General features: G+C 65.3%; 109 protein-coding genes, 1 tRNA gene and 2 pseudogenes (1 of these 112 only partly in view). 49 read left to right on the top strand and 63 right to left on the bottom strand.

The window, feature by feature from the left end:
* From actP to CP958_RS06910, 3 genes and pseudogenes are all read right to left on the bottom strand, one after another.
* Positions 1-377, bottom strand: a pseudogene (gene actP, locus CP958_RS06920) (cation acetate symporter); the annotation flags it as partial.
* Entirely contained in the window at positions 377-712 is a 336-nt protein-coding gene (locus tag CP958_RS06915) for a DUF485 domain-containing protein (protein ID WP_096701234.1), read from the bottom strand. The gene CP958_RS06915 and the pseudogene actP, both read right to left, overlap by 1 nt.
* Before the next feature lie 170 nt (positions 713-882).
* A complete protein-coding gene (locus CP958_RS06910; RefSeq protein WP_096701233.1) occupies positions 883-1,647 on the bottom strand; it encodes an IS5 family transposase in 765 nt (254 codons plus the stop codon).
* Between the two features lie 144 nt (positions 1,648-1,791).
* Here CP958_RS06910 and CP958_RS06905 point away from each other — a divergent pair.
* Positions 1,792-2,543: pseudogene (locus CP958_RS06905) on the top strand (IS5 family transposase).
* 114 nt (positions 2,544-2,657) lie between these two features.
* On the opposite strand, the gene CP958_RS06900 reads toward CP958_RS06905, so the two are convergent.
* The 4 genes from CP958_RS06900 to crcB all read right to left on the bottom strand — a co-directional run bounded on the left by CP958_RS06900 (position 2,658) and on the right by crcB (position 6,456).
* Positions 2,658-3,497 carry an OmpA family protein gene (locus CP958_RS06900; protein WP_096701232.1) on the bottom strand — a complete coding sequence of 280 codons (840 nt, stop codon included), beginning with the start codon at positions 3,495-3,497 and terminating at the stop codon, positions 2,658-2,660.
* 46 nt (positions 3,498-3,543) lie between these two features.
* Positions 3,544-5,553: an AsmA family protein gene (locus CP958_RS06895; protein ID WP_096701260.1), complete on the bottom strand. Its 2,010-nt coding sequence runs from the start codon at positions 5,551-5,553 to the stop codon at positions 3,544-3,546.
* 161 nt (positions 5,554-5,714) lie between these two features.
* Entirely contained in the window at positions 5,715-6,059 is a 345-nt protein-coding gene (locus CP958_RS06890; protein WP_096701231.1) for a DUF190 domain-containing protein, read from the bottom strand.
* 10 nt (positions 6,060-6,069) lie between these two features.
* Complete coding sequence (gene crcB, locus CP958_RS06885) at positions 6,070-6,456, bottom strand: fluoride efflux transporter CrcB (RefSeq protein ID WP_096701230.1); 387 nt, start codon at positions 6,454-6,456, stop codon at positions 6,070-6,072.
* Positions 6,457-6,682: 226 nt separating this feature from the next.
* On the opposite strand from crcB, the gene CP958_RS06880 reads away from it, so the two are divergent.
* The 5 genes from CP958_RS06880 to CP958_RS06860 all read left to right on the top strand — a co-directional run bounded on the left by CP958_RS06880 (position 6,683) and on the right by CP958_RS06860 (position 10,948).
* On the top strand, positions 6,683-7,954 hold the full coding sequence (locus tag CP958_RS06880) for a diguanylate cyclase (protein WP_096701229.1): 1,272 nt from the start codon (positions 6,683-6,685) through the stop codon (positions 7,952-7,954).
* A gap of 96 nt (positions 7,955-8,050) precedes the next feature.
* Positions 8,051-8,743: a molybdate ABC transporter permease subunit gene (modB, locus tag CP958_RS06875; protein ID WP_096701228.1), complete on the top strand. Its 693-nt coding sequence runs from the start codon at positions 8,051-8,053 to the stop codon at positions 8,741-8,743.
* A 7-nt stretch (positions 8,744-8,750) separates the two neighbouring features.
* Positions 8,751-9,842: a molybdenum ABC transporter ATP-binding protein gene (gene modC, locus CP958_RS06870; protein ID WP_096701227.1), complete on the top strand. Its 1,092-nt coding sequence runs from the start codon at positions 8,751-8,753 to the stop codon at positions 9,840-9,842.
* Positions 9,843-9,904: 62 nt separating this feature from the next.
* The gene (locus tag CP958_RS06865; protein WP_096701259.1) at positions 9,905-10,405 is read left to right on the top strand and encodes a Prostatic spermine-binding protein precursor; all 501 of its coding nucleotides are present in this window, start codon (positions 9,905-9,907) and stop codon (positions 10,403-10,405) included.
* Positions 10,406-10,441: 36 nt separating this feature from the next.
* Positions 10,442-10,948, top strand: a complete 507-nt coding sequence (locus CP958_RS06860) for a response regulator transcription factor (RefSeq protein ID WP_096701226.1) — start codon at positions 10,442-10,444, stop codon at positions 10,946-10,948.
* On the opposite strand, the gene CP958_RS06855 is transcribed toward CP958_RS06860, so the two are convergent.
* The 7 genes from CP958_RS06855 to CP958_RS06825 all read right to left on the bottom strand — a co-directional run bounded on the left by CP958_RS06855 (position 10,936) and on the right by CP958_RS06825 (position 17,060).
* Positions 10,936-11,244 carry a hypothetical protein gene (locus CP958_RS06855; RefSeq protein ID WP_096701225.1) on the bottom strand — a complete coding sequence of 103 codons (309 nt, stop codon included), beginning with the start codon at positions 11,242-11,244 and terminating at the stop codon, positions 10,936-10,938. The genes CP958_RS06860 and CP958_RS06855 overlap by 13 nt on opposite strands.
* A gap of 43 nt (positions 11,245-11,287) precedes the next feature.
* Complete coding sequence (locus CP958_RS06850) at positions 11,288-11,797, bottom strand: hypothetical protein (protein WP_096701224.1); 510 nt, start codon at positions 11,795-11,797, stop codon at positions 11,288-11,290.
* Positions 11,798-11,905: 108 nt separating this feature from the next.
* Positions 11,906-12,373 carry a hydrogenase maturation protease gene (locus tag CP958_RS06845; RefSeq protein ID WP_096701223.1) on the bottom strand — a complete coding sequence of 156 codons (468 nt, stop codon included), beginning with the start codon at positions 12,371-12,373 and terminating at the stop codon, positions 11,906-11,908.
* Positions 12,370-13,869: a Ni/Fe hydrogenase subunit alpha gene (locus tag CP958_RS06840; protein WP_096701222.1), complete on the bottom strand. Its 1,500-nt coding sequence runs from the start codon at positions 13,867-13,869 to the stop codon at positions 12,370-12,372. Before CP958_RS06840 ends, CP958_RS06845 begins: the two co-directional genes overlap by 4 nt.
* Before the next feature lie 13 nt (positions 13,870-13,882).
* Positions 13,883-14,434 (bottom strand): NAD-reducing hydrogenase moiety large subunit, encoded by a 552-nt coding sequence (locus CP958_RS06835; protein WP_008616908.1) that lies wholly within the window; start codon positions 14,432-14,434, stop codon positions 13,883-13,885.
* Complete coding sequence (locus CP958_RS06830) at positions 14,434-15,204, bottom strand: 2Fe-2S iron-sulfur cluster-binding protein (protein ID WP_096701221.1); 771 nt, start codon at positions 15,202-15,204, stop codon at positions 14,434-14,436. The genes CP958_RS06835 and CP958_RS06830 overlap by 1 nt, the downstream gene beginning before the upstream one ends.
* Entirely contained in the window at positions 15,201-17,060 is a 1,860-nt protein-coding gene (locus tag CP958_RS06825) for an NAD(P)H-dependent oxidoreductase subunit E (protein WP_096701220.1), read from the bottom strand. The genes CP958_RS06830 and CP958_RS06825 overlap by 4 nt, the downstream gene beginning before the upstream one ends.
* A gap of 226 nt (positions 17,061-17,286) precedes the next feature.
* Between CP958_RS06825 and CP958_RS06820 the strand changes: the two genes are divergently transcribed.
* Together CP958_RS06820 and CP958_RS06815 are read left to right on the top strand one after the other, a co-directional pair.
* Positions 17,287-17,790 (top strand): GNAT family N-acetyltransferase, encoded by a 504-nt coding sequence (locus CP958_RS06820; RefSeq protein ID WP_096701219.1) that lies wholly within the window; start codon positions 17,287-17,289, stop codon positions 17,788-17,790.
* Entirely contained in the window at positions 17,790-18,200 is a 411-nt protein-coding gene (locus CP958_RS06815) for an Rrf2 family transcriptional regulator (protein WP_096701218.1), read from the top strand. Before CP958_RS06820 ends, CP958_RS06815 begins: the two co-directional genes overlap by 1 nt.
* A gap of 147 nt (positions 18,201-18,347) precedes the next feature.
* On the opposite strand, the gene CP958_RS06810 is transcribed toward CP958_RS06815, so the two are convergent.
* Genes CP958_RS06810 through thrC form a run of 3 tightly spaced genes read right to left on the bottom strand, consistent with a single transcriptional unit; the run spans position 18,348 to position 22,374 of the window.
* Positions 18,348-19,712: an ABC transporter substrate-binding protein gene (locus CP958_RS06810; RefSeq protein ID WP_096701217.1), complete on the bottom strand. Its 1,365-nt coding sequence runs from the start codon at positions 19,710-19,712 to the stop codon at positions 18,348-18,350.
* Complete coding sequence (locus tag CP958_RS06805) at positions 19,712-20,974, bottom strand: pitrilysin family protein (protein WP_096701216.1); 1,263 nt, start codon at positions 20,972-20,974, stop codon at positions 19,712-19,714. The genes CP958_RS06810 and CP958_RS06805 overlap by 1 nt, the downstream gene beginning before the upstream one ends.
* Positions 20,971-22,374: a threonine synthase gene (gene thrC / locus CP958_RS06800; RefSeq protein WP_096701215.1), complete on the bottom strand. Its 1,404-nt coding sequence runs from the start codon at positions 22,372-22,374 to the stop codon at positions 20,971-20,973. The genes CP958_RS06805 and thrC overlap by 4 nt, the downstream gene beginning before the upstream one ends.
* A gap of 189 nt (positions 22,375-22,563) precedes the next feature.
* On the opposite strand from thrC, the gene CP958_RS06795 reads away from it, so the two are divergent.
* On the top strand, positions 22,564-24,006 hold the full coding sequence (locus tag CP958_RS06795) for an ATP-binding protein (RefSeq protein ID WP_242442783.1): 1,443 nt from the start codon (positions 22,564-22,566) through the stop codon (positions 24,004-24,006).
* Between the two features lie 27 nt (positions 24,007-24,033).
* On the opposite strand, the gene CP958_RS06790 is transcribed toward CP958_RS06795, so the two are convergent.
* Both CP958_RS06790 and CP958_RS06785 read right to left on the bottom strand, forming a co-directional pair.
* On the bottom strand, positions 24,034-24,333 hold the full coding sequence (locus CP958_RS06790) for a phasin family protein (RefSeq protein ID WP_096701214.1): 300 nt from the start codon (positions 24,331-24,333) through the stop codon (positions 24,034-24,036).
* A gap of 82 nt (positions 24,334-24,415) precedes the next feature.
* Complete coding sequence (locus CP958_RS06785) at positions 24,416-26,257, bottom strand: ABC transporter ATP-binding protein/permease (protein ID WP_096701213.1); 1,842 nt, start codon at positions 26,255-26,257, stop codon at positions 24,416-24,418.
* Positions 26,258-26,381: 124 nt separating this feature from the next.
* Between CP958_RS06785 and CP958_RS06780 the strand changes: the two genes are divergently transcribed.
* The 3 genes from CP958_RS06780 (at position 26,382) to CP958_RS06770 (ending at position 30,739) form a co-directional block, all read left to right on the top strand.
* Positions 26,382-26,861: a hypothetical protein gene (locus CP958_RS06780; RefSeq protein ID WP_096701212.1), complete on the top strand. Its 480-nt coding sequence runs from the start codon at positions 26,382-26,384 to the stop codon at positions 26,859-26,861.
* A gap of 111 nt (positions 26,862-26,972) precedes the next feature.
* Positions 26,973-28,514: a pentapeptide repeat-containing protein gene (locus CP958_RS06775; RefSeq protein WP_242442782.1), complete on the top strand. Its 1,542-nt coding sequence runs from the start codon at positions 26,973-26,975 to the stop codon at positions 28,512-28,514.
* Positions 28,515-28,684: 170 nt separating this feature from the next.
* The gene (locus CP958_RS06770) at positions 28,685-30,739 is read left to right on the top strand and encodes a nitrate- and nitrite sensing domain-containing protein (RefSeq protein WP_096701210.1); all 2,055 of its coding nucleotides are present in this window, start codon (positions 28,685-28,687) and stop codon (positions 30,737-30,739) included.
* Between the two features lie 9 nt (positions 30,740-30,748).
* Here the strand turns inward: CP958_RS06770 and CP958_RS06765 are convergent, their stop codons facing one another.
* The 14 genes from CP958_RS06765 to dsrA all read right to left on the bottom strand — a co-directional run bounded on the left by CP958_RS06765 (position 30,749) and on the right by dsrA (position 45,424).
* Positions 30,749-32,962, bottom strand: coding sequence for a protein-disulfide reductase DsbD domain-containing protein (locus CP958_RS06765; protein WP_096701209.1), 2,214 nt, complete (start codon positions 32,960-32,962; stop codon positions 30,749-30,751).
* 383 nt (positions 32,963-33,345) lie between these two features.
* A complete protein-coding gene (locus CP958_RS06760) occupies positions 33,346-34,623 on the bottom strand; it encodes a hypothetical protein (protein ID WP_096701208.1) in 1,278 nt (425 codons plus the stop codon).
* 124 nt (positions 34,624-34,747) lie between these two features.
* Positions 34,748-35,962 (bottom strand): NrfD/PsrC family molybdoenzyme membrane anchor subunit, encoded by a 1,215-nt coding sequence (nrfD, locus tag CP958_RS06755; protein WP_096701207.1) that lies wholly within the window; start codon positions 35,960-35,962, stop codon positions 34,748-34,750.
* Between the two features lie 3 nt (positions 35,963-35,965).
* On the bottom strand, positions 35,966-36,682 hold the full coding sequence (dsrO, locus tag CP958_RS06750) for a sulfate reduction electron transfer complex DsrMKJOP subunit DsrO (protein ID WP_096701206.1): 717 nt from the start codon (positions 36,680-36,682) through the stop codon (positions 35,966-35,968).
* Positions 36,679-37,143, bottom strand: a complete 465-nt coding sequence (locus CP958_RS27470; protein WP_347337834.1) for a cytochrome c3 family protein — start codon at positions 37,141-37,143, stop codon at positions 36,679-36,681. The genes dsrO and CP958_RS27470 overlap by 4 nt, the downstream gene beginning before the upstream one ends.
* Positions 37,140-39,095 (bottom strand): NAD(P)-binding protein, encoded by a 1,956-nt coding sequence (locus CP958_RS06740; RefSeq protein WP_096701205.1) that lies wholly within the window; start codon positions 39,093-39,095, stop codon positions 37,140-37,142. Before CP958_RS06740 ends, CP958_RS27470 begins: the two co-directional genes overlap by 4 nt.
* Positions 39,096-39,223: 128 nt before the next feature.
* Complete coding sequence (dsrK, locus tag CP958_RS06735) at positions 39,224-40,726, bottom strand: sulfate reduction electron transfer complex DsrMKJOP subunit DsrK (RefSeq protein WP_096701204.1); 1,503 nt, start codon at positions 40,724-40,726, stop codon at positions 39,224-39,226.
* On the bottom strand, positions 40,726-41,448 hold the full coding sequence (locus CP958_RS06730) for a respiratory nitrate reductase subunit gamma (RefSeq protein ID WP_096701203.1): 723 nt from the start codon (positions 41,446-41,448) through the stop codon (positions 40,726-40,728). The genes dsrK and CP958_RS06730 overlap by 1 nt, the downstream gene beginning before the upstream one ends.
* A 96-nt stretch (positions 41,449-41,544) precedes the next feature.
* Positions 41,545-41,877: a TusE/DsrC/DsvC family sulfur relay protein gene (locus CP958_RS06725; protein WP_096701202.1), complete on the bottom strand. Its 333-nt coding sequence runs from the start codon at positions 41,875-41,877 to the stop codon at positions 41,545-41,547.
* Positions 41,878-41,909: 32 nt separating this feature from the next.
* A complete protein-coding gene (tusB, locus tag CP958_RS06720) occupies positions 41,910-42,218 on the bottom strand; it encodes a sulfurtransferase complex subunit TusB (RefSeq protein ID WP_096701201.1) in 309 nt (102 codons plus the stop codon).
* Between the two features lie 117 nt (positions 42,219-42,335).
* A complete protein-coding gene (gene tusC / locus CP958_RS06715; protein ID WP_096701200.1) occupies positions 42,336-42,716 on the bottom strand; it encodes a sulfurtransferase complex subunit TusC in 381 nt (126 codons plus the stop codon).
* Between the two features lie 4 nt (positions 42,717-42,720).
* Positions 42,721-43,080 carry a sulfurtransferase complex subunit TusD gene (tusD, locus tag CP958_RS06710; RefSeq protein WP_096701199.1) on the bottom strand — a complete coding sequence of 120 codons (360 nt, stop codon included), beginning with the start codon at positions 43,078-43,080 and terminating at the stop codon, positions 42,721-42,723.
* A gap of 11 nt (positions 43,081-43,091) precedes the next feature.
* Positions 43,092-44,162 (bottom strand): dissimilatory-type sulfite reductase subunit beta, encoded by a 1,071-nt coding sequence (gene dsrB / locus CP958_RS06705; protein WP_096701198.1) that lies wholly within the window; start codon positions 44,160-44,162, stop codon positions 43,092-43,094.
* Positions 44,163-44,173: 11 nt separating this feature from the next.
* Entirely contained in the window at positions 44,174-45,424 is a 1,251-nt protein-coding gene (dsrA, locus tag CP958_RS06700) for a dissimilatory-type sulfite reductase subunit alpha (RefSeq protein WP_096701197.1), read from the bottom strand.
* Positions 45,425-45,661: 237 nt separating this feature from the next.
* Here dsrA and CP958_RS06695 point away from each other — a divergent pair, with 237 nt between their 5' ends.
* The gene (locus CP958_RS06695) at positions 45,662-46,534 is read left to right on the top strand and encodes a TauD/TfdA family dioxygenase (RefSeq protein WP_096701196.1); all 873 of its coding nucleotides are present in this window, start codon (positions 45,662-45,664) and stop codon (positions 46,532-46,534) included.
* Positions 46,535-46,545: 11 nt separating this feature from the next.
* Positions 46,546-46,779, top strand: coding sequence for a hypothetical protein (locus CP958_RS06690; RefSeq protein WP_096701195.1), 234 nt, complete (start codon positions 46,546-46,548; stop codon positions 46,777-46,779).
* Here CP958_RS06690 and CP958_RS06685 read toward each other — a convergent pair.
* On the bottom strand, positions 46,763-47,524 hold the full coding sequence (locus CP958_RS06685) for a CbiX/SirB N-terminal domain-containing protein (protein ID WP_096701194.1): 762 nt from the start codon (positions 47,522-47,524) through the stop codon (positions 46,763-46,765). The genes CP958_RS06690 and CP958_RS06685 overlap by 17 nt on opposite strands.
* On the bottom strand, positions 47,521-48,306 hold the full coding sequence (gene cobA, locus CP958_RS06680; protein WP_096701193.1) for a uroporphyrinogen-III C-methyltransferase: 786 nt from the start codon (positions 48,304-48,306) through the stop codon (positions 47,521-47,523). Before cobA ends, CP958_RS06685 begins: the two co-directional genes overlap by 4 nt.
* 221 nt (positions 48,307-48,527) lie before the next feature.
* On the opposite strand from cobA, the gene CP958_RS06675 reads away from it, so the two are divergent.
* Complete coding sequence (locus tag CP958_RS06675) at positions 48,528-49,496, top strand: ion transporter (protein ID WP_096701192.1); 969 nt, start codon at positions 48,528-48,530, stop codon at positions 49,494-49,496.
* 16 nt (positions 49,497-49,512) lie between these two features.
* On the opposite strand, the gene CP958_RS06670 is transcribed toward CP958_RS06675, so the two are convergent.
* Positions 49,513-51,213 (bottom strand): hypothetical protein, encoded by a 1,701-nt coding sequence (locus CP958_RS06670; protein ID WP_096701191.1) that lies wholly within the window; start codon positions 51,211-51,213, stop codon positions 49,513-49,515.
* Positions 51,214-51,517: 304 nt separating this feature from the next.
* Between CP958_RS06670 and CP958_RS06665 the strand changes: the two genes are divergently transcribed.
* The 5 genes from CP958_RS06665 (at position 51,518) to CP958_RS06645 (ending at position 53,873) form a co-directional block, all read left to right on the top strand.
* Complete coding sequence (locus CP958_RS06665) at positions 51,518-51,763, top strand: hypothetical protein (RefSeq protein ID WP_096701190.1); 246 nt, start codon at positions 51,518-51,520, stop codon at positions 51,761-51,763.
* A 141-nt stretch (positions 51,764-51,904) separates the two neighbouring features.
* A complete protein-coding gene (locus tag CP958_RS06660) occupies positions 51,905-52,264 on the top strand; it encodes a carboxymuconolactone decarboxylase family protein (protein WP_096701189.1) in 360 nt (119 codons plus the stop codon).
* Positions 52,261-52,680: a hypothetical protein gene (locus CP958_RS06655; protein ID WP_096701188.1), complete on the top strand. Its 420-nt coding sequence runs from the start codon at positions 52,261-52,263 to the stop codon at positions 52,678-52,680. Before CP958_RS06660 ends, CP958_RS06655 begins: the two co-directional genes overlap by 4 nt.
* The gene (locus tag CP958_RS06650) at positions 52,677-53,093 is read left to right on the top strand and encodes a DUF6691 family protein (RefSeq protein ID WP_096701187.1); all 417 of its coding nucleotides are present in this window, start codon (positions 52,677-52,679) and stop codon (positions 53,091-53,093) included. The genes CP958_RS06655 and CP958_RS06650 overlap by 4 nt, the downstream gene beginning before the upstream one ends.
* 84 nt (positions 53,094-53,177) lie before the next feature.
* Positions 53,178-53,873: a Crp/Fnr family transcriptional regulator gene (locus CP958_RS06645; RefSeq protein WP_096701186.1), complete on the top strand. Its 696-nt coding sequence runs from the start codon at positions 53,178-53,180 to the stop codon at positions 53,871-53,873.
* A gap of 6 nt (positions 53,874-53,879) precedes the next feature.
* Here CP958_RS06645 and ccoG read toward each other — a convergent pair whose 3' ends face one another.
* Positions 53,880-55,325: a cytochrome c oxidase accessory protein CcoG gene (gene ccoG, locus CP958_RS06640; protein WP_096701185.1), complete on the bottom strand. Its 1,446-nt coding sequence runs from the start codon at positions 55,323-55,325 to the stop codon at positions 53,880-53,882.
* Between the two features lie 420 nt (positions 55,326-55,745).
* On the opposite strand from ccoG, the gene CP958_RS06635 reads away from it, so the two are divergent.
* Entirely contained in the window at positions 55,746-57,719 is a 1,974-nt protein-coding gene (locus tag CP958_RS06635) for a methyl-accepting chemotaxis protein (protein ID WP_242442781.1), read from the top strand.
* Between the two features lie 25 nt (positions 57,720-57,744).
* Positions 57,745-58,050 (top strand): STAS domain-containing protein, encoded by a 306-nt coding sequence (locus tag CP958_RS06630; RefSeq protein WP_096701184.1) that lies wholly within the window; start codon positions 57,745-57,747, stop codon positions 58,048-58,050.
* 46 nt (positions 58,051-58,096) lie between these two features.
* Here the strand turns inward: CP958_RS06630 and CP958_RS06625 are convergent, their stop codons facing one another.
* The 10 genes from CP958_RS06625 to parE all read right to left on the bottom strand — a co-directional run bounded on the left by CP958_RS06625 (position 58,097) and on the right by parE (position 65,598).
* Positions 58,097-58,285 carry a DUF2892 domain-containing protein gene (locus tag CP958_RS06625; RefSeq protein ID WP_096701183.1) on the bottom strand — a complete coding sequence of 63 codons (189 nt, stop codon included), beginning with the start codon at positions 58,283-58,285 and terminating at the stop codon, positions 58,097-58,099.
* A 93-nt stretch (positions 58,286-58,378) separates the two neighbouring features.
* A complete protein-coding gene (locus tag CP958_RS06620) occupies positions 58,379-59,038 on the bottom strand; it encodes a Crp/Fnr family transcriptional regulator (RefSeq protein WP_170958867.1) in 660 nt (219 codons plus the stop codon).
* Positions 59,039-59,043: 5 nt separating this feature from the next.
* Positions 59,044-59,217 carry a hypothetical protein gene (locus CP958_RS26285; RefSeq protein WP_168185820.1) on the bottom strand — a complete coding sequence of 58 codons (174 nt, stop codon included), beginning with the start codon at positions 59,215-59,217 and terminating at the stop codon, positions 59,044-59,046.
* A 226-nt stretch (positions 59,218-59,443) separates the two neighbouring features.
* On the bottom strand, positions 59,444-59,968 hold the full coding sequence (locus CP958_RS06615) for a type II toxin-antitoxin system YhaV family toxin (RefSeq protein ID WP_096701182.1): 525 nt from the start codon (positions 59,966-59,968) through the stop codon (positions 59,444-59,446).
* Positions 59,955-60,287: a type II toxin-antitoxin system PrlF family antitoxin gene (locus CP958_RS06610; RefSeq protein WP_096701181.1), complete on the bottom strand. Its 333-nt coding sequence runs from the start codon at positions 60,285-60,287 to the stop codon at positions 59,955-59,957. The genes CP958_RS06615 and CP958_RS06610 overlap by 14 nt, the downstream gene beginning before the upstream one ends.
* Before the next feature lie 405 nt (positions 60,288-60,692).
* Entirely contained in the window at positions 60,693-61,055 is a 363-nt protein-coding gene (locus CP958_RS26280; protein ID WP_170958866.1) for a HEPN domain-containing protein, read from the bottom strand.
* A 25-nt stretch (positions 61,056-61,080) separates the two neighbouring features.
* Positions 61,081-61,416: a nucleotidyltransferase domain-containing protein gene (locus CP958_RS06600; protein WP_096701179.1), complete on the bottom strand. Its 336-nt coding sequence runs from the start codon at positions 61,414-61,416 to the stop codon at positions 61,081-61,083.
* Positions 61,417-61,492: 76 nt separating this feature from the next.
* The gene (locus CP958_RS06595; protein ID WP_096701178.1) at positions 61,493-62,935 is read right to left on the bottom strand and encodes a DUF6880 family protein; all 1,443 of its coding nucleotides are present in this window, start codon (positions 62,933-62,935) and stop codon (positions 61,493-61,495) included.
* A 17-nt stretch (positions 62,936-62,952) separates the two neighbouring features.
* Positions 62,953-63,252: a hypothetical protein gene (locus CP958_RS25815; protein ID WP_141400442.1), complete on the bottom strand. Its 300-nt coding sequence runs from the start codon at positions 63,250-63,252 to the stop codon at positions 62,953-62,955.
* A 354-nt stretch (positions 63,253-63,606) separates the two neighbouring features.
* A complete protein-coding gene (gene parE, locus CP958_RS06590) occupies positions 63,607-65,598 on the bottom strand; it encodes a DNA topoisomerase IV subunit B (RefSeq protein WP_170958865.1) in 1,992 nt (663 codons plus the stop codon).
* 93 nt (positions 65,599-65,691) lie between these two features.
* Here parE and CP958_RS06585 point away from each other — a divergent pair, with 93 nt between their 5' ends.
* Entirely contained in the window at positions 65,692-66,129 is a 438-nt protein-coding gene (locus CP958_RS06585) for an acyl-CoA thioesterase (RefSeq protein ID WP_242442780.1), read from the top strand.
* An 86-nt stretch (positions 66,130-66,215) separates the two neighbouring features.
* On the opposite strand, the gene CP958_RS06580 is transcribed toward CP958_RS06585, so the two are convergent.
* The 3 genes from CP958_RS06580 to CP958_RS06570 all read right to left on the bottom strand — a co-directional run bounded on the left by CP958_RS06580 (position 66,216) and on the right by CP958_RS06570 (position 68,163).
* Entirely contained in the window at positions 66,216-66,428 is a 213-nt protein-coding gene (locus tag CP958_RS06580; RefSeq protein WP_096701176.1) for a hypothetical protein, read from the bottom strand.
* A gap of 71 nt (positions 66,429-66,499) precedes the next feature.
* Positions 66,500-67,663, bottom strand: coding sequence for a hypothetical protein (locus tag CP958_RS06575; RefSeq protein ID WP_096701175.1), 1,164 nt, complete (start codon positions 67,661-67,663; stop codon positions 66,500-66,502).
* Positions 67,660-68,163: an SET domain-containing protein-lysine N-methyltransferase gene (locus CP958_RS06570; RefSeq protein WP_096701174.1), complete on the bottom strand. Its 504-nt coding sequence runs from the start codon at positions 68,161-68,163 to the stop codon at positions 67,660-67,662. Before CP958_RS06570 ends, CP958_RS06575 begins: the two co-directional genes overlap by 4 nt.
* 249 nt (positions 68,164-68,412) lie before the next feature.
* On the opposite strand from CP958_RS06570, the gene CP958_RS06565 reads away from it, so the two are divergent.
* Complete coding sequence (locus CP958_RS06565) at positions 68,413-72,225, top strand: adenylate/guanylate cyclase domain-containing protein (protein ID WP_242442779.1); 3,813 nt, start codon at positions 68,413-68,415, stop codon at positions 72,223-72,225.
* Positions 72,226-72,241: 16 nt separating this feature from the next.
* On the opposite strand, the gene CP958_RS06560 is transcribed toward CP958_RS06565, so the two are convergent.
* Genes CP958_RS06560 through CP958_RS06545 form a run of 3 tightly spaced genes read right to left on the bottom strand, consistent with a single transcriptional unit; the run spans position 72,242 to position 75,827 of the window.
* Complete coding sequence (locus tag CP958_RS06560) at positions 72,242-73,597, bottom strand: ferric reductase-like transmembrane domain-containing protein (protein WP_096701173.1); 1,356 nt, start codon at positions 73,595-73,597, stop codon at positions 72,242-72,244.
* 23 nt (positions 73,598-73,620) lie between these two features.
* Positions 73,621-75,105, bottom strand: coding sequence for an ATP-binding protein (locus CP958_RS26885; RefSeq protein ID WP_242442778.1), 1,485 nt, complete (start codon positions 75,103-75,105; stop codon positions 73,621-73,623).
* Positions 75,102-75,827, bottom strand: coding sequence for a response regulator (locus tag CP958_RS06545; RefSeq protein WP_096701171.1), 726 nt, complete (start codon positions 75,825-75,827; stop codon positions 75,102-75,104). The genes CP958_RS26885 and CP958_RS06545 overlap by 4 nt, the downstream gene beginning before the upstream one ends.
* A gap of 206 nt (positions 75,828-76,033) precedes the next feature.
* Between CP958_RS06545 and hisG the strand changes: the two genes are divergently transcribed.
* The 10 genes from hisG to CP958_RS06495 all read left to right on the top strand — a co-directional run bounded on the left by hisG (position 76,034) and on the right by CP958_RS06495 (position 82,554).
* Positions 76,034-76,633: an ATP phosphoribosyltransferase gene (hisG, locus tag CP958_RS06540; protein WP_242442786.1), complete on the top strand. Its 600-nt coding sequence runs from the start codon at positions 76,034-76,036 to the stop codon at positions 76,631-76,633.
* A 62-nt stretch (positions 76,634-76,695) separates the two neighbouring features.
* Positions 76,696-77,934 carry a histidinol dehydrogenase gene (gene hisD, locus CP958_RS06535; protein ID WP_242442785.1) on the top strand — a complete coding sequence of 413 codons (1,239 nt, stop codon included), beginning with the start codon at positions 76,696-76,698 and terminating at the stop codon, positions 77,932-77,934.
* On the top strand, positions 77,934-78,407 hold the full coding sequence (locus CP958_RS06530) for a UPF0262 family protein (protein ID WP_096701168.1): 474 nt from the start codon (positions 77,934-77,936) through the stop codon (positions 78,405-78,407). The genes hisD and CP958_RS06530 overlap by 1 nt, the downstream gene beginning before the upstream one ends.
* Positions 78,408-78,414: 7 nt before the next feature.
* Complete coding sequence (locus CP958_RS06525; RefSeq protein ID WP_008617670.1) at positions 78,415-78,858, top strand: arsenate reductase ArsC; 444 nt, start codon at positions 78,415-78,417, stop codon at positions 78,856-78,858.
* An 88-nt stretch (positions 78,859-78,946) separates the two neighbouring features.
* Positions 78,947-79,165 (top strand): translation initiation factor IF-1, encoded by a 219-nt coding sequence (infA, locus tag CP958_RS06520; protein WP_008617671.1) that lies wholly within the window; start codon positions 78,947-78,949, stop codon positions 79,163-79,165.
* 4 nt (positions 79,166-79,169) lie between these two features.
* A complete protein-coding gene (locus tag CP958_RS06515; protein WP_096701167.1) occupies positions 79,170-79,742 on the top strand; it encodes a Maf family nucleotide pyrophosphatase in 573 nt (190 codons plus the stop codon).
* Complete coding sequence (locus CP958_RS06510) at positions 79,739-80,776, top strand: ribonuclease E/G (RefSeq protein WP_242442777.1); 1,038 nt, start codon at positions 79,739-79,741, stop codon at positions 80,774-80,776. The genes CP958_RS06515 and CP958_RS06510 overlap by 4 nt, the downstream gene beginning before the upstream one ends.
* Complete coding sequence (gene yacG / locus CP958_RS06505; protein ID WP_096701166.1) at positions 80,773-80,958, top strand: DNA gyrase inhibitor YacG; 186 nt, start codon at positions 80,773-80,775, stop codon at positions 80,956-80,958. Before CP958_RS06510 ends, yacG begins: the two co-directional genes overlap by 4 nt.
* Before the next feature lie 80 nt (positions 80,959-81,038).
* A tRNA-Phe gene (locus tag CP958_RS06500) sits at positions 81,039-81,114 on the top strand.
* A 210-nt stretch (positions 81,115-81,324) separates the two neighbouring features.
* Entirely contained in the window at positions 81,325-82,554 is a 1,230-nt protein-coding gene (locus CP958_RS06495; RefSeq protein WP_096701250.1) for an integrase arm-type DNA-binding domain-containing protein, read from the top strand.
* Positions 82,555-82,658: 104 nt separating this feature from the next.
* Here the strand turns inward: CP958_RS06495 and CP958_RS06490 are convergent, their stop codons facing one another.
* From CP958_RS06490 to CP958_RS06475, 4 genes are all read right to left on the bottom strand, one after another.
* A complete protein-coding gene (locus tag CP958_RS06490; protein ID WP_096701165.1) occupies positions 82,659-83,273 on the bottom strand; it encodes a TetR/AcrR family transcriptional regulator in 615 nt (204 codons plus the stop codon).
* 297 nt (positions 83,274-83,570) lie between these two features.
* On the bottom strand, positions 83,571-84,017 hold the full coding sequence (locus tag CP958_RS06485) for a MarR family transcriptional regulator (RefSeq protein ID WP_096701164.1): 447 nt from the start codon (positions 84,015-84,017) through the stop codon (positions 83,571-83,573).
* Between the two features lie 205 nt (positions 84,018-84,222).
* Positions 84,223-86,334, bottom strand: coding sequence for a 3-hydroxyacyl-CoA dehydrogenase NAD-binding domain-containing protein (locus CP958_RS06480; RefSeq protein WP_096701163.1), 2,112 nt, complete (start codon positions 86,332-86,334; stop codon positions 84,223-84,225).
* Between the two features lie 202 nt (positions 86,335-86,536).
* Positions 86,537-87,508, bottom strand: a complete 972-nt coding sequence (locus CP958_RS06475) for a sirohydrochlorin chelatase (RefSeq protein ID WP_096701162.1) — start codon at positions 87,506-87,508, stop codon at positions 86,537-86,539.
* A 272-nt stretch (positions 87,509-87,780) separates the two neighbouring features.
* Here CP958_RS06475 and CP958_RS06470 point away from each other — a divergent pair, with 272 nt between their 5' ends.
* From CP958_RS06470 to CP958_RS06440, 7 genes are all read left to right on the top strand, one after another.
* Complete coding sequence (locus CP958_RS06470) at positions 87,781-88,329, top strand: DUF2889 domain-containing protein (RefSeq protein WP_096701161.1); 549 nt, start codon at positions 87,781-87,783, stop codon at positions 88,327-88,329.
* 155 nt (positions 88,330-88,484) lie between these two features.
* The gene (locus CP958_RS06465) at positions 88,485-89,687 is read left to right on the top strand and encodes a thiolase family protein (RefSeq protein ID WP_096701160.1); all 1,203 of its coding nucleotides are present in this window, start codon (positions 88,485-88,487) and stop codon (positions 89,685-89,687) included.
* A 48-nt stretch (positions 89,688-89,735) separates the two neighbouring features.
* On the top strand, positions 89,736-91,571 hold the full coding sequence (locus CP958_RS06460; RefSeq protein WP_096701159.1) for a feruloyl-CoA synthase: 1,836 nt from the start codon (positions 89,736-89,738) through the stop codon (positions 91,569-91,571).
* Between the two features lie 19 nt (positions 91,572-91,590).
* On the top strand, positions 91,591-93,258 hold the full coding sequence (locus CP958_RS06455) for an acyl-CoA dehydrogenase family protein (RefSeq protein WP_096701158.1): 1,668 nt from the start codon (positions 91,591-91,593) through the stop codon (positions 93,256-93,258).
* 17 nt (positions 93,259-93,275) lie between these two features.
* Complete coding sequence (locus CP958_RS06450; RefSeq protein ID WP_096701157.1) at positions 93,276-94,436, top strand: acyl-CoA dehydrogenase family protein; 1,161 nt, start codon at positions 93,276-93,278, stop codon at positions 94,434-94,436.
* Between the two features lie 11 nt (positions 94,437-94,447).
* The gene (locus tag CP958_RS06445) at positions 94,448-95,599 is read left to right on the top strand and encodes a CaiB/BaiF CoA-transferase family protein (RefSeq protein WP_096701156.1); all 1,152 of its coding nucleotides are present in this window, start codon (positions 94,448-94,450) and stop codon (positions 95,597-95,599) included.
* Positions 95,600-95,851: 252 nt separating this feature from the next.
* Positions 95,852-97,510, top strand: a complete 1,659-nt coding sequence (locus tag CP958_RS06440) for a methyl-accepting chemotaxis protein (protein ID WP_170958864.1) — start codon at positions 95,852-95,854, stop codon at positions 97,508-97,510.
* Here CP958_RS06440 and CP958_RS06435 read toward each other — a convergent pair whose 3' ends face one another.
* The 3 genes from CP958_RS06435 to CP958_RS06425 form a co-directional block, all read right to left on the bottom strand.
* Positions 97,511-98,107: a TetR/AcrR family transcriptional regulator gene (locus tag CP958_RS06435; protein ID WP_170958863.1), complete on the bottom strand. Its 597-nt coding sequence runs from the start codon at positions 98,105-98,107 to the stop codon at positions 97,511-97,513.
* Between the two features lie 104 nt (positions 98,108-98,211).
* A complete protein-coding gene (locus tag CP958_RS06430) occupies positions 98,212-99,459 on the bottom strand; it encodes an FAD-dependent oxidoreductase (RefSeq protein ID WP_096701249.1) in 1,248 nt (415 codons plus the stop codon).
* Positions 99,460-99,491: 32 nt separating this feature from the next.
* A complete protein-coding gene (locus tag CP958_RS06425) occupies positions 99,492-99,812 on the bottom strand; it encodes a 2Fe-2S iron-sulfur cluster-binding protein (RefSeq protein ID WP_096701248.1) in 321 nt (106 codons plus the stop codon).
* Between the two features lie 180 nt (positions 99,813-99,992).
* On the opposite strand from CP958_RS06425, the gene CP958_RS06420 reads away from it, so the two are divergent.
* The 8 genes from CP958_RS06420 (at position 99,993) to CP958_RS06385 (ending at position 107,777) form a co-directional block, all read left to right on the top strand.
* Positions 99,993-101,279 (top strand): aromatic ring-hydroxylating dioxygenase subunit alpha, encoded by a 1,287-nt coding sequence (locus CP958_RS06420; protein ID WP_096701153.1) that lies wholly within the window; start codon positions 99,993-99,995, stop codon positions 101,277-101,279.
* A gap of 2 nt (positions 101,280-101,281) precedes the next feature.
* Positions 101,282-101,770, top strand: a complete 489-nt coding sequence (locus tag CP958_RS06415) for an aromatic-ring-hydroxylating dioxygenase subunit beta (RefSeq protein ID WP_170958862.1) — start codon at positions 101,282-101,284, stop codon at positions 101,768-101,770.
* Between the two features lie 26 nt (positions 101,771-101,796).
* On the top strand, positions 101,797-102,627 hold the full coding sequence (locus CP958_RS06410; RefSeq protein WP_197706369.1) for an enoyl-CoA hydratase-related protein: 831 nt from the start codon (positions 101,797-101,799) through the stop codon (positions 102,625-102,627).
* Between the two features lie 46 nt (positions 102,628-102,673).
* The gene (locus CP958_RS06405) at positions 102,674-103,378 is read left to right on the top strand and encodes an SDR family oxidoreductase (RefSeq protein ID WP_197706368.1); all 705 of its coding nucleotides are present in this window, start codon (positions 102,674-102,676) and stop codon (positions 103,376-103,378) included.
* The gene (locus tag CP958_RS06400; protein WP_096701245.1) at positions 103,375-104,304 is read left to right on the top strand and encodes an alpha/beta hydrolase; all 930 of its coding nucleotides are present in this window, start codon (positions 103,375-103,377) and stop codon (positions 104,302-104,304) included. The genes CP958_RS06405 and CP958_RS06400 overlap by 4 nt, the downstream gene beginning before the upstream one ends.
* A 125-nt stretch (positions 104,305-104,429) precedes the next feature.
* Positions 104,430-105,788, top strand: coding sequence for a 3-oxoacyl-[acyl-carrier-protein] synthase III C-terminal domain-containing protein (locus CP958_RS06395; protein ID WP_197706367.1), 1,359 nt, complete (start codon positions 104,430-104,432; stop codon positions 105,786-105,788).
* A 3-nt stretch (positions 105,789-105,791) separates the two neighbouring features.
* On the top strand, positions 105,792-106,994 hold the full coding sequence (locus tag CP958_RS06390; RefSeq protein ID WP_096701150.1) for an acetyl-CoA acetyltransferase: 1,203 nt from the start codon (positions 105,792-105,794) through the stop codon (positions 106,992-106,994).
* A 3-nt stretch (positions 106,995-106,997) separates the two neighbouring features.
* Complete coding sequence (locus CP958_RS06385; protein ID WP_096701149.1) at positions 106,998-107,777, top strand: enoyl-CoA hydratase/isomerase family protein; 780 nt, start codon at positions 106,998-107,000, stop codon at positions 107,775-107,777.
* On the opposite strand, the gene CP958_RS06380 is transcribed toward CP958_RS06385, so the two are convergent.
* The 3 genes in view from CP958_RS06380 to CP958_RS06370 are tightly spaced (at most 5 nt apart) and all read right to left on the bottom strand, a layout consistent with a single transcriptional unit that may run on beyond the window.
* Positions 107,729-108,544 (bottom strand): enoyl-CoA hydratase/isomerase family protein, encoded by an 816-nt coding sequence (locus CP958_RS06380; RefSeq protein WP_096701148.1) that lies wholly within the window; start codon positions 108,542-108,544, stop codon positions 107,729-107,731. The two genes, CP958_RS06385 and CP958_RS06380, sit on opposite strands and share 49 nt — an antisense overlap.
* Before the next feature lie 5 nt (positions 108,545-108,549).
* Complete coding sequence (locus CP958_RS06375; protein WP_096701147.1) at positions 108,550-109,746, bottom strand: 3-oxoadipyl-CoA thiolase; 1,197 nt, start codon at positions 109,744-109,746, stop codon at positions 108,550-108,552.
* Between the two features lie 3 nt (positions 109,747-109,749).
* On the bottom strand, positions 109,750-109,969 hold the 3' portion of the coding sequence (locus CP958_RS06370; protein ID WP_096701146.1) for a 3-hydroxyacyl-CoA dehydrogenase. The gene runs 1,301 nt beyond the window's last position; 220 of the gene's 1,521 nt are visible here — the last part of the coding sequence; its start codon lies beyond the right edge, outside the window; the stop codon is at positions 109,750-109,752.

Raw genomic sequence — 109,969 nt, 5'->3', positions numbered from 1 at the left:
AGGATGATCGGCCAGCCGACCAGCCAGCCCACCGAGAAGATCAGGCCGTCATAGCCCGAGCCGTAGACCAGGGCGGAAATACCCAGGAACGAGGCGGCCGACATATAGTCGCCCGCGATGGCCAGACCGTTCTGGAGGCCGGTGATGCCACCGCCGGCGGCATAGAAGTCGGCGGCGGTCTTGGTGCGGCCAGCCGCCCAGTAGGTGATGCCCAGCGTCATGCCCACGAAGATCACGAACATGATGATGGCGTGCCAGTTGGTGGCCTGCTTCTCGGCCCCCCCCATGTCGGCACCGGCCGCCAGCGCGGCGGTGGCGAGGAGCGCCGTGCCGCCGAAGGCGAGCGCGGACGCGATTGCGGTCTTTGTCGTCTTCATCAGCGGGATTCCTCGATGATCTGGCGGTTCATTTCGTCGAACTCGCCATTGGCGCGGAAGACGTAGATGCCGGTCAGCACGATGGCCGACAGGATGACGCCGACGCCGATGGGGAAGCCGATGGTCATCACGCCGCTGGCCGACATCAGTTTGCCCAGCCACGCCTTGTCGAAGGCGATCACCGCGATGAAGCCGAAATAGATGGTCAGCATGATCGCCGACAGCGTCCATGCGAAGGCGTTGCGCTTGGCGACCAGTTCCTTGAACTTCGGATTGTTCCGAATGTGCTCGGCGCTCGCGAGATTCGCGGCCGATGGCTTGCCGTGTGAACTCATTAATGCTCCTCCCCTGACGTTGCATGGGTTACCGCCGCGATTACGGTCGGCATTGTTGGACGCCCCGCCTCCGTCAAGTGATCGGGGCGAAACTATTCAAGGCTAGCCTACAGGAGCAAGATTGCGCCGAGATGACGGCAGAATTAACTCGACCCTCCTAGGGTCGGGACTCATAACCAGTAGCTGACGGTCGCCGCGATGCAGACGGTGGCCATGAAGTTGACGGCGCGGCGGTCATATCGGGTTGCGACGCGGCAGAAGTCCTTGAGGCGGCAGAACATGCGCTCGATGGCGTTGCGGTCGCGGTAGAGGACTGGTGAAAAGCAGTTCTTCCAACGCCAGTTGGCCTTGGGCGGGATGTTCGGCGCGGTGCCCTTGCTCTCGATCTTGGCCCGCACGGCGTTGCTGTCGTAGCCCTTGTCGCCGTGCAGGATGCCGGTCTTCGGCATGGCATCGAGCAAAGTGTCGGCGGCGGTGCAGTCGGCGACCTGGCCGCCGGTCAGCAGGAAGGCGATGGGGCGGCAGAACGCATCGGTCAGGGCGTTGATTTTCGTGGTGCGACCGCCACGCGAGCGACCAATCGCCTGCGCCCGCCCCCCCCCTTTTCCACCAGCAGCGCAACGGTGCGCCTTCACCGCCGACGAGTCGATCAGCACCTGCGCCGGAGGCCCGCCCGTTGAAGCCAGGGCCTGAAAGATGGCCTGCCAGATGCCCTTGCCCGCCCAGCGGACCCCTTCGAAGCGGTTGTAAAGCGTCTTGCGTGGCCCGTAGATCGAGGGCGCGTCCACCCAGCGGCAGCCCGATTTCAGGACCTGCACGATGCCGCTGATGACCCGCCGGTCGTCCACCCGCGCCCTGCCTCGGGTATCCGTCGGGAGATGCGGCTCAAGCCGCGCAAACTGATCGTCCGTCAGCCAGAAAAGGTGATCGTTCATCCAAAGGCTCCCTTCGGGAACCTTGAATCACGAGACGCATGTCAGGGAAAGACTATTTATGGGGCCTGACCCTAGGCTGTAGTGACAATTTAGGATTCCCCTGAATCCGGAATTGTGATTCAAAGCTGATTTTGGAGGTCAGCTTTGGAAGGCGAGATTCTGCGAGACGACCAGTGGGAGCGTCTGAAGCCCTTTGTCCCCGGCGGGCGCAAGGGCAAGCGTGGCCCTCGTAGCGACGGTCGGCGCTTTTTTGATGCCGTATTGTGGCTTGCCCGCTCGGTTGGGCGATGGCGAGATCTTCCCGAGCGGTTCGGGCCGTATGACACGGTAAAGCGGCGCTATTACCGTTGGATCGAGCAAGGGGTGTTCGACCGGATATTTGAGGCTGTTTCGGTCAATCCGGACCTTGAATGGCTGATGATCGATGCGACGGTCATCCGAGCCAACGCGCAAGCAGCCGGGGCGCGGCAAAAAAGGGGGCCCAGGCTCTCGGGCGCTCCCGAGGCGGATTCGGAACAAAGCTCCACGCCGTAGTCGATGCGCTCGGACTGCCTGTGCGCTTCGAGCTTGGCCCCGGCCAGCAAAACGACATGGCCCCTGCCTGCGACCTGATCCGAGGATTGAAGGCGGGCCAAGTCCTCGCCGACCGCGCCTATGACGCGGACAGCCTCCATGACCTCATCCTCGACCAAGGTGGCGAGCCGGTTATTCCACCCCGCCGCCATCGCAACTACCAGCACGCCTATGATCGGATCGCCTACAAACACCGCTGGGGCATTGAAGGCTTCTTCGCAAAGCTCAAGCAGTGGCGGCGCATCGCAACTCGCTACGACAAGATCGCCGCCAACTTCTTGGGCTTCATCAAGCTCGCCAGCATCATGTTCTGGCTCAGATAATTAAATTGTCACTACAGCCTAAAGAGGGATAAGTCCCTTCGTATTCCTCCTTCAAAGAATAAGCCCCCTTCCCGGTGGGGAAGGGGGCCTTGGTGCCGAGGCACCGTGCCGGTCTTACTTCTCGAAGTAGATCTCGACGCGGCGGTTCTTGGCTTCCTTGGTGTTGGCCTTGGTCGGCACGGCCAGCTTGGTGAAGCCGAACGACTTGGCGTCGATGGACTTGATGCCCATCTTGGTCAGCTGCTTCTCGACCGAAGCGGCGCGGGCGCTGGACAGCTTGTCGTTATAGCGGGCATTGCCGACGGTGTCGGTATGGCCGGCGACGTAGATGCTGGACGGCTTGATCTCGCCGGCGGCGGCGGCCACGTCCTTGAGGGTCTTCATGGCCTCCTTGGTCAGGGCCGACTTGTTGAAGTCGAAATAGACGATGAAGGTCTTGACGATCTTCGGGGCGGTGGGAGCGGCGGCCTTGACCTGCAGCTCCGGCTCGACCTTCAGGAAGGCGGCGCGGCAATCGGAATTGGTGTCGCCCTCGGCCTCTTCCTCGAGCCAGCAGTCGAACATCACCTGGGCCTTGGCGGCGGCGGCGGGCACGCGGTCGCGGGCGCCGTTGCCGAAATAGCCGACCAGGCGGGCGCGGGCGGCGTCCAGTTCCTTGACGCGCTCGGGCATCAGATTCCAGTCGGCGGTCAGCTCGGGATCGACCGAGGCGCCGGTGGCGGCCGTCAAGCCCTTGCGGGCGAAGACGGCGGCGTGATCCCACTCGTACTCGTCCAGGGCCTCGTGCTTGGTATAGGCCTTGTACTCGGTGAACAGGGCCTTGGTGAAGGCCGAGCCGGCGGTGGGTGCCGGGGCCGCCATGATCTCGTTGACGTCGGCCACCTCGAAGGGGGTGGCGCAGGCGCCCAGCAGGGCGGTCATGCCGATGGCGGCGGCCAGATGCAGGAACTTCATCGTGTTTATCTCCAGTAGATGCGTTGGTCGATGATCAGAGCGGGCCTTAACGCCCGAAAAGCTTCAGGGGGTTCAATTTGTCGGTGGGAGACGAGCCCGACGATTTTCCGCCGATGGCTCCGGGGATCAGGCCTTCCACCGCCTTGCCCACGTTCTGGACGTTCTGCTTGAGCAGGGCCTCCAGGTCTGGACGGTAGCTGAGATTGTCCCAAGGGCCGGTCACCAGGATCGGCACGACGACGCCGGCGGCGTTGCCGCCGCCCTGGCCTTCCAGGCTGGCGACCACCTTGGGGTCGATGCGGTAATTGACGCTGCGCTGGGGCAGATCGACGGTGCCCTTGCCCTCGACGCGCAGCAGCGGCGACTTCAACGCCAGGTCGTTGTTGGTCAGGATGCCCTTGGCGATGGTGAAGGTGCCGCCCAACTCGGCGAAGTCGGTCTTCTCCGACGACGCGGCGCCGCCGGTGAAGGCGGTGGCGACGTTGCGCGCCATGGCGGCCAGATTGATGCCCTTGATGGCGCCGTTGAGGAAGGTGAGCGCTCCCTTGCCGTTCAGCGAGGAGACGATCTGGCGCTGGGTCTTGCCCTGTCCCGTCACCGCCACGTCGAAATTGCCGGTACCCGACAGGCGGTCGGTATCGGCGGCGTCGTTGAGGAACGGCTCGGCCTGCAGGCCCTTTAGCTGGAACGAGGCGTCGAGGCCGACGCCCGGCATTGATCCGTCCAGCGCCACCCGGCCCTTGCCGGCGCCCTGATAAAGCGCCAGTTCGGTGAGGTCGGCGGCTAGCTTGCCGTCCTTGATCACCAGCTTCAGCGCGCTTTTGCCCACCTTGATCTTCTTGACCAGGATACCGGCGCAGGTCAGCGAGAAGTCCACATCGGCGGCCTTGAGGCCCGAGGCGTCGATAGGATCGTCGCTCCAACCCTGGTGCGCCTTGGCCTGCCCCTGCTGCGGGGCGCCGGCCGCCGCCTTGCCGTCGCCGCCCTTGGACGGCGCACCGTCCGGCGGCAGGTAGGGATTGACGTCCAGCATGTCCACGTCCAGGCGGCCCTTGACGGCCGGCTTGGCGCCGCCGGTATTGACCGTCACGTCGCCCTTGGCCTTGATGGCGTCGATGGCGATGCTGGCCTGGGTGAAGGCGATCTGGGTCGGTCCGGCGACCAGCTTGCCGTTGATGGACAGCGGCCCCAGTCCGTTGCCGGCCATGGTGATGGGCGAGCCCGCCCAGGCGGCCAGATTGCGGATGGACGGCACGCCGAGGTCGAGCATGCCGTCGACGCCCGGCGCGGCGCCGCCCTTGGCGTTGCCCTTGAGCCCCAGCTTGAGCGGTTCGGAGGTGACGGCGATGTCGAGCGCGCTGCTCTGGCCGTCCATCAGGGCCTTCAGGCTGGCGACGCCCAGGGAAAGCTCGATCTTCTTGGCGTTCCATACCAGACTGCCCTTGGCCGACAGCGGCTCGGACAGGCTTTTCAACGCCACCTGGAGGTTGATCTCGCTCACCTCCTGCCTGGCGCCGGTCTTGCCGTCGATCTGGGTCAGCTTGCCGTTGGTGATGCGCACGTCGCCCAGACGGATGTCGTTGAGGCCGGCGGACGGCGCGGCGGCGGGTTTGTCGGCGGCGGGCTTGGACTGAGCGGCGGCGGCCGGCTTGTCCGAAGAGGCCGTCGGGCCGTCGAACACCCAGTTGCCCTTGCCCTGACGGTCGGTTTCCAGCGTGATCACCGGATCGACCAGAACGAAGCTGTCGACCTCGACCTTGCCGCCCAGGAGCGGCATCAGCTTCAGCCGGACGTCCACCGCGCCGAGGCGGATCAGGTCCTTGGAGGTGTAGCCGGGCGGATTGGCCAGGGCCACATTGCCCACCTGCACCGAAAGCGAGGGGAAGGCCGAGACCGAAACCTTGCCCTGGATGGAGAGGTCGCGGCCGGTGGCGTTCTTCACGCCGGCCACCACCTCGTTCTGGATACGCTCCGCGGGAATCAGGGCCGGCAGGGCGACGAGGGCGGCGATGATCAGAACGACGACGGCGCCCAGTACGATCAGGACTTTTTTCATGCGCATCCCCCGATGCCCAATAGGGCCGTTTCGACGCCGTTTTGGCGGGTCGCGGCCCCACGCATTAGACGATCAGCTTATACCCATTGGCGAAATTGTCCAGTCGCCCCGTGGAATCATTCAGAAACGAGGTGTGACGTCCTGATGTCGCTGGATTTTGTCTATGCGGACGGATTTGGGCCGTAGCGCAGGACCTGAATCCGCTCGAGAGTGATCAGGCCCTTCTCGCGCATCATGACATCCAGGATGGGGAGAAATGCCTCGATCTTTTCGGGGGCGTCGACGATCTCGACCACCACCGGCAAATCCTCGGACAGGGCGAGAATCTTGGCGCTGTGCAGGCGGGACGAGTGGCCGAAGCCCATCTGGCCGCGCAGCACCGTGGCACCGGCCAGATTGTTGTGCCGGGCCTCCTTGACGATGGCCTCGAACAGCGGCCTGCCGTCGTGGCGGGTCTGTTCGCCGACGAAAATCCTGAGCAGGGTGGCGTCCTTGGGAATGCGCATGGCCGCTCTCCTATTTGTTGAAGATCATGGCCGCCGTGTGACCCAGCCATACGGCGATCAGGCAGAGCGCCACCGATCCCATGACGTTCATGCCGGCGGCCAGCCATTCGCCGCCCTCGGCCAGGGCCAGGGTCTGCAGGCTGAACGACGAGAAGGTGGTGTAGCCGCCGCAGACGCCCACCATGAAGAAGGTGCGCCATTCGCTGGGCACATAGAGACGGCCGTCGGCCGAGGTCAGGGTGGCGAACAGGCCGATGGCCGCCGAGCCGGTGACGTTGATCACCAGGGTTCCCCAAGGGAAGGTGCTGGCGCTGGCCTCGGAGATCACCGCCGTCAGCCAGTAGCGCAGCGTGCCGCCGATGGCGCTTCCCAGGGCGACCAGGGCATAGGTGAACATGCGCCGCTTTCCGTGTGGTTGGCCGAAGGCTTCGACTATGCCCCCTCGGCCGGTCGGGTCAACAGGAAACACCCCTTGCGCACATTGCGTATAGGCTTCGGCGTCCGACTCGCCCTATATTGGCGTGGGTTCGGGGTGAGCATTCCCATCGGGCGAGAGCCCGAGGCTCCGGGGGGAGCCGAAGAAGGGGGGAGAGCATGCATCGTCGTGATTCTCGGTTGTGGCAATGACTGAACTCGATCCCGTCGGTTTGGCCGGCGTTCTCGAGGACAGCCCCATCGGTGTCTCCATATCGCGCAAGCGCGACGGGATGATCGTCTTCGCCAACCACACCTTCTGCGAGCTGATCGGCGTGCCGCGTCTCAAGGTGATCGGCTCCAAGGCCCGCGACTATTACGTGGACGACCAGCAGCGCGCCACGGTGATCAATTACATGAAGCGTCACGGCAGCGTCGATCACGCCGAGGTGCAGTTCCGCCGTTCGGACGGCGCGCCGTTCTGGACGCTGCTGACCATCCGCGAATCCCTGTTCGGGACAGAGCAGGTCAACCTCGCCTGGGTCTACGACATCACCGAGCGCAAGAATTCCGAGGAGCGGCTGCAACTGGCGGCCAAGGTGGTGGAAACCGCCAACGAGGGCATCATGATCACCGGCCCCGACGGCACCATCGAGGCGGTCAACACCGCCTTCACCCGCATTACCGGGTTCAGTTTGGACGAGGCCATCGGGCGCAAGCCCAACATCCTGAAATCCGGGCGTCACGACAACGACTTCTACCGCGATATGTGGCGCTCCATCCTCGATACCGGCCAGTGGCAGGGCGAAGTGTGGAACCGCCGCCGTACCGGCGAGGTGTTCATCGAGTGGCTGTCCATCGCCACGGTGCGCGACGCCTTCGGCGATGTCTCCCACATGCTGGGTATCTTCAGCGATATCACGGCGCGCAAGGAAGACGAGGAGCAGGTGTGGCGCCAGGCCAATTTCGACGCCCTGACCGGCCTGCCCAACCGCTCGCTGTTCCTCGACCGCCTGGGTCAGGCCGTCAAGGCGGCCAAGCGTGACCGGACCCGCTTCGCCCTGCTGTTCATCGATCTGGACGGCTTCAAGTCGGTCAACGACACCTTCGGCCATGCGGTGGGCGACCTGCTGCTGCAGGAGGCGGCGGCGCGGCTTTTGCTGTCGGTGCGCTCGTCGGATACGGTGGCACGCCTGTCGGGTGACGAGTTCACGGTGATCCTCCACGACGTGGAGGGACGCAACGAGATCGGCAACGTGGCGGCCAAGGTGGTGGCGCGGCTGGCCGAGCCCTTCGAGCTGGATGGCCATGACGCCAGTGTCCAGGCCAGTGTCGGCATCGCCGTCTTCCCCGACGACGCCGACGACGCCGCGCTGCTGATCCGTCTGGCCGATCGGGCCATGTACACGGTCAAGGGATCGGGCAAGAACAATTTCGGCTTCCATGAGATGCCGGAACGTCTTGTCTATCCGCTGGACTAGAGGCCTAGCCGATCCGCCGTTGACGGGGGACGAGGAAATGTCATCCTGAGCGCCGCGAAGGATGACGTTTCCCTTTGCCCTTGGACGGAGAAACCCATGTTCACCCTGACACCGCTCGAGATCGAGGCTCTGCGCCTGTCTCTGCTGGTGTCGTTCTGGGCGGTGGCGGCGTCGCTGCCGTTTGGATTGGGCTGCGCCTGGCTGCTGGCCCGCCGGGATTTTCCCGGCAAGGTCCTGGTGGACGGCATCATCCATCTGCCGCTGGTGCTGCCCCCCGTGGTGGTCGGCTACGGCCTGCTGGTGCTGCTGGGACGACGCGGCGTGGTGGGCGGCTGGCTCCATGACTGGCTGGGCATCACCCTGGCCTTCACCTGGAAGGGCGCGGCGGTGGCCTCGGCGGTGATCGCCTTTCCCCTGATGGTCCGCGCCATCCGTCTGGCCCTGGAAGGCGTCGACCGTGGCCTGGAGCAGGCGGCCCGCACCCTGGGCTCCGGCCCCTTTCGCACCTTCTGGTCGGTGACTTTGCCCCTGATGCTGCCCGGCGTGCTGACCGGGGTGATCCTGGCCTTTGCCCGGTCGCTGTCCGAGTTCGGAGCGACCATCACCTTCGTGTCCAATATTCCCGGCGAGACCAGGACGCTGCCCATCGCCCTTTATGCCCTGACCCAGGTGCCCGGCGGCGACGAGGCGGCGCTGCGGCTGTGCATCATCTCGGTGGTGGTGGCCTTCGCCGCCCTGCTGGCCTCGGAATTCCTGGCGCGCCGCGTCCAGGCCCGGCTGAAGGGGTAGGGGAAGCGTGCTCGAACTGGATGTCCGTCGCCGCCAGGGCGATTTCAACCTCGACGTCCGGCTGTCGGCCGGGCCGGGGGTGACGGCGCTGTATGGCCGCTCCGGCTCGGGCAAGACCTCGGTGATCAACATGGTGGCCGGGCTGTCCCGTCCCGATGACGGCGTGATCAGCGTCGACGGCCGCGTACTGTTCGACCGGCGGGCCGGCATCGACCTGCCGCCCGAGGCCCGGCGCCTGGGCTATGTCTTCCAGGAACACCGGCTGTTTCCCCACCTGTCGGTGCGCGGCAACCTGGAATTCGGCCAGCGATTGCTGCCGGCGGCGGAGCGGACCCAGTCCTTCGACAAGGTTGTCGAACTGCTGGGCATCGAGCATCTGCTGGACCGGCGCCCAGCCAAGCTGTCGGGCGGCGAGAAGCAGCGGGCGGCCATCGGCCGCGCCCTGCTGGCCAGTCCCCGCATCCTGCTGATGGACGAGCCGCTGGCGGCGCTGGACCCGGCGCGCAAGGCCGAACTGCTGCCCTTCATCGCCCAACTGGCGCGGCGCTTCAACATTCCCATCCTCTATGTCAGCCATTCCATGGACGAGGTCCTGCGGCTGGCCGATACCCTGGTGCTGATGGATGACGGCACGGTCGCCGCCTCGGGGCCGCTGGAGACCCTGATGGGTGACCCGGGCCTCAGGCCGCTGACCGGCCGCTACGAGGCGGGCGCCGTGATCTCCGCCGTCATCGCCAGCCATGATGCCGCCTATGGGGTCAGCCGGCTGGCCTTCGACGGAGGCACCCTGATCGTCAGCCGTTCGGACCTGCCGGTGGGGGCCCGGGTTCGCATCCGCATCCATGCCCGCGACGTGGCGGTGGCCATCGAGGCGCCCGAGCGGGTCAGCATCCGCAACGTGCTGCCGGCCAGCGTCGTCTCGGTGGCGGCGGCCGATGCCTTCATGGTGGATGTGATCCTGGCCTGTGGCGCCACCCGTCTGTGGGTGCAGATCACCGCCCTGGCCCAGGCGCAGCTCAACCTGGTGCCGGGCATGCGGGTCCATGCCCTGATCAAGGCCCTGACCATCGCGCGGGGCGACGTGGCATCTGTGGATTAGCTCCTATACCTACGGGTTGATTTGCCATAGGCTTTGGGCATAGCAACCGAATGGAGGCGTCCATGAAAGCCTGGTTTCTGCTTGTTCCCCTGATGCTGGGTGTGGCCGCCGGTCAGGTTTCGGCCGCCGATAGCGGCGGGCTGGGCAGCGTCCTCAAGGACGCCGCCACCGATGCCGCCGGACAGGCCGCCCGCGATACCATCGACAAGACCGCGCCTCGCAGCGGCAGCGACCGTGACCGCGATGTGCGCGATCGTGACCGCCGTGATGACCGTGACCGCGATGTACGCGACCGTGACCGTCGTGATGATCGTGATCGGGACGTACGTGACCGCGACCGCCGTGATGATCGTGATCGGGACGTACGCGACCGTGACCGCGACCGCCGTGACCGCGATATGCGCGATCGTGACCGCCGCGATGACCGTGATCGCCGGGACCGCGACTATCGCGACCGCGACCGCCGCGATGGGCCGGGCAATTCCTACGAGCACCGCCGCGATGGACGCGGGGCCGAGGATAATCCCGGCCGCGGCAAGAAGAACCGTCGCGACGACGATTAAAGCCCGATGATCCAGACGGGGGTTTTCTGAGCGGTCATGAGGTCTGTTCATATTCTGGTGGTGGACGATGACCCCACCGTCCGCGCCATTCTCGACTCTCTCCTCACCGCCCAGGGGTACCATGTCACCTCCTGCGGCGGAGGGGAGGAGATGTGGGCGGCGCTGGCCGCCGGCCCCGCCGATCTGGTGGTCCTCGACGTGGAGATGCCGGGCGAGGACGGCTATACCCTGGTCCAGCGCCTGCGGCAGCGTTCGGCGCTGGGCATCATCCTGCTGACCAGCCATACCGCCATGGAGCACAAGCTGTATGGCCTGGAAATCGGCGCCGACGAGTTTCTGAGCAAGCCGTGCGATCGCCGTGAGCTGCTGGCCCGCATCAAGGCGCTGTTGCGCCGGGCACCGCCGGCTCCCGCCGGAAAGCCGCCGGTCCGTCCGACCTCCTGCCCGTCCTGCGGCAGCCGGCTGCGCTATTCCCTGCAGTCGGAAGCCGGCTCCATCGGCTCGTGCCCGGCCTGCAGCTGGTCGAAGTTCTACGAGGCCTGAGGCGTATCCTCCACCTCGCTGCGGCAGTCGCAGCCCTTGCCGGCGGCGATCCAGCGCGCCACCAGCCGCGATGCCCAGCGCCGGGGGAGGAGGGGCGCGAAACGGCCGGGTTCGGCCAGCGCGCCGCAGACATAGCGCCCGTCGCGCCATTGCGACGCGGGGCAGGGGCCTTCCAGGCGGCGGAACAAGATGATTCCCAGGGGACAGGTCGCCACGGCGCAGCACAGGCCGCAGCCGTTGCAGGCCGCGCCATAAGCGGGCTTGGGCGGCGCGTCCGAGCGGAGTTCGACCTTCAACGGGGAATGCGGGCATCCCGCCCGCAATGGCCGGCCGGAGGCGTCACAGCGTCACTTCGTGCTCGAAGTAGTCCTTGTTGCGGATGTCGGCGCCCGACTTGGTGCGGTCGATGTAGACGACGCGCCAGCCGGGCATCTCTTCCTTGATGCGCCGGGCGATGTTCAGCGCCCGGGTCTGGAAGGCCTCGGTCACCGCGGGGGTCACCGCCTCGATCCGGTCCAGGGAATGCTTCCACGCCACGATCTCGGATTTGAGGCCGGGGGACAGCAGCACCGGGGCCGGATCGGCGGTCTCGTCATCGCTGTTCCACACGCCGTCCGAGCCGTAATAGCACATCAGCCGCACCCAGACCTGACGGTCGCCGCCGCGGCCCGGCGCGCCGGCCACCGTCATGGAGGACAGCCGGGAATTCTCGGCCCGGAGGCTTGCGATCTCGGCCACCGCCTCGGCCAGCAGGCCGGCCAGGCAATTGCGCTCGTGCCCTCCCTCGCCGCAGCGGCAGGTGGGGGCGGGAAAGCCCTGCAGGCGGGAAATCAGGTCGGTGTCGGACATGATGGAATACCCCTGTTCGCGAGTGTCGCAAGAATAGCCCCACACCGGCCGGCGAACCCGCGCTCTATGGACCGGGCCGCCATGCAGGGAACGGATTTCCCAACCCTTTCAGGCGGGACGGTCAAGCAGCCAGTCCCGCGTCCAGGCCAGGGCCGCGTCGAGATGGTCCTTGGCCGCCGGGCTCAGGGGCTCGCCCAACTCGAATGCCTCGCCGGCGATGGCCAGCAGGGTGCAGGGCGGCGGGGCGCTTCCCTTGATCTCGGCATAGACATGCATGACGCCCTGGGGCGACAGGGCATGGCTGGTGAATGAGGAATCCTTGGCCGGCGCGATGATCTCGGCGCGGAACGGCGCGTCGCCGGGCGCGGCCGAGGCATCGACGAACAGCACCCTTTCGCGCCCCTCCAGATCCAGGGCGTGCTCCACCTGCAGTTGGAAGTCGGTCAGCAGGTCGACCTTGCCCCAGCGGGGATGGGCGTCGCGCAGTGCCTCGATCGCATCCAGCAGAGCGGGACCCAGGGCGTCGTCGCCCCGCGACGGATTGCCCCAGCCGAAGATCAGGGTGGGGGCGGTCACGCTGCCCCCTTGCTCACCCGCCCCTCGGTATCCTTGGTCATACGGTCGATCTCGGCACCGCTCGCATCCACCAGCGTGACTTCCAGCGGCATCTTGCCCAGCGCGTGGGTGGCGCAGGACAGGCAGGGGTCGAAGCAGCGGATCGCCACCTCGATGTGGTTGAGCAGCCCCTCGGTGATCTCGTGCCCCTGGAGGTAGTTCTTGGCCACGTCCCTGACCGCCACGTTCATGGCGGTGTTGTTGTTAGTGGTCGACACGATCAGGTTGGCATAGGTCACCACGTCGTCCTCGTTGACGCGGTAGTGGTGGAAAAGCGTGCCGCGCGGCGCCTCGATGACACCGATGCCTTCCTCGCGGCGCGGGCCCAAAGCCATCATCTCGGCGCCCATGATGTCGGGGTCGAGCAGCAGGTCCTTGATGGTCTCGGCGGCGCACAGCATCTCGATCATGCGCGCCCAGTGGAAGCCCAGCGAGCCGTGCATGGGCTTACCGTTGCCGTGGGCGATCAGTTCCAGGCGCTCTTCCTCCGCCTGGGGCGTGGGGATGCGGTCGCAGTTCTGCACGCGGGCCAGCGGGCCGACCTTGTACCAGCCCTTCTCCTCGCCCAGCGTGGTGATGTAGGGGAACTTCATATAGCTCCACGGCTTGACGCCCTCGGTCAGCAAGGTGTTGTAGCCCTGGTAGCTGACCTGGTCGAAGATCACCTCGCCGTCCCTGTCCCGAGCCCGCAGCGCCCCGTGATAGAAGTCCAGCGCCCCCTTGTCGTCCACCAGACTCATCATGGTGGTGGGGACGTTGCCGAACACGTCGTAGAGGGCCGGATTGGAGAGGTGAAGCTGCTTGATGATGCGGACCGCGTCGCGGCTCCAGACGATCATCTGGTCGGCGTCCTTCAGGAGGTAGTCGCGCTCCTCCTGGCTCAGGGACTTGTTGACGCCGCCGGGAATGGAACCGGTGCCGTGCACCCTTTTCCCCGAGGTGACGCGGATCACCTCCTGGCCGAACTTACGCAGCAGCACGCCCATCTTGGCCACGTCCGGATTGGCGGCGGCCACGCCGACGATGTTGCGCTTGGCCACGTCGGAATCGAAGCCGAACAGCAGGTCGGGCGACGACAGATGGAAGAAGTGCAGCGCGTGGCTCTGCAGCATCTGGCCGTAATGCATCAGGCGCCGGATCTTCTCGGCGGTGGGCGTCAGCACGCCGCCGTTGACGATCATGTCCATGGCCTTGGATGCCGCCAGATGGTGCGACACCGGGCAGATGCCGCACAGGCGCTGGACCAGGACCGGCACTTCCCAATAGGGACGGCCCTCGATGAACTTCTCGAAGCCCCGGAATTCGACGATGTGCAGGCGGACCTGATGCACCTGATTGTCGTCGTCCAGCAGGATGGTGACCTTGCCGTGGCCCTCGACCCGCGACACGGGCTCGATGACGATGCGTTTCAGCGCCTCGGGGTTCTTGGCGGTTTCCAGTTCGAATTGGTGCCTCATTGCGGGCGTTCCTTCAGTCGTAATGGATCAGGCCGTGGCCCAGGGTGGGCGTGCGGCCGGCCAAGAGATCGGTGAGAAACTTCCAGATGGCGTCGCCGGATGGCGGGCAGCCGGGCAGGAAGTAATCGATGCGCACCACCTCGTGCAGGGGGTGGACCTCGTTCAGCAGCAGCGGAATCTCCGGGTCGTTGGGGATGTGCACGCCGCGCCCCGGCTGGGCATAGACGGCGGCCAGGATGTCGCGGATATCCAGGCTGTTGCGCTGGGCCGGCAGGCCGCCGTTGATGGCGCAGGCCCCCATGGCGATCAGGATCTTGCAGTTCTTCCTGAACTCATGGAGCACATGCACGTTCTCGGCGTTGCACACGCCACCCTCGATGATGCCGATGTCGCAATCGGGGCTGCAATGCTTGATGTCGGTGATGGGCGAGCGGTCGAACTCCACCAGTTCCACCAGATCGAGGATGCGCTCGTCGATGTCGAGGAACGACATGTGGCAACCGAAGCAGCCGGCCAGCGAAGTGGTGGCGACCTTGAGCTTGCGCTTGGGGAGGGGGGCGTTCATCACACCTGCTCCTTCACCGGGGCGTACTGCACCGGGTTGTCGCTGATGGGGGCGATGTCGAAGCGGCGCTGGCCGTAGGGTACCTCGAAACCGTGGCGCTTGTGCAGGATGACGCCCACCGGGCAGACGTCGGCGGCCTTGTCGGTGGCGGCCATGTTGGTGTCGCCCAGCTTGCCGCTTTCCGAGTTGCAGATCAGGTGCTTGGTGTTGCCGCGTCCCGACAGGGCGAAGACGTTCTTCTTGTCCACCTCGGCGCTGGCCCTGACGCACAGCTCGCACAGGATACAGCGGTTGAAGTCCAGCAGGATGTCGGGATGGCTGGCATCGACTTCGCGCTTGGAGAAGTATTGCGGAAAGTGCGGGTCCATGACGCCCAGGTCGTAGGCGAGGCCCTGCAGCATGCACTTGCCGCTCTTCTCGCAGCTGGGACAGTAATGGTTGCCCTCGACCAGGAGCATCTGCACCAGGGTGCGGCGCAGGTCGAGGATTTCCGGCACCTCGCTCTCCACATGCTGCCCGGCCTGGGCCGGGGTGGTGCAGGATGCGGCGGCGCGGCCGGGAATCTTGACGCTCTGGCCGTCCTCGGTGGTCACCGTACGGGAATCGATGCGGACCGTGCACAGCTTGCACGAGCCGTGGGGCTTGAACTCCGGGTGGTAGCACAGATGCGGGATGAATTTGCCCGCGCTCAAGGCCGCCTGGATGATGGTCTGGCCTTCCTCGAAGGGGATTTCCTCTTCATCGAGGAAGAAGGTCTTGGGATCGCTCATGCCGGATCTCCCGCCTTGGTGCCGATGCCGGCCTTGGACTTTCTGTGGGCGATATGGAAGTGGGCGCCGGGATCGTCGCGCCCGGTCACCTCGCGCATCTTCGAAAGCGCCTTGTCGAGGTCGAAGGCCGGCTCGAAGTCGCGCACGTTGAGCCGCAGCTCGTAGCTGGGGCGGAACTTCTGCAAGGTGTCGGCGACGCAGTTGCCCGCCGTCTGGCCCAGGCCGCAATGGCTGGCGGTCTTGAGCGTGCGGATGACCCGCCAGATGTCGTTGATGTCGTACTCGCCGCCATGGCCCTCGTCGATCTTGTCCATGGCGTTGGCCAAGAGCGTGGTGCCCACCCGGCAGGGCGTGCAGAAGCCGCAGCTTTCATGGACGAAGAAGTGGGCGAAATTGCGCGCCACCTGGAACATGTCCCGCGTGTTGTCGAATACCATGAACGAACCGCCGGTGGGGATGTCCTCGAAGGCGATGCGCCGGCCGAACTCGTTGGGCGCCACGCACAGGCCCGAGGCTCCGGCGATCTGGCAGGCCTGAGTGTCGTGCGCGCCGCAATCGGCCAGCACCTGGGCGACCTTGACGCCGTAGGGGTATTCGTAGATGCCGGGCCGCTCGCAATCGCCCGAGATGGACAGGATCTTGGTGCCCGCCGATTTGGGCGTGCCGATGGATTTGTACCACTCGGCCCCCTTGGCGGCGATCAGCGCCGCCGAGGCCAGGGTTTCTACGTTGTTGACGGCGGTGGGCTGGCCGAGATAGCCCGAGGTCACCGGGAAGGGCGGACGCTTCCTGGGCACGCCGCGCTTGCCCTCCAGGCTTTCCAGCAGGGCGGTTTCCTCGCCGCACACATAGGCGCCGGCCCCCAGATGGATTTCGATATCGAAGTCGAAACCGGTGTGGCCCAGGATGGACTTGCCCAGCAGCTTGGCGGCCCGGCGCTTCTCCAGCACCGCATTCAGGGGCTCCAGCAGGTAGCGGTACTCGCCGCGCAGGTAGACCAGGCCCTTCCTCGCCCCGATGACGTAGCCCGACACGGTCATGCCCTCGAACACCATGTCGGCATAGGAGGACAGCAGGACGCGGTCCTTGAAGGTGCCGGGCTCGCCCTCGTCGGCGTTGCAGACCACGTAATGGGCGGGATGGGGGCCGGTACCCACGGCGGCACGGCAGAATTCCCATTTCTGCCCGGTCGAGAAGCCGGCGCCGCCGCGTCCGCGCAGGCCCGAATCCTTGATGGCGTCCAGCACCTGCTGCGGGCTTTTCAGCGCCTTCAGCGCATCGCCGGGGGCGAAATCGGCGCCCAGCAGAGCGTCCTTGCGCCGGATGTTGTCCTCGACCCTGAAGAATTCGGCCGGCCACTCGGCCAGCGGCGTCTTGTGGCGGATCAGCTCGACGATCTGGTCCACCCGCTCGGGCGTCATGCGGGTGACGGGGCGGTAATTGACCAGCAGGGCCGGGCCCTGGTCGCCGAGACCGGTGCATGAGGTGGTATCGACGCTGACCAGCCCGTCCTCGGACACCCGGCCGGGCTTCAGCCACAGCTTCTTGCACATGCGGGCCATCAGGTCGGCGTTGCCGGCCATGCGGTCGGTGATGTTGTCGCTCCACAGCACGCGATAGCGGCCCAGGGGCTCGGTATGGAAGAAGTGGTAGAAGCCGGCCACTCCCTCGACCCGGCCGCGCGGCAGCTTGGTGCCCTCGGCCACCCTGGTCAGGATGTCCGGCGACAGCCATTCGGTCTGTTCCTGAATCTCGCGCAGAATCTGCATCAGGCGGGTTGGGTCGGAACCGTGCCGGGCCAGCACGGCCTCGATCACGGCGCCTTCATCGACGCCGTTGGAATTGACACCGGGCATTGATGACCTCCCCACCCTTTTTCGTGGTCGCCTTGCTTTGATAAGGCTCAAAAAGCCTACACCCCGAGAGGACATTCGCCAACCCGCCACGTGACCGCTACGTCTTCGGCAGGGTCATGGCTGAAAGGACGATATGACACGGCTTTAAGGTGGATGGTTAGAAATGGCGTTGTAATCATCCATATGCTGCAGTAGAACGGTATTACCAGTACTGAAGGCGGTCTATATGGCAAATCCACAGGCTAGGCAGTCCGAAAGAAAACCTATCGTCCGCCTCGCAAAGGCGACAGACATTCCGCAAGTGATTGCCATTGATACGGAGAATACTGGTCTGTCCAAGGCCGAGTATTGGGAAGATTTGTTCGAGCGTTACAATAACCGCTCGACTGATGTGGATGATGACACTCAGCCTAAATCCGTAAAACGGTACCGATTTTTCTTGGTGGCCTGCGATGGTGATACCGTTCTTGGATTCATCATCGGTGAAGTGCGTGCCTGGGAATTCGGTTCGCCGCCTTGTGGCTGGATTTTTGCCGTGGGTGTGCGCAACAACATCCGGCAGGGTGGCGTCGGCCATACGCTGCTCGAGGCGCTGAACGACCGCCTGCGCAAGGCGGGCGTCACCAAGGTGCGCACCATGCTGGCGCGCGACGATACCCTGATCATGAGCTTCTTCCGCAGCCAGGGCATGATGGCCGGCCCCTTCATCCAGTTCGAGAAGGATCTCTGATGAAGCTCCAGAAAGCCACGCGCTGCGCCCTGTTCGCCATCCTGGAGCTGGCCTCGGGCCATGACCGCCAACTGTCAGCCAACGAGATCGCCGAGAAGTACGGCATCAGCACCAACCACCTGGCCAAGGTGCTGCGCTCCCTGGGCCGTGTCGGACTGGTCGAGGCGGTGCGCGGCGCCGGCGGCGGCTATCGCTTTTCCGGCAATCGGCGACGCACCACCTTGCTGGACATCATCCAGTTGTTCGAGACCATCGACCCCATCCGCCACGGCGAACGGGAAGACGGCGACGACACCGCCGAGGGCAAGGGCCTGTGCCAGGTGTTGATGGAAATCGAGGACACGGCGCGCGCCACCTTTGCCTCCATCACGCTGGATACCATGATCAAGTTGGTGGAAAAGCACCGCTGAGGCTTGGTGCCCTAATACCCGTCATGCCCGGACGTGATCCGGGCATCCACGTGGCGCCACCACTCTCATCGTTTCAAGAGGCATTCCCGCGGAACCGCGTGGATCACCGGGACAGGCCCGGTGATGACGGCGGTTGGGGGGCGCTGTCTACTGGGTTGGCCGTGCCTGCCCAGCCGGAACCGGCGGCTTCGGCTTGGGCTGGGTTCCCGGTGGGGCGCCGCCGGGAGGCGTCCCCGGCTTGGGCGGATTGGCGCCCGGCGGGTGGGCGGGAGCGGGGTCCTCGGTCCAGCGCATGGGGCATAGCCCGGCATCGCGGCTGTGCCAGTCCTTGATCAGGGTGGAGCGCAATTCCTCGGTGGGGCGGCCCTTGGCGTCGCGGGTGGTGCGGCGCAGATAGACGTTCACCGAGGGGAAGTGGTTGGTGTCGAAGCGAAAGGCGCCGCGTACCGAGGGGAACTCGGCCCGCCGGAGCGCGGAGCGCACCGCGTCGCGGTCGCCGGTGCGGCCGCCGGTGGCGCGCAGGGCGGCGTCCAGCATCTGGGCCGTGTCGTAGCCGTGGGCCACCCAGCCGGTCACCGGGCGGCCGAATTCCAGTTCGAAATCGGTGATCAGGCGCTTGTTCAGCGGCGTATCGAGGTCGGGGCTCCACGGCGCGACGTTGAGCACCTCCATGCCGGCATCGGTCATGGCGGGCAGCATGGGGCGTTCCCAGCCCTGCCACACGCCGATCATGGGAATGTCGGCCTTCATTCCGGCGGCGGCGTATTCGCGGGCGAAGGCGCCGCCCATGCCGCCGGTCAGCAGATTGACCACCGCGTCGGGCGCCGCCTGGCGCATGGCGGCGATTTCCTCGGTGAAACGGGTGGTGCCGTGGCGGGGGCGCAACACCTCGACCACTTCGCCCGGCCAGGCGCGGCGGATGGTCCCCACCGCCTGATCGGTGGCGGGGGCGTCGGTGCCGATGACCATGATGCGGCGCATCTTCTCGGCGGCCAGATAGGCGGCGATGGCCTCGTGCACCGCCTGCACCGGCGTCGCCACCTGGAAGAACCAGGGCGAGCAGCCGGCGCCGGCCAGACTGGCCGGCGCGGCGTCCAGGTTGAGGATGAAGGCGCGGGATTCGGTCAGCGTCTTGACCATGGCCGACATGGAGGGCAGCGTCACCGCCGTCACCACGAAGTCCACCTTCTCGCGCTCCAGCAGCCTGCGCGCCACCGCCAGGGCGGTATCGGGCGAGCCCTTGTCGTCCTGGACGACGACGCGCACTTCCTGGTTGGCGAAGCGGCCGCCCAGGTGGCGCATGGCGGTGGTGAAGCCGTCGACGCTGTCCTGGCCGGCCATGGCGCCCGGTCCCGACAGGGTGGCGATCACCGCCACCACGATGGTGGGATTGGATACGCCGGTGGTCACCGGCAGCGCCGTGGCGGCGGCCGGGGCCAGCAGCAGGGCCAGGGCCCCGGCGGGACCCAGCAGCAAGGAGCGTGCGAGGAGGGCGGCGCGGCTGTGGCGCATCAGGGCCTCAGGCGTTCGGCCACCCGCTCGAAGCCTTCCACCTTGCCCAGGGGACCGATGGCGGCGAAGGTGGGCGCTCCGGCGAACAGGCGGCGGGCCACGCGGGCGCAGTCCTCGGCGGTGATGGCCTCCACCTTCTCGACCACCTCGGCCACCGGGATGGGACGGCCATAGACCACCACCTGACGGGCCAATTGCTCGCAGCGCGACGTGGTGCTTTCCAGGCTCATCAGGATCGAGGCCTTGAGCTGGGCGCGGGCGCGCTGCACCTCGGCATCGTTGACGCCGCCGCATACCTTGACGATCTCGTCGCACATGACGGGGATCAGTTCCGCCACCTCGTCCTCGCCGGTGCCGGCATAGACGCCGAACAGGCCGCCGTCGTTGTAGGACGAGGCGAAGGAATAGATGGAATAGACCAGTCCGCGCTTCTCGCGCACTTCCTGGAACAGGCGGCTCGACATGCCGCCGCCCAACAGGGTCGACAGCACCGAGGCCGAGTAATAATCCGGGTCGTCATAGGCGACGCCGTCGAAGCCCACCACCACGTGGACCTGCTCCAGGTCGCGTTCCTCGCGGTAATCGCCGCCGACGTAGCGGGCCTGATCGGTCACCGCCGCATGATGGGGCGGCAATTGCGAGAAGGCCGCCTGGGCGCTGGCCACCAGATGGTCGTGGTCGATGCGGCCCGAGGCCGACAGCACCATGCGCGGCGCCGAGTAATTGCCGCGCAGATAGCCCATCACCTGATCGCGGCTCATGGAGCGCACCAGTTCCTCGCTGCCCAGCACCGGGCGGCCCAGGGGCTGGTCGGGATAGGCGGTCGACTGGAAGTGGTCGAAGATGATGTCGTCGGGGGTGTCGATGGCCTGATTGATCTCCTGGACCACCACCGCCTGTTCGCGGGCCAGTTCCTCGGCCTCGAGCGTCGAGTGCTGCAAGATGTCGGCGATGATGTCCAGCGCCAGCCCGGTGTCCTCTTTCAGCACCTTGGCGTAATAGGCGGTATGGTCGCGCGCCGTGTAGGCGTTGAGGTGGCCGCCCACCGCGTCCATCTCCTCGGCGATGTCGAGGGCCGAGCGCCGTGCCGTCCCCTTGAAGGCCATGTGCTCGAGGAGGTGGGAAACACCGTTGATCTCGGCCGGCTCGTGCCTTGTGCCGGCGTCGACCCAGACGCCCAGCGAGGCCGTCTCCACCGTGTCCATGGGATCGGTGACGATCTTCAGCCCCGACGGCAACCGGGTCTCGCGGATCTCGCTCATGCGGATGCCCGCCCCGCGAAGGTGCGGACATAGGTCTTCAGAGCTTCGGCATCGTTGCCCAGGCGGTCCAGGCGTTCGGTCCGCTGGAACAGATCGGCCATGTGGGGCGGCAGACCGGGACGCAGGCCGGTGGCCTTCTCCACCGCGTCGGGGAATTTGGCCGGATGGGCGGTGGCCAGGGCCACCATGGTGCAATCCTTGGCGGCGTGGCCCTTCAGGGCGGCGGCGACGCCGATCACCGAATGGGGGTCGAGAGTCTCGCCGGTGGAGCGCTTGAGCGAACGCATGGCGGCCAGCGTCGCCTCGTCGTCGAAGCGGTAGGCCTCGAACACTTCGCGCATGGCGGTCCATGCCCCCTGGGGCATGACCATGGCGCCGTTCTTGCGGAAGTCTTCCATCAGCTTGGCCACGGCGGCGCCGTCGCCGCCCAGGCCCAGGAACATCAGCCGCTCGAAGTTGGACGAGACCTGGATGTCCATGCTGGGCGACAAGGTGGGGACCACGCCGTCGGTCTTCATGACGCCGCCCTCGAAGAAACGGGTCAGGATGTCGTTGGTGTTGGAGCCGACGATCAGCTTTTCCACCGGCAGGCCCATCAGCCGGGCGGCATAGCCGGCGAAGACGTTGCCGAAATTGCCGGTGGGCACCGAGAAGCTCATGGGCACGTCGGGGGCGCCCAGCGCCACCCCGGCGGCGAAGTAATAGACGATCTGAGCCATGACGCGGGCCCAGTTGATGGAGTTCACCGCCGACAGGTTCATCTCGTCCCTGAAGGCCGCGTCGTTGAACAGCGCCTTCACCAGGTCCTGGCAGTCGTCGAAGGTGCCATCCACTGCCACGTTGCGCACGTTGGACGACAGTACGGTGGTCATCTGGCGGCGCTGAACCTCGGAGACCCGGCCATGGGGGTGCAGGATGACGATATCCACCGCCGCGCGGTCGCGGCAGGCCTCGATGGCCGCCGAGCCGGTGTCGCCCGAGGTGGCCCCGACGATGGTGACCTTTTGCCCCCTCTTCTTCAGCACATGGTCGAACAGGCGGCCGACCAGTTGCAGGGCGTAGTCCTTGAAGGCCAGGGTCGGGCCGTGGAACAGCTCCATGACCCACTGGTTGTGGCCCAGTTGCTTCAGGGGCGCCACCGCCGGATGGGTGAAGGAGGCATAGGACTCGGCGCACAGGCGGGTCAGTTCGGCCTCGGTCAGGCAGCCCTCGACGAAGGGGCGCATGACGCGCACCGCCAGTTCGGCATAGGACAGGCCCCGCATGGCCCTGATCTCGGCGGCCGAGAAGACCGGCCAGCTTTCCGGCAGATACAGGCCGCCATCGCGGGCCAGACCGGCCAGCAGGACGTCGTCGAAATCAAGAACCGGCGCGGCGCCGCGGGTGCTCACATACTTCAAGGGACAGCCTCTTCGAAGGCGAAATGCAAAAGTGGGATACACTAGCGATGCCGGAACGGCGGAGCAAGCATGGCGCGTCGCGGGGATAATCCCATAGCGCAAAGGGATAAGCCCAGACTTTTGGGTTGATACGTGTTTGGCCTGACCATACTCTACGAATAGACATAATTCGCTACAATTCGTTTCTAGGTGATCGGTGTGACGGTGATGGGCAGGGTGGAGGACGCGGCCGGGCGGGAGGGCAATGCCTTCCGGGACGCGGTGGTGCGCCTGCTGTTGCCGCTGCCGCTGAATGTCCTGTTCATCGGCGGTACCCTGTTCGCCGTGGTGGTGGCGGAACTGGTCGCCGCCGCGGTGAGCTTCGCCATGATCGGCCATGTGCCGCCGGTGGTCTGGGCGGGGGCCTTCTTCGCTCCCCTGGTGGTGGCGCCGGCCGAGCTGGCGGTGCTGGTGGCGGTGATCGGCCGCATGCGCGACGAAGTGGGGCGCCGGCGTCGGGCGGAGCGCGATTTGCTCGAGGACGTCATCGATCGCCGCCTGATGGAGGCGGAACTGCGCGCCAGCGAGGAGAAGCTGCGCGCCATGTTCGAGATGTCGCCGCTGGGCATGGCGCGGAACACCCTGGATGGGGCTTTTCTCGAAGCCAATCCCGCTTTTTGCGGCATCGTCGGCTACAGCCTCGAGGAACTGCGCTCGCTCAGCTATTGGGATCTGACTCCGGTCCGCTACGCCGAGAACGAGACCAGCCACCTGGACAGCCTGGAAACGGTCGGGCGTTACGGCCCCTACGAGAAGGAATACATCCACAAGGACGGCCGGTGGATTCCGGTTCGTCTCTCCGGGGTGCTGATTTCCGGCGGCGATGGCGAGGGCTATATCTGGTCCATCGTCGAGGACATCACCGAAACCCAGGCGGCGGAGCGGGCGCTGATCGCCAAGACCGAGGAACTGGCCCGTTCCAACGCCGACCTCGAGCAGTTCGCCTTCATCGCGTCCCATGACCTGCGCGAGCCGTTGCGCATGGTCAGCGCCTATATGGGGCTGCTGGAGCGGCGCTTCGGCCCGGTGATCGGCGCCGAGGGGGCCGAATACGTCGCCTACGCCAAGGAAGGCGCCCAGCGCATGGACCGGCTGGTGCTGGACCTGCTGGAATTCTCGCGGGTCGGCCGTATGGAGGAGGCGCTGGAGCCGGTTTCCCTGGACGAGGTGGTGGACGGCGTCATCGCCAACCTGTCGCCCGCCATGGGCGAGTGCGGCGCCCGGGTGGAGCGCCCCGAGCCGTTGCCCGCCATTCCGGCCGTCCGGGGCGAGATGGTGCAGTTGCTGCAGAACCTGATCGGCAATGCCGTCAAGTATCGCGATCCGTCGCGGCCCCTGGTGGTCCGTGTCTCGGCCCGCCAGGAGCGGGGGCAGTGGGTGGTTTCGGTGGCCGACAACGCCATCGGCATCGCGCCGGACTATTCCGAGCGCATCTTCCGCATCTTTCAGCGGCTCCATACACGGGACCGCTTCGAGGGCACCGGCATCGGCCTGGCCATCTGCAAGCGCATCGTCGAGCGGCACGGCGGCCGGATTTGGGTCGACTCGGTGCCGGGCGAGGGATCGGCCTTCAGCTTCACCCTGCCGGCCTGACCGGCAGGGTTCGCCTGACGACGGTTTCTACTTCTTGCCCTTGCCCTTGGGGGCGGCGGGAGCCATCTCGCTGCCCAGGGTCTGCCACAGCTGGGTCATGATCTCCATGTTGCGGCTGACCACCGCCTGCAGGATGGCGGGCTGGGCGGAGACGAATTGCTGCGGGTCGCGGATGGCGGCCAATTGCTGGAACGCCTTGGCGTTGTTCTCGGTGATCTCGCGGGCCGCCTCGAAATTGGCGCGCTGGAACTCGGCCACCTTGCCCAGGAAGGACGCCGGATCGGCGGTGAAGGCCTCGAACATCTTGGGATCGAAACTGGGGAACATCGGGCCCTCCTCTCCTAAGCTGGGAACTTAGGAAGTCTGTCACGTTTCCAAGGCGGCGGCAACGTACGGGCAGTACGGAAGGCTATTCCGCCCCCACCAATTCGGTGGCGAGGCGCTGCTGCAGGGTCTGGGCCTCCTGCTGGCGGCGCCACATGGCGGCGTAGCTGCCGCCCGCTTCCAGCAATCGGGCATGGCGGCCGCGCTCGACGATGCGGCCGCCGTCCAGCACCACGATCTCGTCGGCGTCGACCACGGTGGACAGGCGGTGGGCGACGATCAGGGTGGTGCGGTTCCTGGAGACCTCGCGCAGGGATTCCTGGATTTCCTTTTCCGTCTGGGTGTCGAGCGCGCTGGTGGCTTCGTCGAAGATCAGGATGGACGGAGCCTTGAGGATGGTCCGCGCGATGGCGACGCGCTGCTTCTCGCCGCCCGACAGCTTCAGCCCGCGTTCGCCGACGCGGGTGTCGTAGCCCTGGGGCAGGCTTTGCACGAAGTCGTGGATGCGGGCCAGACGGGCGGCCTCCTCGATCTCGTCCTGGGCGGCGCCGGGGCGGCCATAGGCGATGTTGTAGCGGATGGTGTCGTTGAACAGCACGGTGTCCTGGGGAACGATGCCGATGGCGGCGCGCAAGGAGCCCTGCGTCACCTCGCGGATATCGACGCCGTCGATGGCGATGCGGCCCTCGTTGACGTCGTAGAAGCGGAACAGCAGGCGGGAGATGGTGCTCTTGCCCGCCCCCGAAGGCCCGACGATGGCCAGCGTTCGGCCGGCCGGCACCGTGAAGTCGACTCCGCCCAGGATCTGGCGGTCGGGATTGTAGCCGAAGAAGACGCCCTCGAAGCGGACCTCGCCGCCGGACAGGGCCAGCGGGCGGGCGCCGGGCGAATCCTCGATCTCGGCATTCTCGCGCAGCAGGCGGAACATGGATTCCATGTCGGTCAGCGACTGCTTGATCTCGCGGTAGACGAAGCCCAGGAAGTTGAGCGGCAGGTACAGCTGGACCAGGTAGGAATTGACCAGCACGAAATCGCCCAGCGTCATGGTGCCGTCGGCGACCCCTTGGGCGGCGCGGATCATCACCAGGGTCAGCCCGATGGCGATGACGGCGCCCTGGCCCATGTTGAGCATGGACAGCGTCACCTTGCTCTTGGTGGCGGCATGCTCGTAGCGGGACAGCGCCTTGTCGTAGCGCCCGGCCTCGTGCGCCTCGTTGCAGAAGTACTTCACCGTCTCGAAATTCAGGAGGGAGTCGATGGCCTTGGTCGAGGCTTCGGAATCCGTCTCGTTCATGGCGCGGCGGAACTTGGTCCGCCACTCGGTGACGCCTAAGGTGAAGGCGATGTACACGGCGATGGTCACGGCGGTGATCAGCGCGAATACCCCGTCGTACAGGCCCCACAGGATGGCGGTGACCAGCCCGATCTCCAGCAGCGTCGGCAAGATGTTGAACAGCATGAAGTTCAACAGGAACTCGATGCCCTTGGTGCCGCGCTCGATGGCCCTGGACACGCCGCCGGTCTGGCGGTCGAGATGGAAGCGCAGCCCTAAGCGGTGCAGGTGGGTGAACACCCCCAGCCCGACCTTGCGGATGGCGCGCTGCGCCACCTTGACGAAGACGATGTCGCGCAGTTCGGCGAAGCTGCCGGCCATGACGCGGGCGGCGCCATAGGCCACCAGCAGGGCCAGCGGCACCAGCACCGGCGATATGGAGAGGGTATCCACCGCCCGCTTGTAGAGCAGTGGTATGCCGACGCCCACGCCCTTGGCCGCCACCAGCAGGATCATGGCGACGACCACCCGCAGACGCAGTTCGGGCTCGCCCGGTGGCCAGAGATAGGGGAACAGGGTGCGCAATGTGGTCCAGTCGGCGGCGGGCCCCTGGCCGCGCGCCTTGTCCCACGAGGAGGGATCGCGTCGTTTCATCTCCTCAAGATGAGGGCTTGATGTTCCGGCCGCAACCTCGGAAGGGAGAGAAGAAAAGGTTCATGTCCGGTTCATGTTTCCGCGCCTAGGGTCGGCGTCGCCATCAACTCCGGAGAAACGCCCCATGTTCCGTACCGTTGCCGCCGCCGCTCTCTTCGCCGCCCTGGCCGCCGTTCCGGCGATGGCCGCCCCGTCCGACCACTCCCATTCCCACGAGGCGGCGGCTCCGGCGGCCAACGGGCTCACCCTCGACCATGGCCGCAAGTGGCAGACCGACGCTCCGCTCCGCCAGGGAATGGCGGCCATCGCCGACGATGTGCGCGCCGCCCTGGGGCCGGTGCACGACAAGCGCTACAAGGCGGTGGATTTCGACGCCCTGGCGACCTCCGTCACCCGCCACATCGACGGCATCGCCGAGCAGTGCAAGCTGCCCGAGGCCGTCGACGCCCAACTGCACTTCGTGCTGGCCGACCTCTTCGCCGCCACCGACGCCATGAAGGGCAAGGGCGGCGACCGGACCAAGGGGGTGGTCGCGGCGGTCAAGGCGCTGGACCGCTATCAGGCACATTTCGATCATCCCGGCTGGAAACCGGTCCGCCACTGACGCAAGCCCATCAGATAACGCCACTCTTCGACGATTGCTCCCGTCCGGGCCTATGACTATTGTAGCCGGGCGGGAGAGATGAGGGCTTATACATAGATGCGGCATCCGACGGTGACACAGTCGGTTCAGGGCACCGACTGGAAGAAGGTCAGGGTGCTGGTGTTCGGCCTGGACGATCAGTTCCGGTTCCTCGCCCGCCAGACCTTTCGCAAGCTGAACGTGCGCGAAGTGGCGTCCTTCGACCAGCCCGGCGATCTTGGCCGGCTGCTGGCCCAGGGATTCGATATCCTGCTCATCGACTTCGCCGCCAAATCCGACCAGGGATTGCGGGTGCTCGAAGCCGTCCGCCAGCCGCCCGGCAACCCCAACGAGGCCCTGCCGGTGCTGGCGGTGGCTCCCTCGACCCTCAAGGACGTGCTCGACCGGGCCAAGACCCTGGGCATCGAGGGCGTGGTGCCCAAGCCCATCTCCGGCCATGAACTGGGCCACCGGGTGGGCGAGACCCTGGCCAATCCCCAGCGCATGGCGCCGCCCGCCAGCCTGACCGCTCCGCCCAAGCGCAATTTCATCAAGGAAGCCGATCCCCTGCCGGAGATCGGCGGCGGCGAGGCAGGCGAGCGGCCCGCCGGGGCCTGCGCCGCCCCGGCCAGGGGCATTCCCGAGGTGGCCGCCCTGATGGCGCGGCTGGAAGCGCGGACCGGCGTCGCCGCCTCGCTGTCCGATCCCCGCCCGTCTCGCGGTGGGCCGGCCGCCGCCCTGACGGGAGCGCCGCCCGCTCCCCCTTCCACGCCTACCCCGGCTCCCAATCCCGTCGTCAAGGCCGCTCCCGCTGCCGCACCAGCCCCGGCGCCGGCCCCGGCCCCGTGCCGTCCGGCGGCGGGCGGCAACGGTGCCGGTTTCGCCTCCGCGTCCGACGACGCTCCGGCCCGGCGGATTTCCGGGGGCAGGCTGTCCGACGACGATCTGGCTCCCGTCCGCAAGGTGTCCGACGGCCCCATCGAGGTGGCGGGCCTGCGTCCCGATCCCGACGCCGAGGCGGCCAAACGCCGGGCGGCCAAGCGCCGCAAGGACTGGGAAGAGGCCATGGCCCAGACCGGGCATGCGGCACGCAAGGGCCGCGACGTGGCGGCCCTCGACGTTTCCGCCGTGGTGGCCGAGCACGGCAAATGGCTGCAGACCAAGGGGGCGGAAGGCAAGCGCGCCACCTTCACCGGCATGGATCTGGCCGGAGTCGATCTGGCCGGGGCCATTCTCGCCAATGCCACCTTCCGCGAGGTGGATCTGTCGGATTCCTGTCTGGCCGAGGCCCGCCTCGACGGTTCCGATTTCCGCTACGCCACCCTGTCGGCGGCCAATCTGGGCGGAGCCAATCTGGGGGTGGCGGCGCTCCGCCACGCCAAGCTCAACCTCAGCAATCTGGAAGGCGCCGTGCTGCGCGGCACTGATCTGTCGGGCGCCTCCTTAAGCGGCGCCCGTACCGCCGGGGCCGATTTCAAGGGAGCCATCATGATGGGCGCCGATCTGCGGGACGCCGATCTGTCCCGGGTGGAAAACCTGACCCAGGCGCAGATCGACAAGGCCATCTGCGACAAGGCGACCAAGCTGCCGCCCGGCGTCTTCCGTCCACTCGCGGAAGGCGAGCGCCTGGCCTGAGCGCGCCAGACAGGGCTGTAATTTTCAATCAATACAATTTCTGACTTGAAAACCCGCTCGATGGATACAACATTGAGCCTGCCGGAACGCATTACTTTTGTATGGTTCCGGGAAGTCAGGACAGGGTTCGGGGGGCCTTATCCGTAGAGCTGCAATGCGGAGGCGTCCCAATGATTCGGCTGACCGACATCAGGATTTCGGCCAAGATCGGCCTGTCGTTTCTCTTCCCGCTCGTCCTGATTGTCGGGCTGGCGGGATATGTCATCAGCGATAAGGCGCGGGTGGTGGCGGAAACCTCCACCCTGGCCGGAATCGCCCCCCTGACCGCCGACATCAGCGCCCTGGTGCACGAGGTGCAGAAGGAGCGCGGCGCCTCGGCGGTCTATATCGGCAGCAAGGGCGAGAAATTCGGCCCCGAACTCCAGGCCCAGCGCAAGCTGACCGATGCGGCCCGGGAAAAGCTGCTCCGTTCCCTGGCCGGCATCGACACGTCTGCCCTGGCGATCAGTTTCCCGCCCAAGGTGGAAAAGGCGTCCAGGCGTCTGGACGCGCTGATCGCCACGCGCGGCGCCATCGATTCCCTGGCCATCGACGCCCGGACCTCCCTGGGCAATTTCACCGAGACCGTCCGCTTCCAGTTGGACATGGTCAACCAGATCGCCCTGCTGTCCAGCGACGTAAGGGTGGGGCGGATGATCAGCGCCTATCTCAAGCTGATGGAAGGCAAGGAGAAGGCCGGGCAGGAGCGGGCGACCGCCGCCGGCGCCTTCGCCGCCGGCAAGTTCGACCCCGACGTCTATCGCCGCTTCGTGTCCATCGTCGCCGAGCAGCAGTTGTTCCTGGGCGAGTTCCAGGAAAATGCCGCCCCGGCCCAGGTGGAGTTCTTCCGCGCCACCCTGGACGACGAGGTCAGCCGCACGGTGGAGCGGATGCGCAAGGTGGGCCTGGAGAGCGTCGCCGCCGGCAATGTCGGCGACGTTACCGGTCCCGCTTGGTTCGCCGCCACCACCGCGCGCATCAACCTGCTGAAGACGGTCGAGGACCGCATGGCCGCCGATGTGCAGTCCCTGGCGGCCCAGGTCAGCGGCGACGCCAAGGGCGTGCTGGTCACCACCATCCTGGGCGTCATCGCCGCCCTGGTGATCGCCCTGGCCGTGGCCTGGACCGTGGCGCGCCAGATGACCGCGGCCATCGGTTCGCTGGTCGGCACCATGGATCGCCTCGCCGCCGATGACTTCGCGGTGAGCGTCGGGGGAACCGGGCGGGGCGACGAGATGGGGGCCATGGCCCGCTCGGTGCAGATCTTCAAGGACGCCATGATGCGCGGCCATGATCTGGCCGAAAAGCAACTGGCCGAGGCCCGTCAGCGCCAATTGCGCGGTCAGGCCATCGAGACGCTGGTCAACCGCTTCCAGGGCTCGGCCGAGCGCATGGTCGAGGCGGTTTCCTCCGCCGCCCAGCGGCTGCAGGGCACCGCCGCCTCCATGAGCACGGCGGCCAGCGACACCAACAACCGCGCCACCGTGGTGGCCGGCGCTACCGAACTGGCTTCCGCCAACGTCCAGACGGTGGCCGCCGCCGCCGAGGAACTGACGTCCTCCATCCAGGAGATCGGCCGTCAGGTTCACCGTTCCGCCGAGATTTCCGGCAACGCGGTGGCCGAGGCCGGCGAGGCCCAGGGCGCCGTCACCGGCCTCGCCACCATGGTCGGCAAGATCGGCGAGGTGGTGGTGCTGATCAATGACATCGCCGCCCAGACCAACCTGCTGGCGCTCAACGCCACCATCGAGGCGGCCAGGGCGGGCGAGGCGGGCAAGGGCTTCGCCGTGGTGGCGGGCGAGGTGAAGAACCTCGCCAACCAGACGGCCAGGGCCACCGGCGAGATCGGCCAGCAGATCACTTCCGTGCAGCAGCAGACCGAGAAGGTGGTTCAGGCCATCTCCGACATCGTCGGCATCATCCGCGAGGTGGGCGAAATCACCGCCGGCATCGCCAGCGCGGTGGAGGAGCAGAGCGCCGCCACCCAGGAGATCGCCCGCAGCGTCGAACAGGCCGCCGCCGGCACCGCCGAGGTTTCGGCCAATGTGGGCGGGGTTCAGGACGCCGCCGGCCGCACCGGCGCCGCCGCCGACGAGGTGCTGGGCGCCTCGCGGGACATGGGCAGCGAGGCGGTGCGCCTCAAATCCACCATCGACGGCTTCCTGGGGGAAATCCGGGCGGTTTAGGGAGCCGGGCTACCGGGCCTTGTCCAGTGCCGCCAGTACGTCGGCCTCGCTCAGCAGTTCCGGCAGGGCGATGCCGTCGGGGGCGCTGGGGCCGTAGACGGCGTTGAAGGGAATGCCGTAGCGTCCGAACGATGCCAGATAGCGCGAGATGCTCTCGTCGGGTTTGGTCCAGTCGGCGCGTAGGCTGACCACGCCGGGTGACGCCAGACGCCGCGCCACCTCGCCCCGCTCGACCACCGCCGCCTTGTTGACCTTGCAGGTGATGCACCAGTCGGCGGTGACGTCCACGAACACCACCTTGCCGTCCGATACCAGACGGGCCAGGGTCTGGGAGTCGAAACGGCTCCACGCCACCGCGCCGCCGGTCTCGCCGGTGCTGTCGCCGTTGGCGGTGCCGTGGAAGGGGGCGGCCAGGGCCAGCCCGGCCAGGGCCACCACGCAGGCGGTCACCGCCGGACGGGCCGCCACCGGCAACCGGTGCCGCAGGCCGAGGACGGCGACCGCGCCCACCATGGCGCCGCCGGTGACCAGGGCGGCCAGCATCCCGGCCTGCACCATCAGCACGGTCAGCAGCCATGCTCCGGTACCGGCCAGGGCGAGGCCCAGCACCTTGCGCACGCCGACCATCCAGCGGCCCGGCTTGGGCAGCTTCAGTGCCGCGTCGGGCCACACCGCCACCGCCAGATAGGGGGCCGCCATGCCCAGTCCCAGGGCGGTGAAGATCATGACGATCTCGCCCGGACCGCGTGCCAGGGCGAAGCCGATGGCGGTGCCGAGAAAGGGCGCCGAGCACGGCGTGGCCAGCAGGGTGGCGAAGGCGCCCGACAGGAAGTGGCCCAGCACGGTGTGATGGGCGTTGCCGCCATTCCGGCTGAACAGGAAGGTGGGCATGGGGATTTCGAACATGCCCCACAGATTGGCGGCGAACAGGGCCAGCAGCACCACCATCAGGGCCAGGAAGCCCGGCTGCTGGAACTGGATGCCCCAACCCACCGCCGCTCCGGCCTGTTTCAGCCCGATGGCCAGGGCGGCGAGGGCCAGGAAAGAGGCGACGATGCCGATTCCCGAGGCGATGAAGCTGGCCCGCACATGGGCGCGCTCGCCGCCGCCATGGCCCAGCACCCCCAGCACCTTGATGGACAGAACCGGCAGCACGCAGGGCATCAGGTTGAGGATCAGCCCGCCCAGCAGCGCCACCAGCAGCATGCCGGCCAAGCCGGGGGCCGCGCCGCCCGCCGCCATGGGGGCGGCGGTGCCGGCGACCGGCGTGGCCGCCACCTCGACGGCGCGCAGCCCATCGGTGACGGTGACGGTCAGGGGGGCGCCGGCCAGGGGCTTCAACAGCGAACCGGCGGGTACCGGAAGCTCGAACACCGCCTTGCGCCGGTCGGCCGACAGGGTGATTTTGGGCTGGCCGAAGGCGGCCACGTCCTCGGCCTCGACGAAGGCATCGGGATCGGTGAAGGGCTCCACCGACGATACGCCGAGCCTGAGCACCGAAGCGTCGCCGCCGCCCAGGGCCTCGGCGGAGTCCAGGCTCAGGCCGTGGCGGCGCCCGTCGCCGGGTACCAGGGCGGTGAAGCGGCCGATATCGTGGGCGAAGGCCGAAGGCTCGGCCGGGCCGGGCGACAGGTTGAGGCTCAGTTCCACCTTCTGCGGCACGCAAATCTGGGCGCAGGCCAGGAAATCCACCGTCAGCCGGGCCGCCACCGGGCGCGAGGCATCGCCGGCCCTGGCGTCCAGCGGCAGGATCACCTCGCCCACATAGCCGTAGTTCTGCAGCCCGGCCAGTACGAAGCGGTGGGGGGCCGGCCAATGGGGCTGCGGGTTTTCCAGATTGGCCGAGCCGCTCCAGTCCAACTTGGGCGGGTAGCCGGCGTCGCCGGGGGTGCGCCAGTAGATCTTCCAGCCGGTCTCCAGCTTGAACTGCAGGCCCAGGCGCAGTTGCCCGGCCTCGCCGGTGCCGGTGGCGGCGGAGATCAGGCGAACCTTGCCGGATTCGCTGATCGCCCAGTCCGAGGCTCCCGCTTCCGCCGCCTCGGCCGCCGCTCCGGTCAGCAGCAGCAGCGCCGCCGTCAATGCCGCCTTGATCCACGCCATCATGTCTTCCTCGAGCTTTCTCGCGGCAAACAACAGCACCGCCCGCCGGCCGGTGTCAATGACGACCGGCGCAGTGCGGGAATGCTTGGCGGAATCGGACGGGAAAGCCTTGATCCCGGTCATGGGGCATGGCTGTCCGGCTTAACTCGGCCCACCGCGCGGGGACACGGACAAGACGGACAAAGCACCAAGGAACCAAAGACACCAGGAGGGCGGAGCACATGACAAGGCCGTATCTCTGTTGTCTTGGCCGGACTTGTTCCGGCCATCCACGCGGTTCGGCCTGAATAGCGGATCAGACCATGAGGCAGGCGACGGGGCGCGGCTGCCCGGAACACGTCCGGGCGCGACGAGATAGATTGATGTCTTGGTGGTGCAACAGCCTATCCCCCGGCACCCGGAAACTTGAACCGGACGCCCGTGGTCATGGGGCGGCATGACACGACAGGGGGGAGGAACCCGGTCCCCGGATGCGATTGACGCATCCGGGGGAACCCGGATCAGAGCTACCGCGCCCCGGCGGTGGACAGGGGCTTGGCACGGCGCGAGGCACGTTCCAGCCCGGCCTGGGCCGAGGCGGCGGGGGGCGCCTTCTTCAGCGAGGGCGGGACCGGCGGCGGGGCCGAGGCCATGGACGGAACGGCGGCGTTGCTCGGCACACCCGCCACCGCCTGGGGAGCCGGGCGGACCGGAGCGCTGGCCGGCATGCCGCTGTCCAGGTCGATGGCATAGGAGATCGCCGCCAGGGTGGCCGACTTCATGCCGGGCATGGAGCGCGGCCAGGGCCGCTGGGTCTCCAGATGCTTGGCCAGCTTCTGCACCGCCCACAGGGCGCAGTGGGGGCCGAAGGCCTGGCGGAAGCCCTTGAGGTCGAGCCTGGTATAGGCGGTGAACAGGAACACCGTCAGCGGCTTCAGCGCGAATTCCATGGCGGGGAAGATCATGTCCACCGCCTTGCTCTCCATGATGGCGATCTGGGACACGGCCTTGCGCAGCGCCACCTCGTCCAGATCGGGGAACACGGCGTCCAGGCCCTGCTTGATGAAGGCCTCCATCAGGGCGTTGGAATCGATGCTGCCGTCCACGGCGCGCAGGCGCCGCGCGTCTTCCAGCAGCAGGGGCAGGCGCCCGTCCGGACCCAGCCCCTCGGCCGCCAGGATCTCGATCTGGCCCGACTCGCGCAGCTTGAGAATGCGCGGCCCCAGGACGCGCACGGTGCTGGGATGCAGGGTGGAATAACTGGGAATCAGCGGCACCTGCCACTCATAGCGCAGGTTGTCGCGGAACACGTTGTACAGCTTGTCGCCGGGGCCTTGCGGCGCCACGAAGGGGGCGCGGTGAATGGGCTTCTTGATCCCCAGCTTGATGGCGGTCTTGTGCAGCAGCGAGGGCGCCTCGACCCGAAGGGGCGGCACCTCGGGAGCGGGCATGGCGGCGCGGAAGTAGCGCTTGGCCGAGGCCCGCACCACCAGGGCCACCACGTGGTCCAGGGTGCGGCCGCACCACAGTTCCTCGTCCCCTTCCGTGGCGGGGCGCTTGTCCTTGCGCAGCACCACCTTGCGGAACAGGTCCGGCTGGTTGCGGAATACCTGGAAACACTCGTGCAGCAGGCCCGGCGTGTCCAGGATGTGGTCATAGACCTCATGCTGGGGAACCGTGGAAAGCTGTCCGATATTGACGCGAAGGATGTCGGCGACCTGGGTCCGCAACGTGTTGCGCACCGTGTCCAGTCCGTCGTCCTGCTGCGGTTCCGGCCCTTTACGGGCTTTGATGCTTGCGTTCACACTCTCCCCCCCGGGAAGTGATGTCCCTGCCCATAACCCTACAGAAAGAATGGACATGGATCGATGCAAACATCAATAAATTGTTAATAACCTCATACCTTAGGATTAAGGTGTCATATGTAGTCTAATTATGACGGCAGCCCGAATTGGTTGTCTCGCCCAGATGGGCCGGCAGCAGGCGAAGGGCGCTGACGCCGACCACGGTGATGACCAGGGCGATGGCGATGCCGCCCAGTCCCAGCATGGTTTCCCAGGCGCTGGGGGCGTAATCGTGGACATGGCCGTCGGCGAAGGTGGAGGAGGCTTCCATGCCGGGGAACAGGTCCAGCGGCCATGCCTGACCGCCGATGATGATGACCCAGACCTGGGCCAGCCCGCCGAGGACCACCAGGATCGAGGCCATCATGGCCCGCTTGCGGGCCGCATGGCCGCAGCCGCCATAGGCGATGACCAATGGTAGTATTCCGCCCAGCCCCACCTGTCCCACCCAGAACAGGGTGGTGTGGATTCCGCCCTTGAACAGGATGAAGGCTTCCACCCCGCCGCGCCCGGCGAAGTACAGTTGTGTGGCGTGATGGAGCGCGGTGAAATAGAGATTGGCGGCGACGAACAGCCCCAGCAGCCGCACCAGGCGGGCGGGCAACTCGTCTCCCATGGGGCGCCGGGTCATCTTGAAGGACACCGACAGCACGATGATGAACACCGCCAGGCCGTAGGCGAAGGACATGGCGATGAACAGGGGCGCCATCACCGCCGCGCCATAGGCCTCGCGCGCCGCCAGGAAGCCGAAGATGCAGCCGGTACCGGTGGTGAGGACCAGGCGCCAGACGAAGGCCGCCAGGGCGGCCGGCTTGTAGAAGCGCTTGGCCTGCCAGTCCAGCATGGTCCACAGATAGACCGCCACCACCGCCATGAAGCCGGAATAGAGGATGACGTTCCAGGCGAAGATGGACTTGAAATTGAAGTGGGTCATGGCGACGAACAGGCGGTCGGGACGGCCCAGGTCAAGGACCAGCACCGCCAATCCCCCGGCCAGCAGCGCCACCGCCAGCAGGGCCGACAGGCGGCCCAGCGGCTGATACTCCCGGCGGCCGAACACCGAGCCGATGGAGGCGACGTTGAGCGCGCCGGAGGCGGCGACGATCAGGAACACGGCGAAGACGTGGGGCATGCCCCACACCACCTGATTGGTCATGCCGGTGACCCAGTGGCCCTGGTGCTCCATGTGCAGGACGGCGCCCAGCGCCACGACGATCACCGCGCTTAAGGACGCCATCAGGGCCAGCCAGCCCCGGGTGTAGGGGCGCACCTGGGTGTAGGTGGTGGTGCTGCTGCTCATGGCTCAGATTCCCTGGTAGCGGATGGCGGGCTCCAGCCCCAGATCGGCGCGGATGCGGGTGGTGGCTTCGCGGGCCACCCTTTGCGCGATCTCCGATTTCGGGTCGGCCAAGTCGCCGAACAGCATGGCGCCCCTGGCCTTGGCGGCGCAGGCCTCGACGCAGGCGGGAGGCCTGCCCTCGTCGATGCGGTGGACGCACAGGGTGCAGGCCTCCACCGTGCCCTTGCCGCGCGGCAGGTGGGGTTGCTGGCCGCTCTGCTCTTCGTGGGCGAAGGAGCGCGCCTTGTAGGGGCAGGCCATCATGCAGTAGCGGCAGCCGATGCAGATGTGGCGGTCCACCAGGACGATGCCGTCGGCCCGCTTCATGGAGGCGCCGGTGGGACAGACATCGACGCAGGCCGGCTTGGCGCAATGCTGGCACATCACCGGCAGGGAATGGGCGGCGCCGGTGGCCGGGTCGCGCAGGTTGACCTTGCGGATATACTGGGCGTCGGTCAGCGGCCGGTCGTGGCCGGACAGCCCCATCTCGACCTTGCAGGCCTCGACGCAGACATTGCATTGGGTGTCGCACTTGGCCGTGTCGATCAGCAGGCCCCAGCGCCGGGCGGCCGAGGCCGGTTTTCCGGCTTCGCGGGCGGCGGCATCGGCAAAGGGGGCCGGTGCGGCGATCAGCACGGCGCCCGAGGCGAGGATCACCTGGCGGCGGGACAGTTCGGTCATCGCGCCGCCTCCTTGACGGGAGCCTTGGGCGTGGTCGCGTGGCACTCGAAGCAATCGGGCTTCACCGCCGCGTAGTCATGGCAGGACCGGCAGAACTGGCCGGGATCGTTGACCGGCACCGCCTTGCCCTCGGCCGAACCGGCGGCATGGCAGGCGACGCATTCCTTCAGCGACGCCTTGGCGCCCCGGATGCCGAGGCGCAGCGTGTCGTCGCGCTGGTGCTTCAGCATGTCGGGGTGGTCGCGGCGCATGGTGGCCGGAGCCTCGACGCAGGCCTCTCCCCTGGCCTTGGGCCATTGGGGGAGATCGGCGGCGAAGGCCGGCAGGACGAGGAATATGGTCAGCAGGAGGGCGGCAAAAGCCCCCAGCCCGACCCTCCCCCACCAGGGGCGGGGGAGGGAGGCTGGCNCCCCGTCCCTCCCCCAGCTCGCCTGGGGGAGGGACGGGGTGGGGGCTTTCATTCCCCCAGCCCCATCTGGATGTAGCCGGTGGGGCAGACGTCCTTGCAGATGTGGCAGCCGATGCACTTGGAATAGTCGGTCTCCACGTAGCGCCCCGTGGTGCGCTGCCCCTTGGGGACGCGGCTGACCGCGTCCTGCGGGCAGAACACCACGCAATTGTCGCATTCGAAGCACAGGCCGCAGGACATGCAGCGCTTGGCCTCGTCCATCACCTCCTGGTCGGTCAGCGTCAGCAGGCGCTCGTCGAAATTGCCGATCACCTTGTCGGCGTCGATGTGCACCTCGTGGCGGTGGTGCCGCGCCGTGCGGGTGAAGTGACCCAGGAACAGATCGTCGTGGGGAATGATCTCGGCGCCCGCCCGGTTCTCGAAATTGTGCACCGCGAACTTGGCCTCGTAGGTGCCGCGCGTCGGACCGGCATCATAGGGCGCCGGGTCCAGATTGCTTTCGTGCAGCTTGGCCAGCAGGTTGAAGTGGTGCACGTCGACCTTGGGCCGCTTGCCCACGTCGCCCCTGTCCAGGAACTCGGCGATGCCGGCCGAGGCGACGCGGCCGTGGCCAATGGCGGTGGTCAGCAGATGCGGCCTGACAACGTCGCCGCCCACGAAGTGCTTGGGCTTGCCCGGCACGCGATAGGCCTTGTCGGCATTGATGAAGCCCTTGCCGTTGTCCATTTCCGGCAGGTCGGCGAGATCGCCGCTCTGGCCGATGGCCGAGACCACCAGATCGGCGTCCAGGATGAACTCGGTACCCTCGACGGGCTTGGGCGTCATGCCGTCCATGGTGCACTGGCAAAGCTTGAGGCCGGTGGCGCGGCCGTCGGGGCCCTTGATCACCTCCAGGGGCATGATGCCGCCCCGGATATCGACGCCTTCGCGCTTGGCGTCGTCGATCTCGCGCTGGGCGGCGAACATCTTCTCCACCGCGAACAGCGAGGTAAGCGTCACGTTGGCGCCCTCGCGCCGCGCCGTGGCCGCCACGTCGTGGGCCACGTGGCCGAGGATGACGTTGTCGGCGCGGTCCTGCTCGGACACCTTGTCGATATGGCCCAGGCGCCGTGCCACCGAGGCCACGTCGATGGAGGTGTCGCCGCCGCCCACCACGATGATGCGGCCGGGCACGTGCTGCAGGCGGCCCTCGTTGAAGGCTTTCAGGAAGGCGACGCCCGACACGCAGTTGACGGTATCCTTCCAGCCGGGAATGGGCAGGCCGCGCCCGGCATGGGTGCCGATGCCCCAGAAGATGGCGTCGTACTTCTCTTCCAGTTCCGACACGGTGATGTCGGTGCCGATGCGGCACTGGGCGCGCACCGTGATGCCGAGGTCGAGGATACGGTTGATCTCGGCGTCCAGCACCTCGCGCGGCGTGCGGTAGCCGGGAATGCCGTAGCGGACATAGCCGCCCAGTTCGGCCTTTTCCTCGAAGATGGTGACGGCGTGGCCCTGGCGGCGCAATTGATAGGCCGCCGACAGCCCGGCCGGGCCGCCGCCCACCACCGCCACGTGGCGGCCGGTCTCGTGCTCCGGCTTAGGGAAGGAAAGCTTGTTGGCGATGGCCCAGTCACCGATATGGTGCTCGACCGAATTGATGCCCACGTGTTCCTCGACCATGTTGCGGTTGCAGCCGCTTTCGCATGGCGCCGGGCAGACGCGGCCCATCACGGCGGGAAAGGGGTTGGCCTCGGTCATGCGGCGGAAGGCGTATTCCTGCCAGACCATGCCGGCCGGCGGCTTTTCCACGCCGCGCACGATGTCCAGCCAGCCGCGGATGTCGTGGCCGGAAGGGCACGAGCCCGAGCAGGGCGGCGTGCGCAGCACGTAGGTCGGACATTTGTGCGACCAGCCGGCCTTGAAGATTTCCTCCTGCCAGGCGCGCGGCTTGGATTCGCCGTCCTTGTAGCGGCGATAGTTCCGTCCCTCGGTGGTGCTCTCGGCGCTGGTCTTGGCGGCCATGCGTGTTCTCCCTCTCGTTTCTTGTCCCTCAATCGCCGGGCGGGCTGGTTCCCATCCCTTGGCTTTCGCGGCATAAGCCGCGGCGGGCTTTGCCCTTGCCTCGAGGCGTCGCCGCCCCTCGGAGTCCTTCAGTCGTTGTCGCCGAGCACGATGGCGTTGCTCACCAGTTGGTGAACGGAGACCACCATTTCCCGGTCAAAGTCGTAATAGGGCAGGATCTTGGTGAACTGGGCCTTGCAGATGGCGCACATGGCGGCCATGTGGGTGACCCCTTGCTTGTCCACCACGTCCTTGAGTGCCTCCATGCGCGGGCTGGCGCCCTTGACGCGCAGCTCGATCAGCTCGTCGGTCAGCAGGCCGCCGCCGCCGCCGCAACAGAAGGTCTTGTCGCAGATGGTGTCGGGATGCATGTCGACGAAGGTGGGCACGGCCGCCTTGATCACCTCGCGCGGGATGGTGAACTGGCCGCCCGGCCGGTCGCCCATGCGGGCGCCGCGCGCCACGTTACAGGAATCGTGGACGGTCAGCACCATGCCGTCATTGCCCGACTTGTCGAGCTTGATGCCCTTCCTGGCGATCAGGTCGGAGGTGAATTCCAAGATGTGCTGGGGCACCGGATAGCGCGGGTCGAGGAAATCCCAAGGCCCGGCCAGGGTGTTGAGGAAGGAATAGGCGACGCGCCAGGCATGGCCGCACTCGCCGAAGATGATGCGTTTGACGCCCAGTTCCCGCGCCGCGTCGCGGATGCGGAGCGAAATTTTCCTCATCTGCTCGTAATTGCCGATGAACATGCCGAAATTGCCGGCTTCCGACGCCTTGGTGGACAGGGTCCACGACACGCCGGCGGCGTGGAACACCTTGGCATAGCCGATCAGGCCCAGCACGTGCGGCTCGGCGAAGAAGTCGGCCGAGGGCGTGACCAGCAGCACCTCGGCGCCCTGGACGTCGACGGGCAGCTTCACCGCGACGCCGGTCTCGTCGAGGATGTCCTCCTCCAGCCCCTCCAGGGTGTCGAGCAAGGCGGGGGCGGGCAGGCCCAGGTTGTTGCCGATCCTGTGGACCTTGCCGATGATCTCGTTGCAGTATTTCTGGCCCTGGCCGATGGAATCCATGATGTCGCGCGCCGCCATGGAAATCTCGGCGGTGTCGATGCCCTGGGGGCAGAACACCGAGCAGCGGCGGCATTGCGAGCACTGGTGGAAGTAGTTGAACCACTCGTCCAGCACCTCCTTGGTCATGTCGCGCGCCCCCACCAGACCCGGCGCGATCTTGCCGGCCGGGGTGAAGTAGCGGCGATAGACGCTGCGGAACAGATCGGCGCGGGCCACCGGCATGTTCTTGGGGTCGCCGGTGCCCAGGAAATAGTGGCACTTGTCGGTGCAGGCGCCGCACTTGACGCAGGTATCCATGAACACCTGGAGCGAGCGGTACTTGGACAGCAGGCTGCCCATGTGCCCGACGGCGCGCTTTTCCCAGCCCTCGGTCAGCTCGCCGGGAAAGCCCAGGGGCTGCTGGTGCGCCTCGGCGGCCACGTAGGGCTTGGAGGCGGCCATGGCACCGACCTTGAGCGCCGGAACGGGATGCTCGGCGGGATCGCCCAGGGCGGGAATGTCGAAGGGGGCGGCGGCCATCACTTTTCCTCCAGGCGGGCCGCCCAGGGCGCCAGATGGCGCACTTCGCGCGGAGTGTCGGTCTGGTTGCGGGTCGGGCTGAAGAACAGGCCCGGCGCATGCAGCAGCTTGGAGAAGGGAAAGACGATCATCAGGGCCGAGACCAGCAGCAGATGCAGCCCCAGCAGCGGATCACCGGGCAAGGGACGCAGTTCGAGGGCCATCAGGCCGGTGAAGAATGCCTTCACCGCCACGATGTCGGTATGGACGACGCATTTCATCAGCAGGCCGGTGGCTCCGATGGCCAGCAGCAGCACCAGCATCAGGATGTCCGAGGGGCCGGTGACGTAGCGGACCCGCTCGATGACGAGACGTCGCGCCAGCAGCAGGGCGAGGCCCGCCATCATGGCCAGACCGGCCGGCTGGGCCAGGGGCTGCACCAGGGCGACCAGCGGCCCGACGCCGGTCTCGAAATAGCGGACGTGGCGGATCAGCACCACGGCGAGGCCCAGATGAAAGACCATGGCAAACAGCCACAGCAGCTTGTTGCCGCGAAACAGGCTTTCGAACAGCAAGGCCTCGCGGCCCAGGCGCAGCGCCACGCCGCCCTTGGTCAGCGGGGCGGGCGTGGTGGGAATCTTGAGCGGCGCCGGCGTGCGGGCGTATTGGGCGATCTTCATCGCCAGCCCGGCCACCAGGACCAGGGTCGAGACGCTGAAGAGGATAGCGAAAAAGATCGTCACGACGGCACCCTTCCTCGTCACCCCCGGAAGGTGATCCGGGGGTCCATGGATGGCCGGGTCAAGCCGCCCGGCCATGACGACAGTGAACCGCGCCGGTCAGACGCAGCCGGTCGGCTTGGGCAGGCCGGCGATCTTGCACGCCTGCTTGCCGGGGCCGTAGGGGAACAGCTCGTAGAGGTATTTGTTGTTGCCCTTGTCGGGGCCCATCTTCTTGGCGATGGCCTTGGTCAGCACGCGCACCGCCGGGGCGATCTGATACTCGGAATAGTAGTCGCGCAGGAAGTTGACCACTTCCCAGTGCTCGGGGCTCATGGTGATGCCTTCGTCCTTGGCGATCTGCCCGGCCAGTTCCTCGTTCCACTCGTTGATGTTGATGAGGTAGCCCTCTTCATCGGCCTCGATGTTGGCGCCATTGCTGGTGTAAGCCATGTCTTCCTCTCCTTAAGGTCTCTTCTTGATACTTAAAGCCAGGCGTTGGTCGCCTTGGTCTCGGCCGCCAGATCGACGAATCCGGCGTAATCGACAACTTGGATGCCCTTGACCACCCTGGCGGGGTCCAGCCCCCGGGCCGCCAGATCGGGACCCAGGACGGCAAGCCGCATGGTCCTGGCGGCGTCCGCCATCTTGCCCTCGAAGGCGGTGCCGGAAAGGGCGGCGATCACCGCGTCCTCGATTAGCAGGACGGCGTCGCCCGGCTGGGCGTGGCCCAGGCAGGCCTCCAGATTGGAGCGCTCGAAGGGGGATTTGTTGACGGTGTGCAGAGTGCTCATCGTATAGATTCCTTTTTGTCCCTCAATCGCCGGGCGGGCTTCTTGCGAAACCCTTGGCTTTCGCCGCATAAGCGGCGGCGGGCCTTGCCCTTGCCTCGGAGCTTGCGCTCCTCGGGGTTACGCCGTCAGAACCACATCCATGTCGGCCATCAGCTTGCCCATCTCGGCGCGGCTGATGACTTCCACGGGGACCAGCAGGTCGTCCTCGGTCAGGCCGCGTTCGGCCAGGCTTTCCGCCTCCACGTAAAGCTTCTCGATGTCGTAGCCGTCGAGAGCCCGATAGGTGGGCGAGAAATTCTTGACGCCGATGCCGGCCGGACTCTGGCCCTTCTTGATCTGCAGCACGCCGTCGTCCAGGAAGGCCAGATGCACATCCTGGTCGAAGGCCGCCGAGATCAGCACCATTTCCAGCACCTCCAGGGCATAGACCGTGCCGTGGGGCGCCTTGCGGTTGACGAACATGAACTTCTTGACGATGCCGCTTTCCATGTCGTCCATGGCTTCAATCCCCAAAAGTCACGAGACGGTCGGCGTGGATGCCGGCCTCGATCAGTTGGCCCAGGCCCGAGATGCGGAAGCCGGCGGCAAGATTGCCCTCGGTGATGCCGCGACGCAGGCCGGCGGCGACGCAGACCACCAGATCGACCTTGTGATCCTCGGCCAGCTTCTGCCAGTTCCTGGTCACGTTGCGGTCGTCGCTGGGCGGCTCGCCCAGTTTGGTGGCGTTGTTGACGCCGTCGTAATAGAAGAACACCCGGAAGATTTCGTGGCCCTTGTCCACGGCCGCCTTGCAGAACTGGAAGGCGCTGTCGGCGGCCTGATGGTTGTAGGGACCTTCGTTGACCAGAACGGCGAATTTCATCTTCCGCTCTCCTAGAAGTGCAACTGTGCCGAGGCGTTGAGATTGGCCCGGCCGCCGCGCCAGTTGTCCACGTGGTATTTGGTGAATGGCAGTTCGGTCAGTTCGAAGAAGCGCGGCCAGCCGATGCGTTCGATCCACTCACCCATGCGCTCCCAGGCCCGCGCGTCGTGCTTGTAGACCGTGAGGATCTTCTTCACGACCTCGGCCACTTCCGGCCAGCGCGGCGCGTTGTTGGGCAAGCCCGCCGCCACCAGCTTGTGGAACATGGGCTTGGTGCGGGTCGACGAATGCTTGCCGCCCACCCAGATGGCGATCTTGGAATGGATGGGGTCGTTGATCTGCATGGGCGGGCAGGGCGGATAGCAGGCGCCGCAGCACACGCACTTCTTCTCGTCCACTTCCAGGCTGGGCTTGCCGTCCACCAAGGCGGGGCGGATGGCCGCCACCGGGCAGCGGGCGATGACCGTCGGGCGCTCGCAGATACCGGCCACCAGGGCATGATTGATCACCGGCGGCTTGGTGTGCTGGACGTTGATGGCGATGTCGCCCTGGCCGCCGCAATTGATCTGGCAGCACGACGTGGTGATCTTGACGCGGTTGGGCATCTCCTCGGACTGGAACTCATGGACCAGTTCGTCCATCAGCGCCTTGACCACGCCCGAGGCGTCGGTGCCGGGGATGTCGCAGTGCAGCCAGCCCTGGGTGTGGCTGATGAAGCCCACCGAATTGCCGGTGCCGCCCACCGGGAATCCCTCGGCCTCCAGCCGCTTGATCAGCGGCTCGACCTTGGCTTCGTCGGTGGTCATGAATTCCGCCGACGAGCGCACGGTGAAGCGCAGATGGCCGTCGCAGAAGGCATCGGCGATGTCGCACAGCTTGCGGATGGTGAAGACGTCCAACTGGCGCTGGGTGCCGGCCTTGACGGTGAACACCGCCTCGCCGGACTCCGAGACGTGGCGCAGCACGCCGGGGCGCGGCCGGTCGTGGAAGGCCCACTTGCCGTAATTCCTGACCAGGGCCGGATGCATGAACTGCTTGGAATCCGGCACGCCGCTTTCGATGGGACGACGAAGTTCGCTCATGGTCCTGTCTCCTACTCGGCGGCGTTATTTTTGCGCTCGGCCCACTTGCGGGCCTCCTCTTCCCATCCGTCGGTGCGGATGTAGGAATTGGTGCGCGGCTGGTTGATCATGTTGACGTCGAGCGGCAGGCCCAGGGCCTCGAGATAATTGACCAGCCCGATGCGTTCGATCATCTCGCCGGTGCGCTCGTGCTCCAGCGCGTTGTCGGCGAAGAAGTCGAGCATGTTGTGGGCCAGCTCGAGCAGCTTCTCATAATCCTCCTCGGTCTCCAGTTTCATGAAGGGCATCACCACGGTGCCCATCAGATCGCCGATCTTGAGCGTGCGCTTGCCGCCCACCAGGATGCAGATGCCGCGCTCCTTGCCGGGCTTCAGCGCCTTGGTACAGACGTTGATGCAGTGCATGCAGCGCACGCAGGACTTGTTGTCCACGTCCAGCGTGTCGTCGTCGTTCAAACCCAGCGCCTGGGTCGGGCACATGCGGATCACCTGGTTGATGAATTCCTTGCGGCCCAGTTGCCTGACCTTGGCCTGTACCTCGGTCTGGTCGACCTGCATGTCGTCCTTCCAGGTCCCCAGGATGGCCACGTCGGCGCGCTGGGTGGCGTTGGCGCAGTCGTTGGCGCAGCCCGAGAACTTGAACTTCAGCTTGTAGGGCAGGCTGGGCCGGTGAATGTCGTCGACGAAGTCGTTGATGATCGTCCGGTGGGCTTCCAGGGTGTCGAAGCAGGCCTGCTCGCAGCGCGCCGGGCCGACGCAGGACGCCGAGGTGCGCACGCCGGCGCCGGCGCCGCCCATGTCGAAGCCCATCTCGTTGATCTTGTCCCAGGCGGCCTGGACCTGCTCGGTGCGGCAGCCCTGGAACATGATGTCGCCCGATTGGCCGTGCAGGGCGATCAGGCCCGAGCCGTGCTCCTCCCAGATGTCGCACATCTCGCGCAGCGTCTTGGTGTCGTAGAAGAAGCCCGGCGCCGGCATGATGCGCAGCGTGTGGAATTCCGAGCTTTCCGGGTACTGGTCGGCCACCTCGGAAAAGCGCGGGATGACGCCGGCGCCATAGCCGAACACGCCGACCGTGCCGCCCTTCCAATAGCCCTTGCGGGTCTGGTAGCTGTGTTCCAGCTGGCCAAGCAGGCTTTTCATGATGCCGGCATGGGCCTTGCCCTCGACCTCGGCCAGGCGCTTCAGGCCGGTCACGAAGCTGGGCCACGGACCGCTTTCCAGCTGGTCGAGCATTGGGGTGGGCGGCATCTTCTTCGACATTGCTTCTCGCTCCCTCACCGTCGTCACGATGCGTTCGCACGCGCGCCAAAGCGGCGCGGCAATACGCTGGATAAGTTGCACGATCCGTTGGGAAGCTTTGCTCCCGGACCTCTCCTGATACGTCGGGCCGTTCTATGCGGCTCGTTACATTCGAGGATGATAATATTATGGGAGACGCCGATCCAAGTGGATTCTTTAGCGAATTCGCATGAAAATGGTGGTGGAGGAAAAATCCGAATGATTTCAGGCCATTTCAATCTCGATGATCACGCCGCCTACGAGCGCTGGCGGGACGGAAAGCTGTCCCAGGCTCCGGTCAGCGTCACCGATCTGGTGGTCGAGGTGGGCGACATCGCCGCTCTGACGTCGGCCGAGCACGACGCCCTGTCCCAGCGTCTGCGGTGTTCCAACATGGCGGTCTATGCCGAGCGGCCGAAGTCCGGACGCAACCACAAGGCGGCGTTGAAGGCCCTGGCCGCCCGATTAGGACTCGTCTCACTGGATGCCAACGCGCTTGCCGACGACGACGGCATCACGCCGCTGGCCGTGCACCGCGACGGCACGCGGGCCCGCTACATCCCCTATACCGAGCGTCCCATCACCTGGCACACCGACGGCTACTACAACCCGCCGGAGCGCACGGTGCGCGCCCTGCTGCTCCACTGCGCCGGCAAGGCGGCGGAGGGCGGCGCCAACCGGCTGATGGACAATGAACTGCTTTATATTCGGCTCAGGGACGAGGAGCCGGACCTGATCCGGGTGCTGATGGCCTCCGACGCCATGACCATTCCCGGCAATGACGAGGAAGGTCTTGCCCGCCCGGCGACGGTGGGGCCGGTCTTCTCGGTCGACTCGGACGGCAGCCTGCACATGCGCTATACGGCGCGATCCCGCAACGTGGTGTGGTCCCAGGCCGCCGCTCCGGCCGCCGAGGCGGTCCGGCGACTGCTGGATGGGCCGTCCCCTCATGTCTTCGAGCATGTGCTGGAGCCAGGCCAGGGCCTGGTCTCCAACAACCCGCTGCATACCCGCGAACCGTTCCGCGACGATCCCGCCTGTCCGCGCCTGCTGTATCGGGCGCGCTATCACCAGCGGATCGCCGGAACCTGAAAGGAGCCACCGTGACCACCGACAATCCCGAATTCGCCAAGGAAGACGTGACGCCGCTGGCCACCCTGGCCGCGCCGTGGAGCCGCGAGATTTCCTTTTCCGCCGTGGAGCACGAAAGCGGCCTGCGGATATTGAGGATGCGCATCAAGGAAGGCCGTGCCCGCTTCACCATCGTCGATCTGGACGAGAAGACGGTGGGCGAGATGATGGCGGTAATGGGGGAGTGGGCTAAGGCGAGCCCCTGACCAGATCGAGGATGATCTCTTCCAGTTCCGGCTCGGCGCCCAGGCCGGTGGCCAGCGCCACCCGGCGGCCCTGGCACTGGACCGGACCGGTCTCGCCCTGGGTCAGGCCGAACAGCGGCGGGATGTCGCGGCCGGCGTGCATGCCCTGGGCGACCAGCAGGGGCAGGGCGACCACATGCTTGCCCTGGACCATGCCCGGCCAGTCGCGGGCGAAGGGTTCCTGCTCCAGGAAGACCAGTTCCACCTCGGCGAAATGTGTCAAGGCGCCCAAGGCGGTGGTGATGGCCCGGGGCGTTTCGCCGGCGCCGCCCGGCCGGGCCGAGCCGTGGGCGATGAGCAGCAGACTGGTTTCCTTCGGCTCCCAGCCGCAGGAGCGCGCCACGCCGTCGGCGCGGCAGGCCAGCAGGCCGGGCAGGCGGGGATGGGTGCCGGCCGGCTCTGTATAGATCACCCGGCGGCCGCCGCGTTCCGTTACCTGACCGGTCAGTCCTATTTCACGCGGAATCAGGGTGCCGGTGTAATAGCCGCGTCCGGCGAAGACCGGAACCACATAGACGGTCGGGGCGGTGACCAGCGACAGGGCCGCCGACAGCGGCGGGTCCTGCTTCATGAACACCGCCGCCACCTGGGCGAACAGCTTGCGGGCCCGGATGGACTCCGCCAGGGCCAGGATGGGTCTGGCGGCATCGGGATAATTGCCCGAGCCGTGTCCCACCAGGACCAGGGCGGAGGAGGAAAGGGTCATGGCTTGCCGAACCAGTCCAACTCGTCGGCCAGCCCGACCACCCGTCCGATGATCAGCAGGGTCGGCGCCTGCAATCCGGCGGCGCGGGTGAGGTCCAGCAGGGTGGACAGCGTGCCGACCACCCGGCGCTGGCGCGGTGTGGTGCCGCTTTCGATGGCGGCGGCCGGCGTGTCGGCGGGCAGTCCAGCGGCCATCAGTTGGGCGGAAATCTCGGGCAGCGCCTGCAGACCCATATAGACGGCCAGGGTGACGTCCGGGTCGGCCAGCTTGGTCCAGTCCAGGTCCAGGTTGCGGTCGTCGCGCAGATGGCCGGTAACGAAACGCACGCCGGTGGCCAGCCCGCGATGGGTCAGCGGAATGCCGGCATAGGTGGAACAGCCGGCGGCGGCGCTGATACCCGGCACCACCTCGAAGGCGATGCCGTGTCGCGCCAGATACAGGGCCTCCTCACTGCCGCGCCCGAAGACGAAGGGATCGCCCCCCTTGAGCCGCACCACGTCGCGGCCCGAGCGCGCCAGACTGAGCAGCAGGTCGTTGATCTCGTCCTGGATCAGGTGATGGTTGCCCAGCGCCTTGCCGGCATAGACCCGCTCGGCGGCGGCGGGGATCATCTCCATGATCTCCTTACTGACCAGTCGGTCATAAACCACCAGGGCGGCACCCTGGATCAGGCGCAACGCCTTGACGGTCAGCAGGTCCGGATCGCCCGGTCCCGCGCCGATCAGAAAAACCCGTCCCGCCTTGGCATCCCCCACCTTGGTATCCCGAGTGGCCGCGCTCATCGCCTCTCCCGCTCTCTTATATTATTTTACGCTAAACTAAACCAAAGGGGCCGCGCCATGCAATTCCGTCACCGTCCGACCCTTCCCCTGACCGGGGCCGGTCGGATATGGTGGCGCAAATCAGCCTCTTTGACATCGGCCGTTTTGTGACCTCAAGCCATTCCGCCCACCCGCAGCCGTCCCAACCCCGTCCGGGGCATCCCCATCCAGGCCAGCGGCACGTGCGGCGTCGGCGGACCGTGCGGCGCACGGTCTACCACATGCTGGGCGGCGAAGGCCATTCCGACCTGCTGGTCAAGGTGGTCGACGCCTTTCTGATCGCCCTGATCGTCGTGAACGTGGCGGCGGTGATCCTCGAATCCATCGAGCACCTGTCCATCGCCCACGGGCCGGTCTTCCATGCCTTCGATCTGGCCTCGGTGGCCATCTTCAGCCTGGAATACGCCCTGCGCCTGTGGACGGCGGTGGAGATCGACGACCCCCACTTCCGCCATCCGGTATGGGGGCGGCTGCGCTGGGCGGTGTCGCCCATGGCCATCGTCGACCTGCTGTCGGTGCTGCCGTTCTATCTCGGCATCGTGGTCGAGATCGACCTGCGGGCCATCCGCGTGCTGCGCGTGCTGCGCGTCTTCAAGCTGGGCCGCTATTCCATGGCCATGAACGTCATGGCGGCGGTGGCGCGGCAGGAAGCGCGGTCCATCGGCTCGGTGCTGTTCGTCATGATGGTGATCCTGGTCCTGACGTCGAGCCTGATCTACCTGTTCGAGCACCGCGCCCAGCCGCATGTGTTCAGCGATATTCCCACCTCCATGTGGTGGGCGGTGGTGACGCTGACCACCTTGGGTTACGGCGACATGGTGCCCATCACGCCGCTGGGGCGGCTGCTCGGCGCGCTGACCGCCATCCTGGGCGTGGGCATGATCGCGCTGCCCGCCGGTGTGCTCGCCTCGGGCTTTTCCGAGCAGATGCGTATCCGCCGCGAGGAATACCGCGAGGCGGTGGAGAAGGCGCTGGAGGACGGTTCCATCAACCGCTCGGAACGCCGCCTGCTGGACCGCACGCGGCGCGCCCTGCAGCTCTCCGAGGAAGAGGCGTCGCTGATCCTGCGCCATTCGGTGGAGACCGGCCACGTCTGCCCCCATTGCGCCAAGCCGCTTCGGGGGCCGCACTCCCATCCCGAGGAAGACTGAGGCCGGCAGGGCGCCTTCAGCCGAATCCGGCCTTGACCAGCAGCAGGTGGAAATCGCGCAGCGCCTTCTGAGCCCGCTCCGGATCGGTGAAGCCGTCGATGAAGTGGGCGTCGAAATTGGGCTGGCGCAGCAATGCCAGGATACGCTGGCGGGCCCGGGTCATGGCCTTGCCCTCGGGCAGCACGCCGGCGGCGCAGAACTGCACCAGACGCACCGCGCGGTCGCGCAGCGGCGAATCCTGGTGGTCCAGCTTCTCGACGATCTGCTCGGTGACCAGATAGGCCTCCAGCATGGTGTCGATGAAGCCGCAGATCTTGTCCCGCACCGATGGCGGGAAGGGAGAGGCGGCGGCGGTCTTGTGCGCCAGGGTGGCGCGCAGCATCTTCTCCTTGGGCGGCAGCGTGCGCAGGCAGAAATCGCCCAGATGGCGGGCCGACAGGCAGTAATCCACCAACTCGGCGATGTCGGCCACCGCTTCGGCGCCCCAGGGTGAGCCGGCCAACTGGCAGATATAGATCAGGCCCAGAGCCCGGTCGGGCAGCATGCGGAACATGCCGTTGACGGTGGCCTTGCGCCCGGCGGCGCCGCCCTGTTCCAACTGGCGGGAATAGCGGATGGTCAGCGCCTCGGCGGTCTCGGAGCCCGAGATGAAGCCGGTGGGCGTCATGGTCCGTTCGATCAGCTTCTTCAGTTCCTCCAGCTCCTTGCCGCTTTCGCTGCGATAGAGCGGGTTGGGCGAGCGGATCTGGCGGTGGGCGCGGTCCAGCAGGCAGGCGCGGCTGATGGGCAGCTTGTGCTCGGCGAACAGGCGGTTGAGGATTTCGGCGGATTCGCCGGCATCGCTCTTTTCGGTGGGGAACTTGCCGTCGGCCAGATCGAACATGCGGCAGATGGCGGCGCCCAGGCCCGGCTGCCAGCCCAGGATTTCCTGCACCACGTTGGAGCCCAGCACGTCGGCGATGACGCCGTCCAGCAGTTCCAGGGCGTGGGGATCGGTGTCCTCGACGGCCAGCTTGCCCAGGAATTCCAGCTTGCCCACCCAACTGCGCGCATTGATCAGGTCACGCGACAGCAGCACGATGGCGAGGTAATCCACGTCCTCGGTCTGGGAGGCCTGGCCGCGGATTTCCTTGATGGCTTCGGAGAAACGGCCGCTCAGCTTGGGCAGCTTGACGTTCTCCACCCGTCTGGCGCGGGCCGAGATGTCGTCGATGGACTTGAAGATTTCCTGGCTGCGCGATTTGGAATCCTGTTCGGAATCCTTGGTCTGCAACAGGGAAACACGGTCCACGGCGGAGGGGACCAGGGTGTCCTTTTCCTGAAGCCGCTTCAGTTCCTTGTAATTGTGCATCAACTCGGTGGGCGTCAGGATCGCCTTGTCGAGATAACTGCGGAAGATGCGGTTGACCACGCTGCGGCCCTGCGTCCCCATGAATTCTTCCGGGGTCTCGCACTTTTCCGGGACCTCATCGATCTGGGAGATGCGGATGGGGCCGTCATCGGCGCCGGACCGGGTCTGGGAGAAGATCTCCGTCTCGTCCATGGTACCGTCGGACCGCATCCAGTTGCGGACGATCCGGGCTCCCTCGCACTTCTTGTCGGCCAGGAATTTCTTGGCGAGAGCGCGCGCCTCTTCTTCCTTGGTGGTGACCGTCTCGGTCGTCCACCGGCCGCTCTTGCTGACCTGAACCTCGAAATTTTCACGACTCGCGACCATTCTGGTCCTCGCCCGCCACAGTCTTGTTTGTCGTCTTGAACCCCCAAGTTCTGGACGAATTCAAGAAAAATAGCCGTTGGCGACACATCATGTCACGGGATTATTCGGATAGTCACCGGGGCGGCATGCGGATAAGGCGGGTTGCGGTTCGTCTCGCAAGCGTCCAGAATCCCACGCAGAGCCAAAGGGAACGGGCTGGGGGAGGACCACGGCGATGTCAGCTTACAAGATATCGTATATACGTTCGACAGGCTGGACCCGGTTGGGATTGGCCGGAGCGGTAGCAATTCTGTTCGGGTCTCCCATGCTTTGGGCGTTGGGGGTGTTCGGCAACGGCGACGACGCCCTGCACCGGGTGGTGATCTTCACCCTGGCCGGGCTGTGGTTCTTCGTCGGTACCTTCTATGTGATCGGCTGGGCCGTGCAGGGTTTCGTGGTCCGCCAGAAGGTCCAGGACGAGGATGCCGACGAGGTGCCCGTCCGCCGCCCGCCGCCCAGCGCCCCGCCGCCGCCGTCTTCGCGCCCGCCGGCCAGATCCGGCAGCCACTGACGCTTCTCTTCCATCCGATCCACGCATGCCCCCATGCGGCCGGCGCGGGCGATCCGCGCGCTGGGGTCTTGAAACTCGTCGGCATCACGATATATTAGCGCTATCTAACATATTGTGATGATTCCAAGGACGAGGTGCGTGATGTTGAAGGATTGGAACGAATTGGCCAACGGACTGTCCAAGATGGTCGGGCAGGTGCGCGGCGGTGTGCCCGAGGTGATGAAGGGCTTTTCCGCCATGGCCAAGGCGGCCACCGCCGATGGAGCGCTGGACGGCAAGACCAAGGAACTGATCGCCCTGGCGCTGGGCATCGCGGCGCGCTGCGACGGCTGTCTCGCCTTCCACGCCAAGGCGGTGGTGGATCTGGGCGGCACCCGCGAGGAGGTCATGGAGACCATCGCCATGTCGGTGTACATGGGCGGCGGCCCGTCGCTGATGTACGGTGCCCTGGCGCTGGAGGCCTACGAGCAGTTCGCCGCCAAGAAGCAGGCCGCCGAATGATCGTTGCGCTTTCGGTCGCGGATTGGAGCCTCGCCCTGGCGGGCGGGGCGCTGATCGGATTGGCCGCCGCCGGATTGATGCTGACCTTCGGCCGGGTGGCCGGGGTCAGCGGGCTGGTCCGCAACGCCCTGTCCGGGCGGGTCGAGGCCATCGCCTTCGTGCTGGGCCTGCCCCTGGGCGCAATGCTGGTCCAGGGACTGACCGGCGGCGGGGCTGGCGTGACCTTCGCCTCGCCGGGGCGGCTGGTGCTGGCCGGATTATTGGTGGGAATCGGAGCCGGATTGGCCAATGGCTGCACCAGCGGCCATTCGGTGTGCGGCATCGCCCGGCTGTCGCCGCGCTCGCTGGTCGCCACCATGCTGTTCATCGCGGTGGGGGCCGGCATGGTCGCCCTGGTGGGAGTTCCCGCGCCATGACCCGTCGCCCCGTGCTCTTTCTGTTGTGCGGCGCGGTGTTCGGCGCCGGACTGGCCCTGTCGGGAATGACCGATCCGGCCAAGGTGGTCGGCTTCCTGGATTTCTTCGGGCATTGGGACCCCCGGCTTACCGCCACCATGGGCGGAGCGGTGGCGGTCGCCGCCCTCGGTCAGTGGCTGGTGCGCCGCCGGGGGCACGCCCTGCTGTGCGCCGAGCCGCTGGGCACGCCGTCGTCGCGCATCGATGCCCGCCTGCTGGCCGGCTCCGTGATCTTCGGCGCCGGCTGGGGACTGGCGGGATTGTGCCCGGCCCCCGCTTTGGCGGTTTCGGTGCAGTCCCCGGTGGCGCTGTTGTTCGTGGCCGGCTTCGTCGCCGGCCTGCTGGGCGTGGCCCGGCTGGACGGGAGGGGATAGGCGGTTCACATCGCCTATTCCTCCGAGCCCACCTGCCGGGCTATCCTGGTTCTCCTTCTCGGATAGCTGCGGCCGGACCCGTTCATGCGTGACCACGAGATCGAGGCGGCCTGGCGCGGGCTGGCCTCGTGCGAGCAATGCTCCATCCGCGACCTGGTGCTGTTCGCCGACCTCGAGAGCGAGGATTTCGGCATCATCCACCTGCCCATCGAGGACATCCGCCTGCCGGCCGGCGCCGCCCTCTATCAGCCCGGTCAGGCGGCGGGACACGTCTTCACGGTGCGCGAGGGGCTGTTCAAGCTGGAGCAATACCTGCCCGACGGCAGCCACCGCATCGTCAGCCTGCTGGGCCAGGGCGACGTGGCCGGGCTGGAGGCCACGGTGGCCGATTCCTATGAGCACGCGGCGGTGGCCCTGTCACCGGCCAAGGTCTGCCGCATTCCCCGCGACGTGGTCGCCCGCCTGTCGCCCAAGCTGCATCGCCAATTGATGAAAAAGTGGCACGACGCGGTCCAGCGCTCCCACGAATGCACCCGTGAACTCTCCACCGGCAGCGCGCGGCAGCGGGTGGCGCGGCTCTTCCGGCTGCTGGCTCCCGAGGCGGCTCCCGATTGCCGCCTGTTCGGGCGCGAGGATCTGGGGGCGCTGTTGGGCATCACTCCGGAAACCGCCAGCCGGGTGGTGGCCGAGTTCAAGCGGGCCGCCATCGTCATCGAGACCGCGCCGAACCTGTTCCAGCGCGATCTCGCCGCCCTCGACGCCATTGCCGGCGAGGGCTGATCCCCCTTATTTCTCCGGCCCGGCGAACAGAGTCTCCGTCTTCACCTCGCGGCCGGGGCCGACCAGCACGAAGGTGATGGGCATGCTCTTGGAGGCCACCTTCTCCGCCGGAATGGTGACGTAGAGGCGGAAGTCGCCTACCGAATCGCGCGGTACCTGCAGTTCCGCCTTGCCGACACCGTTCTCGCCGCCGACCACCGAGATGGTGGCGCCTTCGACGCCGGCCAGACGCACGGTGAAGGCGCGATCCTCGCCCTTCATGTTGAGCACCTTGTAGGCATAGCCGTTGCGGATGGAGCCGTCCGACATCTGCACGAACAGCGGCGAGCGCTCGTGCAGCACGTTGACGTCCACGTCGGGGCGCGACACCAGCCGGGCCAGCATCACCGAGGCCACCAGCAGCAGGATGCCGCCATAGGCCAGGGTGCGCGGGCGCAGCAGGCGCAGGCCGCCGGCCCGGTTCTCGCCGCGCGCCGCCAGATTGGCCGAGGAATCGTAGGACACCAGCCCACGCGGCAGCTTGAAGCGGTCCATCACCTGGTTGCAGGCGTCGATGCACAACCCGCAGCCGATACAGGCCAACTGGTTGCCGTTGCGGATGTCGATGCCGGTGGGGCAGGCCTGGACGCAGGCCAGACAGTCGACGCAATGGCCGCGCCCGCTGAAATCGCGGTCGGCCGGGGCCGGGCCGCGCGTCTCGCCCCGCCACGCCTCGTAGGAGATGATCAGCGAGTGCTCGTCGAACATGGCCGACTGGAAGCGGGCATAGGGGCACATATAGATGCACACCTGCTCGCGGGCATAGCCGGCCAGCAGGAAGCACAGGCCGCCCACCACGGCGATGGCGCCATAGGTGGCGGGGCTGGCCCGGCCGGTGAAGATGTCGCGCAACTGCTCGAAGGCGTCGCCGAAATACAGCGTGAAGCCGATGCCGCACGCCCCGGCGATGACCAGCCAGATGGCATTGACCACGGCCTTTTTCGCCAGCTTGCCCGCCGACAGGGGGGCGCGCTCGAAGGCGATGCGCTGGTTGCGCTCGCCGATCACCAGCCGTTCCACCGCCACGAACAAATCGGTGTAGACCGTCTGCCAGCACAGGAAGCCGCACCAGACCCGGCCGACCAGCGAGGTCATCATGAACAGGGCGATGGCCGCCATGAACAGCAGGCCGGTCAGGAAATAGACCTCCTGCGGCCAGATCTCGATGAAGAAGAAATAGCCCCGCCGGCCCGCCATGTCGGCCAGGATCGCCTGGCTGGGCGCTCCGGGGCCACGGTCCCAGCGGATGAACGGCGCCAGATGCCAATAGGCCAGCAGCAAGGCGCTGGCCCACCATTTCAGGCTGCGGAAGCGGCCCTTGACGCCCCGGGGCTGGACCTTGGCCGAAGCGGCGTAGGCGGGGGTCGACGGGCAGGCCGGGGACGGCTGGGGCGTCTTGCCGAGCATGGACATGAGGGGCGCTCTCCTGTGGATAAGGCGCGTCAAGCCTAGGAGGTGCCGGCATCGGCCCGCATTGACAATTCGCAGCGTCGCTCTGGAATTTTTATAAAAATGAACAAGGCCGCCGACAGGGGAGCAGCCGGCGGCCTTGTCTGACGCCAAGGGAGGGGGCGCCGCCGATCATCCGGGCGGGACGAGGGGGATGGAAGGGGGGGATGTCCCTCGGCCTCTCCGTGTGAAAAGCCCTTTCAGGGTAGGGGCGGGCGAAGCGGCCGCGCATTGACAATTCGCAGCCGGCACGAAATTTCGCCGCCGATCCGCATCTGGAATCTAAGCAAAAGTATATATTCACCGATTGAGGTGACTAGTCCATCGGCATATAGTTGCTAATACCTACTGATTGACGCCGGTGGACCGGCAAGGAGGGGCAGCATGGAACGCCTTCTCTCTCGATTGGCGCTGCGGCGCCAGATTGCTTCCCCCGTGATCATGGCCGGTCTGGTGTTCCTGGTTGCGGCGCTGCTGTTGTGGAACAGCCGGCTGCGCGAGGATGCCGCCCGTCTGGAAGCCGACGGCTTCCGTGCGGTGATGACGCTGTCCGATGACGTGGACATCGCCTTGCTGCAGGCCCGCCGCCAGGAAAAGAACTTCCTGCTGCGCCGCGACGAGGATTCGGCCGCCAAGCAGCCCCGCCACGTGGCGGAGGCTCGTGAGGCCCTGGACCGTATGCTTGCCGTTCTGCCCGGTGACGGTCCGCCCCGCCGGGAACTGATCATCCAGGTCAAGGACGGGGCCGATCGCTACGGCCGGGCTTTCGGCGCCATGGTGGAAACCCAGCGCAAGCTGGGCCTGTCCGACCAGGTCGGTCTGCTGGGGGGCCTGCGTGACGCCGCGCTGGACATGGAAAAGGTGCTGAAGGCCCGCGATGTGCCGCAGTTGACCATTCTGGTCCTGCAAATGCGGCGGGCCGAGAAGAACTTCTTTCTGCGCCGCCAGCCTGCCGACCGGGCCGAACTGGGCAATCTGGTGGCGGCCTTTACCCAGGCGATGCCGAATGCGGGGCTGTCGGCCGCCGAGCGGACCCAACTGGTCGAGACCCTGGATCGCTACCACGGCGCCTTCCGTGCCGTCGCCGACGGGATGGACAAGGTCGCCGCCCTGGAGCGCGAGATGATCGCCGTGCACAAGGACTGGCTGGAAGGGGTGATCGACACCATGGGCAAGGACGCCCATGCCGCCGCCGCCGCCGCCGAAGCCAAGGCGGAAGCCGTGGGACGTGCCGCCCAACTGACCCTGCAGGTGGTGATGGGCGGCGGCTTCGTGCTGATCCTCACCCTGGGGCTGTGGCTGGGGCACTCCATCGAGCGGCCCATCAAGCGTATTTCCGAGGTGATGAAGGCACTGGCGGCCGGCGACAAGGCGGCGGCCATTCCCGCCCAGGACCGTCGCGACGAGGTGGGCGACATGGCGCGCTCCGTCCAGGTCTTCCACGACGCCATGGTCGAGGCCGACCGCCTGCGCGCCGCCCGCGAGGCGGAGCGGATACGGTCCGAGGCGGAGAAGGCCGCCGCCATCAAGGCCATGGCCGACGACTTCGAAGCCAGCGTCAAGAGCAAGGTGGCCGAGGTCGAGCGGGCCACCGGCGGTATCCATCAGACCGCCAAGGTCATGGCGGGGCGGTCCGAACGCAGCGGCTCGCGCTCGCTGGACGTGGGCGACGCGGTGCGCATCACCACGGAGCGGGCGACCGGCGCCGCCGAGGCGACCCGCCAGTTGGCCCTGGCCATCAACGAGATCGCCCGGCAGGTCTCCAATTCCACCGAGATCGCCCGCAAGACCGTCGAGGACGTCAACGCCACCGCCCGGCAGATGGGTGGTCTGGCCCATTCGGTGCAGTCCATCGGCGAGGTGGTGAAGCTGATCAACGATATCGCATCCCAGACCAATCTCCTGGCCTTGAATGCCACCATCGAGGCGGCCAGGGCGGGTGAGGCGGGCAAGGGCTTCGCGGTGGTCGCGGGCGAGGTCAAGACCCTGGCCAACCAGACCGCCAAGGCCACCGAGGAGATCGCCCGCCAGGTGGGCGAGGTCCAGGATTCGTCCCATTCCATGGCCGACAGCATCACCGCCGTCGTCGCCATCATCCGCTCGCTGGACGAAGTCTCCGCCGCCATCGCCGGCGCCGTGCAGGAGCAGGAGGCGGCCACCCGCGAGATCGCCGGCGATATCGACGAGGTCGCCCGTCAGGCTCAGACCGTCTCGAGCAATGTGGGCGACCTGTCGCGATCCTCGGCCCAGACCTGCGCCGGGACGGTGCGGGTCATCTGGAGCGCCAAGAGCCTGACCGAGGTGGTCGAAAGCCTGACCGCCGAGACCGACCGCTTCCTGGTCCGGGTCCGGCAGTAACCTGTGCCGAATTGGAGGGAATGCCATGCAATACAGCGTCGCCAGGAACGGCCAGGCCGTCACCGTCGCCCTGCAGGGGCAGTTGAACTTCGCCGCCAACGAAACCTTCGCGGTCCTGTTGCGGGATTTGGACGGGGTGGGAAAGGCCCGGGTGGTCTTCGACCTGTCGGCCCTCAGCCATATCGATTCGGTGGGGCTGGGCCTGCTCTACATCGCCCAGGAGGAATTGGATCGCGGCGGGGCCATCATGAGCCTGGCCAAGCCGCAAAGCGGGGTCAAGCGCCTGCTGGAACTGACCGAGGCCGGCGATACCTTCGAGATCACCGCATGAGGCTCCGGACCGCCGGCGCATTATCCGCCGGCGGTCCGGTCCGGACTCAGCGGGTCTTGCAGGTCTTGATGCCGAAGGGCAGATAGGCCGGGCACCAGCCGATGGCGGCGGTGGCCAGCGGCACCACGCCGATCCAGCCCCACAGGCCGATGACGCCGGTCAGCGTCAGGCCGATCAGCGCCAGACCCACCACGATGCGCAGGATGCGGTCGATGCCGCCGATGTTCTTGTTCATGTCATCCACTCCTTAAGTGAAACCGGCCAAGGGAACTGGACGGCAGCATAGGGAGGGGACGGGGGGCTGTCGGTGACCTAGTCACACACTTTGCTAATTTTCGACCAGGGCCGCCGGATCGGTCAGGGCCACGCAGCCCCGCGACAGGGCGACCCAGCCCCGCCGCTCGAATTCCTTGAGCAGACGGCTGACCACTTCCCGCGCGCTGCCCAGTTCCACCGCCAGATCCTGGTGGGTGGCGGTGACCACCCCGGCTCCCTTGGCCCGCGCCAGCAGGCAGGCGGCGAGGCGGCGGTCCATGCGGCCGAACGCCACCTCGTCGATCAGCATCAACAGGCTGGAGATGCGCGAGCCGTAGGCGCGGAACACGAAATCGCGGAACGCCTCAGACCGGCCCAGCAACTCGCGGAAGCCGGACTCGGGGAGAATCTGGGCGGTGACGTCGCTCTCGGCGATGCCCTCGGCGTCGTAATCCACGCCGCTCATCAGGCAGGCGGTGGTGACGATGCAGGTCTCGCCCGCCAGGACGCGGTAAAGGACGATCTCGCGGCCCGATTCCGCCACCTTCTGCACCCGGACCTCGCCCGACAGCAGGATCAGATAGGCCTGGCACGGGCTGCCCTCGCCGAACACCCGGGTGCCGGCGGGCAGGGCGGCCCGGCGGCTCAGGCTCCGCAGGCGCTCGCGCGTCGCGTCGTCCAGCCCGGACAGGGCGGGGACCAGACGCGTCCAATCGTCGGGGGAAGGTGCCACGGGGCTCAGGCCCCGACGGCCGCCTTGATCCTCGCCACCTGATCGGGGGCATAGAAGCTGCACACGCCGCGCTTGGCGGCGGGCTCCAGGCCCAGGTCCTTGATGGCCTTCTTCACCTTGCCATCGGATACGCCCAGTGCCTTGGCGATGTTGCCGGGGCTCAAATTCTCGTCGGCCATGATCGGTCTCCCCTTGGTGTACGGCGACTGAAAGAGTATTCCAAAAACGCCGCTAAGGCGTTGATTTGTCGTGGGTGCGAGACGGGGTTCGTGTCTCGCCTGGACAGAATTAGCGTCCCAGCGGCTCTTTGGCGATAAAATTTGTGTTTCAGGTCCCCGCGCCATCCGCTTCCCGGAGATGTGAGGGAGGCTGGAGTGGCGTGCGCCAAACAGGACGTGCTTGTCTCTACGGGCCGATCAATCCTTTGGCATCGTCAACGATTTTGGTCAGCCGTTTTTCATCAACGGTCTCGCAGGCCGCCTTCAGCTTCACCCAGTCATCAGGCGGATTGCCATCGCCCAACATGCGTCTGAAGATGGCATAGGCGTCAGTCTTGCTGCCATAGGCTCGTTTGGTATCCTGGTCATTGACCCAGCCATAGGCGATTACCTTCCTGCCGTCCTCCTCCCCCCGATAGCGGAAGAACAGCCGGCATTGCTGATAGAACTTTGCCCGCCGCCAGTGGCGGTGTTCTTCTCCCAAGGTGTTGCCTTGCTGGTATGTGTCTCGGGCTGGGTCTTCGGGGATTTCCTGAAACGCCAGACGGGCGACCGCCGCCAGCATCTTGGCGGCCCGCCGTGTCTTATATGTGGTGGGATTGCGTGCCTTATCCTTGATTACAGCGGTAATCATGGCCTCGACCTGATCGAGGAAGAGGTCGTGTGCGACGATGAGCCACCCGTTGATGCGGAATAGCTCAGTCTTCGTCATCGGGCAACGGCTCGTCCAGGTTGATCTCGACGCCCGCGACCAGAGCGCTGATTCGCTCCACCAGATCGGCACCCACCGGGCGCAGCCGCTCGGGATGGGCGGTCATGTCCGCTTCCAGGAAGGCGAGGAAGCGGCCAAGCACGGGGTCCGGTTCGCTCACCGCTTCGCGCTTACGATCCACGGTCACCGTGCCATTGGCTTCGATGCGCCAAACGAGCGTTCCAGGCTTGCCGACAGTCAATCGCTGACGAACATGCGCGGGAACGGTCGTTTGTCCACGTTCCGTCACTGCGGATTCGGTTTCATATACGGCAGCCATCACAGCCTCCACGACCCTCTCCCCGCCATGCAATGCATTTGCATTGTAGGCTGCGGGGGCCTATTTGGGTAGCCCCCTTCTGAGGCCGTGGCCGTGGGTATGTGCCCGATTCCGGTCTGTCAGAATCTGGAAAAACCGCCGGTATGGCGGGAAAGGCGCCTCGGTGTAGGTTTGGCCATAAGGTGAGAATAGGTCTGCCATGACTTCAATGGGTTGGGCAAAGCGACTTTGGCCATAAGCTGAGAAAATATGGCCGTAAGATGAGAAAATCCTACCGGATCAGGGCATAAGTTGGGAGAAACCCAGGGGCGCAACATCTCGCGCTGTGCGTTTGTTCCTGCATGCCACATATAGCGTATCTGTCCTAGTTGCAGATTTTCCGCTGAGTATCCTTGCCCGCCGACATCAGGGGCGACTCAGTCCGAGATATCTGCGGATGCCGGAAACAAGTTTCCGAACCTCGGCGGCACTCTTCTTCATCTCCTCGGCCGAGGGGAGATCGAAGGGCGTTCCCTCGATCGTCGGGTATCCTGCGGATACTGCCGCGATGGATATATTCTCGAGGTCTCCGATGGGCTGCCGCCACGTGTGATCAACGGGCAGAAGCGAAGCAAGCGCATCAAGGCTGTGTGTTTTCGGTGGGCGGATGCCTTCGTGGCACAGGACCGCCTTGGCGGCCTTTTCGGCAGCGCGCGCCAGAAGGGAATAAGCCGAATGGGGAGCGGCTTCCATCGAGAGCTCGGCGGCCCGAAGATCCTCTTCCGCCAATGCGAAGAATGTCCTGGCTGTCGGGCTATCTGGCATAAAGGCGTCGGCCTTCGTGCTTGACGATGTTGCAGAGCGTGCCGACCATGTTCGCGGCCTCGTCAAAGCCGCCGGCCGAGCAAGGAAACACATCGCAAGAGACGCCGAGCCCGAGGACCGGCTTCTTGATGCGGTAGGGATCCTTCGCCAGTTTGGCATCATCGACGACGACAAGCAGGTCGAAATCGCTGTCCGGCTCCGCGTCTCCACGAGCGCGACTGCCGAAAAGCCATACGGATGTTGGAGAATGGGCGGCCACAAGCCTCTCGACCAATCCGTCAAGAGCTTCCTGTTCCGAACCGAAGATGCCGATGTTGGCGGTCATGCCTCTCTCCTTCCCGCGATTATATGAGCGGGAACGGCCTTTCGGCAATGTGCTGGTCGTAGCAGGCAGGAACCTACTACATCAGGCTCCAGAAAGAAGCCTTGCGCCCATGTTCCCGCTTCAGCCGGGCTTCATAGGCATCGTGGGGCTCGAAGCTCCCAAAATCGCCGACATCCTTCGCCAGGCTGGAGCATTCCAGCAGGTGGCGGGCGGCGTGCTTGTAGCGGGATGAGCGGCTGTTGCTGAGGCAGAAATCGATCATTGCCCGCAGTACCAGCGTGGCGGCAAGCGGATGCTTGGATGACAAGGCCTCCCCGGCACGGGTCAGCAACTCGTAATTGTCGCCGTCGAGCCTCTCGGAGTGCCTGATCACCAATTGTGCCGCCCGGTCCAGGGCCGGCCAGGTCACCAGGAACCACAGGGCATCCATCGGGCTGCGGAATCCCTCCGCATGGATCAGGGCGTGCTCCTCGGCCTCAAAGTCGTCGAAGTCGGGAAGCTTATTCAAAAAGGCCCGGAGATGCGTGGATGACAGCGAGCGCTCGAAGCAGCCCCAGCGGACCTGCTGCGCCTCATCTGTCCGACCGAGGGCTTCCAGGGCATCGATTCGCGCTTCCTCCCAGTCGAAATCAGGCCAATCCCAGCCGGCGGATTTTCGATGTTCGGCGGCATCGATGATCGCCAGCGCCTCCTCGGCCCGTCCGGCGGCCAGAAACCGCCGGCCAATCTCGGCGGCGATCTTAGGAACCTTCCGGGTCTTTTCGTCGTACTGGCCCATATAGGCATCCACATCTCCCTGGGCGTCGGCGATGTCGCTCAGGGCCATGCGGACGGTGCTCAGCCGGGAGCGTTCCGCCATTTCGTCCTGGTAGACCGGTCCGGAGGATGACCAGCCGATCTTCACCCGGTCCTTGTCGGCGGGTCTGGCCACCGGACGCTGGGACAGTTCGACCATGCGCCGCTTCAGGTGCTCCAGCCCACGCGGCCCGAGCGCCTGGGCCGTAACGGCGATCAGGCCGTCATACTGGCTATAGTCATTCACGGTCAGCGCCTCGTACACCCGATCGGCAAGAGTGATCGGATCGGCCTTGGCCCGGAGGGCGACCTCGCCGATGTTTCCGCACGCCTCGCGGAAAATGCCGATGATGGTGCCGCTGCTGTCGTCGCTGCGCTCGAAGATCGACGTGGCCAGCGCCATGAAGCGCCAGAGAAGGTCAAGAGCCCGCGCAGGATCGGAGGCCGCTACCTTGCCGGTGATGGCCTGGCGTTGGGTCTCGAGATCATCGGCCATCGCCCGGACACCGCGCCAGTCGATGAAGGACCGAGAACGAGCGATCGACGCTAGGCGCTTGCCGATTTCCTTGGACAGTTCCCCTGGGCTGGCGGCTCCGGCCAGTTCCATCCGCAGACGGCGTTGCGCCACCGCGTCACCCCGGCTGATCTCCATCAGTAGCTCGGCCAGACGCGGGGTACCCAGCGATTGCAGATTCTCGGCGTTAAGGGTCGTTTTCGGCGGCATTTTCTCACGACGGCTCATTAAGGCTTATGGAACCGACCTGACGGTTGCCCGTCCAGGACGCGCGGAGCATTCATCCTACCTTGAAACGGGCCATTTCGTCGATCCAGCCATCGTTTCTCCCCTCGGCTTCCCATATTTGCGGCGGCAGTGAGGTAAGTCGTCGCCTGCATCATCTCGGTCGCCGAGCCAATGTTGCTGGACGATCCGACAGGCTGGACGAAGCAGACCAGGGCCTTGGCCCCATCGCGCAGATGTAATCCTTCGTCGAGAATTGGCTCGTCGCGATGATGTACTTCGCTGATCAGATCGCCGATCACACTTGCCATATCTTGATTTTATCAAACATCATCAAGGAGATGTAGGCCGTAGGGGATCGATGATAGTGGTCAGGGCGCTTTTCCCGATGGAGCCGATGAACATATCAACGGACTCCGTGGAGGTCAGCTCGGTGCCGTTGTCAGAGACGATCATCGCCGCCAGCCGCGCCCAAATATCCGATGCAAACTCGGCGCTGCCGAACGCGGCGGTCTCCGGGAATCAATCACGACAGGGAGGCCGATAGTGGGGCTGGCAAGGGGGGCGATCGCAAGAGAATCTGATCCGCACAAGGCCATTCGGCCATTCTCATCTTATGGCCAAATTTCTCACCTTATGGCCAAACCTACATCGGCTCACACATCCAGGTCGGTGGCGAACTTGGCCCGTTCCTGGATGAAGGCGAAGCGCAGTTCCGGTTTGCGGCCCATCAGGCTTTCCACCAGCCGGGCCACATCCTTGGCTTCCTCGTGGTCCTCCTCGGTGCGGCCCGAGGGGATGGTGACGCGGAGCAGCGTGCGCTTGCTCGGGTCCATGGTGGTTTCCTTGAGCTGGGCGGGGGGCATTTCGCCCAGGCCCTTGAAGCGGCTGATCTCCACGTTCTTCTTGCCGGCGAACAGGGTCCGCAGCAGTTCCTCCTTGTGGGCGTCGTCGCGGCCATAGGCGACGATCTGGCCGTGGGCCAAGCGGTACAGGGGCGGCAGGGCGAGATAGAGGTGCCCGTTGCGGATCAGGTCGGGCATCTCCTGGTAGAAGAAGGTCATCAGCAGCGAGGCGATGTGGGCGCCGTCCACGTCGGCGTCCGTCATGATGATGATCTTCTCGTAGCGCAGCTTCTCGTCGTCGTAATTGTCGCGCGCGCCGCAGCCCAGGGCCTCCATCAGGTCCTTCAGTTCCTGGTTCTGGCGCAGCTTGTCGGTCGACGCCGAGGCGACGTTGAGGATCTTGCCGCGCAACGGCAGGATGGCCTGGGTTTCGCGGTTGCGGCCCGACTTGGCCGAGCCGCCGGCCGAATCACCCTCCACCAGGAACAGTTCGGTGCCGACGTTCACCGAGCGCGAGCAATCGGCCAGCTTGCCGGGCAGGCGCAGACGCTTGGTGGGCGTCTTGCGGTTCATTTCCTTGGCCTGACGGCGGCGTGCCCGGTCCTCGGCCCGCTCGATCAGGCGGGTGAGCAGGGCGCCGGAAGAGGCCTTGTCGCCGCTCAGCCAGTGGTCGAAGTGGTCCTTGACGGCGTTTTCCACCAGCCTCGTGGCCTCGGCGCTGGCCAGCTTTTCCTTGGTCTGGCCCTGGAACTGCGGGTCCCTGATGAACAGGCTGACCATGACGCAGGCGCCGACCATCACATCCTCGGCGGTGATCTGCCCGGCCTTCTTGTTGCCGGCCATCTCGCCATAGGAGCGCAGGCCCTTGGTCAGGGTGTTCCTGAAGCCGGCCTCGTGGGTGCCGCCCTCGGGGGTCGGCACGGTATTGCAATAGGTGTTGACGAAGCCTTCCTCGTCATCGTCGGGCCAGGCCACCGCCCATTCCACCTGCCCCATGTCGTCGGCCAACGGCGCGGTGCCGTTGAACACGTCCTTGGTAACCAGCGGGCGGTCCTTCAGCACCGCCTTCAGGAAGTCGGTAAGGCCGCCGGGGAAGTGCAGGGTGTCCTCGACCGGGATCTCGTCGCCTTCCTTGACCAGCAGCGGGTCGCACTTCCAGCGGATCTGCACGCCACGGAACAGGTAGGCCTTGGAGCGGGCCATGCGGTAGAGCGGGCCTGGACGCAGATGGGCGCGTTCGCCGAAAATCTGGGCGTCGGGATGGAAGATGACGGTGGTGCCGCGCCGGTTCTGCACCGGCCCCACCTTCTCCAGCGGTCCCAGGGGCAGGCCGCGCGAGAAGCGCTGGCTCCACAGCACCCTGTCGCGGGCCACCTCGACGGTCAGCGCGTCGGACAGCGCGTTGACCACCGAGACGCCGACGCCGTGCAGGCCGCCCGACACCTTGTAGGCGTCGCCGCCGAACTTGCCGCCCGAGTGCAACGTGGTGAGGATCACCTCGAGAGCGCTCTTGTCCGGGTATTTGGGGTGGGGGTCGATGGGAATGCCGCGGCCGTTGTCCCTGACCGTGCAGGTGCCGTCGACGGCCAGCTCCAGCTCGATCCAGCCGGCATGTCCGGCCACCGCCTCGTCCATGGCGTTATCGAGCACTTCGGCCACCAGATGGTGAAGGGCGCGATCATCGGTGCCGCCGATATACATGCCGGGACGGCGGCGGACGGGCTCTAACCCCTCAAGGACTTCGATATCCTTGGCGGAGTATTCGGTCGCCTTGGGGGCGAGTTGCTGGAACAGGTCGGACATGGCTGGCATTATAGAAATGCGTGTCCGATGCGCAAGCGCATGCTGTAGCGTCATCAGAGTTAACCACAAGATATTGTAAGATCAGGAATCCCCATGAGCCAGAGCCCCAGGCCCGAAAGCCCCTCCAGGCCCGAAAGCATTGAAATCAGTGGCGCGCCGCGTGGCCGCCTGTCCACGCGGGCCATCGCCATGCCCGCCGACACCAATCCGTTCGGCCATGTGTTCGGCGGCTGGCTGATGAGCCAGATGGACCTGGCCGGCGGCACCCACTCCTATCGCCGGGCGCGGGGCCATACCCCCACCGTGGCGGTGGAGGGCATGGAATTCCACCAGCCGGTCTATGTCGGCGACGAGGTCAGCTGCTACACCGAGATCATCCGGGTGGGCCGGACCTCCCTGTCGGTGCGGGTCGAGGCCTGGGTGCGCCGCCACGGCGGCAGCGATTCCCTGGTCAAGGTGACCAGTGCCGTCTTCACCTATGTGGCGGTGGACGACAAGGGCAAGAAGCGGCCGGTTCCGCCCGAGGCGTGATGCCCGCCGCCCCGTCGGGGGTGGAAGGCCAGCCAATAAGAAAGGGCCCCGGATGGGGCCCTTTCCATGTGAACGCGTCGGCGACCTTACTTGGCGGCGGCCGGCTTGTTCCAGGGGCAGTTTTCCTTGGTGGCGCGCGGGGTGCCCAGGTTGCCCTTGTCGTCGGCCTGCTGATAGAACGACACCGAGCCGTCGGGCATGCACACCGGATCGGTGATGCCGCCGAAGGGCTCCCAGCGGCCGGCGCCACAGCCGGCCAGCAGCAGAACGGCGCCCATGGCGAGAATAATCTTGGTCATAATCCCATCTCCTCACATATGAAAAACAACTGAGGGAACGATACAAGCGGTTGGGAAGGGAGTCCACCCGTCTAAAACGTTTCCAGACCCTGATGCCCGGCGAAATCGGCGTCGATCACCGCCACGTGGTCGGAATGCATCCCGTTGTAGCGGGCCGCCATTTCGCGGCCATAGGCGCCGATCAGGTTGAACTCGATGTAATCGCCCTCGGCCACGTCGTCGGGCAGGTCCAGCGGCCAGGGCAGCTTGTCGTTGCCGTCGCAGGTGGGGCCGAAGGCGGTGAAGTTCCCGGCCGGACCGCTCTTCAGGCGCCCGTGGGAATCCAGCAGGCGGAAGGGCAGGGACAACTGCTCCTTGCCCCAATAGGTCTCGGTCAGGCCGCCGAAGATGCCGTCGTTGAGATAGAGGGACTCCGGCTTCCTGAGATTGACCCGGACCAGCAGCGAGCCGCCCTCGGCCATCAGGGCGCGGCCGGGTTCGCACGCCAGGCGGATGCCACGCGGCGCGGTCAACTCCCGGTGGGCTTGCGCGATCACTTGGAAATAGGCGGCCAGCGGCGGCGCCTGGGTCAGGCGGTAATAGGCGGGGAAGCCGCCGCCGATATCCATCCAGTCGACGGCGATGCCGGTCCGGTCGATGGCGGCGCAGGCCATCTCCATGCCCAGGCGGAAGGCCTGCGGGTCCAGGCATTGCGAGCCCACGTGGAAGGTCACGGCGGGCGCCAGCCCCATCTCCTCTGCCCGGCGCAGCACCGCCTCGAACACCTCGGCCACCGCCCCGAACTTGGTGGACAGGTCGTAGACGGCGCCCGATCCCTTGGGAATGGCCAGACGCACCACCGGCCGCATGGCGCTGTCGGTCAGCCCCGCCACCTTTTCCAACTCGGCGACGCAATCCACGGCGAAGAAGCGTACGCCGCATTCCCAGGCCAGCCGGATCTGCCCCGGCGTCTTGGCCGGGTGGTGATAGAACATCTCCGCGTCGGGAACGCATTCGACCACCCGGCTGATCTCCATGGGCGAGGCCACGTCGAAATGGCGGATGCCGGCCCGGCGCATGGTCCACAGCACCAGGGGGTGGGCGTTGCACTTGACGGCGTAGAGGGTGTCGCCGGGAAAGCCGGCCGCGAATTCCCGCGCCATGGCTTCCAGACGGCGGGGCCGCAGCAGATGGACGGGAACCTCCGGGTGCTCGGCCTGGATGAAGTCGGCGACCGAGGGGTATTGATCGGTCACCGCCTGCTCCCGCGCATGGAGCGGACCTTCTTGGCGTCCAGCCCGGCGAGATAGGCCTTGCCCGCCTCGTTGACCGCCTCGCGCCGCCCGGTGATCCAGCGGCGACAGCCCGACGAGCCGCAATTGCAGGGGAACTGCCGGTACAAGGTGTCCTCGGTCACCGCGTAGTCGATGGTCAGCAATTCGCCCGGCTCGATGTCCAGCAGGGCGAGAATCTCCAGGCGCTGCATGTCCAGCACGCAATTGGGGGCGCAGGAATGGGACAGCAATCCGACGAAATAGGGGTCGTGGAGGTGGGTGGCGGGCGAAATCTGCAGACTGTGCTGGAAGACGGTGTTGGACAGGACGCCGGCGAATCTGGCGACCCGCGTGCCGCGCCCGAACCGGATATTGGCCCTGATTCCCCTGCCGACCCTGCCGTCCACCGAGGTCACGGCGAACTGGTCGGAATTGGGCAGCGACTCGTCGACGATCAGCTCGCGGGGATAGATCTCGGTCATGGCGACAGCACACCTGGATCCAAGAGCCAAAGGAGAGAATTCCCTATCAGGGTAGTCCCGTCGATTGTCTCCGTCAACGAACGATACATCGGCTCAATGGTTGATTTAGCGGATTGATTTAATTAGAAAATAACCTTTGCCTCCTACCATGGAGCCGGGCTGTTCCGCTCCATCGCCCCGGCGGACCTTCCGGGGCGGGCCGGCTCATGGTACACAGGTATTCAGACCCATTGGAAAGGCTCGCCCATCTTGGCGGATTCGACCCCGATCAGTGCCGGTGCAAATACGCCCCGCAGCCTGTCCGAGTGGGAGCGGATTACCCGCGAGTTGCTGGAAGAGGGCCAGAACTTCCTGGCCCACGATACTGCGCGCGAAGGCCTTCGGCAGCACCCCGACAGTTTCAAGCTGGCCATCTTCGGCGCGGTGGCGCTGTCGCAGACCGGCGCGGTGGACGAGGCGCGCAAGCTGCTGCAGCCGGTGCTCGACGTCATCCTGATCGACGAGGGGCCGTTCCACCGCCTGCATAATTCGCTGCGCCGCGCCGTCGAGGGGCTGGAGCAGGCGGACAACCAGGATACCCTGGCCTCCATGGCCGAACTGGCCGAGGCGCTGGAGCTGGTGCGCGGCAAGAAGCTGGTGGCCAGCGCCGACGCCGAGACCTACACCGCCCTGGCCGGCGTGTTCCGCGAGGCCTGGCTGGCCTCGGGGTCGCGCGTCGACCTCGAGCATTGCCGCGAGCTGTTCCTGCGGGCCTTCCACATCAGCAACGCGCCGCGCGACGGCATCGACGCGGCGGTGACCTCGTGGCTGCTGGGTGATCACGAGGGAGCGCGCGAGCTGGCGCGGCGGGTCCGCGACCGGGTTTCCCACGCCGAGACCGACCTTACGCTTTCGCCGGAAGAGCGCTACCAGATGCTGGCCACCGTGGCCGAGGCCCATCTGCTGCTGGGCGAGGTGCAGGACGCCCTGGCCTCGTTCGCCTGGGCCAGCACACTGGAAGGCATCCATTACGGCAGCACCGTGGCGGCGCTCAAGCAACTCGCCCTGTTGCAGGAGGGCGGGCTGGCCGTTCCCGCCGCCGTCTTCGACATCATCAAGCCGCCCACCGTGGTGGTGTTCACCGGCCACGCCCTGGACCGGCCGGGGGAGGGGCCCCACTTCCCGCCCGAGTTGGAAAGCGCCGTCCGCGCCGAGATCGCCAAATCCCTGGACGAGCTGGGGGCGCAGGTGGGTTATTCCACCGCCGCCTGCGGCTCGGACCTGCTGTTCATCGAGGCCATGCTGGAGCGTGGCGCCGAGGTGAACGTGGTGATGCCCTACGCCATCGACGACTTCATCGCCGAGAACGTGCGCTATGGCGGCTCGCGCTGGGAAATGCGCTTCAGGAACGCGCTGAAGCTGGCCAACACGGTGACCTACGCCACCGAGGAACGCTATCTCGGCCACGGCATGCTCTACCGCTTCGCCAACCAGTGCCTGCACGGGCTGGCGACGCTCCGGGCCACCTTCCTGCGGACCGCCCCCTATCTGCTGGCGGTGTGGGACATGATGCCCGGCTCGCTGGCCGGCGGCGCCGCCGACTTCATCGACCAATGGGAGGATATCTCCCGCCTGCGCATCATCGACCTGGACGGCCTGCTGCAGCAGCATCCCGACCTGGCCGGCGACGCCATCCCCATGATGCCCGACCTGGACGGCGACCAGGACGAGGAACAGGGCGAGGGGCGTGTCATCCGCTCCATGATGTTCTGCGACATCGCCGGCTATTCCAAGCTGAAGGAGGAACACACGCCGGTGTTCCTCGACTTCCTGCGCATCATTTCCGAGGGCATGGCCCGGCTGGAGCATCAGCCGCTGGCCATCAACACCTGGGGCGACGCCATCTTCGCGGTGATGGACAAGGCCACTCCCATGGCCGAATACGCCCAGACCCTGCAGGAGATGGTGCTGAAGGCCGACGAGGAACTGGCCGACCGGCTGCCCCATCCGCTCTCCCTGCGCATCTCCCTGCATGCCGGCCCGGTGTTTCAGGCCATCGACCCCATCTGCGGCCGGCAGAATTTCTACGGCAGCCACATCAACCGCGCCGCAAGGCTCGAGCCGGTGACGGTGATCGGCCACGTCTACGCCACCCAGCAATTCGTCGCCGTGCTGACCGCCGAGCAGAGCGCCATGCGTTCCGAGGCCCAGAACCGCGGCGAGGACTTCGTCGAGCGCTTCGCTTGCGAATATGTGGGCGTATTGTCGCTGGCCAAGGATTTCGGCAAGCAGACGGTCTATCACCTGCGCCGCCGGGTCCCCATGGAGGCCCTGCCCGAGGCGATAGAGGAGCCCGCGCCGCCGCCCGAACCCAACCCCCTGGCGCTGCTGTCCACCGAGCTGTTGAACGTCATGCGCGCCTTCCCGGCCGAGGAGGAGCCGCCGCCCGCCGAGGAGCCCGTTGCCGAGGAACCGGTGCCTGTCGGCGAGCCGGCGCCCGAGGAGCCCGTATTCGAACAGCCGGTCGCCGAGGAGGCTTTCTCCGAAGAGGAGCCGCCGGTTCTCGATGACGAAGCGCCGGTATCCGAGGAGCCGGTCGTCGAGGAGCCTCTGCCCGAAGAGGAACCGCCGGTTCTCGATGACGAAGCGCCGGCACCCGAGGAGCCGGTCGTCGAGGAGGCTTTGTCCGAAGAGGAGCCGCCGGTTCTCGATGACGAAGCGCCGGTATTCGAGGAGCCGGTCGTCGAGGAGGCTTTGTCCGAAGAGGAGCCGCCGGTTCTCGATGATGAAGCGCCGCTACCCGAGGAGCCGGTCGTCGAGGAGGCTTTGTCCGAAGAGGAACCGCCGGTTCTCGATGATGAAGCGCTGGCTGCCGGGGAGGAGATTTCTTCCCCCCCGGTATCCGAGGGGGCGCTGTCCGACGACGACCTTGCCGCCATCCTGGCCATGGGCGAGGTGGCGGAACTGGGGGACGACGAGGAATTCGCGCCCTGCGCTCCCGCCGAACCGCCTGATCTCGGCTCCACCGTGCTGTCCGACGATGACATGGCCGCCCTGTTGGCCGAGGTCGGCCCGGAGGAAGAAGCTCCGTCTCCACCCGTGTTGGAAGGTACCCTGTCCGACGACGACTTGGCCGCCATCCTGGCCATGGGCGAGGTGGCGGAACTGGGAGACGACGAGGAATTCGCCCCCTGCGCTCCGGCAGAGCCGGGTGATCTTGGCTCTGCGATTCTGTCCGACGACGATCTTGCCGCCCTGCTGGCCGAGGCCGGCCCCGAGGAGGCTGCCGCCGTCCCCGAGCCCGAGGCTCCTTCCGCCGAGGCTCCCGCCGCCGAGGAAGTGGTGGGGACTCTGTCCGACGAGGATTTGGCGGCTATCCTCGCCATGGGCGATCCCGAGGATCAGGAGGAGGCCTCCGCTCTTCCCGCCGATCTCACGTCCACCATCTTGTCCGACGACGATCTGGCGGCGCTGCTGGCCGAGGCGACGGAGGAGGAGGCGTTCGACGCCCAACTGGCCGCCGACGATTCGGCGGCCAAGCCCGATTTTTCCTTCCATACCGCCATGAGCGACGATGACATCGCCGCCCTACTGGCGGAGAGCGAGGAGGAGGGGGATTCTTCCGCTCCGGCTGCCGCCGGGGAACTTCCGGAGATCGGGGCCGGCCCCGGCTTTTCCGACGACGATCTTGCCGCCCTGTCGCAGCAGGCGGCTCCCTGTGCCCCGGCCGAGCCGCCACCCTCGCTGTTCGGTCTGGGCGCCGCCATGAGCGACGACGAGATCGCCGCCATGCTGGAGGAAAGCGGCGAAGAGCCGATTCCCGCCGACCAGTTGCCGGAGATCGGCGTGGACGCCGGCTTTTCCGAGGACGACATGCGCGCCCTGCTGGCCGAGGCGGGCGAGGCTTCCGATCCCGGTGACGATCCCGAACTGGCCGAGGTGGCCGCCGCCGTTCAGGCGGCCATGGCCAAGATGGAGGCCGACGAGGACATCGCCCTGGCTCCGCCCCGTCCGAAGCCGTCCGTCCGTCCCTTCACCGGCAAGGTGGAAATCTCCCTGGCCCCGCCCAGGAAGCCGGACTGAGGGGCCTGCCGCCCGTTCACCGCATGGCGAACAATTCCTGGTGAAAGCGTCGCTTCACCGGCAGCCCCTCCGTCTCGAAGTCATGGCGCAAGGCGGCACCGAAGCCGGCCGGGCCGCAGAACCAGAGGCTGGCTTCGCGCCATTCCGGCACCAATGCCCGGATGCGGTCCCCACCCAGGTGTCCGTCGCGGGAATCGATCAGGATGTGGAGGCGTATCCCGGCGGCTTCGGCTTCTGCCCTGAGCCGGGCCAGGGCGCTTTCGTCCACGTCGGCGGTGGTATGGAACAGGTCGATACCTTGTTTCGGAAGCTGGCCTCCCGCCGCTTCCCGCTGCAGGATGCGATGCTGCATGCGGGCGATGAACGGCGTGATGCCGATGCCGCCGCCGACCCAGATCTGGCGCGGACAATCGTCGTCGAAGGTGAAACAGCCGTAAGGGCCTTCCACCGTCACCTTCTGGCCGGCCTGCAGCCTGTCGCGCAGGCGGCGCGTGTGGTCGCCCAGTTCCTTGATGACGAAGGTGATGCGGCGTTCGGCGTCGTTCCAGGCGGAGGCGATGGTGTAGGGATGGGCACCCTCCGACGGGTCCGAGGTGACGAAGGCGAACTGCCCGCTCTTGTGGCCGGGCCAGCCTTCGGGCACGTGGATGCCGGTTTCCAGCACCCGCACTCCCGGATAGTAATGGATGGAGACGATTTCACCGCCGACCTGCCGGTGGGCGGCGACGCGGCGGCGCAGGACCACCACCGCCGCCCAGGCGCCATAAGCCAGCAACAGAGCGGTGACCAGCCCCAGGGGGGAGGCCCAGTCCCTGAAGTTCAGCAAGACGACGGAGTGAAACGCCAGCACCAGGAACACCGCCGCCAGGATGCGGTGGGTCTTGAAGAACAGCCGGTAGGAAATGCGCGTCAGCAACGCCACCGCGATCAGCAGCGCGGCGGCGTAAAAGGCCCATTCGCCCACATCCTCGGCGAAACCCCGCACCGTCCTGAAAAGCTGCTCGATCAGGTTGTCGGGAACCGGCTTGGGGCCGCGCACCGGCCGCTCCAGCCAGCCCCAGCCCACCGCCCATTTGGGGCCCTTGGCCCACAGCCAGTGGACCACGCCGGTCACCAGGGCGGCGATGCCGAACCATTTATGCAGGCGGTACATCTTGTCCAGGCCGCCCAGCCAGGGTTCGGGCCAGCGCGGCCGCAAGGCCAGGATCATGCACAGGCCCATGCAGCCCACGGCAAGGATGCCGGTGTACTGGACCATGATGGCCCGGAACTGGAAAAAATTGGCCGGCGGTGCCGCGAAGGGGGCGGTGGCCAGCCACAGCGCGGTCAGCAATGCCGGCACCAGCCAGAACGAGATGACGATCCGTTGCATGATAATCCCTTTGCTGACGCGCCCTAGGCTCCGGTTCCCGGCAGGCTCACCGTCACCCGCAGCCCACCGCCCGCGCTGTCGGCTCTGGGGCGGTCGGACAGGGTGATGTCGCCGCCATGGGCGCGGATGGCGGCGCGGGCTACCGCCAGCCCCAGGCCGGTGCCGCCGGTATCGCGGGAGCGTGAGGCTTCCAGCCGGACGAAGGGGGCGAAGACCCGTTCCCGCGCCTCGGCCGGAATGCCCGGTCCCTGGTCGTCGATGGTGATCACGGCGTCGCGGCCGCTGGCCGCCAGGGTGACGGCGGCCGAGCCGCCGTATTTGATGGCGTTGTCGATCAGATTGCCCAGGGCCCGCTTCAGCGCCGCCGGGCGGGCCTCGACCACCAGGGCCGCCGGTCCGTCATAGGAGCAGCGGGCGCCCAGATCGTCGAGGTCCTCGACCATGCCCTGGACCATGGCGGCGAGATCGAGGCGGATGCGCGGTTCGCTGGCCGCGTCGTCGCGGGCGAAGGCCAGGGTCGCGGCGATCATCGCCTCCATTTCCTCCAGGTCGTTCAGCATCTTGGTGCGCTGGTCGTCGTCGTCCATGAACTCGGCCCGCAGGCGCAGCCGGGTGATGGGGGTCTTGAGGTCGTGGCTGATGGCCGCCAGCATCTGGGTGCGGTCCTGCACGAAGCGGGCGATGCGGCCTTGCATGACGTTGAAGGCCTGGGCCGCCTGGCGTACCTCGCGCGGGCCGGTTTCGGCCATGGGCGGCGCCGAGACGTCGACCCCCAGGCGCTCGGCGGCCTGGGCGAAGGTGGCGAAGGGGCGGGTGGCGCGCCGCACCGCGGTCAGCCCGGCCAGGGTGACCAGCACCAGGGCGATGATCAGCGGCGCCACGAAGCGCGGCCGCCACAGGGGATCGCCCAGGTCCAGCGGCGCCAGCACGTTCAGCCACGACCCGTCGTTGAGGTGCACCGAAACGCGCAGCGACGGCCCGATCACCTTGCCGCCGCCGGGGCCGCCCGGCCCGCCCGGTCCGCCGCCAAATCCCGGACCTCCGCCAGGCCCGCCACCGGGTCCGCCGCCATGCATGTGCCGTCCGCCGCGCCCCATGCCGGTGGCGGGGCCACCCAGCAGCGGGCCGGGACGGGTGGAAACCTTGATCTCGCGTCCCTCCAGCCCCTCCTCCAGGGAGGAGCGCACAAAGGCGGCCAGTCCGAAATTCTCGTCGTCCAGGGCGACGGGCTGAGGCCCCCAGCCGACACGGAAATTGGGGGTGTCCTGGCTGCTGAGCGTATCCTGGCGCAGGTCGGGGGCCAGTTGCTCGGCCAGGGTGACCAGGGCGGCCACCCGCTCGGCGGCATTGCGTCCGCCGATGGATTCCAGCGCCTCCTGCCGCTGGATGGCGAACAGCACCACCGCCGACGCCACCGAGATCAGCAGGGCCGCCACCAGCACCACGGCGGTACGCCCCACCACGCTGTCGGGCAGCAGCCTGACGCAGGCGGAGCGGGCGGCGCTCATGACCGTTCCACTTCGGGGGTGAAGAGATAGCCGCCGCCGCGCACGGTCTTGATGATCTGCGGGTCGCGGGCGTCGTCGCAGATGCGCCGGCGCAAGCGGCTGACCTGGATGTCGATGGAGCGGTCGAAGGGCACCGCCGAGCGGCCGCGGGCGAAGTCCAGCAACTGGTCGCGCGACAGCACCCGGCGGGGATGTTCGACGAAGACCTGCAGCAGCCCGAACTCGCCGGCCGACAGCGCCACCATCACGCCGTCGGGCGACAGCAGGTCGCGGCTGGCCAGATCCAGGGTCCAGCCCAGAAAGCTCACCTTGGTGCCGCTGCGGCCGGGGGCGGTTTCGTCCGTGCCCTGGGTCCGGCGCAGCACCGCCTTGATGCGGGCCAGCAATTCGCGGGGATTGAAGGGCTTGGCCACGTAATCGTCGGCCCCCATCTCCAGCCCGACGATGCGGTCGGTGTCCTCGCCCATGGCGGTCAGCATGATGATCGGCACGCCCGAGCGGGTCTCCCGCATGCGGCGGCAGAGCGTCAGGCCGTCGTCGCCCGGCAGCATCAGGTCGAGTACGACCAGATCGATGCGGCGCTCGTCGAGCACCTTCATCATTTCGACGCCGTCCTTGGCGGCACTGACCCGAAGGCCGTGCCGCATCATGAACTTGGTCAGCAGGTCGCGGATTTCGCGGTCGTCGTCAACGACCAGGATATGCGGATTGGTAGTGTCCATGTCATCCGTTATACCCCGCCGGTTCCCCGGCGTCGGTTGCTTTTCGGTAACCGATGGTAACAGACGAAAGATTGTTTCTCCGCACTGGAATGGGGGCGAGAAACCGGGTAAACAGGGCTCCCCGGAAGATATGAGTTTCAATAGCCGTGAGCCCGCAAGACAAACTGGTCATCGCCCTGCCCAAGGGCCGCATTCTCGACGAGGCCATGCCGCTGGTCCGTGCCGCCGGCATTCTGCCCGAACCCGCCTTCGACGATCCGAAGACCCGGCTGTTGCGCTTTGCCACCAACCATCCCCATATCGATATCATCCGGGTGCGCTCGTTCGACGTCGCCACGTTCGTGGCGTTCGGAGCCGCCCATCTGGGAGTGGCCGGCAACGACGTGCTGATGGAATTCGACTATCCCGAAATCTACGCGCCGCTCGATCTGGGCATCGGGGCCTGCCGCCTGTCGGTGGCCGAGCCCGACGATCTGGCCGCCTCGGACGATCCCAGGCGCTGGAGCCACGTGCGCATCGCCACCAAATACCCGGAAGTGACCCGGCGCCATTTCGCGGCGCGCGGCGTCCAGGCCGAGTGCGTCAAGCTCAACGGCGCCATGGAACTGGCCCCGTCGCTGGGTCTGTGCACCCGCATCGTCGACCTGGTGTCGTCGGGCGCCACCTTGAAGGCCAACGGCCTGAAGGAGGTGGAGGTGATCGCCGAGGTGACGAGCCGACTGATCGTCAACCGCGCCGCGCTCAAGACCCGCCCCGACGAGATGACCGGCTGGATCGAGGCCTTCCGCAAGGCCTGCGGAGGCTGAACGTGCAGAACCTCGACTCCCAGGCCCCCGGATTCGAAGCCGCCTTTCTCGCCCTGCTGGCCATGAAGCGCGAGGTGGACGAGGACGTGGATCAGGCGGTGGCCGCCATCCTGTCCGAGGTTCGTTCGCGCGGCGACGCGGCGCTGATCGAATACACCAGCCGCTTCGACCGGCTGGAGCTGACCGCCGCCACGCTCCGCATCACCGCCGAACAGGTCGAGGCGGCCTATGCCTCCTGCGATCGCGGACTGATCTCGGCCCTGGAACTGGCCGCCGAGCGCATCCGCGCCTTCCACGCCCGTCAGGTGCCCGGCGACGACTTCTTCACCGATGCCGCCGGAGTGCGGCTGGGGCTGCGCTGGAGCCCGGTCTCCGCCGCCGGCCTTTACGTGCCGGGCGGCACCGCCGCCTATCCCTCGTCGGTGCTGATGAACGCCATTCCCGCCAAGGCGGCGGGCGTCCCCAGGCTGGTGATGGTGGTGCCCTCGCCGGGCGGCGTGCTCAACCCGCTGGTGCTGGCCGCCGCCAAGGTGGCCGGTATCGATGAAATCTACCGTGTCGGCGGTGCCCAGGCGGTGGGCGCCCTGGCCTATGGCACCGAGACCATCCGTCCGGTGGACAAGATCGTCGGTCCCGGTAACGCCTGGGTGGCCGCTGCCAAGCGCCGGGTGTTCGGCACGGTGGGCATCGACATGATCGCCGGGCCGTCGGAAATCCTGGTGGTGGCCGATCGCTTCAACGATCCCGCCTGGATCGCCGCCGACCTGCTGAGCCAGGCCGAGCACGACACCGCCGCCCAGAGCATCCTGATCACCGACGATGCCGGTTTCGGCCGGCGGGTGGCCGAGGCGGTGGACTCCCATCTCAAGACCCTGCCGCGCGCCAAGATCGCCCGGGAAAGCTGGGACAGCCATGGCGCCATCATCGTGGTGCCCGACCTGGACGCCGCCCTGCCGCTGATCGACCGCATCGCGCCCGAGCACCTGGAACTGGCCATCGAGAATCCCGATACCCTGGCCGCCAAGGTCAGGAATGCCGGCGCCATCTTCCTCGGCCGCTACACCCCCGAGGCGGTGGGCGATTATATCGGCGGTCCCAACCACGTGCTGCCCACGGCGCGCTCGGCCCGCTTCTCGTCGGGCCTCGGCGTGCTGGACTTCATGAAGCGCACCACGCTGCTGGGCTGCGATGCCGACAGCTTACGGGCCATCGGCCCGGCGGCGGTGCGTCTGGCCGAGGCGGAAGGGCTGGGGGCGCACGGTCTGTCCGTGGCTTTGCGCCTCAACATGGGACCGGGCTGATGCCGCACCGGCAGAAGCTCTCCAAGATCGAATTGGTGGAGAAGCATCAGGTCCGCCGCGCCGCCGAGGTGGAACACGAGCGGGCCGTCGCCCTCTACGACCTGCTGGAAGAGAACTATTTCGCCCCCAACGGCGACTTCGTCGGCCCCTACGCCCTCTATATCCGGCTGGAGGATACGCGGCTGATTTTCGACGTGCGCAAGGAGGACGAATCGCCCCTGGTGCAGGTGCCGCTGCCGCTCAAGACCTTCCAGTCCATCGTCAAGGACTACTTCCTGATCTGCGAAAGCTATTTCGCCGCCATCAAGAAGTCGACGCCCAGCCAGATCGAGGCCATCGACATGGGGCGCCGGGGCCTGCACAATGAGGGCTCGGAACTGCTGCGCGAGCGCCTGGGGGGCAAGATCGACGTGGATTTCGATACCGCGCGGCGCCTGTTCACCCTCATCTGCGTCCTCCACATCAGGGGGTAGGGGGGAGATGGGGGACCTGCCCTCCGCCGTGCTGTTCTGCTGCACCATGAACGCGGTGCGGTCGCCCATGGCGGAAGGCATCATGAAGCGCATCCACGGCAAGCGCATCTATGTCTATTCCGTCGGCGTGCGCCGGGGCGAGCCCGATCCCTTCGTGGTCCAGGTGATGGACGAGATCGGCATCGACGTCTCCAAGCACAAGCCGCGCCTGTTCGAGGAACTGGAGGATGACAGCTTCGACGTGGTGGTGTCGCTGTCGCCCGAGGCCCAGCACAAGGCGGTGGACCTGACCCGCCACAACGCCTGCGAGGTGGAGTTCTGGCCCACCTTCGACCCCACGTTGATCGAGGGCAGCCGCGAGGTTCGTCTCGATGCCTACCGCGCGGTGCGCGATGAATTGGAGCGCCATATCCGCAAGCGCTTCCCGCCCCAGGGCATGGCACGGGAATAATAACCCCGCCCACGCTCGAAAAGGCTTGACCAAAAACCTGCCAGCGCTCACTTATCTTCGCGCGCGCAAAACCCAGTCTGGAGGCCAAATGGCGAAAGAGGATGTGATCGAGTTTTCGGGGACGGTGACGGAATTGCTTCCGAACGCCATGTTCCGGGTGAAGCTCGACAACGACCATGAGATTCTTGCCCATACGTCCGGCAAGATGCGCAAGAACCGCATTCGCGTGCTGGCCGGTGACCGGGTGAACGTCGAAATGACGCCCTATGACCTGACCAAGGGCCGCATCACCTTCCGTTATAAGTAATCCCATGGCCGTTCTGGTGCTGGCGTCGGCATCGCCCAGGCGCCTCGACCTGCTTCGCCAGATCGCCATCACGCCCGGTCTCGTCGACCCAGCCCATATCGACGAGACGCCCCTCAAAGGCGAATTGCCGGTTCCCCACGCCCGCCGTCTGGCCGAGGCGAAAGCCCTTGCCGTGGCCGCCCGCCATCCGGGGGCCTTTGTACTGGCCGCCGACACGGTGGTGGCCTGCGGCCGGCGCATCCTGCCCAAGGCCGAGGACGAAGCCACCGCGCGCAAGTGCCTGGACCTGCTGTCGGGGCGCCGCCACCGCGTGGTGGGCGGCATCTGCCTGATCGCTCCCGACGGGCGGGTGGGGCGCCGCACCGTGACCACCTCGGTGACCTTCAAGCGCCTGTCCCATGCCGAGATCGCCGCCTATGTCGCCTCGGGCGAGTGGGACGGCAAGGCGGGCGGCTACGCCATCCAGGGGCTGGCGGCGCGCCATGTCCGCGACATTCAGGGCTCCTACTCCAACATCGTCGGCCTGTCGCTGTTCGAGACGGCGCAGTTGCTGGACGGGTTCGGCTACGCCCCGTGAGCCGGGCCGCCATCGAAATCCTCATCTCCTCCGGCCCCGGCGAAGCCCGCTATCTGGTGCTGGCCGACGGCCGGCCGATCGAGCTGGTTGTCGATCGCCCCTCCCTTCTGCTCGATTCGGTGTTCCGTGGCCGGGTGACCGCCCTCGACAAGGGGCTGGACGCCGCCTTCGTGGAATTGGGGCAGGGGGACCGTCCCGGCTTCCTGCCCGGCGCCAAGGCCCTGGGGCTGTCCGAGGGCGCCGCCATCGTCGTGCGGGTGCGGGCGGAAGGCCGGGGCGGCAAGGGGGCGCTGCTGGCTCTTCAGGACGGCTTTCCGGCGGCCGGCGAGGCGCCGGCCCTGCTGCGCCGTCCCGACCCGCTGGAGCGGCTGCGCGCCGCCTTTTCCGAGGCCCGGATCGTGCCCAATGCCCATCACGAGGTGGATGAGGCGTTGGCGGCCGCCCTCGACCCGGTGGTGCCGTTGCCCGGCGGGGGACGGCTGGTCATCGAGCAGACCGCCGCCCTGACCGCCATCGACGTGGATTCGGCCGGCCGGCGCCCCGCCGAGGCCAACATGGCGGCCGTGGCGGAAATCGCCCGCCAACTGCGTCTGCGGAGCATCGGTGGGCAGGCGGTGGTGGATTTCGTCTCGGGCCGCGACCGCAAGCCGCTGTACCGGCTGGCCGAGGCTCTCCGCCAAGCGGTGGCGGCCGACCCGGTGCCCACCCACGTATTCGGGGTATCGCCGCTCGGGCTGGTGGAACTGACCCGCGAGCGCCATGGGGCTTCTTTGGCCGAGTTGCTGTGCCGGCGCGCCCAGGCCGCCACGCCGGAAACCCTGGCCCTGGCGGCCCTGCGATCCCTGCTGGCCGAGACTCTGGCCCGGCCGGGCAAGATGCTGGCCCTGCGCGCCGCTCCTTCGGTTGCCGCCGCCCTGGCGGGCCTCGCCGCCGAGCGGACCGAAGCCGAACGCCGCCTGGGCCATGCCCTGACCATTCGGGAGGATGCCGCCCGCGCCCCCGAAGACGTCCTGATCGAGGAAACGACCCCATGACCACCGATGCGACGAATGGCGAAAAGACCCTGGCCTGCTCCATCTGCGGCAAGCCCGCACTCCCCAAATACAAGCCGTTCTGTTCGGCCCGCTGCGCCGACGTGGACCTGCACCGCTGGCTGAACGAATCCTACCGGGCACCGGCGGTGGAAGACCCCGAAGGCCTTCCCGAGGATGATTGAACTTTTTTGCCTCAGGGGGGCTTGACCGAGGCGGCGAAAGTCGCCTATAAGCGCCTCCTCTTCGCCGCGAGGCGTGCGAGGCCCAGGTAGCTCAGTTGGTAGAGCATGCGACTGAAAATCGCAGTGTCGCTGGTTCGATTCCGGCCCTGGGCACCATTCCTTTCACCCGAAAGGGTCCGTTAAGCCGTTCCTGATACGCTCAGGGACGGCTAACGTGTTTTAAAGGCTTGTTTTTTCGGGATGTCGTCGTAGTTCGGGGTGGTCAGGAAAACCTCGACGCATTTGATCTGCCAAAACCGTTGGTTGGTATTCCTGTTGGTATCCGCAGGGCCTGTTGGTATCCTGTACCAACAGGAGGACCGGATCATGGCGTTGAGCGACATGAAGTGCCGGAATGCCCGGCCCGACCTTAAATTGCAGAAGCTTTCCGATGGTGACGGACTTCAGCTCTGGGTGCCGCCAACCGGTGCGCGCCTGTGGCGGCTGGCGTACCGGTTCGGCGGTAAGCAGAAGCTTTTGGCCCTTGGGACCTACCCTGCGGTTTCGCTGGCGGCGGCCAGGGAAGCGCGGGACGCCGCCCGGAAGCTCCTGGCAGCCGGCATTGATCCTTCTGAGGACAGGAAGCAGCGGAAGGTGCTGCAATATGGTTTCGGCGACAGCTTTCGCGCCATCGCCGAGGAGTATACCGCCAAGTTGAAGCGGGAAGGGCGCGCCGAGGCGACGATCACCAAGATCGAGTGGCTGCTCTCCTTTGCCTACCCGACGTTGGGAACCCGTTCGATCAGGGAGATAGATGCGCCCGCCGTCCTCCGGGTGCTGAGGGAGGTGGAGGTGCGGGGGCGGTATGAGTCCGCCCGCCGCCTGCGTTCCACCATCGGCAGCGTTTTCCGTTACGCCGTCGCCACGGCCCGAGCGCAGAACGATCCCACCTACGCCCTTCAGGGCGCTTTGACCAGGCCGACCGTCACGCCGCGCGCCGCCATAACCGAGCCGAAGGCGTTCGGGGCACTACTGCGGGCGATCGACGCGTTCGATGGGCAGCCGAGCACCCGGTCGGCGTTGCAACTGATGGCGCTTCTGTTCCCGCGCCCCGGAGAACTGCGGGCGGCCGAGTGGTCCGAGTTCGATTTCGACAAGGCGATCTGGACTATCCCTAGCGGCCGCATGAAGATGCGGCGGCCGCATCAGGTCCCATTGTCCAAACAGGCCGTGGAGGTTCTGCGCGGCTTGCACGCTATCACCGGGCGGGGCGCCCTTCTGTTTCCTGGTATTCGTACCGCCAAGCGCCCTATCTCCGACAACACCCTCAATGCCGCCTTGCGCCGGCTCGGCTATGGCAAGGATGAAGCCACGGCGCATGGTTTCCGAGCTACGGCATCCAGTCTGTTGAATGAATGTGGGAAGTGGCACCCCGACGCTATAGAGCGGCAGCTTGCTCACGTCGAGAACAACGATGTCCGGCGTGCCTACGCGCGTGGCGAGCACTGGTCGCAGCGCGTCGATATGATGCAATGGTGGGCTGATTATCTCGATAAGTTGATGGCGCAAAATGGGAAAACGATAGAACGTAGATCTAAGCCTTTGTCGAAGGTGTAACTGTAATCAAGTGTATAATATTTTGAATGTAGGGAACATCACGGCATCTGACCATCTATCAAAATGGCGTTATCAGGTGATCGCCATCTACGTGAAAATGTTGTTCATTTACATAAGGCGTCATCGTGAAGAATTCCGTGTAGAAATATATTATAGGCAAGCTCAGAAATCTTAGAGTAATTTACATCTATAGATTCGCGGTTGTACTTATGTATGTGTATAAAATTAATCATATTAAAATATAATATTGTTGCATATTGTGGTTTATCTTGAAGATCTTTTGTGTTTATCATTATGTTTGCCATTACCCCATCAACAATTTTTATGATTTGTCTTTCTAGCCCTGCGATACGATCCTGATCGTTCTCATTAAGGTGTCGCGCCTCCCCAATAAGAACGGCAGGGTTATTTTTTGTATTTTCATGCATTTCGATAAGTATGGCGGTAAGCGTTTGTAGTTGTTTAATTGGAGATTGTGATGATTTAAGAGCCAAAACTACCGCATCAAATATTTTGTCTATATGTTGAGATAGTAGTTCATTAAGTATTTCGTCCTTTGATGTGAAATAATGGTATATTCCTGATTTTGATATATTACTTGCCTCTGATATTTTTGTTATCGATGTTCCGTGATAGCCATTTGTAGTGAATAGGTCTGCGGCATTTTTTAGGATTGTGGCTCTTATTGACGTGTAGTCTTGTGATTTTGTTCTTGGCATCAATATGATCCTTTATGCGCGTTGGCGCGCGAGGCAATATCGTTGCTGGTATCGAGCGGTTTGGTTGTTGGTGTGCGTATTAATGTGGGGTCGATGCTACAATTGCTGCTTCCCGCCCATAACAACGGACACTATCAACCGATTATCGTTCTATATATTTTTGATTACCGCTATGGTCACGTCGCGTCGAGAACGTTGGGGCATGGAACTGTTTCGTCATATTAGCTTCCAAATTTACGATGTTGGTTCTGCTATGAGGTGGAAAATACACTTAACGACCGGCATAAATTTTTAAGACTATGATCGGTGTTGTTTTGGATCTGTTGAGTTGCTGTTTGAGTAGATCATTTTAAGAAGATGCATAAGTTGCTCTCGTTCATCGAGTGTTAGGTTCTTGAGTCTTATCTCATTGGAGTCATCGAGCCGTCTTTTTATATCATTGCGGATTTTTATGCCTTCGTCGGTTATATAAAGAAGATACTTGCGGCGGTTTGTTTTAATTTTCTCACGGATAACAAGGTGCTGGGCCTCAAGTGCATCTATGAGATGGACAACGGCCGAGCGATCTATTCCGAGAGCGTCAGCCAGATCCGATTGCATCAATCCTGGGTTCTTGGCGATAACGACAAGGGCAGAGAACTGTGCTGGAGATATGTTAAGATCAAAAGTTACCTTGGCGTAGTCACTCTTAGTGACTGCCTCTGCGCGGCGGAGATGATATCCGATAAGATCAGTAATATTCATATATATCCTATCTGTTGGATTGGATAATAAATCAGTAAATTCAAATTAATATCTAGGGTAATAGTGCGTGATGCTAGTTGATGGGCTTCTTGACGTTGATGGCTGCCGTCTTTGCGGCAGTTTGGCTGCTTGCCCGGAGGGGAGGCCTGCCGGCGGGAACGGCAGGCCTCCATATCGGCTGTCCGGGATCGGGAGGATATCCGTTTCAGCCGTTATTGCTCGCGTCCCATTCGGCGAAGGTCCGGCCTTCCAAGGCCAGTTTTTCCAGCAGCGGAGCGGGAGTCCAGTATTGCGGGTCGAGAATTTCCTTGAGCTCGAGTATGCGATCTCGGATGGCTTTCAAGCCGATCGTATCGGCATAGAACATCGGCCCGCCACGGTAACGTGGGAAGCCATAGCCGGCGGTGTAGACCACATCGATGTCGGAGGCGCGCAGAGCGATGCCTTCCTCTAGTAGTTTGGCACCCTCATTGATCATGGCGTAGAGGCAGCGATCCTGAATCTCCTGCTTGCCGGGATTGCGCTGCGGAATACCGAGGCGCTTGGCCTCTCCCCGCAATAATGCGAGGGCTTCGGGATCGGGGCTACGTTTGCGGGTGGCCGGATCGTAAAGATAGAAGCCCTTCCCGACCTTTTGGCCCAAGCGGCCGTTTTCCACCAGCACATCCGAGCATCTATAGTAGCTGGGGTCGTTCGGCACCATGTCCGGATTGGCAAGGCGGCAGTTGGTGCCAACCTCGATCCCGGCCATGTCGAAGACCGAATGAATGCCCATGGCCATACCCCACTCTTCCATCGCCCCGTCGGTCTGCTCCGGTGTGGCGCCCTCGAGAATCATGCGCTCGGCCTCGCGGGCATAGGGGTCCATCATGCGGTTGCCGATGAAGCCGTAACAGACCTTGGAGACCACGCCGGTCTTCTTGATCAGCTTGGCCATGTCGAGAGCGGTCAGCAGCACGTCCATGGAGGTCTTGGCTCCCTGGACGATTTCCAGCAGCGGCATGACGTTGGCAGGGCTGAAGAAGTGCAGGCCGATGACGTCGGCGGGACGCTTGGTCGCGGCGGCAATCTCATCGATATCCAACGTCGAGGTGTTGGTACCGAGGATGGCGCCCTGAGGCAGGACTGCGTCGAGCTTCTGGAAGATGTTCTTCTTCAGCTCCATCTTCTCGAACACCGCCTCGATGGCGAGGTCGGCATCGGACAGCGATGCGTAATCGGTGCTGGTCGAGAGCAGGCCCATGCGACCCTCGAGTTGTTCCCCGGTCAGCGAGCCACGCGACACCGAGTGTTCATAGTTCTTGCGGATGACCCCCAGGCCACGCTGCAAGTTCTCGTCCGAGACGTCGATGATGGTCACCGGCACGCCGATATTGGCGAAGCACATGGCGATGCCGCCGCCCATGGTGCCGGCGCCGACGATGCCGACCTTGCGGATGGGCCGGGCCTTGATGTCCTTGGTGATGCCCGGAATCTTGCGCACTTCGCGGTCGGCGAAGAACAGGTGCCGTAGCGCCCGGGCCTCGACGGCATCAACCAACTGATCGGAAATGTCCTGCTCGACCTTCAGCCCCTGGTCGAAGGGCAGGGAGGCGGCGGCGGCCATGGCTTCCAGCAGCTTCACGGGTGAGTTGCGATTCTTCATGGTCTTGGCCACCTGGGCCTGCCTGGCGGCGATCAACTCACCGGCCCTGCCGGCATCCTTGACCGGTAGGTTGCGTGTACGGCGAGGCTTGGCGCCCTCGGCCACCAGTGTTCTGGCGTAGGTCAAGGCGGCGGCGTTGACGTCGCCCGAGGCGATTTCGTCCACCAGGCCTATCTCCGCGGCCTTAGTGGCGAGCAGTGGCTTGCCCGATAGCACCAGGTCGATGGAAGCCTCCAGCCCGATCAGGCGCGGCATACGCTGGGTCCCGCCAGCTCCGGGGATGATGCCGAGCGACAGTTCGGGTAAGCCGATCTTAGTCCCCTTGTCGGCGATGCGGTAGTGACACGAGATGGCCATCTCGGTGCCAGCCCCCAGTACGGTACCGTGTAGAGCGGCAATTACCGGTTTTGGGCAGTCTTCGATCAGGCGGAATACCTCATGATAGCCCGGCTCGGCAATGCCGGTATCGAACTCACCGATGTCGGCGCCAGCCATAAAGGTGCGGCCGGCGCAGGCGAGAACCACCGCCTCGAAGTCGGAGCGGTCTCGCAACTCGGTAAAGGCCCTTTTCAGACCGGCACGCACCGCTTGGCTGGCGGCATTGACCGGCGGAGCATCGATAAGAACCGTCGCAATACCGTCAACGACCGACGAGGTGACAATGCTGCTCATGCGTTTGGTTCCTTAGCCTGATTTCCAATGCGGTCTAATAGCTCGCCTTCAATAGCTTAATGGAGGTGGAGATATTAAGATGACCGTCCGGTTAATATGTGTCTCGGACGATACGCACTCCACGGAGCCGAGTCAAGGCATCCGCGTTGTGTTCCCCTGAGCCTAGCCAAGGCCCGATGACCCTGCTAATCGAGGCCCGGTCTCAGTTGTGGTGATGATGGTGATGCCCATGTCCATGTCCATGTCCATGGCTATGGGTATGGCTATGGGGGGCGTGGTCATGCCCGTGATCGGCGTCGGTGCCGATGCCGCGCACATGGTGGTGATGGCCGGCCTGGACGGCGCCCACCGAGGCCTCGTAGCCCACCACCTGTTCGCGGTACTTGCACAGGCTGCAGTTCATGGCCGGCGAGCCGTCGAGGATCTCGCCCACCCTTTCCACGAAGCTATCGACCACCAGGGGGTGGTCGTTGAGGTAGGGGGCCTTGAGGAACTCGATGGCGGGATGGGCGCTCGCCGCCTGATCGGTCCACTCGTAGATGCGCTTGACCAGGATGCCGGTGAACAGGAAGTACGGGAAGACGATGACCCGCTTGTAGCCCAGCTTGGTCACCCGCTCCAGGGCCTGGTCGACCAGGGGATAGGCGACGCCGGAAAAGGCGATCTCGGCCCAGCCGAAGTCCATGCCTTCCCACAGCATGCGCGCCACCTTGGCGATGTTGGAATTGGCGTCGGGATCGTTGGTGCCGCGCCCCACCGCCAGCAGCAAGGTGTCCTTGCGCTCGACGCTGGAAGCGCCCAGGGCTTCGGCCTCCTCGATGCGGGCCTTTGCCGCGGCCAGAAGCTTGGTGTCGATGGCCAGCTCGCGCCCGAAGGTGATGGGCAGGTCCGGGTTCTCGGCGGCGAAGGAGTTGATCTCCCACGGCAGGTCGTTCTTGACGTGGCCTGCCGCGAACAGCATGCCCGGCACCGCCAAGATGCGCGACACGCCTTTGGCCTTCAGGGCGCCCAGGCCGGTGCGGATGATGGGGGTGGCGAATTCCAGGAAGCCCGAATCCACCTCGTACTGGGGCAGCCTTTGGGCCAGATGGCCGGCCAGCGCCTGGAATTCCCGGATGGCGTCCACGTCGCGACTGCCATGGCCGCACAACATCACACCGATCTTCTCGCTCATATCGCCCTGGTCCTTGCCTTCGAGCCGTCCGGCTGGTGAATGTCGAATTTTTAGTCTTTCACCAGCCTATCATCGGGGAAATCCCAAGGCCAGACGTATGGTGACCTGTAAGTCATCCAATTTTTCGGTGGCTGGTCGGTGGTGGCGGTGCAATTTACCTGATAAAGCGCAGGGTATGTGTGGGGGGATGTGGACAGCCATCTCCAATGCCCAATATATTTGACTGATTGTTCACCTGATATGGTGGGCCTTCCTCAGCGCGGGAGCGACCATTGAACCGAGATAGTGTCAGTGACGGCGATACCCGTCGTCGGCCGATTCAGACCCGTCATATCGAGTACGCCTCGTTTCTCCGGGATGACGGCTTGTTCGAGATCGAAGGAAAGTTGGTCGACACCACGATCACGACCGGACGCGCCATTCATGTCATGAGATTGTCGGTGGTGTTCGACAGTACGTTGGTAATTCGAAGCGTGACGACGATCATGGATGCCGGGCCGTTCGCCGCATGCGCGGGCGATAACGACCTGTTCGGTTGTCTGGTCGGGGAGCGGATATCTCCTGGTTGGAAGCAGCAGGTCTCAAAGAAAATTGGGCGGAGCGAGAGTTGTACCCATCAGGTGGAGTTGCTGTTTTCTGTAGCGACCGTGGCCTATCAGGCGATTGCCATATCTCCCGAAGTTGATGGTATCGATCCGTTCGAACGCTTACGTCAAAAGGGTGAGCCTCCCCATTTCCTGGACGGCTGCCGTGCCTGGCAGGCGGATGGGGATCTGGTCAAGGAGATCCTCCCCGAGTTCTTCGTACCGAGGCAGGACTGAGGAGCGGGCGGTGGTGATTGAACCTGCTTAACGTCGCCTTGACAGGCCGAGTGGGGTCGCATAGCCTTTGATTATCAGAATGACCGGTCGGTTACCTTGGCTCTGAGGGACTGGCGGTATGCTCTACTGTGCTGATCGATTGAAAGGGAACTGCGATGACTGCATGGGTGCCGTATGGCTGCTACTGGAGCACTCCGTTCGCCAAGTGGCAGGGAAGCTTTGCCGGCCTGCATTCCATGAAATTCGCGGCTTATGTCACTTCCAGAGAACTGAAGAGACGTAATATCGATCCGACGGTGATCGATGCGGGGGTGCTGGGGATCAGCGTGCCGCAGAACGCGAGCTTCTACGGCCTACCCTGGCTGACGGGGCTGATCGGAGCAACCGGAGCGGGAGGGCCGACTATCAGTCAGGCCTGCGCCACTTCTGTCCGAGGACTGTTGACGGCGGCGTCCGATATCGATGCGGGGCGTTCGAAGGTTACGCTGGTACAGTGTTGTGACCGCCTATCCAACGGGCCGCATGTGTATTACCCCAATCCCAGCGCTCCCGGTGGGACCGGCGAGACCGAGGAGTGGGTGATGGATAATTTCGTCCGGGGCGACCCCTTGACCAGTAAGGCCATGGTGGCGACTGCCGAAAACGTGGCGCAACGGCACGGTTTCACAACAGAGCAGCAGCACGAGGTGGTGCTGATGCGGCAGGCGCAGTACGAAGCATCCTGCGCCAATGGCCATGCTTTCCAGAAGCGCTACATGACCCTGCCGTTCGAGGTGCCGGACCCTCGGTTCACCAAGAGCGTGAAGGTCATCGAGAGCGATGAGGGGCTAACGCGCTCCACCGCCGAGGGGCTTGCCCGGCTACGTCCAGTGGCCGAGGGCGGCACAGTAACCTTCGGTGGCCAGACCCATCCCGCCGACGCCAATGCCGCGATGATCGTCACCGACCGGGAGAAGGCGCGCGAGCTTTCCACGGACGCCAGGGTCGGTATCCGTCTGATCGGCTTCGGCCAGTCGCGGGTGGAATTGGCCTATATGCCCGAGGCGCCGGTTCCCGCAGCCAGGGAGGCGCTGCACCAGGCCGGTCTGTCCATGGCTGACGTCGATGCCGTCAAAACCCACAACCCGTTCGCGGTCAATGACCTGTATTTCGCCGCCGCCACTGGATTCGAGCTCGAGCGCCTCAACAACAATGGCTGTTCCCTGATTTATGGACATCCCCAGGCCCCCATGGGACTGCGGGCCATCATGGAGCTCATTGAGGAACTGGTACAAAAGGGCGGCGGAAGGGGGCTTTTTACCGGCTGCGCCGCGGGCGATACAGCCATGGCAGTGGTGGTCGAGGTCGGCGACGCCTGATCCGGGGCGAGCCAACAAGGGTATCACGCCAAGGGTGGAGCACTGACGATGAATGCCTCCCGACTCAGTCCGCTGACTTTCGCTCCGGCCGTGGTCGATGTGGTCGAACGGCAGGACGGTTCGGTAATCGTGCGTTCGCCACAGCAACTGGGGCCTTACGCCCGATGCCTGGGCGACATGCTTTGCCACTGGGCGGAGACGACCCCGGCCCACCCCTTTTTGGCCGAACGAGGGGAAGACGGTGATTGGCGAAAGCTCGGCTACCGTGACGCTTTGCGGGCGGTGGAGGCGATCGCCCAGTTCCTGATCGACCAAGGCCTGGGGCCGTCGGTTCCGCTGCTGATACTCTCGGAAAACGGTATCGACCACGCGCTTCTGGCACTGGCCGGCATGCATGTTGGAGTGCCGGTTGCTCCCGTTTCTGTCGCGTATTCATCGGCATCCCAGGATCTGGGCAAGGTGAAGCATATCCTGTCGCTTCTGAAGCCTGGCCTAGTCTATGCCGCCGATGGTGATCGTTTCGGCCGAGCCTTGGCGTTAGCGGAGGCGAGTGGCGCCCGATTCGTCACCAGCAGAAACCATCGAACCGGTTCCACTCCTTTCAACGAGATGATGTCCGTTACGCCGACCGGGGCGGTGGCGGATACCAACCGCAGGGTTGGTCCCGATACGATCGCCAAGATTCTTTTTACCTCGGGATCGACGGACACGCCGAAGGGGGTAAAGAACACCCAGCGCATGTTGTGTTCAAACCAGCAGGCGACGGCGCAGCTATGGCCGTTTCTGGCGAACCGTCCGCCGGTAGTGGTGGATTGGCTGCCCTGGAGCCACACCATGGGTGGCAACTGGATATTCAACATGGTCCTGGCCCATGGCGGAACCCTCCATATTGACGAGGGACGGCCGATGCCGGGGGCGCTGGAAAAGACGGTCGCCAATCTGAAGGCGGTTTCCCCCACCCTCTACTTCAACGTTCCGCGTGGCTTCGACATGCTGCTGCCCTACCTTGAGGCTGACGAGGATCTTCGCAACAGTCTGTTCCGTGACCTGGACCTGATGTTCTATGCCGGGGCTGCGTTGCCCCAGAAGGTGTGGGATGGGCTACAGGCCGTTGCCCAGGCCCATCAGGGCCGGCCGGTACGGCTGATGTCTGCCCTGGGCTCCACCGAGACATCGCCCATGTTGACCCTGGTGCATTTCGATATCGATCGCGCCGGTATTATCGGCCTGCCCGGTCCTGGAAATCAGATCAGGTTGGTTCCCAATAACGGCAAGCTCGAATGCCGGGTGAAAGGGCCCAACATCACTCCCGGCTACTGGGGGCGCGACGACCTGACGTCCAAGGCGTTTGATGATGACGGCTGGTATATCACCGGCGACGCAGTGCAGTTCGTCGATTCTCGCAATCCTCATAACGGAATCCGGTTCGATGGTCGGATTGCCGAGGACTTCAAGCTGATGTCCGGCGTCTGGGTCAGTGTCGGAGCATTGCGTTTGGCGGCCATCAGTGCTTGCGCGCCGGTCATCGCCGACGCGGTGATCACCGGCCACGATCGCGAAGAAATCGGCATGCTGGTATTTCCCAATCCCGCAGGCTGTCTGTCGCTTTGCCCCGATATTTCCGGAGATATCCCGCTGCCGGTTCTGATCCGGCGGCATGAAGTGCGCTCGGTTCTTGAGCGAGGACTGAAGGCGATGGCCGCCACCGCCACCGGCAGTTCCATGAGAATTTGTCGGGCATGGCTCCTGGACGTACCGCCTTCCATCGACGCCAACGAAATCACCGATAAGGGCTACATCAACCAGCGGGCCGTTCTGGTTCATCGCGCCGAGTTGGTGGAGCGGTTATATCGCGACGACGAATCCGACGTGGTGCGGGTATAGGACTAGGAGGCAGTTGGTTATGATCGATTATCGTGCCCCACTCGCGGAAATTCTCTTCACTTTGGAGCATATCGCCGATGCTCCCCGGATCATCCATTGGGATTCCGGGCTGGCCGCCGAGGTGCTGACCCATGCGGGCCGCTTCATCGACGAGGCCATCGCTCCGCTCGACCCCATCGGTGATCGCGAGGGGGTAAAGCTGGTTGATGGACGGGTTCATCTGCCCGAGGCTTTCCATCGTGCATTTGCTCAGTTCCGCGAAGGAGGGTGGCAGGGACTGGCGGCGGATCCCCAATATGGCGGCCAGGGGTTGCCTGGATTGCTGGCCAGTGCGTTCTCCGAGATGCTGGCGGGCGCCTGCATTTCCTTTCACATGGGCGTTTCCCTGGCCCAGGGGGTCATCCGTACCCTTGCCGTCAACGCCGATGATGACGTCAAGGCCCTGTGGATTCCACGTCTGGCCTCGTGCGAGTGGCTGGCTTCCATGTGCCTTACCGAGCCCCAGGCGGGGTCCGACCTTTCTCTGATCCGGACCACCGCTTCCCCCCAGGGCGACGGCTGGACCATCGACGGAGGCAAGATATTCATCTCTGGCGGTGACCAGGACTTCACCGGGCGTGTGGTTCACCTGGTTTTGGCCCGTACGCGGGATGCCGCGCCTGGACTCAAGGGGTTATCGCTGTTTCTCGCTCCCTCCCACCTCGAGGATGGATCTACCAACGGTATCTCGGTGGTCCGAATCGAGGAGAAGATGGGGCTGCATGCCGCCGCCACCTGCCAACTCGCCTTTGACGGTACCCAGGCGGTGATGATCGGTGGTCCCGGCGAGGGCTTGAAGCGGATGTTCACGTTGATGAACGTCCAACGGCTTGAGGTGGCCTTACAGGGGGTTGCCCTGGCCGATTGCGCCGCGCAACGGACGCTGTCCTATGCCGCCAGCCGGGTGCAAGGGCGGCGTGGTGATTCGACCGGGCCGGTGGTGATCTCCGAGCATGAGGACGTCCGGCGGATGCTGATGACTCAGATGGCCTTGACCCTTGGAGGGCGGGCCATGACCTACGCGACCTTGGCCGATATCGAGGCTGATGGCGGCTCGCCCTTGGTTGATCTCATGACCTCGGTTTGCAAAGTGTTCTGTACCGAGGCGGTGGTCGAGGCCGCCAATCTGGGCATTCAGGTTCATGGCGGCTATGGCTATCTCCGGGAATACCGGCTGGAGCAGATCCTGCGCGATTCCCGGATCTCCCAGATTTACGAGGGCACCAACGGGATTCACGCTCTGACGGTCGCGGGGCGGTTGCTGAAGGATGGCCGGACCATTTCGGCCTTCGACGGCCATATCGTGGCGGCGATTGCGGCCGCACAGCAGAGCGGTAACCCGGCGACCACCCAAGCCCTGGCGGAGGTACTGGAGGATTGGCGGCAGGCCAGCGAGGTGGTGGCGACATCTCCGCATCCCGAGCCCTTGGCCCATTCCTATATGCGACTGACCGGCTTGGCAGCCTTTGGAGCCGCCTGGGCCAGACTGGAAAGTCATGCCGAAAAGGCCCCAGATCCCGTAAAAATTCGGGCGCTGGCCCGATTCGTTCGCGATTTCATGCTGCCGGAGGCCCGGCATCACGCCCGGATGTGTCAACTGCCGCTGCGGCTCGACGACATGCCGGTCGCAATTTTCCAGGTGGCTTGAGCCGGAAAGGGGGGGGCATGGCCGAGGTGCGGTTTCCCGATCCCAGCTGCATTACCGACGAATTGCGCATGCTGCGCGGACAGGTGAAGCGTTTCGTCGATGAGAAGATCATCCCCCATGGCGAACAGTGGGAGCGCGACGGGATGATTCCGCGCGATATCTTCCGCCAGATGGGGGAACTGGGGTTTCTGGGAATGCGTCATCCCGCGGAATACGGCGGCACCGATCTGGGGCCGCTCGCCTCCATGGTCTTCGCCGAGGAACTGGCGCGAAGCACCTTCGGCGGCGTGACCGCCTGCGTCACCGTCCATACGGACATGTCTGCGACCCATATCACCCGTGACGGCACGGCCGAACAGAAGGCCAAGTACCTCCCGCCGCTGATCCGTGGGGAGAAGGTCTGCGCCATCGCCGTGACCGAACCGGGGGCTGGTTCAGACGTCGCCGGTCTCAGGACCCGCGCAATACGCGATGGCGACCATTGGGTCATCAATGGCAGCAAGACGTTCATCACCAATGGCGTTTACGGCGACACCTACGTCGTGGCGGCGCGGAGCGACCCGGCCGCCAAAGGGAGCCGGGGCATTTCACTGTTTATCATCGAAAAGGGAACGCCCGGTTTCGTGGTGGGGCGCAAGCTGGAGAAGCATGGCTGGCGCTGTTCCGATACCGCCGAACTGTTCTTCGACGACGCAAGAGTGCCGGCTGAGAACCTCCTGGGAGTGGAAAATCAGGGTTTCTACGGCATCATGAAGAATTTCCAGAACGAACGGATGGTGGTGGGGGCGATTTGTGCCGGCGAAAGCGCCAAGGCCCTCGAATTGACCCTGGAACATGTCCGAAACCGGCAGGCGTTCGGCGGCACTTTGTGGGATCTGCAGGCAACCCGCCAGCGGCTGGGGCTGCTGGCTGCCAAGGCGGCTGCCGCTCGTGCATTGGCCTATCAGGCGGCCGAACTGGACGCCAGTGGGTTCGACTGTGTCCGCGAACTATCGATGGTCAAGGTCATGTCGGCCGAGAGTCTGCAGGACGTCATGTATGGCTGCCTGCAACTGCACGGTGGAGCCGGCTACATGATCGGTACCCCCGTCGAACGGATGGCGAGAGATGCCCGCATCCTGACCATCGGCGGTGGCGCGACCGAGGTGATGCTCGAGGAAGTAGCCAAGAGGCTTTAGGAGATGCGCGGATGTCCGGTCCCCTTGCCGGTATCAGGATCATTGAATTGGCCGGTCTCGGGCCTGCTCCGTTCGGTACCATGCTGCTGGCGGATATGGGGGCCGACGTCGTGCGGGTCGACCGCAAGCCGATGGGGAGCGGTGGTGATTTCGACAAGCTGAAGGCGGCCGGTGGTCCGACGGACCGCGGGCGGCGTTCCATCGCCATTGATCTTAAAAATCCGCGCGGCATTCAGACCGTTCTCCGCCTGATTGAGGGGGCCGACGCCCTGATCGAGGGATATCGCCCCGGCGTCGCCGAACGCCTCGGACTTGGGCCGCAGGTTTGCCTGGGGCGCAATCCACGCCTCGTCTACGGGCGGATGACCGGCTGGGGCCAATCTGGCCCTCTCGCTCAGGCTGCCGGTCACGACATCAACTACATCGCCTTGTCGGGGGCTCTTCATGCCATTGGCGAGGCAGGGCGGCCGCCGGTGCCTCCGCTCAATCTTGTCGGTGATTACGGCGGCGGCGGCATGCTGCTGGCCTTCGGCATGGTCTGCGCCCTGCTGGAAGCCCGCCGCTCGGGGCTCGGCCAGGTGGTCGATGCGGCCATGACCGATGGTGCCGCGCTTTTGATGGCGCAGCTCTATGGATTCCACGCCGCGAGCCAGTGGACCGACCGGCGGGAGGATAACTTTCTGGATGGCGCCGCGCCGTTCTATGCCTGCTACGAATGTGCCGATGGCGGGTTTGTCTCGGTTGGAGCTATCGAACCACAGTTCTTCGGGCTTCTGCTCGACACGCTGGGACTTCGCCGAGAGGATTTTCCCCAGTGGTCGAAGGCCGACTGGCCGGCTCAGAAAGCTAGGCTGGCCAAGGTATTCAAGGCGCGAAACCGTGACGACTGGTGCGCTTTGCTGGAGGGGACCGACACCTGTTTCGCTCCGGTCCTATCCATGGCCGAGGCCCCAAAACATCGCCACAACATGTTTCGGGGCACTTTTGTGGAGGCCGCAGGCCAGGTTCAGCCCGCTCCTGCTCCCCGGTTCGACCGTACTCCCGGCTCGATCAGCCTGCCGCCACCGGCGATCGGGGAACATACCGTCGCGATATTGCGCCAAGCCGGTTTCGGCGACGACGAGATCGAGGAGATGCTGGGGCAGGAAATCGTCGGCATCTGAGTGGCATAAGGTAAAATAACCGGACGGTCATCATATAATTGACGGATGTGGCCTGTCTGGTGTGATGGCTTGCCGTCTGTATGCTCATATTGACCCCAACCTAGGCCGGTTATAGGTAAAAACCAGATTGGTGCGGATCGCAACAAAATTCATTGACATTGGCGTCATCCAATGGTGACTATTTGGTCAATATCCCGGTTATGCGGGGGCTGCAGATGGAGCCTGGGGCCGCGAAACGATATGGGGGACGCCGTGCTTACCTATGTCGCCAATCTACGCATTCTGGTGAAGGTGCTGATTGCGCCGCTGCTTCTTGTCCTCTGTATGCTGATCCTGACGGCTATTTTCCAGTTGGGAACCAACAGGCAGGGAATGGCTCTGACCGATCTTCACGATGGCGCCTTCCGTAAGTACAAAGTGATCGCCGAGGTAAGAACCGCCAGTACGGTCGTTCAATCCAATCTCTATCGGTTGCTGGGATGGCGCAGCACCGGAGCCAAGAAGGACAAGATCGCCGAATTGGAGAGTCAATTGCGGCAAGACGTCGCCCGGCTTGCCAAGGCGGTGGCGGGACTCGGCGACGTTCAGGCCAAGATTGAGGCGTTCGGAGACGCTTCGATCAAGGTCCTCGACGTCTCCGCCACCGACGAGGTGACGGCGCTGGTGATGATGGTCAACACCGAGCAGCAATACGATGCCTTGATCGGCGAGTTACGTAATCTCGCCGAAACCTCCGACCAGGAGACCGATGAGACCTACCGGGGGGCGGTCGGTGTTGCCGCGTCCTCCCAGGCGACATACTACGCCGTTCTGGCCATATTCCTGGTGCTGGGCGGTGCTGTCAGTCTGGGACTGGCCAGGCTGATCGCCGGGCCGGTAGTCGGCCTGACAGCAGTAATGGCCCGGCTGGCTGAAAATGCGACCGATGTGGATGTCCCTTCGCAGGATCGTCGGGATGAGGTCGGGGCCATGGCCCGTACGGTAGAGATTTTCCGGATCAACGCCATCGAACGCCTGCGGATGGAGGCGAGACAGCGTCAGGAATTGGATAAGGATGAGGCGCGAAACCGGGCGATTGCCAGCCTGACCCAATCTTTCGATACAGCTGCGAGTGAGGCGATCGCTGCCGTGGCAAGTGCGGCGGCGGAAATGACCTCGGTCGCCCAATCCATGGCGGCCAATGCAGAGCAGACGAGTCGCCAGACCACAACCGTTGCCGCCGCGACCGAGCAGGCATCGGTTAACGTCGAAACGGTGGCCGCCGCCGCCGAGGAACTCAGTTCGTCCATCGCCGAGATTGGCCGGCAGATGGAACGGTCTTCCCGAGCTTCCCGCTCCGCCGCGGAGGAGGCTTCCCATACCGACGAACTGGTGAGGGGATTGGCCGGGGCAGCGTCGCGGATCGGCGATGTCGTAAAGCTGATCAACGACATCGCCGGCCAAACCAACCTCCTGGCTCTGAATGCGACCATCGAGGCGGCGCGGGCGGGAGATGCGGGCAAGGGCTTCGCCGTGGTGGCCGGCGAGGTAAAGAACTTGGCCAATCAGACCGCCAAGGCCACCGATGAGATCGCCCAACAGGTCTCCAGCGTACAGGAGGCTACCCGTCTTACCGTCGAGGCCATAGGGGGAATCTCCCAGCGGATCGGCGAGATCAACGGTATTGCTTCGGCCATCGCCTGCTCGGTTGAGCAGCAGGGCGCCGCTACCCATGAGATCGCCCGCAATGTACAGCAGGCGGCGGCGGGTACCCGTGATGTGGCCTCCACCATCGGGGAGGTGACTCGGGCCGCGGGCAATACCGGTGCTGCGGCTGGCCATGTGCTGGAATCGGCTCGCGGCCTAGCCCGGCGTTCCGAGGATATCAAGAGGCTGGTGGATCAATTTCTGGGCGATGTCAGGGCGGTCTGACTAGCCGGCCTTTTCGGCGAGAAAACCGTGGAGGAACAGGCGCTGGATACGGTCACACAACTCTTGCGGCGAAATCGTGCCCTCGGGTTTGTACCATAGGTCGGTCCAATTGAGCATGCCGAGCAGCAATAGCGCATAAGGCTTGTAGACGGTCGCCGGCAGGTCGGAGCGCAACTCCCGCAGTAGGGCCGTCCCCAACGTGACGACCTTGGCCTGCAGTTGCAGGATGGGGGGCTGCATTTCGACGGGCAGGAACTTTACGTCGTTCATGGCGCTGAGGTGCCGTTGCCGCGATTGTGCCGATTTTTGCACATAGGCCCGAATGAAGTTGGCGAAACGCCGCTCTCCAGCCCCCGCTTCCGATAGGGCAAGTTCCAGCTCGACGATGAGGCGCTCGAGATGCTCGGTGAGCAGGGCGAGCAGCAGATCGTCCTTGGTTGGGAAGTAGTGGTAGAGCATCGATTTGGTGGCGCCGCAGGCCTTGGCGATGTCCTGCATCTTGGCGCCGGGATAGCCGGTCTTGGCGAAAAGTGCGGCCGCACTGTCGAGAATCGACTGGCATTTGGTGTCGTAATCGTCGGCTCGAACCCGCACCATCGTATTTCTTCCCTGATTTTGCAGTGGCCCAGTCCGCAGGATGGTCCATCGCTCTCGCATGATCACGGGTCGTTGTAAAGCGCCTCTCGATCCAAATTGGGGCTTTATTGGTTTTGAAGAAGCAGGTCCTTTAGCGGGATGGAGACGTCGGCGAGCCGGGTCGGGTCTATGGCTGCGGCGGTCGTTACAAGTCGCTTCGCAGCCAGGAAGTCGGCTTGCCGATTAACCGCGTCAGCGGCGATCAACCTGCCATCGCGCAGGTAGAAGGCGATGAAACTGTGATCGGCGGGAGAGCCTCGCAGCACGCATTGTTCATGACCGGCCGACAGCCCGACCATCTGAAGCTTGAGGTCGAACTGATCGGACCAGAACCAGGGTATCGAACGATTGGGCTTGGGCTTGCCGCAGAGCGCCAGAGCGGCGGCACGGGCCTGCTCAAGGGCGTTTGGCACGGATTCGAGTCGGATTCGCCGTCCGTAGGCCGCATTGTCATGGGCGGTGCAATCGCCGGCGGCGACGATGTCGGGATCGGAGGTTCTGGACAATTCATCGACAATGATGCCGCCATCCACCGTCAGGCCGGCATCCGCCGCGAGCTCGATATTGGGCAGCATCCCTATGCCGACGATCACCAGTTCCGCCGGAATCTGCACGCCGCCGCGAACCGTTACAGCTTGGATAATGCCGGTATCGTCACACTCGATTTTCTCCGCGGTGGTGCCTGTGCGGATATCCACCCCGGCCTCTTGGTGGACGCGCTGATAAAACGCCGACATTTCTGACCCCGTGACGCGGGCGAGGACGCGCTGTTCCGCTTCCAACAGGGTTACGATGGCGCCGAGGCGGCGGGCAGTGGAGGCAATTTCCAGGCCGATATAGCCGCCGCCGACGATTGCCAGGCGGGTGCCTGCCGTCAGCTTGGAGCGTATGTGGTCGGCATCCTGGCGGGTGCGAAGATAGTGCAGGTTGGCGGGAGGTTTGCCCGCGACCATTCCTTCGACGGTCAGGGGCCGCGGGCGCCCGCCGGTGCATAGGGCCAGTTTATCGTAGGCCTGCCGCGATCCATCGCTCAGTTCCAAGGTCCGTCCGGCCCGATCGATGCGGGTGGCCTTGATACCCAACCGTATCGCGATGCCAGCTTCGCCGTAGGCGCTTGCGGTGCGCAGGATCAGTTCGTCGGCCACCGTCTCTCCGTCGAGGTAGGCTTTCGACAGGGGAGGGCGCTGGTAGGGGGGCTCGGACTCTTCGCCCAGAAGGACGATGGGGCCGGGCCAGCCGTGCTGACGCGCCGTGAAGGCCAATTCGACACCCGCATGCGCGGCGCCGACGATTACGAGTGAGCGATCGGTCATTACTGTCGCCTCCATATGATGGGAGTGCCGGGCTATGTCTGCTCGGCGGGAAGCTCGACGACGATCCCGTCGAGATCGTCTTGCATGCGGATCTGACAGCACAGCCGGCTTCCGGCGAGGCGTACGTCCACAGCCTCGAGCATGGACGCCTCGGTTTCCGCCGGAGGCGGGAGTCTGGCAATCCAGCTTTCCTCCACATAGCCGTGGCAGGTGGCGCATGTGCAGTGGCCACCGCAGTCGCCGAAAATACCGGGGACGCCGTGTTCGACGGCGATTTGCATCAGGGTCCGGCCCGGCTTGGCCTGAATGCGATGCAAGGTGCCATTGGCTTCCCTATAGATAACGGTGGGCATGGCTTTGCTCCTGTCGTCTGGCATGACGGGCCTGATGAATACGGAGAGGGCACGACCCGCATGTTGGAATTAGAATAGGCTGAGTTTATTATAGACCGACGCGTCGGTCTATAATAAACTCCTCCATGATCGCGGCTGCTCGGGATGAGCGTTGCCGCCGGATGATCAGGAGGCGACCCCATGAATGGTTGTGCTGAAGCGAGTCAGGGTATCTCGGGTTCCGTGGCCCGGCGGCTTGGTGATCTCATCCGACCCGATCATGTCCACGGGTCGCTTTATGGTGATGCGGCGATCTTCGAGGAGGAGCTGAAGAAGATCTGGTATCGGACCTGGGTCTATGTCGGGCATGAGAGCGAGGTGCCCAATGCCAACGACTACATCATGAAGTCCATCGGCCCCGAACCGGTGATCATGACCCGGGGGCGGGACGGAAAAATCCATCTGCTCCATAATCGCTGCCCGCATCGCGGCGCGCATGTCTGCACCGCGCAGAAGGGCAATACCCGTACGTTCACCTGTCCCTACCACGGATGGAGTTTCGATACGGATGGGCAGATGCGGGGGCTTCCATTCCCTTCGGGCTATGAGGGGGTCGATCGTTCGGCCCTGGGACTTGGCCGGGTCGCCCGCGTTGCCTCCTATAAGGGCTTTGTCTTCGGATCCATGGCGGCCGATGGGCCGACGCTGGAGGAACATCTAGGCGGTGCGAGGGGGGCGATCGATGCTCTGTGCCGAACCTCGCCCGAGGGCGAGGTCGAGGTTACCACCGGCTTTTTGAAGCATAAGGTCAAGGCGAACTGGAAGTTCGTCGTCGAAAACGAGACTGATGGCTACCACCCGGCCTTCGTTCACGCTTCAATCTTCGACGTGGCGGAGAGCGGCATCGGCGGGCTTTACGGCAGCGAATCGACGGCGGTCGCCAGGGATTTGGGCGGCGGACACACAGAGATCGATCTGCGTCCCGAGTTTCGCAAGCGCGGTGAACTACTAAGTTGGTTCGGCACCACGGCGGACCGTCTTCCCGATTACGTGGAGCGGATGAAGACGGCCTATGGGGCCGAGGAGGCCGCGCGGATCATGATCGACGGTACTCCGCACATCATGATTTTTCCCAATCTGTTCATCGCCGAAATCCAGTTCTTCGTGATCCAGCCGCTTGCCGTGGATCTGACCGTGCAGCACGTCACCGCCCTGCAGTTCAAGGGAGCTCCGGACCTCAATCGCCGGATGCGGCAACAGACCATGGGATCGGTGGGCCCTGCGGGCTTTCTGCTGGCCGACGATGCCGAGATGTACGAGCGCACCCAACGCGGGGTCCGGTATCTGGATCCAGAATGGATTTTCCTCGGCCGCGGCCGCCATCGCGAGCGCCCCGACGAGAACGGCTGCCTGATTGGTGACGTAACCGACGAGACGCCGTCTCGCGGCATCTGGCGGCACTATCGCTCGATGATGGAGGCTGATTGATCATGTCGAAAAAGAAGGAAGTGCTGCTCCTCGACGAAGTGACGCAATTCATCTATCGCGAGGCGCGTCTGCAGGACGAGCATCAGTACGAGGCATGGGAGACCCTGTGGGCCGATGACGGGCTGTACTGGATCCCCGCCAATGGCAAAGGCGACAATCCCGAACAGGAAATGTCGATCATCTACGATAACCGCTCGCGCATCGCACTGCGCGTCCGGCAGTTGCTTACGGGACGGCGCATCAGCCAGACGCCGCATTCCCGGCTGCGGCGTCTGGTCTCCAATGTCGAGGTTCTTGACAGCGACGACAGGACTATTCGCGCCATTGCCAACGCCATGGTGTTCGAGTCCCACGCCCGTGGCGACACCATCTGGGCCTCGCAGAATGAGTACTCCCTGCGCCGCGAGAAGGATGGACTGCGCATGGTCATGAAGAAGGTGACCCTGGTCAATAACGAGGACGCTCTGTTCTCGATGGCCTTCCTGATCTGAAACACCGCGGCACCCGGGAGGGGCTTATGATCGACGATGGCAATGGACAGCCGATGGTTCTGATCGACGAGGGGCCGGTCCTTCTCGGTCTACATGCCGACGGGGTGGCACATCTGCGCCTTAATCGCCCGGATGACGCCAATGGCATGAATCTGGAACTGCTGAGCGCGTTGCAAGAGGCTGTATTGCGGGTGCATGGTGATGGCCGAGTCCGCTCAGTACTGCTGAGCGGCGAGGGCAAAAACTTCTGCGCCGGCGGTGACGTGCATGTCTTTCTCGACCAGGGAGAGGCTCTTCCCGACCTGATCCGGGTGGCGACCTCGCGTCTGCAGACCGTCGCCGGGTTGCTGATGCGGCTCAATGCCCCAGTGGTCACTGCCGTCCAGGGCTTCGCCGCCGGTGGCGGTGGCCTCGGGCTGGTCTGCTCGTCCGACATGGTGGTGGCGGGCGAGTCGTCCAAATTTCTCGCCGGTGCCACACGGGTGGGCATGGTTCCCGATGCCGGGGTTTCCGTCACGCTGACTCACCTGGTGGGATTTCGCCGGGCCATGGAGATTTTGTTGCTCAATCCGGTGATTGCCGCCAGTGAGGCGCTGGAGATGGGGCTGATCAGCCGGGTTGTGCCCGATGACCGCATCCTGCAGGAGGCAATGGCTTTGACCCGCCAGCTCGCGGAAGGGGCGCCGGCGGCGCTGGCTGCCACCAAGCGGCTCCTGTGGAACGGGCTTGGCCTGGGAGTCGAAGCCTGTATGCCGGGGGAAAATCACGCCCAGGCCCAAATGTCGGGAATGGCCGATGCGCGGGAGGGTTTGGCTGCCGTCATCGAGAAGCGCTCGCCGCGCTTTACGGGGCGTTGACATGTCTCGCTGTGGGCCGGACTCGTCTGTCGGGCGGCGCGCCCTTGTGACCGGTGGCGCCAAGGGGATCGGCGCGGCCATCGTCCGCCATCTCGCCGCCGCCGGGGTGGAGGTGGTGATCGCCGATCTGGATATCGAGGCGGCGAAAGGAGTTGCAGCCGCCATCGATGCCAGCGCGGTGCCACTCGACGTGACCGATTTCGACAGTGTGCATCGGGTGGTGGCCGAGTGTGGGCCATTCCATATCCTGGTGAACAATGCGGGCATGGATCAGCACAGCTTCTTCACCCAGACCACCGCGGCCGACTGGCGCCGCCTGCTGTCCCTCAATCTGGAGGCGGTGCTTGCCACCACTCACGCGGTGCTGCCGGCCATGCAGGCGGCCGGCTGGGGGCGTATCGTCAACATCGCCTCCGAAGCCGGGCGTCTGGGATCGCGCGGCGGAGCCGTCTACGCGGCGGCCAAGGGGGGCGTTATCGCCTTCACCAAATCCATCGCCCGTGAAAACGGTGGCAAGGGCATCACCGCCAATGTGGTGGCGCCGGGTCCTATCGACACGCCGTTGCTGCGTTCCGCGCTGGCGGCAGGTGGAGAGCGCCTGATGCGGGCGATGACCGGAGCTACCTTACTTGGACGGTTGGGAACTCCCGATGAGGTCGCTGCGGCGGTCACCTTCCTGGCGTCGGATGCGGCCGGGTTCATTACCGGTGAGACGCTGGGAGTGTCGGGCGGCATGGGGTGCGGACAATGACGGAGGTTCCACCCACCGACCCCGTTGATGCCGTGATCGCGCGTATCCGCAAGGTCTACGGGGGCTGGAACCGATTAACCTCCGTCGCGCAGATGCGTGAAGACTGGGACGAACTGTTCGGATCGGTGGCCGAGACGGTCTCGGTCGAGCCGGTTTCGGCGGGCGGGGTGCCGGCCGAATGGGTCCGCGTTCCGGAGGCCCGCCACGATAGGGTCGTCCTATATTTTCACGGAGGGGGATTCCAGGTGGGGTCGCCACGCTCGCACCGTGAACTGATGGCCGGTATCGCGACTGCTGCCGAATGCCGAGTGCTCGGCCTCGACTACCGCCTGGCGCCAGAGCACCGGTTTCCTGCCGCGTTGGAGGATGCTTGTGCGGCCTATAGTTGGCTGCTGGCCGAAGGCCATGATCCGGCCAATGTGGCGCTGGCAGGGGATTCAGCCGGTGCCGGCTTGGTGGTTTCGACTCTGCTGTCGTTGCGGAGCGCAGGCCTTCCTCTGCCGGCGGCGGCGGTATTGATGTCGGCCTGGACCGACCTTACCGCGTCGGGTCCCAGCTACGAGACCCGTGCCGCCTCCGACCCCATCCATCAGCGGCCGATGATCTTGGCCATGGCGCGCGGCTATCTGGGGGATGATTGCGATCCCCGCGATCCGTTGATATCGCCGCTGTTTGGCGATCTGCACGGATTGCCTCCGATGCTGATCCAGGTCGGAAATCGCGAGACGGTATTGAGCGATTCGACCCTGCTCGCTGAAAAGGCCGAGGCGGCTGGAGTCCACGTTCGCCTTCAAATCTGGGATCGCATGATTCATGTGTTTCAGCAATTTCCGGACGAACTGCTCGAGGCGAGGGAGGCGCGGCGTGACATCGGCGAATTCCTGAGGGCCTGTCTCGGGTCGCGATCTAATCCAAGAGGTGACTGAGAATGGTGGGAATTGTCGGATATGGCGGCTATCTGCCTCGGTTGCGGCTCAGCCGCCGCGCCGTCGTCCATGCCAATGCCTGGTATGCCCCAAGCCTGAAGGGGAGGGCAAAGGGGACCAGGACCATGGCCAACTGGGACGAAGACAGTCTGACCATGGCGGTGGCTGCGGCCCGCGACTGCCTGGGACCGGGCGAGGACCGCAGCCATGTCCGGGGGGTCTTTCTGGCCTCCTGCACGTTGCCGTTCGCCGAGCGGATGAACGCCGCCGTTATGTGCGAGGCGTTGACGCTTGATCGGAATACGGAGGCACTGGAATTTGGGGGTTCGCAGCGCGCCGGACTGTCAGCGTTGACTCAGGCGGTGGCCAAGGTCCGTGCCGATGGCGGCAACGTGCTCGTGGTCGCCGCCGACAATCGCGTTACCCGGGCGGCCAGTTCCCAGGAATTGGACTATGGCGACGGCGCGGCCGCGCTGTTGCTGGGGACTGAGGACGTGGTCGCCGAGTATCTGGGGGCCGGGACGCTGACGGTGGATTTCGTCGATCATTTTCGCATGGCCGGCAAAGACATCGACTACGCCTGGGAGGAACGCTGGGTACGCGACGAAGGCATCGCCAAGCTGATGCCGAAGGCTGTTGCGGCGGCGCTGGCCGAGGCCGGGCTTGAGGCCACCGCCATCGATCACTTCATCTTTCCGTCCGCTTACGCCAAGGCCGATCATCAGGTGGCGGTCCGTTGCGGCATTCGCCCGGAGGCCGTGGTGGACACGTTGCTCGATCAGGTGGGTGAAACCGGCACCGGCCATGCCCTGCTGCTGCTGACCCATGTACTGGAGACGGCCCGGCCCGGCGCCCTGGTCCTGATGGCTCAATTCGGCAGCGGTGCCCAGGCGGTGGTTTTCCGGGTCACCGAGGCGATCCGCTCCTTCCACCCCGCCAAGGGGATCGGTCATTGGCTGGCCGGCGGTGTCGAGGAAACAAGCTACACCAAGTTTTTGTCGTTCAAGGGGCAGTTGAGCCTCGAACGCGGCATGCGCGGCGAACAGGACCGGAAGACGGCTTTGAGTACAGCCTATCGTTACAGATCGGCGATTTTGGGGCTGGTGGCGGGGCGCTGTGAAGTGACCGGCAAGGTCCACTTCCCGCCGTCGCGGCTGTCCTATGAGCAAGGCCGGCCGCAGCAGGATACCCAACGCCCTTACAAGCTGGCTGAGCGCAGGGCTACGGTCCTGAGCTGGTCGGCGGAGTATCTATCGTTTCATCGTTCACCACCACATCGTTACGGACAGGTCGATTTCGTAGGTGGGGGGCGCATCCTGATGGAGTTCACCGACGTGGGCGAGGGCGAGATCGAGTCGGGAACCGAAGTGGAGATGGTGTTCCGGATCAAGGACATCGACGAACAGCGAGGTTTCACTCGCTATTTCTGGAAAGCGACTCCCGTGCGGCCTGTCCGGCCGGTTGATCAGAGTGAATCGGAGTAGGACATGGCGACAGGCATCAAGGACAGGGTGGCCATTCTGGGCATGGGCTGCAGCAAGTTTGGTGAACGCTGGGATGTCGGCCCCGAAGACCTGATGGTCGAGGCTTACACCGAGGCCATGGCCGACGCCGGCATCGCGCCGGAACAGATCGACGCGGCCTGGTTTTCCACCCATATGGATGACGTCGGAACGGGCCGTGGCGGTATCCCCATGTCCATCGCGCTACGTCTACCCGACATCGGTGTCACCCGGGTGGAGAATTTCTGCGCCGGAGGTTCCGAGGCGGTGCGGGCTGCGGTCTACGCCGTGGCGGCCGGGGCTTGCGACATTGCACTGGCGCTTGGGGTCGAGAAGCTGAAGGATACCGGCTATGGCGGCCTGCCGGTGGCTACCGTCGGAACCTATATTCCCCAGTGGTATCCCAATGCCGTGGCGCCGGCAAATTTCGCACAATTGGCTTCAGCCTACCGGCGGAGGCACGGTGTCGATGCGGCGCTTCTCAAGCGTGCTATCGCACATGTTTCGGTAAAGAGCCATGCCAACGGGGTACGCAACCCCAAGGCACATCTCCAAAAAATCATCACCGAGGAGCAAGTGCTTGGCGCTCCCATCGTCGCGGAGCCGCTCGGCCTGTTCGATTGCTGTGGAGTATCGGACGGCGCCGCCGCCGTCATCGTCACGCGGCCGGATCTGGCGCGCGCGTTGGGCAAGCGCGACCTCGTCACCTTCAAGGCGTTGCAGGTGGTGGCATCCAACGGGTGGGAAATGCATTCCAGTGAGTGGGATGGCAGCTATGTCCACACGGCCCGCATCGCTGCCGCGCGTGCCTACGCCGAGGCCGGTATCGGCGACCCGCGCAACGAGATCAGCATGACCGAGGTGCATGATTGCTTCTCGATCACCGAACTGGTCACCATGGAAGATCTCGGGCTGTCGGTCGCCGGTGGAGCGGTGAGGGACGTGCTCGATGGCGTGTTCAATGCCGACGGCAAGATACCGTGCCAGATCGACGGCGGCCTTAAATGCTTCGGTCACCCGGTGGGGGCCAGCGGTATCCGCATGCTTTACGAAATGTATCTGCAACTGCTGGGCCGGGCTGGGCCCCGGCAACTCAAGACCCCAACCATTGGCCTGACGCACAATCTGGGTGGGCAACCGTCCCAGAATGTCTGTGCGGTCTCCATCGTCGGACTCGAGGGAGCCTGAGCCATGGCTGAGTCCGTCGTCCTGGTCGATCGGCCGGCTCCCCATGTCGCGAGATTGCTGATCAATCGTCCGGCCAAGCGCAACGCCATCGATCATGCGGTCCGGACCGGGTTAATGGAAGAACTGACCAAGGTACTGGACGATGCGACCATCCGTGCGGTGGTGTTCGGCGGTGTCGGCGGCGTGTTTTCCGCCGGCGGAGACCTGCCGAGTATGCTGGATCTGGACGAGGAGCAGGCCAGGGAACGCATGCGGCATATCCATGCGCTGTGCCGGCTGGTCGCCAATGCGCGGATTCCCGTCGTCAGCGCCATCGAGGGGATCGGAGCGGGCGGAGCGATCGGCTTGGCCCTGCTGGGGGATCGCATCATTGTCGGCGAGGGTACCACCATCCTCTTTCCGTTCCTGGGGCTGGGGCTCACCCCTGATTGGGGGCAACTGCTGACCCTGCCCCGGCGAGTGGGACTCTCGGCAGCGTTCCGATTGCTGACGTCGGGAACGCCGGTGACCGGCCCTGAGGCCCTAAGGCTTCAATTGGCAGACACACTGGCGGCCGATTCCGATGTCATGGGGACGGCGGTGGCGCAGGCGGCTGCGTTGGCCTTGCTGCCGCGTGAGGCCATGGCGCGCATGACGGCGCGGCTGAAGAAGCCTTCAGGCTCGTTGGAGGAGGAGTTGGAGCGCGAAGAGAATGATCAGGCCGTTTGCTTGCGGAGCGCCGAGTTTGCCGAGGGCTACGGGGCTTTCATCGCCAAGCGTCCGCCCGACTTCACCGGCGTCTGATTCCAGGATGGCTTGCGCCGATCGAGGAACGCTTTCAGCCCCTCCTGTCCCTGTTCCGAGGCCCGCAAATCGGCGATCCGCTCGGCGGTCCACTCGATCATGGCGGCATCGATGGGGGCGAGGCGGGCGACCAGCCCCTTGGCGGCGGTTACCGCATGCGGGCTGTTGGCCTTGAGCGCCGATAGCCAGCGGTCTCGTGTCGTTACCAAGTCTTCGGCCGGAACAACCTCATGCACCAGTCCGATCTCTTTGGCCGTGACGGCGGGGATCACCTCGGCGGTCAGGAAATATCGCCGGGCGGCGGGGACGCCGATGGAGCGCATCACGTAGGGCGAGATGACGGCGGGGATAATGCCGATCTTGACTTCTGACAGGCAAAATACGGATTCCTTGGCGGCGACAACCAGATCGCAGCAAGCCGCCAGCCCGACACCGCCGCCATAGGCCGCGCCCTGTACGACACCGACGACCGGGCGCGGACATGTGTCGATCGCTTGCATCAGTCTGGCCAAGGTACGGGCATCGCTCAGATTGCGATCACGGTCGTAATCGGCCATCCGCCTCATCCAATTGATGTCGGCGCCGGCCGAAAAGCTGCGCCCCAGGGAGTCGAGAACCACGGCGCGCAAATTCGGTTCAGTCGCCGCCGTCTCGAACGCGGCCGTCAGTTCCTGGATCACGGCGTCGTCGAAGGCGTTGTGACGTTCCGGGCGGTTGAGGGTGATGAAACGGACATGGTCGCGGATTTCGGTCAGGATTGCGCTCACGATTCCTAGACCCTCTCGATGATGGCGGTGAGCCCCTGGCCGACGCCGATGCACAAGGACACCAGAGCGTGCCGTCCTCCGGTGCGCTGTAGCTGCCGTGCGGCGGTAAGGACAAGCCGTGCCCCGGAACATCCCAGTGGGTGGCCAAGTGCGATTGCCCCCCCATTGGGATTGAGGCGTGAATCATCCGGGGCGATCCCCAGCTGGGTGACACAGCCCAATACCTGCACGGCGAAGGCTTCGTTGATCTCGATCACATCCATGTCCTGGAGGGTCAGGCCGGCGCGCTCCAGGGCTTTTCTGGAGGCTGGCACCGGCCCCAGGCCCATGACACGCGGCGCCACGCCCGCCGCCGCGCCGGCGACGATGCGGGCGATGGGCGCGACGCCGGCCTTCTCGCCCGCCGCGCGTGAGCCGATGAACAGGGCCGCCGCGCCGTCATTGATGCCCGAGGCGTTGCCGGCGGTAACCACGCCCCCCTCGAACAGCGGCTTCAGCTTGGTCAGCGCGGCCAGATCAGTCTGGGGACGTGGGTGCTCGTCCTCGCTCACCACGGTGTCGCCCTTGCGACCCGCTATGGTGATGGGATGAATCTCACCCTCGTAGAACCCATCTGCTTTGGCCCGGGCGTACTTGGCCTGGGAGGCGGCGGCGAAGGCGTCGGAGGCGTCCCGCGACAGCCCCAGATCGTGGGCAATGTTGTCGGCGGTCTCGGGCATGGAATGATTGCCGAAGCCCTTGACCACCTTGGGGTTTGGAAAGCGTGCCCCGATGGTGGTGTCGAATATCCTGGCGTCGCGGGAATATGCGCTTTCTGCCTTGGACAGTGCGAAAGGGGCACGGCTCATGCTCTCGACACCGCCGGCGATGAACAGATCGCCCTCGCCGCAGGTGACCGAGCGCGCCGCGTCCAAGACAGCGGCCAGACCCGAGGCGCACAGGCGGTTGACGGTCTGCCCCGCCACCTCGACGGGGAGCCCGGCCAGCAGGGCGGCGTGACGCGCCACGTTGCGGCAATCTTCGCCCGCCTGATTGGTGCAGCCGAGGATGACGTCCTCGATATCCACTGGCTGGAAGGAAGAGCGGGCCACCAGGGCGCGGATCACCTCGGCGGCGAGATCGTCGGGACGCACCGGGGCCAGGCCGCCGGCATGGCGTCCGATGGGGGAACGCAGGCCGTCATAGAGATAGGCGTCGAGCATGGATCAGGACTCCGAAGTCAGGAGAGAGACGCCGAGGGCGGCGCGGCGGCGCAGCCAGAGCGAGGCGCGGTAACGGGGGTCGCCGGTGATGGCCAGCATGGTGTCGAGAATGGCGACCACCTTGGCCGGGCCGATACGGTCGCCCCAGGACAACGGCCCGGCGGGATAGCCGAGGCCGAGCGTCACCGCCTTGTCGATGTCCTCGGGTGTGGCGATGCGCTGC

Origin of the sequence: Magnetospirillum sp. 15-1, from assembly GCF_900184795.1 — a bacterium.
Classification (GTDB): Bacteria; Pseudomonadota; Alphaproteobacteria; order Rhodospirillales; family Magnetospirillaceae; genus Phaeospirillum.
Note: the sequence above shows the minus strand (reverse complement) of the source record. Positions and strands in the feature narration are given on the sequence as shown.

Excerpts from the sequence above, each read along its gene's own strand:
- CP958_RS06915 (WP_096701234.1), bottom strand. The coding sequence starts at position 712 with ATGAGTTCACACGGCAAGCCATCGGCCGCGAATCTCGCGAGCGCCGAG.
- CP958_RS06910 (WP_096701233.1), bottom strand. The coding sequence starts at position 1,647 with ATGAACGATCACCTTTTCTGGCTGACGGACGATCAGTTTGCGCGGCTT.
- CP958_RS06900 (WP_096701232.1), bottom strand. The coding sequence starts at position 3,497 with ATGAAGTTCCTGCATCTGGCCGCCGCCATCGGCATGACCGCCCTGCTG.
- CP958_RS06895 (WP_096701260.1), bottom strand. The coding sequence starts at position 5,553 with ATGAAAAAAGTCCTGATCGTACTGGGCGCCGTCGTCGTTCTGATCATC.
- CP958_RS06890 (WP_096701231.1), bottom strand. The coding sequence starts at position 6,059 with ATGCGCATTCCCAAGGACGCCACCCTGCTCAGGATTTTCGTCGGCGAA.
- crcB (WP_096701230.1), bottom strand. The coding sequence starts at position 6,456 with ATGTTCACCTATGCCCTGGTCGCCCTGGGAAGCGCCATCGGCGGCACG.
- CP958_RS06880 (WP_096701229.1), top strand. The coding sequence starts at position 6,683 with ATGACTGAACTCGATCCCGTCGGTTTGGCCGGCGTTCTCGAGGACAGC.
- modB (WP_096701228.1), top strand. The coding sequence starts at position 8,051 with ATGTTCACCCTGACACCGCTCGAGATCGAGGCTCTGCGCCTGTCTCTG.
- CP958_RS06865 (WP_096701259.1), top strand. The coding sequence starts at position 9,905 with ATGAAAGCCTGGTTTCTGCTTGTTCCCCTGATGCTGGGTGTGGCCGCC.
- CP958_RS06860 (WP_096701226.1), top strand. The coding sequence starts at position 10,442 with ATGAGGTCTGTTCATATTCTGGTGGTGGACGATGACCCCACCGTCCGC.
- CP958_RS06850 (WP_096701224.1), bottom strand. The coding sequence starts at position 11,797 with ATGTCCGACACCGACCTGATTTCCCGCCTGCAGGGCTTTCCCGCCCCC.
- CP958_RS06840 (WP_096701222.1), bottom strand. The coding sequence starts at position 13,869 with ATGAGGCACCAATTCGAACTGGAAACCGCCAAGAACCCCGAGGCGCTG.
- CP958_RS06835 (WP_008616908.1), bottom strand. The coding sequence starts at position 14,434 with ATGAACGCCCCCCTCCCCAAGCGCAAGCTCAAGGTCGCCACCACTTCG.
- CP958_RS06830 (WP_096701221.1), bottom strand. The coding sequence starts at position 15,204 with ATGAGCGATCCCAAGACCTTCTTCCTCGATGAAGAGGAAATCCCCTTC.
- CP958_RS06825 (WP_096701220.1), bottom strand. The coding sequence starts at position 17,060 with ATGCCCGGTGTCAATTCCAACGGCGTCGATGAAGGCGCCGTGATCGAG.
- CP958_RS06820 (WP_096701219.1), top strand. The coding sequence starts at position 17,287 with ATGGCAAATCCACAGGCTAGGCAGTCCGAAAGAAAACCTATCGTCCGC.
- CP958_RS06815 (WP_096701218.1), top strand. The coding sequence starts at position 17,790 with ATGAAGCTCCAGAAAGCCACGCGCTGCGCCCTGTTCGCCATCCTGGAG.
- CP958_RS06810 (WP_096701217.1), bottom strand. The coding sequence starts at position 19,712 with ATGCGCCACAGCCGCGCCGCCCTCCTCGCACGCTCCTTGCTGCTGGGT.
- CP958_RS06805 (WP_096701216.1), bottom strand. The coding sequence starts at position 20,974 with ATGAGCGAGATCCGCGAGACCCGGTTGCCGTCGGGGCTGAAGATCGTC.
- CP958_RS06790 (WP_096701214.1), bottom strand. The coding sequence starts at position 24,333 with ATGTTCCCCAGTTTCGATCCCAAGATGTTCGAGGCCTTCACCGCCGAT.
- CP958_RS06785 (WP_096701213.1), bottom strand. The coding sequence starts at position 26,257 with ATGAAACGACGCGATCCCTCCTCGTGGGACAAGGCGCGCGGCCAGGGG.
- CP958_RS06780 (WP_096701212.1), top strand. The coding sequence starts at position 26,382 with ATGTTCCGTACCGTTGCCGCCGCCGCTCTCTTCGCCGCCCTGGCCGCC.
- CP958_RS06770 (WP_096701210.1), top strand. The coding sequence starts at position 28,685 with ATGATTCGGCTGACCGACATCAGGATTTCGGCCAAGATCGGCCTGTCG.
- CP958_RS06765 (WP_096701209.1), bottom strand. The coding sequence starts at position 32,962 with ATGACCGGGATCAAGGCTTTCCCGTCCGATTCCGCCAAGCATTCCCGC.
- nrfD (WP_096701207.1), bottom strand. The coding sequence starts at position 35,962 with ATGAGCAGCAGCACCACCACCTACACCCAGGTGCGCCCCTACACCCGG.
- dsrO (WP_096701206.1), bottom strand. The coding sequence starts at position 36,682 with ATGACCGAACTGTCCCGCCGCCAGGTGATCCTCGCCTCGGGCGCCGTG.
- CP958_RS06740 (WP_096701205.1), bottom strand. The coding sequence starts at position 39,095 with ATGGCCGCCAAGACCAGCGCCGAGAGCACCACCGAGGGACGGAACTAT.
- dsrK (WP_096701204.1), bottom strand. The coding sequence starts at position 40,726 with ATGGCCGCCGCCCCCTTCGACATTCCCGCCCTGGGCGATCCCGCCGAG.
- CP958_RS06725 (WP_096701202.1), bottom strand. The coding sequence starts at position 41,877 with ATGGCTTACACCAGCAATGGCGCCAACATCGAGGCCGATGAAGAGGGC.
- tusB (WP_096701201.1), bottom strand. The coding sequence starts at position 42,218 with ATGAGCACTCTGCACACCGTCAACAAATCCCCCTTCGAGCGCTCCAAT.
- tusC (WP_096701200.1), bottom strand. The coding sequence starts at position 42,716 with ATGGACGACATGGAAAGCGGCATCGTCAAGAAGTTCATGTTCGTCAAC.
- tusD (WP_096701199.1), bottom strand. The coding sequence starts at position 43,080 with ATGAAATTCGCCGTTCTGGTCAACGAAGGTCCCTACAACCATCAGGCC.
- dsrB (WP_096701198.1), bottom strand. The coding sequence starts at position 44,162 with ATGAGCGAACTTCGTCGTCCCATCGAAAGCGGCGTGCCGGATTCCAAG.
- dsrA (WP_096701197.1), bottom strand. The coding sequence starts at position 45,424 with ATGTCGAAGAAGATGCCGCCCACCCCAATGCTCGACCAGCTGGAAAGC.
- CP958_RS06695 (WP_096701196.1), top strand. The coding sequence starts at position 45,662 with ATGATTTCAGGCCATTTCAATCTCGATGATCACGCCGCCTACGAGCGC.
- CP958_RS06685 (WP_096701194.1), bottom strand. The coding sequence starts at position 47,524 with ATGACCCTTTCCTCCTCCGCCCTGGTCCTGGTGGGACACGGCTCGGGC.
- cobA (WP_096701193.1), bottom strand. The coding sequence starts at position 48,306 with ATGAGCGCGGCCACTCGGGATACCAAGGTGGGGGATGCCAAGGCGGGA.
- CP958_RS06670 (WP_096701191.1), bottom strand. The coding sequence starts at position 51,213 with ATGGTCGCGAGTCGTGAAAATTTCGAGGTTCAGGTCAGCAAGAGCGGC.
- CP958_RS06665 (WP_096701190.1), top strand. The coding sequence starts at position 51,518 with ATGCTTTGGGCGTTGGGGGTGTTCGGCAACGGCGACGACGCCCTGCAC.
- CP958_RS06660 (WP_096701189.1), top strand. The coding sequence starts at position 51,905 with ATGTTGAAGGATTGGAACGAATTGGCCAACGGACTGTCCAAGATGGTC.
- CP958_RS06655 (WP_096701188.1), top strand. The coding sequence starts at position 52,261 with ATGATCGTTGCGCTTTCGGTCGCGGATTGGAGCCTCGCCCTGGCGGGC.
- CP958_RS06650 (WP_096701187.1), top strand. The coding sequence starts at position 52,677 with ATGACCCGTCGCCCCGTGCTCTTTCTGTTGTGCGGCGCGGTGTTCGGC.
- CP958_RS06645 (WP_096701186.1), top strand. The coding sequence starts at position 53,178 with ATGCGTGACCACGAGATCGAGGCGGCCTGGCGCGGGCTGGCCTCGTGC.
- ccoG (WP_096701185.1), bottom strand. The coding sequence starts at position 55,325 with ATGTCCATGCTCGGCAAGACGCCCCAGCCGTCCCCGGCCTGCCCGTCG.
- CP958_RS06635 (WP_242442781.1), top strand. The coding sequence starts at position 55,746 with ATGGAACGCCTTCTCTCTCGATTGGCGCTGCGGCGCCAGATTGCTTCC.
- CP958_RS06630 (WP_096701184.1), top strand. The coding sequence starts at position 57,745 with ATGCAATACAGCGTCGCCAGGAACGGCCAGGCCGTCACCGTCGCCCTG.
- CP958_RS06625 (WP_096701183.1), bottom strand. The coding sequence starts at position 58,285 with ATGAACAAGAACATCGGCGGCATCGACCGCATCCTGCGCATCGTGGTG.
- CP958_RS26285 (WP_168185820.1), bottom strand. The coding sequence starts at position 59,217 with ATGGCCGACGAGAATTTGAGCCCCGGCAACATCGCCAAGGCACTGGGC.
- CP958_RS06615 (WP_096701182.1), bottom strand. The coding sequence starts at position 59,968 with ATGACGAAGACTGAGCTATTCCGCATCAACGGGTGGCTCATCGTCGCA.
- CP958_RS06610 (WP_096701181.1), bottom strand. The coding sequence starts at position 60,287 with ATGGCTGCCGTATATGAAACCGAATCCGCAGTGACGGAACGTGGACAA.
- CP958_RS06600 (WP_096701179.1), bottom strand. The coding sequence starts at position 61,416 with ATGACCGCCAACATCGGCATCTTCGGTTCGGAACAGGAAGCTCTTGAC.
- CP958_RS06595 (WP_096701178.1), bottom strand. The coding sequence starts at position 62,935 with ATGCCGCCGAAAACGACCCTTAACGCCGAGAATCTGCAATCGCTGGGT.
- parE (WP_170958865.1), bottom strand. The coding sequence starts at position 65,598 with ATGTCCGACCTGTTCCAGCAACTCGCCCCCAAGGCGACCGAATACTCC.
- CP958_RS06585 (WP_242442780.1), top strand. The coding sequence starts at position 65,692 with ATGAGCCAGAGCCCCAGGCCCGAAAGCCCCTCCAGGCCCGAAAGCATT.
- CP958_RS06580 (WP_096701176.1), bottom strand. The coding sequence starts at position 66,428 with ATGACCAAGATTATTCTCGCCATGGGCGCCGTTCTGCTGCTGGCCGGC.
- CP958_RS06570 (WP_096701174.1), bottom strand. The coding sequence starts at position 68,163 with ATGACCGAGATCTATCCCCGCGAGCTGATCGTCGACGAGTCGCTGCCC.
- CP958_RS06560 (WP_096701173.1), bottom strand. The coding sequence starts at position 73,597 with ATGCAACGGATCGTCATCTCGTTCTGGCTGGTGCCGGCATTGCTGACC.
- CP958_RS26885 (WP_242442778.1), bottom strand. The coding sequence starts at position 75,105 with ATGAGCGCCGCCCGCTCCGCCTGCGTCAGGCTGCTGCCCGACAGCGTG.
- CP958_RS06545 (WP_096701171.1), bottom strand. The coding sequence starts at position 75,827 with ATGGACACTACCAATCCGCATATCCTGGTCGTTGACGACGACCGCGAA.
- hisG (WP_242442786.1), top strand. The coding sequence starts at position 76,034 with ATGCCGCTGGTCCGTGCCGCCGGCATTCTGCCCGAACCCGCCTTCGAC.
- hisD (WP_242442785.1), top strand. The coding sequence starts at position 76,696 with ATGAAGCGCGAGGTGGACGAGGACGTGGATCAGGCGGTGGCCGCCATC.
- CP958_RS06530 (WP_096701168.1), top strand. The coding sequence starts at position 77,934 with ATGCCGCACCGGCAGAAGCTCTCCAAGATCGAATTGGTGGAGAAGCAT.
- CP958_RS06525 (WP_008617670.1), top strand. The coding sequence starts at position 78,415 with ATGGGGGACCTGCCCTCCGCCGTGCTGTTCTGCTGCACCATGAACGCG.
- infA (WP_008617671.1), top strand. The coding sequence starts at position 78,947 with ATGGCGAAAGAGGATGTGATCGAGTTTTCGGGGACGGTGACGGAATTG.
- CP958_RS06515 (WP_096701167.1), top strand. The coding sequence starts at position 79,170 with ATGGCCGTTCTGGTGCTGGCGTCGGCATCGCCCAGGCGCCTCGACCTG.
- yacG (WP_096701166.1), top strand. The coding sequence starts at position 80,773 with ATGACCACCGATGCGACGAATGGCGAAAAGACCCTGGCCTGCTCCATC.
- CP958_RS06495 (WP_096701250.1), top strand. The coding sequence starts at position 81,325 with ATGGCGTTGAGCGACATGAAGTGCCGGAATGCCCGGCCCGACCTTAAA.
- CP958_RS06490 (WP_096701165.1), bottom strand. The coding sequence starts at position 83,273 with ATGCCAAGAACAAAATCACAAGACTACACGTCAATAAGAGCCACAATC.
- CP958_RS06485 (WP_096701164.1), bottom strand. The coding sequence starts at position 84,017 with ATGAATATTACTGATCTTATCGGATATCATCTCCGCCGCGCAGAGGCA.
- CP958_RS06480 (WP_096701163.1), bottom strand. The coding sequence starts at position 86,334 with ATGAGCAGCATTGTCACCTCGTCGGTCGTTGACGGTATTGCGACGGTT.
- CP958_RS06475 (WP_096701162.1), bottom strand. The coding sequence starts at position 87,508 with ATGAGCGAGAAGATCGGTGTGATGTTGTGCGGCCATGGCAGTCGCGAC.
- CP958_RS06465 (WP_096701160.1), top strand. The coding sequence starts at position 88,485 with ATGACTGCATGGGTGCCGTATGGCTGCTACTGGAGCACTCCGTTCGCC.
- CP958_RS06460 (WP_096701159.1), top strand. The coding sequence starts at position 89,736 with ATGAATGCCTCCCGACTCAGTCCGCTGACTTTCGCTCCGGCCGTGGTC.
- CP958_RS06455 (WP_096701158.1), top strand. The coding sequence starts at position 91,591 with ATGATCGATTATCGTGCCCCACTCGCGGAAATTCTCTTCACTTTGGAG.
- CP958_RS06450 (WP_096701157.1), top strand. The coding sequence starts at position 93,276 with ATGGCCGAGGTGCGGTTTCCCGATCCCAGCTGCATTACCGACGAATTG.
- CP958_RS06445 (WP_096701156.1), top strand. The coding sequence starts at position 94,448 with ATGTCCGGTCCCCTTGCCGGTATCAGGATCATTGAATTGGCCGGTCTC.
- CP958_RS06435 (WP_170958863.1), bottom strand. The coding sequence starts at position 98,107 with ATGGTGCGGGTTCGAGCCGACGATTACGACACCAAATGCCAGTCGATT.
- CP958_RS06430 (WP_096701249.1), bottom strand. The coding sequence starts at position 99,459 with ATGACCGATCGCTCACTCGTAATCGTCGGCGCCGCGCATGCGGGTGTC.
- CP958_RS06425 (WP_096701248.1), bottom strand. The coding sequence starts at position 99,812 with ATGCCCACCGTTATCTATAGGGAAGCCAATGGCACCTTGCATCGCATT.
- CP958_RS06420 (WP_096701153.1), top strand. The coding sequence starts at position 99,993 with ATGAATGGTTGTGCTGAAGCGAGTCAGGGTATCTCGGGTTCCGTGGCC.
- CP958_RS06415 (WP_170958862.1), top strand. The coding sequence starts at position 101,282 with ATGTCGAAAAAGAAGGAAGTGCTGCTCCTCGACGAAGTGACGCAATTC.
- CP958_RS06410 (WP_197706369.1), top strand. The coding sequence starts at position 101,797 with ATGATCGACGATGGCAATGGACAGCCGATGGTTCTGATCGACGAGGGG.
- CP958_RS06400 (WP_096701245.1), top strand. The coding sequence starts at position 103,375 with ATGACGGAGGTTCCACCCACCGACCCCGTTGATGCCGTGATCGCGCGT.
- CP958_RS06395 (WP_197706367.1), top strand. The coding sequence starts at position 104,430 with ATGGCCAACTGGGACGAAGACAGTCTGACCATGGCGGTGGCTGCGGCC.
- CP958_RS06390 (WP_096701150.1), top strand. The coding sequence starts at position 105,792 with ATGGCGACAGGCATCAAGGACAGGGTGGCCATTCTGGGCATGGGCTGC.
- CP958_RS06385 (WP_096701149.1), top strand. The coding sequence starts at position 106,998 with ATGGCTGAGTCCGTCGTCCTGGTCGATCGGCCGGCTCCCCATGTCGCG.
- CP958_RS06375 (WP_096701147.1), bottom strand. The coding sequence starts at position 109,746 with ATGCTCGACGCCTATCTCTATGACGGCCTGCGTTCCCCCATCGGACGC.